Genomic DNA, 102960 nt, shown 5'->3' on the forward strand with positions numbered 1-102960 from the left:
CGCCCCAGCCCAGCTCGTAATAGGCCCAGGCCGAACCGAGCACAATGCCCAGCGTCAGGAACACCCACGCCGCCAGCGTCCACGGACGCGAAAAACGGGCGAAGGTACTGTCCAGTCGTCCGCTCATCAGCGCGGCAATCGCAAACGCGAAGGCCACGGAGAAACCGACATACCCCATGTACAGCAACGGCGGATGGAAAATCAGCCCCGGATCCTGCAACAACGGGTTCAGGTCACGCCCTTCAATAGGGAAGTTGGGCAACGTACGGGCAAACGGGTTGGAGGTAAACAGAATAAACAGCAGGAAGCCAACGCTGACCATCCCCATCACTGCCAGCACGCGGGCAACGATATCCAGCGGCATACGCTGACTGAACGCCGCAACGGCGAACGTCCAACCGCTCATCAGCAATACCCATAGAAGCAGAGAGCCTTCATGGGCACCCCAGGTTGCTGCCACCCGATACCAGACCGGAAGCTGGGTATTGGAGTTACTGGCAACGTAGGTGACGGTAAAGTCATTAACCACGAAGGCATTGACCAGAATCAGGAACGCCCCCATCACGCAGATAAACAGAACCCAGGCAAAAGGCCGCGCGGAGGCCATCATTCGCACGTCGCCGCGCGCTACGCCCCACAGCGGATAGACCGACAGCAGTAACGCCACGCCTAGTGCAAGGCACAACAGCGCATTGCCAATTTCAGGCATCATGACGTTTTATCCTTATAAACACTTTCCGGGCGACGGTGGTTTTCCTGCATCGCTTTTTCGACTTCCGGCGGGGTGTAATTCTCATCATGTTTAGCAAGTACTTCTTTGGCCTGCACATGATTTCCCTCGTCCAGCTCGCCCTGAACAACGACGCCCTGCCCTTCGCGGAACAGATCCGGCAGAATGCCTTCATAGGTGACATCCACCACACCTTCGGCGTCATAGATGCTGAAATTCACCTTCAACGACTGCGGATCGCGCTTTACGCTACCGGGCATCACCATTCCGCCCACGCGCAGGCGCTGACCGACTTCGGGCATCTGCTGCGTTTCGCGCTTACCGTAGAGTATCTCTCCCGGCGTATAGAACAGGTCAATATTAGAACGCAGCGCATAAAGAACCAGCGTAATGGTCAAAGCCAGACCCGCCAGTACCGCACAGGCTATCCATAACCGATTTTTACGTCGAATATTCACGCCGCCTCCCGTTGCACTTGCGCCGCACGCATACGCGCTTCTCTCGCCCGCTGCTGCGCCACACCGCGTAAAATTGCGCGATGTTGTAACGTAGAATGCAATACCAGCACCACCAGCGGGATTACGCTCATCGCTACAGCAAGCCAGACATACAAGGCGTAGCCGCCCATCGCGAAAAAATCACTCCATGATGCAAATGCAGGGGTCATTGGCGGCCTCTTTTTAAGATCAGTTCGCTCACCCACGGGCGGCGTTTTTCCATCATCAAAATCAGGTTACGCATGCGCATCAGCGCCAGCGTGACAAACAGTAACAGGTAGCCGACGATCGCCAGACGCAGCGGCGTACGCATCGCCGGATCGATGCTTTGCTGCATGCGGGTAGACCCCTGATGCAGCGTATTCCACCACTCAACCGAGTAGTGGATAATCGGTAAGTTGACCACGCCAATCAGCACCAGAATACCGGCGGCACGACCTGCCAGACGGCGGTCGTCAAAGGCATGCCACAGCGCAATGGCGCCAACGTAGAGAAACAGCAGCACCAGTTCAGAGGTGAGTCGGGCATCCCAGACCCACCAGGTTCCCCACATCGGTTTGCCCCATGCGGAGCCGGTCACCAGCGCAATAAAGGTAAACACTGCACCAATCGGCGCCATCGCAGCCAGTGCCAGATTGGCCATTTTCATCTGCCAGACCAGGCCGATAAACGCGGCAACGGCCATCGAGGCATAAATGCCCATCGACCAGATTGCCGCCGGAACGTGCAGATAAATAATGCGATAGCTTTGCCCCTGCTGGTAATCCGCAGGCGCGAAACCAAAGCCCCAGATCCATCCCGTTATCAGTACCACCGCACTGGCAATCGCCAGCCACGGGATAAACCAGCCACAGATCTGATAGAGCCGAGGGGGCATCGCCAATTGATGAAGTGTTTTCCACATAGTTCAGTCACCAGACTCCATAAATTAAAATCCGTTGTGCCAGAGCGCCTTGCCCGGCCTACACATCTAATTCTCGTTACTGCACGCTTATCCGTAACGCCGCGGCTGTGGCAAACGGGCTTAACGTGGCGCTGCCGACCAGCAACGCACCCAGAATTGCCATGTACCCTTCAACCGGTAAGTGCATGGAAGCCGCATCCATCGCGGCGGTTGCAAAAATCAGTAAGGGTATGGTGAGCGGGAGCACCAGCACGCTTAACAACACGCCGCCGCGCTTTAAACCCACCGTCAACCCCACCCCCGGCGCACCGAGGAAGCCCAGCGTCGGCGTGCCGAGTAACAACGTCAGCGCCATAATTTTCCAGCCGTACATATCCATGCCCAGCAGCAGCGCCACCAACGGCGAGAGGATCAACAGCGGCAGGCCGGTCACGACCCAGTGCGCCATCACTTTCGCCAGCACCACGGCCGGTAGCGGTATCGGCAGCAGCATAAGTTGCTCAAGGCTGCCGTCCTGCAGATCATCACGAAACAGGCGTTCCAACGCCAGCAACGACGCCAGCAGCGCCGCAACCCAAATGATGCCCGGTGCAATGCGCGCCAGTAGCTGCGGCTCCGGCCCAATGCTCAGGGGGAACAGCGTAATAACAATCAGGAAGAACCATAAAGGATTGGCGATTTCCGCACTATGACGAAACGCAACTCGCAGTTCTAAACGGAAGATTCGCCACATCATTGCGTTGCCCTCTCGCTGGTCAGCGCAATACGTCGCACTTTATCGGTTTCGACATTGAGCGGTTGGTGGGTGGTGAGAATAACAATGCCGCCCTGCTCCGTATGCTGGGCCATACGCTGAGTCAGTCGCTCAACGCCGTTCACATCAATGGCGGTAAAGGGTTCATCGAGGATCCACAGCCGGGCGCGTGTCAGCCACAAACGGGCCAGCGCCACGCGCCGCTGTTGTCCGGCGGAGAGCTGGTTCACCGGGATATCTTCATATCCGGCAAGTCCCGCCTGCGCCAGAGCAGCCAGACACTGTGCAATGTCGCCGTCATGATGGAAGAAACGCAGGTTCTCCAACGCCGAAAGCCGGGTTTTTATCCCCGGCTGATGTCCGATCCACAGCAGTTGCTGATGGTAGCTGTCCCGCACGTGATGCAGCGGCTGCTCTTGCCAGCAAACCTCCCCTGCATCGGGACGCGCCAGCCCGGTAAGCAACCGCAGCAGAGTGGTTTTCCCTGCGCCGTTGCTGCCGGTAATTTGTACCCATTCCCCTGCGTTGACGCGAAATGACAAATCGCTAAACAGTATTCTGTCATCCCGCTCGCAAAGTAACTCTCTGGCTTCAAGCATACCTGGTTATCTACATCCTGTTAAAAGCCCGGTTTGACTTCGCGCATATCAGGCAGTTTGTGCGCTATCCCTTTATGACAGTCAATACAGGTTTGCCCGTCTTTCACGGCCTGGTCGTGCATTTTGGCCGCAACGCCTTTCTGGGCGGTTAAATCCATAAACTCGAAGTTGTGACAGTTTCGGCACTCTTGCGAATTATTATCTTTCATACGCCGCCACTCATTTTGCGCCATCGTCAGACGATGGTCTTCAAATTTCTGCGGTGTATCTATCAACCCCAGTGCTTTCGCGTACAGCTCTTTACTGGCCTTGATCTTACGAATCATTTTCGGGCCCCACTCATGCGGGACGTGGCAATCAGGGCAAGTTGCTCGCACACCACTGCGGTTGTTGTAGTGTACGGTTTCCATGTATTCCTGGTATACCGTATTGCGCATTTCGTGACAGCTAATGCAGAACTCTTCTGTATTGGCCTTTTCCATACCGGTATTAAAGCCGCCCCAGAAAATAATGCCGCCCACAAAGCCGATTAACAACAGCGTGCCGAGCGCCAGACGGCTGGGGCGACGCCACCATTGCCAGACGCGCTTAATCCAGCCTGGTTTACGGTTAGAATTTTCCATAATGACCTCTTATTTCCCGTAACCTTTCGAGGGGGTGAAGGTATTTTCAACAATCGGCGCGGCGTCAGCCTGCGGAACGTGACATTGCAGACAGAAATAACGACGCGGCGCAACTTCAGCCAATACCTTGCCGTCGCTGTCCATAAAGTGCGTCGGACTGATGCGCGGCGCACCGGTGGTGCGATAGCTTTCCACACCGTGGCATTGCAGGCAGCGGTTAGTGTTGGTCGTCACCTGATACCCTTCAACGCTATGCGGAACCATCGGCGGCTGATTCACATAGTTCAGCGGCATGCGCTCTTGCTCTTTCGGCATGCGAATCGCCCCTTCCTGTGTTCCCGAGACTTCCGGTGACTGACTCAGATCCACTCCATTTGCAGCCCAAACAGCCCCACTGACGACCAGGGCAAGCAGGGCCGTCCATTGACACAGCGTCTTAATCAGGTCATGGCTTTTCATGATTTCGCTCCCGAACTCCATCGTGTTGTTATTGTAAAAACATCCTCAGAACAGACATCCACACAGCGACCGCAGGCCATGCAATCGCGGCTGGTTACCTGCACCGGACTTTGCTCATCCAGCACCGGCGCACGTAGCACATGCGGTTCCGGGCAAACATGAAAACAATCCATACAGCGGTTACATCTGTTACGTTCTTTTGCCGAAACGGTTAATGCACCTTTACTTCCCACCATGCTATACAGCGCACCCAGTGGGCAAAGATGCCCGCACCAGCCATGCTCAACGACCAGTAAATCAAATAAAAACAGCGCGAGGATCAGCAGCGCTCCGCTACCGAATCCCATTACCAGGCTCCGTCCAAGCAGAGAGACTGGATTTATCCACTCCCACAGCAGCGTACCGGTCAGGGCGGAACCGACCAGGATAACCACCAGCAGGACGTACCGTATATGGCGCGGTAGGGTTGCGGACTGATTCAGGTCAAACCTTCTGCGCAACCAACTGGCTAAATCGGTAACCGGGTTCATGGGACAAACCCAGCTACAAAACAGTCGCTTACCAGCCATGGCATACAGCACCGTGATGATGGCTGCCCCCGTTAACGCGACCGTCGCCGGCAGATGCCCGCTAGCCAGACTTTGCAGAGTAATCAGCGGATCGGTGAACGGGATAGCGTCCAGCAACAGGCTGCTACTGTAGTTGCCATGCAGGATCCACACGCCAAGCCACGGGCCGCTCAGGAACATCGCCAATATCAGAAACTGACTCAGACGACGCAGCAGCAGCCAGCGATGACTCCTCCACCATCCTTTTTTTGCCTGCGCTTCACGCCCGGCATCACGTTTACGATTTGCCATTGTTCCCCTCCAGCCAACCGAAGCGGTAATGGTGTCCTAACTCCCCTTTCGCCAGCGACAGCGGCAGCACTTTTATTGCTGGCTGTTCCAGTACGCAGACTTTTTCGCATTTCCCACAGCCGGTACAGGCATCGCTGTGCACGGTCGGAATAAACCGCGCATGCTTGCCGGTACGCATGTTGCGGTCCAGCTCCAGGGTGATCGCCTCATCAATTTTCGGGCACTCGCGATAGCAAACGTCGCAGCGTAATCCCTGATAGTTGAGGCAGTTTTCGTGATCCAGCAGTACCGCCAGCCCCATACGCGAATCGTCAATGGATTCAATTTCCCTGTCCAACGCGCCGCTCGGGCAGACTTTGGCGCAAGGAATGTCCTCACACATTTCGCAGGGAATATCACGGGCGACAAAATATGGCGTACCGGCCGCCAGCCCGGAGGCCAACGTTGCCAGTTTCAGCGTGTCATACGGACACGCCTGAACGCACTGACCGCAACGTACGCAGGCGCTGGCGAATGCCTCCTCGCTCAGTGCACCTGGCGGGCGCAACCGCACGCCGGTTGCGCGTGCGGTTTGTTGTTGCAACCCCAGCGCCACGCCAACGACAGCCAGCCCGCCCGCTGCACGAACCATATCGCGCAGAAAGCGGCGGCGGCCATTTTGGGGTTTTGCTGACCGGGACATAACGCGTTACACCTTCGCCAGTTTCACGGCGCACTTCTTGAAATCCGTCTCTTTGGAGAGCGGATCCGTCGCATCCAGCGTCAGGTTGTTCACCAACTGTGCGGCGTCGAAGAACGGCATGTACACCAGCCCCTGCGGCGGACGGTTACGACCGCGTGTTTCAACAATCGAAATCACTTCGCCACGACGGGAAACCACTTTGACCTTATCGCCACGGCGCAGATCGCGTGCTTTTGCATCCAGCGGGTGAATAAACAGCACGGCTTCCGGGAAAGCACGGTGCAGTTCAGGCACACGACGCGTCATACTGCCGGTATGCCAGTGTTCCAGCACACGTCCGGTAGACAGCCACAGGTCATATTCTTTATCCGGCGCTTCAGCAGCAGGCTCAAATGGCAGCGCGAAGATAACCGCTTTACCGTCCGGTTTACCGTAGAACTTGTAGCTTTCACCTGCTTTCACGTAAGGGTCGTTGCCTTCGCTGTAGCGCCACTGGGTCTCTTTACCCTCAACGACCGGCCAGCGTAAACCGCGCGCTTTGTGGTAATCGTCAAATGGCGCAAGATCGTGCCCGTGACCGCGGCCAAACCAGGCGTACTCTTCGAACAAGCCTTTTTGCAGATAGAAGCCCAGCTCGCGGGATTCATCGTTCAGTTGATCTTCAGCCAGTTCAGTCACCGGGAATTTCGTTACTGCTGGCGTAGCAAACAGCACGTCATACAGCGTTTTGCCACGCAGTTCCGGTTTTTGTGCCAGCAGCTCTTCCGGCCACACTTCTTCTGTTTTGAAGCGACGAGAGAACTGCACCAGTTGCCACAGATCTGATTTCGATTCGCCCGGCGCTTTAATCTGCTGACGCCAGAACTGCGTACGACGTTCTGCGTTACCGTAGGCACCTTCTTTCTCTACCCACATCGCGGTCGGCAGGATCAGGTCAGCCGACAGGGCGCTGATCGTCGGGTACGGATCGGAGACAATGATGAAGTTGCGCGGATCGCGCCAGCCCGGCATACGCTCTTCGTTGATGTTCGGGCCAGCCTGCATGTTGTTGGTACACATCGCCCAGTAGACATTGAGCTTGCCATCTTTCAGCGCGCGGTCTTGCGCTACGGCGTGCAGACCGATTTTTGCCGGAATGGTCCCTGACGGAATATTCCAGTGCTTCTCGCAGATATCGCGATGTTTTTCGTTCGTCACCACCATGTCCGCAGGCAGACGATGGGAGAATGTACCGACTTCTCGCGCGGTACCACATGCGGAAGGCTGACCTGTCAGAGAGAACGGGCCGCAGCCTGGCTGGGAGATTTTGCCAGTCAGCAGGTGCAGGTTATAGACCAGGTTGTTGGCCCATACGCCGCGGGTGTGCTGGTTAAAGCCCATCGTCCAGTAGGAGATAACTTTTTTCTTCGGATCGGCATACAGCTGCGCCAGCTGTTCCAGCTGATCTTTCGGTACGCCGGTCATTTCGGCGGTTTTATCCAGCGTGTACTCAGCAACGAAGGCTTTGTAATCCTCAAAGCTCATCGGTTCAGAGGCATCGGATCCCGGGTTTTTCGCCGCTTTTTCCAGCGGATGGGTTGGACGCAGACCGTAGCCGATGTCCGTCACGCCTTTACGCAGGTTAACGTGCTTGCTAAAGAAATCCTGGTTAATCGCATTGTTTTGAATGATGTAGTTCGCGATGTAGTTGAGGATCACCAGATCGGTTTGCGGCGTGAAGACCATACCGTTATCCGCCAGCTCAAAGCTGCGGTGCTGGAAGGTGGAGAGAACCGCGACGTTCACGTTAGGATCGGACAGACGACGGTTGGTGATGCGCGACCACAGGATCGGGTGCATCTCCGCCATATTTGCGCCCCACAGGACGAATGCGTCTGCATGCTCGATATCGTCATAGCAGCCCATCGGTTCATCCATACCGAAGGTACGCATAAAACCGACTACCGCTGACGCCATGCAGTGACGTGCGTTCGGGTCGATGTTATTGGAACGGAAACCCGCTTTAAACAATTTGGCGGCGGCATAACCTTCCCAAATCGTCCACTGGCCAGAGCCGAACATACCGATAGACTCTGGGCCTTTCTCTTTCATCGACGTTTTGAATTTCTCTTCCATCACATCAAAGGCCTGGTCCCAGCTAATCGGGGTGAACTCGCCTTCTTTGTGATACTTGCCGTCTTTCATGCGCAGCATTGGCTGCGTTAAACGGTCTTTTCCGTACATGATTTTCGGCAGGAAGTAACCTTTGATGCAGTTAAGCCCACGGTTAACCGGCGCATCCGGATCGCCCTGGCATGCCACAACACGCCCTTGCTGCGTTCCGACCAATACGCCACAGCCCGTCCCGCAAAAACGGCACGGGGCTTTGTCCCATTTGATGGCTTCTTGCTGACCGACTACCGCGCGGGCAACGCCCGGCACGCTTAACCCGGCAGCCGCCGCAGCGGCCGCAACGGCGTTAGCTTTCATAAAGCTACGACGACTGAGTTTCATGGTGTTTCCTCACCTTGCTCATCCTGCTGGTGATAAACCAGCGACACCGCCAGCACGCCCGCAACGTTGCGCACTGACTCAATTGTTTTCATTAGCGTTTCACTTTGCTCAGCTTCCACCACCACAATCAGCTGACCACTTTCCACATCGCTGAGTGCAACTTCGCAACCGGGAAAGGAACGCAACTGCGTGGCGATATCGTTGATATGCTGGCTTTTGGCCTGAACGACCAGGCTGCAGACCTGCCAGTTATTGTCCATGGTTGTACTCCGCGTTAATGGCTGATACCGGGCAGATAGCGACACAGGCGCCACATCCGTTACAGTCCTGATTGTCGAGCTGCGGCTGATAAATGCCGGACAGCGTGGGGCGAAAGGTTATGGCCATGGGCTCACAGCTATCCTGACAGCGGTGACATTCAACGGACTGATGTGCGAGACAGTTTTCCCCAATCGTAAAATTCAGATCCCATGCCCTGGTGTGGCGCGGAAGAAAAAGTGATTCGGGACAGGCTTCTGCGCAGGCATAGCAAAAGCTGCACTCGCCGTGTTTGAAATTTACGCTCGGGTAACCACCCTGGCCTCGCTGCAGGATGTCGGTTTCGCACGCCTGGATGCAGGCGTCACAACGGAGGCAATGGGCCAGAAAGTGAGAGTCTTCCTTGCTCCACGGCGGACGGATCCCTGCGCTGGCGTTTCGCCAACTGCCTGTCAACATGCCTCGACGGGATAAATCAACCATGACATTGTCCTTCCATAATGACGCCCTCCCTCGGCGGGTTGAACGACATAAAAAACTGCACTATTTATGAGTAGTTATTTTTAGCCGTAAGATATTTCAGGATGTGTTAGAGGTGCATACCCCAATTGGGGTAAATGCTGTTGCCGGATCAAAGGAGTGTTGAGTTGGCGGGAAAAAATGCGCTTTTGCTCACATTTCAATGAGTTATATAACAATGTATATAACGAATTATTCAAAAAGACAAAGATCTCAATATTAGGATAATTCCTGGAATATATCGCTACCTTGATAGTAAACCTCTATCTAATACACTTTAAATATAAGTAAATCCAGATTAATAGATTATCCAAATATGTTAATCTGCAACAGACTCGTTCATAAGACAGAAGAAAGGAAACACTGTGAACAATAAGATGAAGACAATTGTCCCTGCCGTACTTTTCGCCGCCTTTGCCAGCACCTCTGCATGGGCTGCCAGTAACGATACCGCCGCTCAACCGCTGGAAAAAGTCGCCCCTTATCCTAAGGCGGAAAAGGGTATGAAGCGCCAGGTTATCCAGCTTACCCCTGAGAAAGATGAATCTACTCTGAAAGTAGAACTGCTGATCGGACAAACGCTGGAAGTTGACTGTAACCAACACCGCCTGGGCGGAGAACTGGACAGCAAAACGCTGGAAGGTTGGGGATATGACTACTATGTCTTTGACAAAGTTACGTCTCCGGTTTCAACCATGATGGCCTGCCCGGACGGTAAGAAAGAGAAGAAATTCATTACTGCGCACCTGGGTGATGACGGCATGCTGCGTTACAACAGCAAGTTGCCGATTGTGGTCTATACCCCGGAAAACGTGGACGTTAAATACCGTATCTGGAAAGCAGAAGATAAAATTCAGGACGCAGTCGCGCGCTAAGTGAGAATGTGCCGGATGGCGGCGTACCGCCTTATTCGGCCTACAGACGCATGAACAATGCCGGATAAGCGCAGCAGCGCCATCCGGCATTTTATTTTACAGCGCGATATCCGCGACGGCTTTCTGCTCAGGCTGCGGTTGTGCCTGAGGTTTCAGCTGTGGTTTCGGCGCTTCATCAGCAACCTGCGGCTTGTCATATTTCAGACCCAGAACCTCACTGGTGTATTGCAGCTCTTGTTCCGTAGCCTCAACGTTACCGTTCAGCTTAGTACCATAAGACGGAATAATGGTTTTCAGCTTCGCCTGCCACTCTGGGCTGGCTACTTTATCTTTAAACACTTTTTCCATCAGATGCAGCATAATCGGTGCCGCGGTTGATGCGCCCGGAGAAGCTCCCAGCAGCGCAGCAATCGTGCCTTCTTTATCGCTGACGACTTCAGTGCCCAGACGCAGCACGCCGCCCTTCTCCGCATCGCTTTTGATGATCTGCACACGCTGGCCGGCCTGCCATAAACGCCAGTCTTCTTTTTTCGCCTGCGGATAATACTCTTGCAGCGCAGCAAAACGGTCGTCGTCGCTGAGCATCACCTGGCTCACCAGATATTTCACCAGATCGAAGTTATCCAGGCCCACATTAACCATAGGCATAAAGTTCGAAGTGGTGGTCGAGCTGAGCAGATCCCACAATGAACCGTTTTTCAGGAACTTGGTGGAGAATGTTGCGAATGGTCCAAACAGTACAACGCGCTTGCCATCAAGGATACGGGTATCGATATGCGGTACGGACATCGGCGGAGCGCCAACGGAGGCCTGACCGTAAACTTTCGCCAGGTGGCGATTGACCACATCCGGGTTTTCCGCAACCAGGAACTGCCCGCCCACCGGGAATCCGGCATAGCCTTTCGCTTCCGGAATGTCGGTTTCCTGCAACAGCTTCAGCGCAGCGCCACCGGCACCGATAAAGACAAACTTCGCCTTGATATCGTGTTCCGCTTCGTTATTTTTCAGATCGGCGACCGTGACCGTCCAGCTATTGTCGGCATTACGCTTAAAGCCACGCACTTCGGTACTCAACTGCAGCGCAAAGTTGGGCTTTTTCTGTAATGAGGTAATCAGTTGGCGCGTGATTTCGCCGTAGTTCACGTCAGTACCAATCTCGGTACGCGTGGCCGCAACTTTCTGCTGCGGATCGCGACCTTCCATGACCAGCGGCGCCCACTCTTTAATCTGCGCATGGTCTTCGGAATAGCGCATACCACGGAATAGCGTGCTCTGCTGCAGTGCGGTGTAACGGGCACGCAGGAAGTTCACGTTCTCGTCACCCCAGACAAAACTCATGTGCGGAACGGTGGTGATAAACGAGCGTGGATCATGCATTACGCCATTATTGACCTGATAGGACCAAAACTGGCGGGAAATCTGGAAGGCTTCGTTAATTTCGACTGCCTTTTCAATGCTGATGCTACCGTCGGCCTTTTTAGGCGTGTAGTTCAGCTCCATCAGTGCGGAGTGGCCGGTTCCGGCGTTATTCCAGCCGTTTGAGCTTTCCTGCGCTACACCATCCAGTCGCTCAACCATGGTCATTGACCATTGCGGCTCCAGCTCCTGTAAATAGGTTCCCAGCGTGGCGCTCATGATGCCGCCGCCAATCAACAGTACATCCGTTTCCTGCTCTTCCGCCGCTTTCGCTTTTGCCGCCATCGAGACAACGTTCAGCCCTACAGCCATGGTGAAGAGCATGGCAGTCACTTTTTTCATAATGTTAATGCCTTACTTTTAGTATCGCTTTTTTGCTTTTAATGCAGGTGAAAATCGAGCGGCATCAACGGTAACACTTAAGTAAAAATAATTAAATATTGTTTATAAATTATATTTAATTTTTAAAAATGTTATTAATACGTTGATAGTTTATACGGTTATTGACAATCATTTCTGGAAACCAGTCCATCAGACGGGTACTATGCTGCGCTTTGCTATTCACCGCACGGATGCCTGTCGGTCTGCTGTATCAGGCCATTTTTGACCTGAGTGTAACTATGTCTGCAACTCAAAATTCCTCTGCCGCAGTCGCGGAACACGCCACCCGCGCCGTCCTGCGCCAACCCCGTCTGCTGGTTCGCGAAACGCTGGCCGGTGTGGTAACCGCCCTGGCGCTGATCCCGGAAGTGATCTCGTTTTCCGTGATCGCCGGCGTTGATCCTAAAGTCAGTCTGATAGCCTCGGTCGTACTGTGCCTGGCGATGTCTTTTTTAGGTGGTCGTCCGGCAATGGTTACCGCCGCTGCAGGATCGGTCGCGCTGGTGATTGGTCCGATGGTGCATCAACACGGCGTGCAATACATCCTGCCTGCAGTGGTGCTGGCCGGGATGATTCAGATCCTGTTTGGTGTATTGGGAATGGCACGTCTGATGCGATTCATCCCTACGGCAGTGATGACCGGCTTTGTTAACGCGCTGGGTATTTTGATTTTCTTTGCCCAGGTTCCACACTTCTGGGGCAAAAGCCCGCTCATCTGGGGGTTGTTTGTCCTGACGTTGCTGATTGTGCTGTGGGTTCCGAGGTTTATTAAAGCAATCCCCGCACCGCTTATCGCCATCGTGCTGCTGACCCTGTTCACTGTCACCAGCGGGCAACTGTTACCGACCGTCGGTGACGAAGGTTCAATGAGCGGTGGCCTGCCGGGTTTCACCCAGTTGTTGGTTCCGCTCAACCTGCAAACGCTGGCGATTATCTGGCCCTGCGCGCTGAGTATCGCTTTTGTTGGTTTGATGGAGTCGCTGTTAACCGCCCGTCTGGTGGATGACCTGACGGTGACGCCGTCGAATAAGAATCGCGAGAGTACCGGACTGGGGGTAGCCAATATTCTGGCCGGATTTTATGGTGGTATTGCCGGGTGCGCGATGATTGGTCAAACCATCGTTAACGTCGAGATGGGCAAAGGACGCAGCCGCATTTCGACGTTTGCCGCCGGACTGGTCTTACTACTGTTAGTCACTGGGTTAAGCGAAGTGATGGCAGAAATACCCATGTCGGTGCTGGCGGGAATTATGGTGATTGTGGCGGTGAAAACCTTCAGCTGGCACAGCATCCAGCCCGCCACGCTGACGAAACTCCCCGTCACTGAAACGCTGGTGATGCTGGTGACCGTCGCTGCCACGGTTTCTACCGGCAACCTGGCGATTGGCGTGGTTGCCGGGGTGATGACGATGCTCATTCTGCCGCGTATCGTCAGACGCAAACGGGCGACTACATCAGAAACAGCGTCGCCAGACCGAGAAAAATAAAGAAACCGCCGGTATCAGTGATAGCGGTTATCATGACGCTCGAGCCGACCGCCGGGTCGCGCCCGAGCTTCACCATCGTCATCGGAATGATAACCCCCATCAACGCCGCCATCAGCAGATTGAGCATCATCGCCAGGGTCATCACACCGCCGAGCGCCATATCATCGTACAACCACCACGTAATGCCGCCCATAATCCCGCCCCACACGAGGCCATTGATTAGCGCCACGCCCATCTCGCGCAGGATGAGAAACGTCAGGTTCCCCGGCTGAATATTTTGCAGCGCCAGCGCGCGGACGATCATAGTGATAGTTTGATTCCCGGTATTGCCGCCGATACCCGCCACTATCGGCATCAGCGAGGCCAGCGCCACCAGTTGCGAAATCGTATGTTCAAAGCCGTCGATCACCCGCGAAGCGATAAAGGCGGTACAGAGGTTAACGGCCAACCATGCCCAGCGGGTTTTTACCGCTTTGGTAACAGGTGCAAACACGTCCTCTTCGGCGCTTAAGCCCCCCATTCGACGCAGATCGGTGTCGGTTTCTTCATAAACCACATCAACGATCTCATCAATGGTTAAACGGCCCATCAGTTTACCGGAAGGATCAACCACCGCGGCACTGACCAGGTTGTCACGTTCGAAAGTACGCGCAGCGTTTTCGGCGATATCTTCCGGAGAAAAGGTGAGCGGGTCATCTTCCATCACCTCGCTGACTTTTCGCTGCACGTCATTGAGCAAAATGCAGGTTAGCGTCAGTTCGCCAACCAACACTTTATTGCGATCGGTCACGAAAAGTTTATCGGTGTTCTCCGGCATTTTCCCCAGCCGCCGCAGGTAGCGTTGCACCACTTCCAGCGTCACGTCCGGACGCACGGTGATGACTTCGAACTCCATGATCGCGCCGACGCTATTCTTCTCGTAGTGCAGCACCTGACGGACGCGCGCCCGCTCCTCGGCAGGTAACGTCGCCAGCAGTCGTCCCGTAAGGTTACGAGGGAGATGCTGGACCAGATAAATCTGTTCATCGATATCGAGATATTGCAGCGCATCCAGCAGCTCACGGTCACTCATCTCATCGATCAGGTCGTCCCAGACGTTTTCAGACGCCTCAAGCAAGACGTTACCGCGCTTTTCATTTTCGACCAGTCGCCACAGGGCGTGGCGCTCTTCGGAGGGCAAAGCTTCGAGGGTATCAGCCAGGTCAGGCGGTGGCAGGTGAGCCACCAGCGCCCCTACCTCAGCAATATCGTCGGCTAAGGTACCGACGTCATATTGCTCAGCCAGGGTAAGCTTGCCCAACAGCGTTGAAATAATGGCTTTATCAGTGGTCAGCAGCCAGATGAGGCGCGCACGCTCTTCATCACGCAGTCTGGCGCTGTTTTTGTTTATTACGGACATTAATCATAAATCCATGATATGAAATATCATTAATCATGATGCCGATTTATGTAAATAACAATAAACAGTGCCGCCGGGTGGCTAAAAAACCGGCGGCACGTGGGATCAGGCTGTGCGAGCCACCGCGTCACGCGAGGCGGCGTCACGTTCATCACCCAACAGTTCACTCAACTGTCCGTTGCGCATTTCCAGCAGGCGATCGGCGTGAATAAAATAGTGATCGTCGTGGCTGATGGCGAAAATGGTTTTCCCCATTTCCTGCATCAGCGGTAACAGGACCTGGTAGAACTCACGGCGGAAATGGGGATCCTGATCGGCAGCCCATTCATCCAGCAGAATGATATCGCGCTCCTCCGCCAGGGCCAGCAGCAGCGCCACGCGTTTCTTCTGCCCTTTCGACAGCTTCAGATTGAGGATACGGCCATCACTCAGCTCCAGCTTATGACCCATCTTCAGATGCTCCAGCCACTTCGCGACCAGCTGCGGATTAGCCTCTTTACCTTCCGGCCCCAGCAGTTTGTCAAACAGCCAGACGTCGGTAAACACGGCGGAGAATAGCTTGCGGTAGTCTTCCGGTTTTTCAACCGCTACGCTCTTGCCATCAAGCAATATCGCGCCTGACTGCGGCTGATATAGACCGGTCAGTAACATCGCCAGCGTAGATTTCCCGCTACCGTTGCCGCCAATCAGGAAGATCAGTTCGCCACGATGAATCGTCAGATTCACCGGCCCTACGGAAAACGCATTATCCTGATAGTGGAAAACCACGTTGCGCAACTCCAGCGTTTGCCAGTTGGGAAACGCGGTTGGGCGTGGGAATTCGGCCTTAAAAGGTGCCAGTGCAAACTTATTCAGCTTATTGAAAGCCACCTGCGCGGTAAGCAGCGTCGGCAGCGCGCCAACGGCAGAGAGCAGTGGCGTACGCAGGAATAACAGCGTCAGAGAATAGGTCGCCGCCACGGCGGTATCAGCCCATCCCAGACTGTTAGCCATCCAGAACACCAGGCCAATGGCACCCAGCATCATAATGTTCGACCAGTTAACCGCGCTCAGGTGGAAGGTATCGGCACGGATAATGTGGTGGCGATACTCTTTGGCATCGGGGACGTACATCTGATTAAAGATATGCTCGGCGCGCTCGCGGTTGAGCGTCAGCTCTTTGCGCCCTTCCAGCACCGTCTGATAATCGTTGTACAATTTGTCTTCAGTTTCGCGCAAGGTGGCCATGTGTTTATACACCCGCGCGACCAGCACAAATCCGCCCCAGATGGTGATTGCCATCCAGATTGCCGTTACCAGCAGCATTTTGGTCGACAGCATCGCCAGATACGCCGCCGATCCGATGGTCAGGATAATCCCCTGTACCAGTTCAGGCAGACGAACAAAGGCGATGGTGATGTTGCGGATATCACTGGTTAAACCGGCCAGCAACGAGGCGCTGCCAAGCTGTTCGATACGCTCGACGTGGGTATCGAGAATACGTTTGATAAATTCGCTACGCAGCCGGTAGACAAAGTGGTGACCCAACGTGGTCAACGCCAGCTGAGAGCCGAGAGTGACAACCATCAACAGCAGCAGCAGGCCAAGAAACTCCGGTAGCACCATCAGAGTGGTGTCGACCGTTTCAATCAAGCGCTGGTTGATAAACGCAATCAGCCCAATCCCCAACGCGGCGCTGGCGAGGCTGAGCGCCATCACGCTGATAAATGGCCAGCGATACTGCCGCCAGACAAGAAGTAAAAGTTCCATGCACACAACCCGGACAAGTAATAACAGCCCGCAGTTTAAACATCTCTTCGCTGACAGCAATAATAATTCTTATTTTTATTCTTTTTTACCCGCCTGACGAAACGTCAGGTTGTAACGACAGTCTCCGGTTAATGGGTGATACCCTGTTTTAAGCGGCTGGATCCCATGATAAAACAGCCGCGAATTACCGCCCCATACCACGACATCGCCATGTTCCAACAGCAAACGCTTTAAAGGGTCATTACGGCGCAATCCGCCAAATTGAAAGATGGCCGGCAGCCCTAACGACACGGAGACAATCGGCGCCCGCAGGTCGGGCTCGTCTTTATCCTGATGTAAGGACAGTTTTGCCCCTGGCGTGTAGCGGTTAATCAGGCAGGCATCGGGTTGAAAATCAGCATAGCCCGCCGCCGTCGCCGCCTGTTGGCACAAATCAGCGAACGCATCCGGTAGCGGCGGCCAGCGCGTGCCGGTGAGTGGATCAAACGGAGAATAAAGATAGCCATGCTGATCCGTCGTCCAGCCCAGATGACCGCAGTTGGTCATCGCCACCGACATCGTATAGCCGCCGGGCGTTACCATCTGACGAAACGGCGACTGTCTGGCGACAGCCGCTATCGCCTGCAGTAAAGTGGGCGCAGAGTCAAAAGCGAAACGTCGCAGAATAACCGCACCTGAAGCCAGCGGCTCCTGCCAGGGTTTAGCATCCGCAAAGAGATCGAGCATTATGTTTCCTCGCCAGTAGTTTCCCGTTGCAGTAACTGCGCCTTGCGCGCAATACCCCATCGGTAGCCCGAAAGTGCGCCATCGCCACGGATCACCCGGTGACACGGGATAACAATCGCCAGTTTGTTGGCCCCACAGGCACTGGCCACCGCGCGCACCGCCTTCGGTTTGCCGATGGCGCTGGCCAGCTGTTGGTAGCTCACAGTTTCGCCGCACGGAATTGTGCGCAGCGCCTGCCACACCTGCTGCTGAAATGCGGTGCCCCGGATATCCAGGGGTAGCGATAGCGACGCGTCACGCGAGTTGATCGCGGCGATCACTTCGCACACGCGCTGCTGAAAATCGGCATCTGCAGGAACATCCTGCGCGGCGGGAAACAGCTCATGCAATTCCGCAGCTAACGTGGCGTCATCATCACCAAGTAAGATGGCACAGATACCCCGCTCGCTTTCAGCCACCAGACAACGACCCAGAGCGCAATCTGCAAGGGTATAGCGTACAGAAACGTTGTCGCCACCTTTACGAAATTGCTTTGCGGTCATGCCTAACGTCTGATCCGCTTTGCGGTAATAGCTGCTGCTGTCGGGGAATCCGGCGTTGAGAATCGCCTGCGTAACCGGAACACCTTTCGCCAGGGCATCGCGCAGACGGCGGGCACGCCATGATTGTTGCCACACTTTCGGGGTCATGCCCGTCGTGGCTTTAAACAGACGATGCAAGTGATACGGGCTCATCGCCACCTGCTGTGCCAGCTCGTCCAGCGTAAGAGGTGACTCTTGCTCCAACAACTGGCAAGCGCGGGCAATTTTGTCCAGCCGATGCTGTTGCGCGCTGTCTTTATCCGGCTGGCAGCGCTTACAGGGGCGAAACCCGGCAGCCTGCGCCTGCTGAGCATCGGCGAAAAAACGGACATTTTTGCGCAGCGCATGCTTTGCCCGACAGGACGGACGGCAGAAAATACCGGTGGTCTGGACGGCAAAAACAAACTGACCGTCAGCGTCGGCGTCGCGATCCACAACGGACTGCCAACGGTCATCGTCAGTGATGCGTAAACGATTTTTCATTTCGGACTCCTTTGTTAAGCATAGCGCTTAGCCTCAGTGTGTCCCCATCGTCGGGCATAAAAACCCGCAATCTTGCTTTTTAATTTTTTTCGCTGACCAGAAAGCTCTTAAACTGCGGCGACATCCAGGTTTTAAACCCCTCGCCCTCTTTCACAATCATATAGACCGCCAGCCCTTCACGACGCACGACTTCTTTGGCCTTTTCCGGGCCGAGCACCATCAATCCTGTATCCCAGCCATCGGCTTCCAGCGCCGTTGGCGCAATCACCGTTACGGACACCAGATTATGTTCGATCGGGCGACCGGTTTGCGGATCGATAACATGGGAAAGGCGCTTACCGTCCAGCTCATAATAGTTCCGGTAACTGCCGGAGGTGCTAATGCCGTGCCCGTTAATGTCGACAATCGCCTGCACCGCGTTTTCACGATCGGTGGGTTTCTGGATCGCCACTCGCCACGGATGCCCTTCAGCATTCATTCCCCTGCTGTTCAGCGCACCACCAACGGAAACCAGATAACGGGCGATCCCTTCTTGCTCCATCAATCGAGCCAGATGATCGGCAGCGTACCCTTCGCCAACGGTAGAGAGATCCACATAAAGATCCGGCAAGTCTTTTTGCAGGTAGTTCTGATGCGCTTCATTCACCACTTTCAGGTGAGAAAGTCCGGTTTGCGCTTTTGCAGCATCAATTTGCCCCTGGGTGGGAATATGTAACGGTTGCTGATCCGGGCCAAAGCCCCACAGGTTGACTAACGGCCCCACGGTGATATCCATGGCCCCATCGGTTTTTGCACCAATGCGTAGCGCCGAGGTCACGATATCCGCCATGGCGTCGTTAACCGGCCACGGCGACAGGCTTTTCGACAGGTTAAAGCGCATTAACGCAGAATCGTTTTTATAGGTGGAGAGCAGTTGATCATCGGCATCAAGCTGAGTCTGGATCTTGGCCTGCAGTTCCCTGGCGCGTTTGGCATCTACGCCTACCGCACTGACCCGCCAGAAAGTGCCCATCGTTTTACCTTCCAGAACAGTGGCAGGTGTTGTGGTCTGAGCAGGTTTCGGGGCCTCATCGCACCCGACAAAAAAGATCGTCACAGCCAGCAATGCTGTGCGATAAAAATTCATTTCCATACGTAATTATCCTCATGCGAACGGGCGCAAGAGTACACCAAAAATCGTTGTTTGTACGGCGAAAAAACGGCATTAAAAAAGGCCCCGCAGGGCCTTTGATAGACATAATGTAGATTAGAACTGGTAAACCAGACCCAGTGCTACGATGTCATCGGTAGAGATACCAGCACGTTGGGTGAACTGATTGTCGTCCAGCAGGTTGATTTTGTAATCAACATAGGTGGACATGTTTTTGTTGAAGTAGTAGGTTGCGCCAACATCAACATATTTCAGGATATCCTGGTCGCCGTAGCCATTGTCCAGGTCTTTACCTTTGGACTGCAGGTAAGCCACGGACGGACGCAGACCGAAGTCGAACTGGTACTGCGCAACAGCTTCGAAGTTCTGTGCTTTGTTAGCCCAGCCCAGGTTACCTGCACGCGTTGCGTTGTAGGTCTGGGTGTACTGTGCTGCCAGGTACACGTTGTTCGCGTCGTATTTCAGACCACCAGTATAGGTTTCAGCACGATCGCCAGTACCGAAGTTCAGCTTGTTCTGCTCGTCAGTGCGTTTAGAGCTGGTGACTGCAGTACCCAGCGCGAAGCCTTCGCCGATATCATAAGTGATGGATCCACCAACGCCGTCACCATTCTGACGCAGTGCATCACGACCGTTGCCGGTCACACCAGTCATACCTTCGCCTTCCGGGCTACCGTTTTTACCCTGGTACTGCAGGGCAAAGTTCAGGCCATCAACCAGGCCGAAGAAGTCGGTGTTACGGTAGGTCGCGAAGCCGTTACCACGCTGCTGCATGAAATTGTCAGAACCGTAGGTGTCGCCGCCGAATTCCGGCAGAACGTCGGTCCAGGACGTTACGTCGTAAACTACGCCGTAGTTACGACCGTAGTCGAAAGAACCAACGTCTGCGAATTTCAGACCCGCAAACGCCACACGAGTCCAGGCGTTGTTCTCAGATTCAGGCGCGTTACCCTGAATCTGGTATTCCCACTGGCCGTAACCGGTCAGTTGGTCGTTAACCTGAGTTTCGCCTTTGAAGCCGATACGCATGTAAGTCTTGTCACCATCATCACCTTTGTTGTCGGAGAAATAGTGCAGACCGTCGACTTTGCCGTACAGATCTAATTTGTTGCCGTCTTTATTATAAATTTCAGCCGCATTCGCTGCGCCTGCTACCAGCAGTGCTGGTACCAGGAGGGACAGTACTTTAACTTTCATTTTATTAACCCTCTGTTATATGCCTTTATTGCTTTTTTATGCCACTGCATACTGATTAAGGCCATTAACCAGTCGGCAACTTCATTCTCCGCAAAAACACAGAATAATCCAACACGAATATGATACTAAAACTTTTAAGGTGTTTCATTTGTCGGCATAGATGTTTCAAAACATTAATACGAGGGAACTTTTTTAAAATGGAAAAACAGGCAAAATAAGCACAAATAGTCAAGAACCATTTAAATTATCTTTAAAATCAAATGATTGTACAAAACAACCTTATAGCACTGAATGACAAAACAAAATCTTCACTCGCAACTAAAATAGACCCGCTATCATCATTAACTTTATTTATTACCGTCATTCATTTATGAATGTCTGTTTACCCCTATTTCAACCGAATGCTCAGCGTTCGGTTTTTTTTTACCCTTCTTTACACAAAACTTACCTTTCTGTGCTACCGATGCAAAACTATAACGACTATTAACTATCTCTGGCGTCGCGATCAGATATAAGTTTGATAAATAATTTCTTGTTATTTAATGCTAAATGTATACATTCCGTACGAATATTTGTACCCGCCTTTATCTTCTGTACACCTTTGCATCGTAATGGCTGCAACAAAATCAGGCGCAAAGAATGCAGGCCAGGCAGCGCGGTGTAAGTGTGGTAATTCATACATTACCCTTTATACTGCCCTTTCATCTTTCGCGTCGTTTAACAGGTCATAAACACGAATGAGTCAGTCTGACACAACGGTTTCCACCCGATTCTCCCTGTTGCCAGGAAGTATTACCCGTTTCTTCTTATTACTGATCGTTGTGCTGTTGGTGATGATGGGCGTGATGGTCCAGAGCGCCGTCAACACCTGGTTAAAAGATAAGAGCTATCAGATTGTCGATATTACCCATGCCATTCATAAAAGGGTCGATACCTGGCGATACGTGACCTGGCAAATCTATGACAATATTGCCGCCTCAACCAGTTCGCCGGGTGCAGAAGGGCTGCAGGAAACACGTCTGAAACAAGACGTCTATTATCTTGAGAAGCCGCGCAGAAAGACCGAGGCGCTGATTTTCGGCTCGCATGACAGTTCTACATTAGAAATGACCCAGCGCATTTCAACCTATCTGGACACGTTGTGGGGCGCAGAGAATGTCCCATGGTCAATGTATTACCTGAATGGCCAGGACAACAGCCTGATCCTAATCTCGACGTTACCGCTGAAAGATCTTACCTCCGGTTTTAAAGAATCGACGATTGGGAATATTGTCGACTCCCGGCGCGCTGAGATGCTGCAACAGGCTAATGCGCTAGATGAACGTGAAAGCTTCTCTTCGCTGCGCCGTCTGGCCTGGCAGAACGGGCATTACTTCACGCTACGCACGACCTTTAATCAGCCAGGACATCTGGCAACGGTTGTCGCCTTTGACCTGCCGATTAATGACTTGATCCCGCCCGGTATGCCGCTGGACAGTTTCCATCTGGAACCTGACGCCACCTCAACGACCGAGCACCTGAATGAAAAAGAGTCGCCTGACAGCGTCAGCATTAATTTCAACAACAGTAAAATTGAGATCTCTTCGGCGCTAAACTCAACGGATATGCGACTGGTGTGGCAGGTTCCGTTTGGCTCATTGCTGCTCGACACATTGCAAAGCATCCTGCTACCGCTTTTGCTGAATATTGCGTTGCTGGCCCTGGCGCTGTTTGGCTATACCACCTTTCGCCACCTCCCTGCCCGTTCCACCCAAGTGGCGCCAAACCTTGCGGCAAATAATGAACTGCGCGTTCTGCGCGCAATCAATGAAGAGATTGTTTCCCTTCTGCCGCTGGGATTACTGGTACACGATCAGGAAGCAAACCGTACGGTTATCAGCAATAAAATTGCCGACCACCTGCTGCCGCATTTAAATCTGCAAAACATTACCAATATGGCAGAACAGCATCAGGGAGTGATTCAGGCCACCATCAATAATGAACTGTATGAGATCAGACTATTTCGCAGCCAGATCTCCCCGAGAACGCAGATCTTTATCATTCGTGACCAGGACCGCGAGGTACTGGTCAATAAGAAGCTGAAACAAGCACAGCGGCTGTATGAAAAAAACCAGCAGGCTCGCGCGGCCTTTATGCAGAATATCGGCAGCGCACTGAAAGACCCCGTAAAAACGTTGGCTGACAATGCCGCCGCGCTCAATACACCAGACAGCCAGAAACTGGCCAATCAGGCCGACGTTCTGGTGCGCATGGTGGACGAAATCCAGCTAGCCAACCTGCTGGAGAACGATGCCTGGAAAGGTGAATCCACACTGTTTTCCGTGCAGGCATTAATTGACGACGTGGTTCCGGAGGTTCTGCCGGCCATTAAGCGTAAAGGGCTGCAGCTACTGATTAAAAATCACCTAAGCGCCCATGACGAACGCCGTGGCGATCGCGATGCCTTGCGCCGTATTTTGCTGCTGTTGATCCAATATGCGGTAACGACCACGCAGATTGGTAAAATCACGCTGGAAGTCGACCAGGATGAGTCAGAGGCTGAACGCCTGACCTTCCGCATTCTGGATACCGGGGAAGGCGTCACATTGCATGAAGTTGATAATCTCCATTTCCCATTCATTAATGACACGCAGGGCGATCGGTATGGCAAAGCCAACCCTCTGACGTTCTGGTTGTGCGATCAGTTAGCCCGTAAGCTTGGCGGACACCTGAATATCAAAGCGCGGGAAGAACTTGGAACACGTTATATTGTCCATGTTAAAATGCCGCTGCACGATCAACATGCTGATAGTGAAGAGCGCCTGTTGGATGACGTCTGCGTAATGGTTGATGTCACCTCAAATGACGTACGTAGCATTGTATTACGTCAGCTGGAAAACTGGGGGGCAACCTGCATCACGCCCGATGAACGGTTGAATAGTCAAGAATATGATCTCTTTTTAACGGATAATCCGTCTAATCTTACTGCCTCAGGCCTACTTTTAAGCGATGATGAGTCTGGCGTACGGAAAATTGGCCCAGGCCAACTGCGCGTCAACTTTAATATGAGCAATGCTATGCAGGAAGCTGTCCTTGAGCTGATTGAAGAGCAGCTGGCACAAGAAGAGTTCCAGGAACTCCCCCTCGGCGGAGATGAAAACGCCGAACTTCATGCCAGTGGTTACTACGCTCTCTTTGTAGACACAGTACCGGATGATGTTAAGAGGTTGTATACTGAGGCGGCTATCAGCGATTTCGCTGCGTTAGCCCAAACGGCCCATCGCCTGAAAGGCGTGTTTGCCATGCTTAATCTGGTACCCGGCAAGCAGTTATGTGAAGCGCTGGAACATCTTATTCAAGAGAAAGATGCTCCAGGTATAGAAAAATACATCAGCGACATTGACGTTTACGTCAAGAGCTTGCTGTAGCAAGGTAGCCCAATACATGAACACTATGAACGTAATTATTGCCGATGACCACCCGATTGTACTGTTCGGTATTCGTAAATCACTTGAGCAAATCGAGTGGGTAAATGTTGTCGGCGAATTTGAAGACTCCACTGCACTGATCAACAATTTGCCTAAGTTGGATGCACATGTGTTGATTACCGACCTCTCCATGCCGGGAGATAAATACGGTGATGGGATCACGTTAATTAAATATATCAAGCGTCATTTCCCGAGCCTGTCGATTATCGTTCTGACCATGAACAATAATCCGGCTATCCTGAGTGCGGTACTGGATCTCGATATTGAAGGGATCGTACTGAAGCAAGGTGCGCCAACCGACCTGCCAAAAGCGTTGGCCGCGCTGCAGAAAGGTAAGAAATTTACCCCGGAAAGCGTGTCTCGTCTGCTGGAGAAAATCAGCGCCAGCGGCTATGGCGACAAACGTCTGTCACCGAAAGAGAGTGAAGTTCTGCGCTTGTTTGCCGAAGGTTTCCTGGTTACTGAGATCGCCAAAAAGCTCAACCGCAGCATAAAAACCATCAGCAGCCAGAAAAAATCGGCAATGATGAAACTCGGTGTGGAAAACGATATCGCACTGTTGAATTACCTCTCCTCCGTGACGCTGAGTCCGTCAGACAAAGAGTAATTCTTTATCACGTCAAAATGCCTGATGGCGCTGCGTTTATCAGGCCTACGAACAAACAGCACGTGCACGTTTCGTAGGCCTGATAAGACTAACGCCGCCATCCGGCTCTTTTATCCCCTATCCCCGCGTTTTTCTCACTCTTTCAGCATAGACCGTCAGCGTTTGCTTCAATACGTCTAAGGTCACCGGCTTGGACAGACAGCTATCCATACCTGATTCCAGACAACGCTGCTTCTCTTCGGCCAGCGCGTTTGCCGTTACCCCCACAACAGGCAGCGTTAACCCTAACTGGCGGATACGCTGCGTCAGGCGATAACCATCCATGTTTGGCATGTTGACGTCACTCAGCACAATGTCGATATGGTTTTTGCTGAGTACATTGAGCGCATCCACACCGTCATTCGCCGTTTTACACTGATATCCCAACGATCCCAGCTGATCGGCCAGTAAGCGTCGGTTGATAGGGTGATCGTCAACAACCAGGATCATCATGTCATCGTTCGTCGCACCGGCTTTATCCGGGGCTGGCAGCGCCGTGGAGAGATCTTCACTCCCCAACTCTACACTGTAGATATGCGCCAACAGCGCAGGCAGTTCATGCGGTGACGCCACGCTGTGTACCCATTCTCCAGGCTCTCTTTCCAGCGGAATGCCAATATGGCGGCGGCAGAAAATTACCGCTGCTCGTCCCTGCCAGGCCTGTTCCAGCACATCGTCGACCACCAACAGGTCATCCGCATCGGGCTGTTGTCCCTCATATCGCAGCACCGTCATCCCGTTACGCGTCAGGCTGGATTCGAGAAATTGGTACAGTGACGCATTACGTACTGCCAGCCAGCAACGCGTGCCAGCCAATCCTTCAACACTCTTTTTCAAAGGATACTGTGCGCCATAAAGCGGAATACGCAGCGTAAACTGACTCCCCATTCCCGGCTCGGAATCGACGGAAATATCCCCATCCATCATGCTGATCAGTTTTTCACAGATTGCCAAACCGAGTCCCGTTCCCTGGAAATTACGCTGTACGCCAGTCCCCACCTGGAAGAAAGGATCGAACAACCGAACTACCTCTTTGGCAGGGATCCCTACGCCGGTATCACGCACACGAATGCTCAGGTAGTCTCCGTTGCACTGCACGTGCAGCACAATACAACCGGTATCGGTAAACTTGATTGCGTTACTCAGCAGATTAGAAATCACCTGTTGTAAACGCATCGGATCGCCATTCAGCGCCACGGGCACATCCGGATCGATAAAGCAGTACAACCCCAACTGCTTGCGGACCACCAGCGGCAAATAGTTGGCCGTAATATGGTTCATGACTTCACGTGGTGAAAACTCTCGAGGTTCAATCTTCAGCTGTTCAGATTCAATTTTTGAGAAGTCGAGAATATCGCTGATAATTTTCAGCAGCAGGCTGGATGAGTTATTCATCGCCGTTACCAGACGATCCACCCCACTCGGTAACTCTTTGGTTTGCAACAAATCAAGGTTACCGATAATGCCATACAACGGTGTACGTAGCTCATGACTCACCGTCGCGAGGAACATCGATTTGGACTGGCTAGCCTGTTCCGCCGCCTGTGCCATCTCCTGCAACGACTCTTCCATTTTAACGCGCGCACTGACATCAACCAGGACACAAATTGCCACGTTTTCATTGCGATAGCGCGAGTGCACAAAGCTGATTTGCAGATTGGTATTGTTGCTGGTCAGTACATCAACAAAATTGACCTGTTGGCCGCAAATAATTTGCGTTAACCGCTGACGGTCTTCATGCGTCAGCATGTTCAGATAGGTGTGCGCCAGTTCGTTACTCAGGATGTTAATACCATCCATCGTGCGCAGAATACAGATACCCACCGGCGCAGAAGCTACGATTTTACGGTTAAACTGCTCATGTTCTTCCAGCCGCTGAGCGTCGCTTTCCGCTGGAATAAAAATGCGCCGTTCATACATGCGCGTGAGCATAAACAATGCCGCGCCGACCAGCACGTTCAACAAGATAGCGTTCAGGATCATCATGCGGATCCGCTCCAGCACCAGATCGACCGGAACGGAATACACGATGCTCAGGGAGGACGGAGGCAGATTCTTCTTCAATACCAGCTCGCGGAAACCCGGCGTGTAGCCAAACCAGGAGCGCTCCTGCATCCAGTGAGGCTCAGCCTTAATATTCCCTTCAGGGCCGGTGAGAGAAATTAGCGCATGCCCATTTTCGTCGAGGATGGTCACGCCCATCGGTAAACTGCCCGGCGTGAAGAAATTCTCCATGCGAATAGGCTGCTCTACGCCCAACAGCGCCTGGAGGCGATTGGCGAGGTAAACCGGCGTCAGCGCATAGAAATACCCTACTCCCGGACGCGGCCCCTGGCTGATCCAGAACAAGTTGTTGCCGTTTTCGTCTTGCGTAGCATTGCGATACTTAATAATGCGCTCATGCAGCGCCTTCAGGGCCTCGTCACGTTCGACGGGCATATCACGCAAGCCGAAATTGGCCATACAGAGGTTGTCGCTACCGATCAGGAACACACGATTTAAATCATAGGCGGCGGAAAAGTTGTCGCGCCAGTAGCGCATAAACCAGGCCAGTGATTCCAGTGACCCTCGCCAGGCGTTACCCATTACTGAACAGTCGGAGTCGGCAAACAGCGGCTCAAAATTAGGCACGACGGTTTTATCATCCCGCGCCCGCAGCGACATCACGCCGTTTTCCGCCGTTAAGCGATTCTCGGCAATATATTTCAGCTCTTTAATGACATCTGATGTGCGCTGAATATAGCGCTGGGCCTGATCGGAGCTGAGATTAAGCTCCTGATGGATCTCAGACTCTCGCTGGTGCAGCGCATTCACAATGTAGAACACGGAGGCAAACGCAATCAGAAACCAGACAACGAGCGCCAACGCTCTGAACAGATAGCGTGAGACTTTTAGGGTTGAATGAACGGAAGCAAGGTATTTCAAAGGGGCGAAGCTCCGCCTCAGGGCATTAATAGAGTGTGGTTAAGGTAGCGGTAAATGTCCGGCGTCGCAATGCCCTCTCTTTACGGGAATATGATACACCGCTCTGAAACCATTGTCTTAACCCGTGATAATCGTCGTTTGCCTGAAAAATACTGCATGGATGTCAGAATGCGCGACCTGAGATGGCTGGCTCGTCGGTTATATCCACGACGATTACGCAACCAAATGATCATGATGGCCATTCTGATGGTTGTCATTCCGACGATATCTATAGGTTATATCGTAGAAACTGAAGGCCGTTCAGCAGTCTTATCTGAAAAAGAGAAAAAACTGTCATCGGTCCTCACCCTGCTAAACGATGCACTGGGAAACAGCTTTAACGACTACGAAAACCTGCCGCGCGAAGAGCGCATTCGGGCGCTTAATCATGAGTTGGGCCCCATTACCGAACGCATTACCCAAGCGTTTCCCGGCATTGGAGCCGGGTATTACCATAAAGCGTTGGATGCCATTATCACCTACGCGCCCTCTGCGCTGTATCAAAGCAACGTCGGAATCACCATCACGGAGGATCATCCGGGCCGCGAAGTGATGAGTAGCAACGCGCCGGTGGTCTATTCCGGACGACAGGTCCGCGGCGACATACTCAACTCCATGATCCCAATAGAGCGCCAGGGAGAGGTTATTGGCTATATCTGGGCCAATGAGCTGACGGAAGATATTCGTCAGCAGGCCTGGAGAATGGACGTCAGGATTATTGCCGTACTGGTTGCCGGGCTCATTTGTAGTCTGTTGCTCATCGTGCATTTCTCACGCCGACTCAGTGCAAATATCGACATAATCACCGATGGCCTTTCAACGTTGGCACAAAAAACGCCCGCCCGACTGCCTGAACTTCCCGGCGAGCTGGGACAAATCAGCCGTAGCGTCAATGCGCTGGCGCAAACGCTACGGGAAACCAAAACTCTTAACGATTTGATTATTGAAAATGCCGCAGATGGCGTGATCGCCATCGACAGACAAGGCGACGTTACCACCATGAACCCTGCGGCGGAGCAGATAACTGGCTACACGCTACATGAGCTGGTCGGGCAGTCTTATGCAACGCTCTTTGCCAACACGCAGTTTTATAGCCCGGTACTGGACACCCTGGAGCACGGTACTGAACATGTGGCCCAGGAGATTAGCTTTCCGGGACGTGAACGCACCATTGAGATAAGTGTTACCACCAGTCGGATCCATAACGCACACGGCGAGCTGATTGGCGCGCTGGTCATTTTCTCTGATTTAACCGCCCGTAAAGAGACTCAGCGTCGGCTGGCACAAACCGAAAGGCTCGCCACTTTGGGTGAACTGATGGCCGGCGTCGCGCATGAAGTGAGAAACCCGCTGACCGCAATCCGTGGCTACGTCCAGATCATCCGCCAGCAAACCTCTCTGCCGGAACATCAGGAGTATTTATCTGTTGTGCTTAACGAAATTGATTCCATCAATAAAGTTATTCAACAACTGTTAGATTTCTCGCGCCCGCGACAAAGCCAGTGGCAACAGATTCGACTCAATGCGCTAATTGAAGAGACACTAATCCTGGTGCAAACCGCTGGCCTTCAGGCACGGATCGCCTTTACAACAGAATTTGATCCCGGCCTGGCACCCATCGTCGCCGATCGTGAACTCCTCAAGCAGGTTATCCTCAATATTTTAATCAATGCGGTACAGGCGATTGCTGCACGAGGCGAAATTCGCATCCGCACCTGGCAATACTCGGCCTCGCAGCAGGCCGTGATGATTGAAGATAATGGCAACGGTATCGATCTCGCCATACAGAAGAAAATATTCGATCCCTTTTTTACGACAAAAGCATCAGGCACTGGTCTTGGACTGGCGCTGAGCCAGCGCATCATCAATGCACATCAGGGGGACATCCACGTAACCAGCCAGCCTGGCTGCGGGGCGATATTCACCCTGATTTTACCTCTTAACCCGCAGGGAAATCCGTCAGAATGAAAACGACCTATCGTATTCTCATCGTTGATGATGAAGAAAATGTTCGCCGTATGCTTGCTACCGCATTTTCCCTACAAGGGCATGAAACGCATTGCGCCAGCGACGGGAAAGCCGCGCTGAGCCTGTTTAGCGAAACACAGCCGGACGTGGTACTGATGGATATTCGCATGCCGGAGATGGATGGCATCGACGCGCTGAAAGTTATGCGCACGCAGCAGCCACGGATCCCCGTCATTCTGATGACCGCTTACGCCGAAGTGGAAACCGCGGTAGAAGCTCTGCGCAGCGGCGCATTCGACTACGTGATTAAGCCCTTTGATCTCGACGAACTCAGCATGGTGATTCAACGCGCATTGCAACTGCAGGAGATGAAACAGGAGATCCGCAATCTGCATAAAGCGTTGAGCACCAGTTGGCAGTGGGGACATATTCTGACCAACAGCCCGCGTATGATGGATATCTGCAAAGACACGGCGAAAATCGCCCTCTCACAGGCAAACGTCCTGATAAGCGGTGAAAGCGGCACGGGAAAAGAACTGATCGCCCGCGCCATTCACTACAACAGCAAACGCGCCAACGGTCCATTTATCAAAATTAACTGTGCGGCCCTGCCGGAGTCGCTGCTGGAAAGCGAACTGTTTGGTCACGAAAAAGGTGCTTTTACCGGGGCGCAGGCGTTACGCCAGGGATTGTTCGAACGCGCTCATCAGGGAACGCTATTGCTTGATGAAATTGGTGAGATGCCACTGGGGCTACAGGCCAAACTGCTGCGTATTTTGCAGGAGAGAGAGTTTGAACGCATCGGCGGGCACCAGACCATTCGCGTTGATATTCGCATCGTCGCCGCCACCAACCGCTGCCTGCAAACGATGGTGAAAGAAGGTACGTTTCGCGAAGACCTGTTTTACCGGCTCAACGTTATCCACCTTACCTTGCCTCCCTTACGCGAGCGCCGGGAAGACATTGCCTTATTAGCAAACCACTTTTTACAAAAATTCAGCTCTGAAAATCAGCGAGATATTATTGAAATCGACCCGACGGCGATGTCAATTCTCACCGCCTGGCCCTGGCCGGGTAATATTCGCGAACTGTCAAACGTCATCGAACGTGCGGTCGTGATGAATACCGGCGCGGTGATCTTTGCCGACGATCTCCCCAACTCATTTCGCAACCCGGTTAGCGCAACGACAGAGACAAAATCGACTTACTCCGGGGAACGCAATCTGAAAGAAGAGATTAAACGTGAGGAAAAACGAATTATCCTCGAAGTCCTCGACAATCAGGACGGCAATCGCACCCGCACCGCACTGATGCTGGGAATCAGCCGTCGCGCTCTGATGTATAAATTACAGGAGTACGGCATCGACCCATCGGGTTCCTGATACGCAAATTTGCTATGCAGAATTTTGCACACTGCGCAAAATTCTGCATAACTCCCCTCTATCATCACCCACCAGACTCGAAAAAATAAATCAATAAATTCAATCAACTAAACATTACCCCGTCTTTTTAATCATCCTGGCACTCTGCTTGCAATTCCCTAAGCGTACCCAAAATGGAGTATGCAAAAAGGGAAACATAATGAAAACAAAACTGATTACCTTACAAGACGCTGCGGGCTTCTTTCGTGACGGCATGACCATCATGGTCGGTGGTTTTATGGGGGTTGGCACACCGCCTCGTCTGGTTGAAGCCTTGCTGGAATCCGGTGTCAGAGATCTGACGCTAATTGCTAACGATACTGCATTTGTCGATACCGGTATCGGACCCCTGATCGTCAATGGGCGAGTGAGCAAAGTAATTGCCTCGCACATTGGTACCAATCCAGAAACCGGTCGTCGCATGATTGCCGGCGAGATGGACGTGCAACTGGTGCCGCAAGGAACCCTGATTGAGCAAATTCGCTGCGGCGGCGCAGGTCTTGGCGGCTTTCTGACACCAACAGGCGTTGGCACCATCGTGGAAGATGGTAAGCAGACCATGACGCTAGAGGGTAAAACCTGGCTGCTTGAGCGCCCATTGCGCGCCGATCTAGCACTTATTCGCGCCCACCGTTCTGACATGCTTGGCAACCTCACCTATCAGCTTAGCGCCCGTAACTTTAACCCTCTGATCGCCCTCGCCGCTGACATCACGCTGGTTGAACCGGATGAAATGGTTGAAACAGGTCAGCTACAGCCAGACCAGATTGTTACCCCCGGCGCCGTTATCGACCATATCGTCATTCCTCAGGAGAGCTAATCATGGATGCTAAACAACGTATTGCACGCCGGGTGGCGCAAGAGCTTCGCGATGGCGATATTGTCAACTTAGGTATCGGCCTGCCAACCATGGTAGCCAACTATTTGCCTGCAGATATCCACATTACGCTGCAATCTGAGAACGGTTTTCTGGGACTGGGCCCTGTCACCACCGCGCATCCTGATCTGGTAAACGCGGGCGGACAACCATGCGGTATTTTGCCGGGCGCGGCAATGTTTGATAGCGCCATGTCGTTTGCGTTGATTCGCGGCGGCCACGTTGATGCCTGCGTGCTGGGTGGGTTGCAGGTCGATGAGCAGGCAAACCTCGCCAACTGGGTGGTTCCCGGCAAGATGGTGCCCGGCATGGGTGGCGCAATGGATCTGGTCACCGGTGCGCGTAAAGTCATTATCGCCATGGAGCATTGCGCGAAAGACGGTTCAGCGAAAATCCTGCGTCAATGCACCATGCCACTTACCGCACAGCATGCGGTGCACATGCTGGTCACTGAACTTGCCGTATTCCGCTTTATTGACGGCAAGATGTGGCTGACTGAAATCGTCGAAGGATGCGACATCGCCACGCTGCGTGAAAAAACCGAGGCACAGTTTGATATTGCCGACGATCTGCTCATCCTGCGAGGTGACGCATGATTGGTCGCATCGCGCGCTTTATGACACGGGTAGTCAGCCGCTGGCTGCCCGACCCGCTGATTTTCGCCATGTTGTTAACGCTGCTGACCTTTGGCATCGCGCTGTGGCTAACGCCACAAACACCCATCAGCATGGTGAAATTCTGGGGTGACGGTTTCTGGAACCTGCTGGCATTTGGTATGCAGATGGCGCTGATCATCGTGACCGGCCATGCGTTAGCCAGTTCCGGGCCGGTAAAAAGCCTACTTCGTACGGCGGCATCCGCCGCCAAAACCCCCGCTCAGGGCGTAATGCTGGTTACTTTTTTTGGTTCGGTTGCCTGCGTAATTAACTGGGGATTTGGTCTGGTGGTCGGAGCAATGTTCGCCCGCGAAGTCGCTCGTCGGGTACCCGGTTCCGATTATCCGCTACTGATTGCCTGTGCCTACATCGGTTTTTTGACCTGGGGCGGCGGTTTCTCTGGCTCAATGCCTTTACTGGCGGCAACGCCTGGCAACCCGGTCGAGCACGTAGCAGGATTAATCCCTGTCGCGGATACCCTCTTCACCGGTTTCAATATCTTCATTACCGTGGCGTTGATTGTGGTGATGCCGTTCATCACGCGCATGATGACGCCAAAACCTTCAGATGTGGTGAGCATCGATCCGAAGCTGTTACTGGAAGAAGTCGATTTTCAGAAGAAGCTGCCGGCTGACGCACCGCCATCTGAAAAGCTGGAAGAAAGCCGCATTCTGGCGCTGATCATCGGTGCATTAGGCATTGCCTATCTGGGCATCTACTTTGCCGAGAAAGGTTTCAACATCACCATCAATACCGTCAACCTGATGTTTATGATCGCCGGTCTGCTGCTGCACAAAACACCAATGGCCTATATGCGCGCCGTCAGCGCTGCCGCACGGAGTACCGCCGGGATTCTGGTGCAATTCCCCTTCTACGCCGGTATCCAGTTGATGATGGAACACTCCGGTCTCGGTGGACTCATTACCGAATTTTTCATCAACGTTGCCAACAAAGATACCTTCCCGCTGATGACCTTCTTCAGTTCGGCATTGATTAACTTTGCCGTGCCATCCGGTGGCGGTCATTGGGTTATTCAGGGACCGTTCGTTATGCCTGCGGCTCAGGCGCTAGGTGCCGACCTTGGCAAATCAGTTATGGCCATCGCCTACGGTGAGCAATGGATGAACATGGCTCAACCGTTCTGGGCGCTACCTGCGCTGGCTATCGCCGGGTTGGGGGTACGCGACATTATGGGGTACTGCATCACCGCCCTGCTCTTCTCCGGCGTCATCTTTGTTATTGGATTGACCCTGTTCTGACGGCAATAACTTATTTAAAGGATCTGAAAAATGAAAAACTGTGTCATCGTCAGCGCGGCACGTACCGCAATCGGCAGTTTTAACGGCGCACTGGCAACAACGGGTGCCGTCGAGCTTGGAGCAACCGTCATTAAAGCCGCCCTTGAGCGTGCGCGCCTTGACCCACAGCGCGTGGACGAAGTGATTATGGGCAACGTGTTGCAGTCTGGACTCGGGCAAAACCCGGCGCGTCAGGCATTATTAAAAAGCGGCCTGTCCGATACCGTTTGCGGCTTTACCGTCAACAAAGTGTGCGGCTCGGGCCTGAAAAGCGTGGCGCTTGCAGCCCTCGCGATCAAAGCCGGGCAAGCTCAGGCAATCGTCGCGGGAGGGATGGAGAACATGAGCCTGGCTCCCTACTTGTTAGACGCAAAAGCCCGCTGGGGATATCGCCTCGGTGACGGGCAATTGTCGGACGTTATTTTGCGCGACGGCCTGATCTGCGCCGAGCATGGTTACCATATGGGGATCACCGCAGAAAATGTCGCCAAAGAGTATGGCATCAGCCGCGAAATGCAGGATGAGCTGGCTCTGCAGTCACAGCGTAAAGCCGTTGCTGCAATTGAATCTGGCGCATTTCAGGCTGAAATCGTGCCCGTCAGCGTGTCTTCACGTAAAAAAACCGTCATCTTTGAGCGCGACGAATTTCCCAAAGCTGACTCGACGGCAGAAGGTCTCGCCGCATTGCGTCCGGCCTTCGATAAAGCAGGAACCGTCACTGCGGGTAACGCTTCGGGGATTAACGACGGTGCCGCGGCATTAGTGATAATGGAAGAGTCTGCGGCACTGGCTGCAGGGCTAAAACCACTGGCACGAATCAAAGCCTGGGCCAGCGGCGGTGTAGCACCAGCAATGATGGGGATGGGGCCGGTTCCTGCCACCCAAAAAGCGCTACAACTGAGCGGGCTGCAGTTATCCGACATTGATCTTATCGAAGCCAACGAGGCATTTGCCGCACAGTTTCTTGCCGTCGGCAAAACACTGGGGTTTGATCCGCAAAAAGTTAACGTCAACGGCGGGGCAATTGCGCTGGGACATCCTATTGGTGCCAGCGGCGCGCGAATCCTGGTTACACTGCTGCATGCGCTACAGGCGCGGGATAAAACGTTAGGACTGGCTACGCTGTGTATCGGTGGGGGTCAGGGAATCGCGATGATCGTGGAACGAATGAACTAAAAAAAAGGGCCGGATTTCTCCGGCCCTTTTTATAGCGTCTTAATTACTCGTCAGCGTCGTCCGCTGCTGCATCATCATCGCTTTCCGCTTCAGGCGCGATATCCTCGTCGCCTTCAGCTGCGCTTCCGTCGATGGAGTCGAGCTCTTCATCATCAACCGGTTCAGCAACGCGTTGCAGACCCACCACGTTTTCGTCTTCCGCAGTACGGATAAGGATAACGCCCTGGGTATTACGCCCTACCACGCTGATTTCCGACACGCGTGTACGTACCAGCGTACCTGCGTCGGTGATCATCATGATCTGGTCGGTATCTTCAACCTGCACAGCGCCAACAACGGAACCGTTGCGCTCGGTAACCTTGATGGAGATAACGCCCTGGGTCGCACGAGACTTGGTCGGATACTCTTCCGCCGCCGTACGTTTACCGTAACCGTTCTGAGTAACGGTCAGGATAGCGCCTTCACCGCGCGGAACGATCAGCGATACCACGCTATCTTTTTCCGCCAGCTTGATACCGCGTACACCGGTCGCGGTACGACCCATTGCACGGACAGCATCTTCTTTAAAGCGCACCACTTTACCTGCCGCTGAGAACAACATGACTTCGTCACTGCCGGACGTCAGATCTACACCAATCAGTTCGTCGCCTTCGTTCAGGTTAACCGCAATAATACCGGCAGAACGCGGACGGCTGAACTCGGTCAGCGCCGTTTTCTTCACGGTACCGCTGGCGGTTGCCATGAAGACGTTCACGCCCTCTTCGTACTCACGTACTGGCAGAATCGCGGTGATACGTTCGTTAGCTTCCAGCGGCAGCAGGTTGACGATTGGACGTCCACGCGCACCACGGCTTGCTTCTGGCAACTGGTAGACCTTCATCCAGTACAAACGACCACGGCTGGAGAAGCAGAGGATCGTGTCATGGGTGTTGGCCACCAGCAGGCGGTCAATAAAGTCTTCTTCTTTAATGCGTGCTGCTGATTTACCTTTACCGCCACGACGCTGCGCTTCGTAATCGGTTAACGGCTGATATTTCACGTAGCCCTGATGAGACAAGGTTACGACAACATCTTCCTGGCTAATCAGATCTTCGATGTTGATGTCAGCGCTGTTCGCGGTGATTTCGGTACGACGAGCGTCACCGAATTGTTCACGAATCAGCTCCATTTCTTCACGGATAACTTCCATCAGACGATCGGCGCTGCCCAGAATGTGCAGCAGTTCAGCGATCTGCTCCAGCAGCTCTTTGTATTCGTCGAGCAGTTTTTCGTGCTCAAGGCCGGTCAGTTTCTGCAAACGCAGATCCAGAATAGCCTGAGCTTGCTGTTCAGTCAGGTAGTACTGACCGTCACGCACGCCAAATTCCGGCTCCAGCCATTCAGGGCGCGCGGCGTCATCACCGGCACGTTCCAGCATGGCGGAAACGTTGCCCAGTTCCCACGAACGCGCAACCAGCGCGGCTTTCGCTTCTGCCGGGGTCGGCGCACGGCGGATCAGTTCGATGATCGGATCGATGTTCGCCAGCGCAATCGCCAGCGCTTCAAGGATGTGCGCACGGTCGCGGGCTTTACGCAGTTCAAAGATAGTACGACGGGTTACGACTTCACGGCGGTGACGTACGAACGCGGCAATAATATCTTTCAGGTTCATGATCTTCGGCTGACCATGGTGCAATGCAACCATGTTAATACCGAAGGAAACCTGCAGTTGAGTCTGGGAATAGAGGTTGTTCAGAACCACTTCCCCGACCGCATCGCGTTTCACTTCAATCACGATGCGCATACCGTCTTTATCAGACTCGTCACGCAGCGCGCTGATGCCTTCAACGCGTTTGTCTTTTACCAGCTCGGCGATTTTCTCAATCAGGCGCGCTTTGTTTACCTGATACGGAATTTCGTGAACGATGATGGTTTCACGACCCGTTTTGGCATCCGCTTCGACTTCCGCGCGTGCGCGAATGTACACCTTGCCACGACCGGTACGGTAGGCTTCTTCGATGCCACGACGACCGTTGATGATCGCGGCGGTCGGGAAGTCCGGACCCGGAATATGTTCCATCAGCCCTTCAATGCTGATGTCTTCATCGTCAATATATGCCAGACAGCCGTTGATCACTTCGGTCAGGTTGTGCGGCGGAATGTTGGTCGCCATACCTACCGCGATACCGGACGAACCGTTCACCAGCAGGTTAGGAATTTTGGTCGGCATGACGTCAGGAATTTGTTCGGTGCCGTCATAGTTATCGACGAAATCAACCGTTTCTTTTTCCAGGTCAGCCATCAGCTCATGGGCGATTTTCGACATACGGATTTCCGTATAACGCATCGCCGCTGCGGAGTCGCCATCGACAGAACCAAAGTTACCCTGACCATCTACCAGCATGTAGCGCAAGGAGAATGGCTGCGCCATACGAACAATGGTGTCGTAAACGGCGGTATCACCATGAGGGTGGTATTTACCGATTACGTCACCAACGACACGGGCAGATTTTTTATAGGCTTTATTCCAGTCGTTGCCCAATACGTTCATGGCGTAAAGTACGCGACGGTGAACCGGTTTCAGGCCATCTCGGACGTCCGGCAGCGCACGGCCAACAATGACCGACATCGCATAATCCAGATAGGAGCTCTTCAGCTCTTCCTCAATGTTGACCGGTGTAATTTCTCTCGCAAGGTCGCTCATCTAACCGCTATCCCTCTACTGTATCCCGGATTCAAAGGTCGCAAATTATAACACATTCGTGCAGATTCAGGTAAATGGATTCCCCCTGACAGAGGCTTTATTCATCCCGTCAGGCTGATATACTCATTTGCATCGCAAATTTAGGAGTAGAAGCCCCAATGAATGCCGAAAAACCTCCGGTAGCTCACAACGTTGACCATGAAGAAATTGCCAAGTTTGAAGCAGTCGCGTCACGCTGGTGGGATCTTGAGGGTGAATTTAAGCCGCTGCACCGCATTAACCCACTGCGTCTGGGCTATATTACTGAGCGTTCAGGCGGCCTGTTTGGTAAAAAGGTACTCGACGTCGGATGCGGCGGCGGTATTCTGGCGGAGAGTATGGCGCGCGAAGGTGCCACCGTCACCGGACTGGACATGGGTTTTGAACCGCTGCAGGTAGCAAAACTGCATGCGCTGGAAAGCGGCATCCAGGTAGAGTACGTACAAGAAACCGTCGAAGAACATGCGGAAAAGCATGCACATCAGTATGACGTTGTCACCTGCATGGAAATGCTGGAGCACGTGCCGGACCCACAGTCAGTGGTCAGAGCTTGCGCCAGGCTGGTCAAACCGGGTGGCGAAGTATTTTTCTCCACGCTTAACCGCAACGGCAAATCCTGGCTGATGGCTGTGGTCGGAGCGGAATATATTCTGCGCATGGTGCCGAAAGGCACGCACGATGTGAAAAAATTTATTAAGCCTGCTGAATTATTAGAGTGGGTTGACCAGACCGTACTGAAAGAGCGTCATATGACCGGTCTGCATTACAACCCCATCACCAACACCTTCAAACTTGGTCCGGGCGTTGATGTGAACTATATGGTACATACTACCGCTAAGGTTGATTAACCGCTCCTGCAGGCCGGATAAAGCGTGCAACGCCGCCATCCGGCCTGCTAACTGGAACAATGCCTGATGACGTTTCGCTTATCAGGCCTACAAATCCTGTGCCAGATCATAAGAACTTTCCTTGCCTTAGATGAAGAAATCAGCACTCGATCAAATTTTCTATTTTTTTTCTCAATTATTGACATCCCCGCCAGGCCTTATAAGACGCGCACTTAGCGATTATCACCCTTTTGCAACCTCAATTTAACCTCAAAATCAACTCTTGTGCTGAAAAGAATCCCTACTAGAATACTCACCATATAGCGTCTATTTTATCAAACAACCCCTACATATAGTATTTATCCACAGACTTAGTCACAACATGACTCTGTGGATAATATGGGGGATATTTTTTCTTTCACGGACAGGTAAAAAACCACATGAATCAGAGTCTGCTGGTGACAAAGCGTGATGGTAGTACAGAGCGCATCAATCTCGACAAAATCCACCGAGTTCTGGATTGGGCGGCAGAAGGACTGAATAACGTATCGATTTCTCAGGTCGAGCTGCGCTCCCACATTCAGTTTTATGACGGAATCAAGACCTCCGACATCCATGAAACAATCATCAAAGCAGCCGCCGACCTGATCTCCCGCGAAGCGCCGGATTATCAGTACCTGGCCGCCCGTCTGGCAATTTTCCACCTGCGCAAAAAAGCCTACGGTGAGTTTGAACCGCCAAAACTGTTCGACCATGTCGTGAAAATGGTTGAAATGGGCAAATACGACAATCATCTGCTGGAAGACTACACGGAAGAAGAGTTCAAGCAGATGGACTCGTTCATCGTACACGACCGTGATATGACCTTCTCCTACGCTGCGGTGAAGCAGCTAGAGGGTAAATATCTGGTGCAAAACCGTGTTACCGGTGAGATCTATGAAAGCGCACAGTTCCTCTACATTCTGGTAGCGGCTTGCCTGTTCTCTAACTATCCGCGTGAAACACGTCTGCAATATGTAAAACGTTTCTACGATGCCGTTTCTACGTTCAAAATCTCGCTGCCGACGCCGATTATGTCCGGCGTGCGTACCCCTACACGTCAGTTCAGCTCATGCGTACTGATCGAGTGCGGCGACAGCCTGGACTCCATCAACGCAACCTCCAGCGCAATTGTGAAATACGTTTCTCAGCGTGCCGGTATCGGCATTAACGCTGGTCGCATCCGTGCGCTGGGTAGCCCGATTCGCGGCGGTGAAGCATTCCACACCGGCTGTATTCCGTTCTACAAGCATTTCCAGACTGCGGTGAAATCCTGCTCTCAGGGTGGCGTACGCGGTGGTGCAGCCACGCTGTTCTACCCAATGTGGCACCTGGAAGTTGAAAGCCTGCTGGTCCTGAAAAACAACCGTGGCGTAGAAGGCAACCGCGTACGTCACATGGACTACGGCGTGCAGATCAACAAGCTGATGTACACCCGTCTGCTAAAAGGCGGCGACATCACCCTGTTTAGCCCGTCTGACGTTCCAGGTCTGTATGACGCGTTCTTCGCCGATCAGGATGAGTTCGAACGTCTGTACACCCAATATGAAAACGACGACAGCATCCGCAAACAGCGCGTGAAAGCGGTTGAGCTGTTCTCACTGATGATGCAGGAACGTGCCTCTACTGGTCGTATCTACATTCAGAACGTTGACCACTGCAACACCCATAGCCCGTTTGATCCGGTTGTCGCGCCGGTGCGCCAGTCCAACCTGTGCCTGGAAATTGCCCTGCCGACCAAACCCCTGACCGACGTTAACGATGAAAACGGCGAAATTGCGCTGTGTACGCTGTCCGCATTTAACCTGGGCGCTATCGAAAGTCTGGACGAACTGGAAGAACTGGCCGTACTGGCGGTACGTGCGCTGGATGCGCTGCTCGATTACCAGGATTATCCGATTCCGGCCGCCAAACGCGGTGCGATGGGTCGTCGTACGCTGGGCATTGGCGTGATCAACTACGCTTACTGGCTGGCGAAAAACGGTAAACGCTACTCTGACGGCAGCGCCAATAACCTGACTCACAAAACCTTTGAAGCGATTCAATATTACCTGCTGAAGGCTTCTAACGAGCTGGCAAAAGAGCAAGGCGCATGCCCATGGTTTAACGAAACCACCTATGCGAAAGGCATTCTGCCGATTGATACCTACAAAAAAGACCTGGATGCTATCGTCAGCGAGTCCCTGCATTACGACTGGGAAAGCCTGCGCGAATCAATTAAAACTCACGGTCTGCGTAACTCCACGCTGTCAGCCCTGATGCCGTCCGAGACCTCTTCACAGATCTCCAACGCCACCAACGGCATTGAACCGCCTCGCGGTTACGTGAGCATCAAAGCATCGAAAGATGGGATTCTGCGTCAGGTCGTGCCGGACTACGAACACCTGCACGACGCATACGAACTGCTGTGGGAAATGCCGAACAACGACGGCTATCTGCAGCTGGTAGGCATCATGCAGAAATTTATCGATCAGTCGATTTCCGCCAACACCAACTACGATCCGTCGCGCTTCCCGTCCGGAAAAGTACCGATGCAGCAGTTGCTGAAAGACCTGCTCACCGCCTACAAATTTGGTGTCAAAACGCTGTATTATCAGAACACCCGTGACGGTGCGGAAGACTCTCAGGACGATCTGGTACCGTCCATTCAGGACGATGGCTGCGAAAGCGGCGCATGTAAGATTTAATCTTTTGCCGGGTGGCATAGCGCTTACCCGGCCTACAAATTAATTCGCGGTATTGTATGCCGGATAAGCAAAGAACATCCGGCAGTACATTCCAGACAGGATTCACATCAATGGCATACACCACTTTTTCACAGACGAAAAATGATCAGCTTCTGGAACCGATGTTCTTCGGCCAGCCGGTGAACGTCGCCCGCTACGATCAGCAAAAATATGACATCTTCGAAAAACTGATCGAAAAGCAGCTCTCTTTCTTCTGGCGTCCGGAAGAAGTCGATGTTTCTCGCGATCGTATCGATTTCCAGGCATTGCCGGAACATGAAAAACATATCTTCATCAGCAACCTGAAGTATCAGACGCTGTTGGACTCCATTCAGGGACGTAGTCCTAACGTCGCGCTGCTGCCGTTAATCTCGATCCCTGAACTGGAAACCTGGGTGGAAACGTGGGCGTTTTCTGAAACGATCCATTCCCGCTCCTACACCCACATCATCCGTAATATCGTTAACGATCCGGCGGTGGTGTTTGACGATATCGTCACCAACGAGCAAATCCAGAAGCGCGCAGAAGGCATTTCCAGCTACTACGACGAATTGATCGAGATGACCAGCTACTGGCACTTGCTCGGTGAAGGTACGCATACCGTTAATGGCAAAACGGTTGTTGTAAACCTGCGTGAGCTGAAGAAGAAGCTGTATCTGTGCCTGATGAGCGTGAACGCGCTGGAAGCGATCCGCTTTTATGTCAGCTTCGCCTGCTCTTTCGCCTTCGCCGAACGTGAACTGATGGAAGGCAACGCGAAAATTATTCGTCTGATCGCCCGCGACGAAGCCCTGCACCTGACCGGTACCCAGCATATGCTGAACCTGCTGCGCAGCGGCGTGGACGATCCGGAGATGGCGGAAATTGCCGAAGAGTGCAAACAAGAGTGCTACGACCTGTTCGTACAGGCCGCGCTGCAGGAAAAAGAGTGGGCAGACTATCTGTTCCGCGATGGCTCAATGATTGGCCTGAACAAAGACATTCTGTGCCAGTACGTTGAGTACATCACCAACATCCGTATGCAGGCTGTTGGGCTCGATCTGCCGTTCCAGACGCGCTCTAACCCGATCCCTTGGATCAATACCTGGCTGGTGTCTGACAACGTCCAGGTTGCGCCGCAGGAAGTGGAAGTCAGCTCTTATCTGGTCGGCCAGATCGATTCCGAAGTCGATACTGACGATCTGAGTAACTTCCAGCTCTGATGGGCCGCGTGACTCTGCGCATCTCTGGCACACAGTTGCTGTGCCAGGATGGACACCCTTCCCTGCTTGCCGCGCTCGAGTCGCACGATGTTGAAGTCGAATATCAGTGTCGTGAAGGCTACTGCGGCTCCTGCCGTACCCGCCTGGTGGCGGGACAGGTTGACTGGATTGCAGAACCGCTGGCCTTCATTCAGCCCGGTGAAATATTGCCGTGCTGTTGCCGGGCAAAAGGCGATATTGAAATAGAGCTGTAGTGTTTAGTGAACTTCATGCGCGGAGACCAGTACCACGTCTCCGCGCTTTTTCATCTGCATGATGTACAGCGCCCCGGCCAGTACCACCAGCAGTGCACCCACCAGATAAATCGCCCGATATCCCACACCCTCGACCATCATCCCCATGATAAACGCGCCGATTGCCATTCCTGCATCCATCGCATTGAAAAACAGCGAATTGGCGATACCAATTTTATGGGGTTCCACCGAGCTAATAATTTGTGTCTGAAATACCGGCGTAACCGAACCATAACCAATGCCGATTAATCCACCTGAAATAATCATCATAATGCTGCCGTTAGTATAGCCCAGCGCCACCAGCCCAACGGTAAAGGCCAGCAAACACGGGTAGACCACGTATTTCGGCCCTTTTTTATCACAAATATTGCCGGTAAAGGTTCGACAGATCATCAGGCAAATGGCGTAACACAACAGGAAATTACTGGCGGCGGCCATCAGATCGAGTTCCCGCGCATACAATGCCAGGAAGGCGGAAACACCCGCGTAGGAGAAAGTCATGAAAAACGTCACCATCGCGAAAGGCATCGCGGCACGGTCAAACATTGCCGCAAACCCAAGCTTCGGTTTGGAGCCGTCAGCATGGCGGATAACTGGCGGTACGGTAACGATCAAAGACAGGATGATACCTAGCGTGGCAACCGCGCTACACAGCCAGAACGCCGTGGTAAATGCCCCCCAGCGCGCCATGTTCAGGCCCACCCATGGCCCCACAACCATCGCCAGCCCCATCGCTAATGAGAAAAAACTGATGCCCTCCCCACGTCGGGAGGCCGGTATCAACCGCGCGGAAATCGTTCCTTTTACCGTGGTAATAACGCCAAACGTCACACCATGAAGCACCCGAATTAACAGCAGTGATTCAATTGAGTGGCAAAAAGGATACAGCGCAGTGACCACCAAAAAGGCCAGAGAAGAGAGCACCAGAATCGTTTTATTCGAATATTTTCCTACCCATTGTCCCGCAAACGGGCGCACAACAATGGCGGCCCCCAGAAAGAAGGTGACTAATAATCCGGCCTTATCTGGAGTGGCATGCAGGCGATCCGAAATATAGATCGGTAATAGCGTGAGCAGGACATAAAAAACAAAAAATATAATAAAGCTGATTATCGTTATCGCCCAAAAATCTTTCGTCCACAGTTTTTCTTTCATATTCGACAGCCTGTCCAGACGGCGCACGCAGGCAACGCTCAGCTCAACTGAACTACGGACAGGTGCGTCGAAGTGTGATTTTACGGTAGACCGCAAGTATAAACAGGTCCATTATATTAGAGAAATTAATCGTTTTAATATTGTTGATTAGAGGGATCTAATGACATTAACACAGATCCACGCCCTGCTTGCCGTGCTTGAGTACGGGGGTTTTACCGAAGCCAGCAAGCGGCTATATATGACCCAATCCGCCGTAAGTCAGGCAATTTCAGCCCTGGAGGAAGAGCTAGGGGTTGATATTCTTATCCGCGAACGCCGCAAAGACATTCAACTTAGCCCAGCCGGGTGTCGGATCGTTTCACACCTGCGGACGATCGTGTCTGAAACCAACGCGGTGAAAGAGATTGCCGAGCAAGAACGACAAAACCCGGCCCGAACTCTGCGTATCGGCTGCTTTCCCAGCGCCTGTGCCTGCATTTTGCCCGGCATCATCCACCACTTCGAACAGCACCACCCGCACATCAAAATTATCCCTTATGAAGAAAACAGCACGGCAATCGTTGATTCCCTGCGCAGTGGGGATATCGATGCGGGATTTGTACATTTCCCGGTAAATGACATGTACTGCGTACCGGTGTATCGCGACAAATTTACCGTCGTACTTCCTGAAAGCCATCCGCTGGCTGCCACCAGCACAATTTCAGTGGAACAACTGGTTGGAGAACCGCTAATTATCAGCAAAGGTCGCTATGAATTAAGCATCATGGCGCTATTTAAAGAGAAGGGAATTGAACCGGTCATTAAATACGAGTTTAACCATCCGGATACCGCGATGAGCTTTATTCGTCAGGGGCTGGGTATGGCGTTATTACCGGAATTAACGCTGAAGGCGGTTGGTGGGAAAGTGCGCTCTGTCGCGCTGGAACCGACATTCTATCGACAGATATCCTTACTGGCAAAAGAGCCGCCGGTAGACGGCAGCCCTTTATTTCTCCTGCAGGCATGTATGGAAACGTTGACAACAGACGGCCTTATCTAGCAGTTAAAACGTTTCATCCATTAAGGCCTGTGACCGGAGGTGCATCACAGGCCTTACGCCATCACTCTTTATTTAAGAATTTCACTGCTTTGTCGGGGAAGTCGGTGAACAGCCCGTCAACGCCCGCCTTGTTATAAAGAATGCCATACAGCTGGTTTACATCAGTGGTGTAATCCGGCAGTTGATCGGCACGAACGGTATAAGGATGCACCACCATCTTATTCTGATGTGCGTCCTGCACCATGCCAGTTAACGAGATATTGCCCTTCTTCGACTTCTCATCAATCAGCATGTGGTAGTCCGGCCCAATGCCGTCCGCATACTGCGCAACCTGCTTCATGGCACCCGGTTTAAACATCCAGTCGTAGTTGTAATTAACCCAACTACCGTCCGGCTTTTTCTCCTGGGTTTCATTCCAGTCAGTGTACGCAATCAACTGTACCAGATTGAGATCCATCCCCATCTTCGGTTCCAGTTCATTTTTAATGCGCTTCAACTCAGCAACATCAAAACACTGTAGATAGACCTTGTCGTTCTTGTCGGTATACCCGTACTTTTTCAGTACTTCCAGCGTCTTAGCCGCAATGTCCTTCCCTTCCTGGTGATGGAACCACGGCGCTTTCATTTCCGGGTAAATACCGATGTTTTTACCGGTGGAATGATTTAATCCCTGAACAAACTCAATTTCTTCTTCGAACGTGTGCACGCGGAAATCAGATTTACCCATCGGGAAACGCCCTGGGTAGGTCTGGACCTTTTTGCCATTTTCGATATCGAAGCCTTCGGTAAATTTCAGCGATTTAATTTCATCCAGCGTAAAGTCGATAGCGTAGTAACGCCCGTCTTTACGCGCACGATCCGGAAAACGCTCGGCAACATCGGTAACGCGGTCAAGATAGTGGTCATGCAGGACGACCAGATGGTCATCTTTGGTCATCACCAAATCTTGTTCCAGGTAATCCGCCCCCTGAGCATAGGCCATCGCTTTCGCAGGTAGCGTATGCTCCGGTAGATAACCGCTGGCGCCACGGTGCGCAATCACGATCTTATCTGCGGCAACCGCCGCACTGCTGACCACCATACCTGCGATCATCAGTGCCACGCTGAGACTTTTCAATGTAGTTTTCATCTATTAGCCCCCGTTACGCTTCAGTTCCATCTCTTCGTGATGGCGTTTTTCGCCAATCATGACGACCACCAGCAGAATAACCGCCAGCACGCTACCGCCAATCATTACCATAAAGCCGCCGTCCCAACCGAAGAAGTCAACGGTGTAGCCAACAATAGCGCTCGCGGCCACAGAACCGCCGAGATAACCGAACAGACCGGTAAAGCCAGCCGCCGTTCCCGCCGCTTTTTTCGGTGCCAGTTCCAGCGCGTGCAGACCAATCAACATTACCGGGCCGTAGATCAGGAAGCCGATGATGATCATACAAGCCATATCGACGTTCGGGTTGCCTGCCGGGTTCATCCAGTAAACGATGGTCGCAATAGTTACCAGCGTCATAAAGAACACGCCAGTCGCGCCACGGTTACCACGGAAGACTTTATCCGACATCCAGCCGCACAACAGCGTGCCCGGAATACCCGCATACTCATACAGGAAGTAGGCCCAGGATGATTTGTCCAGTGCGAAATGCTTCACTTCTTTCAGGTAGGTCGGTGACCAGTCCAGGATGCCGTAACGCAGCAGATAAACAAACACGTTAGCGATAGCGATGTACCACAACAGTTTGTTCGGCAGTACGTACTGCATGAAGATCTGCTTTGCAGTCAGCTCTTCTTCCGCTTTCTCGGTGTAATCGTCCGGATAGTCGTTCTTATACTCTTCGATAGGCGGCAGACCACAGGACTGTGGTGTGTCACGCATCAGGGCAAAAGCAATCAGCGCGACGACGATCGCACCGAAAGCAGGCATATACAGCGCCGCTTTCCAGTCATTGAACCAGGCCATACCCAGCAGGAACAACAGCGGAGGCAGACCGCCACCCACGTTATGCGCACAGTTCCAGACGGAAACAATGCCCCCACGCTCTTTCTGCGACCACCAGTGCACCATAGTACGGCCACACGGCGGCCAGCCCATCCCCTGGAACCATCCGCAGAGGAACAACAGCACAAACATTATCGCGATGCTCGATGTCGCCCACGGCACAAAGCCCATGAACAGCATTACTGCGGCGGCCAGAATCAGACCGGCTGGCAGGAAAACGCGCGGATTCGAGCGATCCGAAATGGACCCCATGATGAATTTCGAAAATCCGTAAGCAATGGAGATACCGGACAACGCAAAACCCAGATCGCCACGCGAGAAACCTTGCTCAACCAGATACGGCATCGCAAGGGCAAAGTTCTTACGTACCAGATAGTACGCGGCATAACCAAAGAAAATCCCCAGAAAAATCTGCCAACGTAATCGACGATATGTCGGATCGATCTCCGCTGCAGGTAAACGCGCCGTGTGTGACGCTGGTTTAAAAATGCTCAACATAGTGTAGCCTCCGTGGCCGTCTTTCATTCGAAGTAAACACTGCAGTTCGTCATTACTACCCTACCGCTCCCAGTGTGGCCGCGATGTTAAGGAAAGATACATAACAAAAATGTGAAACGCAGCACATATTGTTACAGATTTATGACAAATGTTCATAAAGGCGCACGAAATCACGTTTCATTTTCGAATAATGAGCGATTATGCGCGAAATCAAACAATCCATGTTTTTTATGTGGCTAAATGATAAAAAACGAACTGTGAGGAAAAACAATGAAAACTCGCGACTCGCAAACAAGTGACGTGATTATCATTGGTGGGGGAGCAACAGGTGCAGGGATCGCACGCGACTGTGCGCTGCGCGGGTTGCGCGTCATCTTAGTGGAACGCCACGATATCGCCACTGGTGCGACCGGGCGCAACCACGGCCTGCTGCACAGCGGTGCACGCTACGCCGTCACCGACGCTGAATCTGCCCGTGAGTGCATCAGCGAAAACCAAATTCTGAAACGTATCGCCCGTCATTGCGTTGAGCCAACGGACGGTCTGTTTATTACCCTGCCGGAGGATGAGCTGTCCTTCCAGGCCACCTTTATTCGCGCCTGTGAAGAGGCAGGGATCCGCGCAGAAGCGATTGACCCTCAGCAGGCACGTATTATCGAACCTTCCGTGAATCCACAGCTGATTGGTGCAGTAAAAGTACCAGACGGGACGGTCGATCCTTTCCGTTTAACCGCGGCTAACATGCTGGATGCGCGTGAGCATGGCGCGGTTATCTTAACGGCACATGAAGTGACGGGACTGATCCGCGAAGGCGCAACGGTTTGCGGCGTTAATGTGCGCAATCATCTGACAGGCGAAATGCAGTCCCTGCATGCACCGGTTGTCGTCAACGCCGCCGGGATCTGGGGTCAACGCATTGCGGAATATGCCGATCTGAGCATCCGTATGTTCCCGGCCAAAGGTTCGTTGCTGATTATGGATCATCGCATTAACCAGCATGTCATTAACCGCTGCCGTAAGCCCTCTGACGCCGATATTCTGGTGCCTGGCGATACCATTTCGCTGATCGGTACCACCTCACAGCACATTGATTACGACGATATCGACAGCAACCGCGTCACCGCAGAAGAGGTCGATATTCTGCTGCGTGAAGGCGAGAAGCTGGCGCCGATTATGGCGAAAACGCGCATTTTACGCGCCTACTCCGGCGTACGCCCGCTGGTAGCCAGCGACGACGATCCAAGCGGTCGTAACGTCAGCCGCGGGATTGTACTGTTCGATCACGCAGAGCGTGACGGACTGGATGGTTTTATCACCATTACCGGCGGCAAACTGATGACCTATCGCCTGATGGCAGAATGGGCCACCGATGCCGTTTGCCGTAAGCTGGGTAATACCCAACCTTGTACAACGGCAGACACCGCGCTGCCTGGTTCGCAGGAGTCTACCGAGCATACGCTTAAACGCGTGATCTCATTGCCCGCGCCATTGCGCGGCTCAGCGGTCTACCGTCACGGCGATCGCACCCCAGCGTGGCTTAGCGAAGGCCGTCAGCACCGCAGCCTGGTCTGCGAATGCGAAGCGGTCACCGCAGGCGAAGTGCAATACGCCGTCGAAAATTTAACCGTCAACAGCCTGCTCGATTTGCGTCGCCGTACCCGTGTTGGAATGGGGACCTGCCAGGGCGAATTGTGTGCCTGCCGCGCGGCAGGTTTGCTGCAACGTTTTAATGTCACTACCGCAGCGCAGTCTATTACCCAGCTTTCCGACTTCCTCAACGAACGCTGGAAAGGCGTGCAGCCTATCGCCTGGGGAGATGCGCTGCGCGAAAGCGAATTCACGCGCTGGGTTTATCAAGGGTTGTGTGGTCTGGAAAAGGAGCACCAGGATGAAATTTGATACCGTCATTATCGGCGGCGGCCTCGCCGGACTGCTATGTGGCCTGCAACTGCAAAAAAGCGGACTGCGCTGCACGATTGTTACCCGCGGCCAAAGCGCCCTGCATTTTTCCTCCGGCTCACTGGATTTGCTCAGCAGCTTACCCGATGGTCAACCGGTGACGGATATTGAAGCGGGTTTGAATGCGCTGCGCACTCAGGCCCCCGCACATCCGTATAGCACCATCGGAACGCAGAACGTTCTGGAGCTGGCCCAACAGGCGCAAAATCTGCTGGAAGAATGCGGCACGCATTTGCAGGGCAAGGTACATCATTCACATCAACGCGTAACCCCGTTAGGAACCTTGCGCTCAACCTGGTTAAGTTCCCCGGAAGTGCCGGTCTGGCCGCTGTCTGCAGAGCGTATCTGCGTTGTGGGTATTAGCGGTTTACTGGATTTTCAGGCGCATCTCGCCGCGGCATCATTACGCCAACGCAATCTCAGCGTCGAGACAGCAGAAATCGATCTCCCTGAGCTGGATGTCCTGCGTGATAACCCGACCGAGTTTCGCGCCGTCAACATTGCGCGCCTGCTGGATAACGAAGATAAATGGTCGCTGCTCTATGACGCATTGCTGCCAATGGCAAAAACCTGCGACATGATAATCATGCCGGCCTGCTTCGGTCTGGCAGATGAGCGGCTCTGGCAGTGGCTTAACGAGCGCCTCCCCTGCTCGCTGACACTGTTACCGACCCTACCGCCCTCGGTACTGGGCATGCGTTTGCACAACAAGTTGCAGCGCCAGTTTGTGCGTCAGGGCGGTGTGTGGATGCCGGGTGATGAAGTGAAAAAAATCACCTGTCAGGATGGCGTGGTCAGCGAAATCTGGACCCGAAATCATGCCGATATCCCCTTGCGGCCACGTTTTGCCGTGCTCGCGAGCGGCAGCTTCTTCAGCAGCGGACTGATCGCCACGCGTGAGGCAATCCACGAACCAATCCTGGGACTGGATGTACAGCAAACCGCCACCCGCGCCGAGTGGTATCAGCGTGATGTTTTCGATCCACAACCGTGGCAACAGTTTGGTGTAACTACCGATTCCGCACTGCGCCCATCACTGGCGGGAAAAACGATAGAGAACATGTATGCCATTGGTTCCGTCCTCGGCGGATTCGACCCTATAGCCCAGGGTTGCGGAGGCGGCGTGTGCGCAGTTAGCGCCTTACATGCCGCACATCATATTGCGAAACGTGCAGGAGGACAGCAATGAGCGACACACGTTTTGAAAGTTGTATCAAATGCACGGTGTGCACCACCGCCTGCCCGGTAAGCCGCGTCAATCCGAGCTACCCAGGCCCTAAGCAGGCCGGTCCGGACGGTGAACGCTTACGCCTGAAAGATGGCGCGTTATATGACGAGGCGCTGAAATATTGCATCAACTGTAAGCGCTGCGAAGTGGCCTGTCCGTCAGACGTGAAAATCGGTGATATCATCCAGCGCGCGCGCGCCAAATACGACACAACGCGCCCATCGCTGCGTAATTTTGTCTTAAGCCATACCGATTTGATGGGTAGCGTATCCACCCCCTTCGCCCCAATAGTGAATACCGCCACCTCGCTGAAACCAGTACGTCAGCTGCTGGATTACGCGCTAAAAATCGATCATCGCCGTACGCTGCCGAAGTACTCCTTTGGCACCTTCCGCCGCTGGTATCGCAGCGTTGCCGCACAGCAGGCGCAGTATCAGGATCAGGTCGCCTTTTTCCACGGCTGTTTTGTGAATTACAACCATCCCCAGCTCGGCAAAGACCTGATCAAGGTATTGAATGCGATGGGAACCGGCGTACAACTGCTGAGCAAAGAGAAATGCTGCGGCGTACCGCTGATTGCCAACGGCTTTACCGATAAAGCGCGTAAGCAGGCAGTAAGCAACGTGGCCTCACTCAGGGAGGCGATTGATGGTAAAGGCATTCCGGTGATCGCCACCTCATCGACCTGTACCTTTGCGCTACGTGATGAATATCCGGAAGTGCTGGATGTCGACAACTCAGGCCTGCGTGAACACATTGAACTGGCAACCCGCTGGCTGTGGCGCAAGCTGGATGAAGGTAAAACGCTGCCGCTGAAAACGCTGCCGCTGAAGGTGGTCTATCACACGCCATGTCACATGGAGAAAATGGGCTGGACCCTCTATACACTGGAGCTACTGCGACAAATTCCGGGGCTGGAGCTGACGGTGCTGGATTCTCAGTGTTGCGGGATTGCCGGGACTTACGGCTTTAAAAAGGAAAACTATCCGACTTCCCAGTCTATTGGCGCACCGTTATTCCGCCAAATTGAAGAAAGCGGCGCTGATATCGTCGTCACCGACTGCGAAACCTGTAAATGGCAGATTGAGATGTCTACCAGTAAGCGTTGCGAACATCCCATCACCCTGCTTGCCAAAGCGTTGGGTTAACTCTGTTGCCCGGTGGCATTTGCATTTGCTACCGGGCATTTTTTGCGTAGCCCGTTCCGCTTAATTGAATACGTTGCAGTCGGGCGTATTTATCTCTGATTCATCCACGCAAAGAACCCATTTCCCGCATGCGGCGCAGATTAAAAGTGGATACCGTCACGCCATCTTCTCTTTCTGGTGACGGACTACCATGGCTAAATCCACTACATCTACACCGCATGATGCCGTTTTTAAAAAGATAATGTCTTACCCTGAGATGGCTCGGGATTTTCTGGATATACATCTTCCCGCCACATTACGTGAGATATGCGATTTACAAACGCTGAAGCTGGAGTCCACCAGTTTTATCGAACAAGATCTCCGCGCATACTACTCCGACTTAGTGTGGTCACTAAAAACCCGCGAAGGCCTGGGCTATATTTATTGTGTTATTGAACATCAGAGTACGGCGGTACCGCACATGGCATTTCGCCTGATGCGTTATGCCACCGCTGCGATGCAGTATCATCTTGATGCCGGCAATAAAACGCTGCCGCTGGTGATCCCCATGTTGTTTTATCACGGCCAACAAAGTCCCTATCCCTGGTCGCTCAACTGGCTGGATGAATTTGACAATCCACAGCTGGCTCGACAACTGTATTCAGAGGCTTTTCCGCTGGTCGACATTACCGTGATACCTGACGATGAAATCGCACAGCATCGGCGTGTTGCACTGCTAGAGTTGATGCAAAAACATATCCGCGATCGTGATTTGATGGGGTTGGTGGACCGCCTGGTCTCGCTATTAGTTACAAGCACCGCTAATGACAGCCAGCTACAAACGCTATTTAATTACCTGCTACGGTACGGTGACGTTTCTCACGTCGGCGAATTTATCCATGAAGTCGCCGAACGTTCCCCCCATCATAAGGAGAGGTTGATGACAATCGCAGAGAGGTTAAAACAAGAAGGTCACCACAATGGGCTACAACAAGGGATACAACAAGGATTAGCGCAAGGAATACAGAAAGGTACACAAGAAGAAGCCTTACGTATCGCGCGCATGATGCTGGAAAAGGGAATTGATCGTGATTTAATTCAGTTAATTACCGGGCTATTGCCTGGCGATACCACCGCATGAACCAGATTGGGAAGGCATTTAGCCTTCCCAATCAATGATTAAATCGTCAACGACTCAACCACTTCGATCCAGCCGTGTTCGCTAGCGATATCCTGATTGTTAAGCCAGCGGCGCAGCATATTTAGCGCCATCATCGCGCACACTTCCTGACGAATCGCCAGGCTGTAGCGATTTGCATTCAGCCGTACGCGCAAGGCGTGTGTCCCATCAGGCGTGGCCAGCGCAAAGTTAATATGTTCGTTTTCGAAAGCCGATATCGCGAGTGCCAATCCAGCATAATGTTTGCTGCGTCGCTCAGTTATCCAATGTGCCGTTTGCGCCAGCGTTTCTTCCTGGGGCGGAACCACTTCACTCGCCAACAGTGGCGCATTCGCACGAGAAAGCTGGAGTGCCACCAGACCACCGGTGAATTGTTCGCTCAGCGTCAGACTGTATTGCCGTTCCTGCAACGAGCGGGCGATTTGCGCGGGCAAGCCTTCCGTGCCTTCAAAAATCATATTCTGCCCGGCAACCCGCTTAACTTCTGGCCACAGCGCCAGCATCGCTTCCCGTTGAGAATCCGGCCCGGTCAGCTTTAGCTCAATAATTGGCATTGAGGAGCGATAACCCATTGTTACTCCCGGAGGTAACGGCAGCGGATCCAGGCTCTGCGCCAGGTCGCTTTCAGAACGGCCAAAGGTGGTTAATCGCAGGCATAACGGGGGCTGAGCCAAAGAGAAACGCTCACGCAAACGAGGCAGAATCTCATGCTCAACCATGGCTTTGAATTCTGACGGTACACCCGGTGTAAAGAACATCAGGCAGCGGTTAAGCTTCAGGGCGAACCCGCACGCGGTTCCCACAGGATTATTGATAAACTCAGCGCTGGCTGGAAGTTCAGCCTGTTTGCGGTTGCTCGGCGCCATCACGCGACCACGATCGCGGAAATATCGCTCCATCTCGGCCAGCCATGCTTCATGCAGCACCAGTCCTTCGCCTTTTGCCGTTGCCGCTGCCAGCGCGCTCAAATCATCGCTGGTTGGCCCCAGACCGCCATTAACGATCAGAACATCGGCGTGTTCGCTACGCTCACGTAAAACGGCGACTAAATCGTTAAGATTGTCACCTACCGTATTGCGGCGTGTTAGCGGTAAACCCTGATTAAAGAAAAAATCGGCCAGCCAGGCGGCATTAGTGTCGACGATTTGTCCGTGCAACACTTCATCCCCGGTGGATAGCATCTCCACGTTTAACATCGTGTTCTCCTGCTTTTATGATGAAAACACTATAACGCATGGAGGGGGGAAGGCGCGACTGAACGCCGCGCCAGAAATGTTAGAAGCTGGCGTTAACCCCAACGTACGGGCCATCAGCAATCGCGTTATCACGGTTGCCGTCTTTACCTGCCAGGTTCAGGTAACGATAACCGGCTTCGATACTCAGCGGACGCATAATGGTCAGACGCGCACCGGCATTTGCTTCTTCATAGCTGTCGATACCGCTGGAAAGCGAATCAGGAGAGTAATAATACTCACCAAACAGACGGAAGCTGTCGCCAATCGGCCATTGTAAACCGCCACCGACAGCAGCAGCATAGCCTTCATCGCCATCGTTTGGATTGGTATAAACACCTTTACCACCAACGGTCGCCATCAGCGGCCCCAGTGGGATATTCAGACCTAAACCCAGCCCGGCAACATCACCGTCGTCATCGTTATGCATCCAGTTACCGCTGACGGCCAGACCAGTACTCTCAGTGCCCATACCGAATCCCAGGTTGGTGTAGTCTTCGCCAGCCTGGCCGCTGATGCTAATCGCGCTCGCCGACGCGGAAACAAACAGCATTCCGGCAAAACCCAACATTAAACTTTTTTTCATTTTCTATCCTTTCCAGCAAGAATCAAAACATAGCCCCAAAACCGATGAATTGTACTGTCAGATGGCGAGGAATCAATGAGCTAAAAAAGCGATGCAATGGCATATTGTAACTAAATACTACTCACAAGATTTGTTTAAGGTTAAATTCTTGTGCCAATTACACAACTGAGCGTCCCAGAACGTCATTTTCAACAAACATCCTGTTTTCCCTGCCAAAGCGCTCTTAATTGCCGATGAAACATTTTTTCTGCCGCCAGCAAAAGGTAAGATGAGCACATGATGGAATTTTCTATACCTCCCCTACAAGGACTCGAATGATGCGCCAAAGAACGATTGTTTGCCCATTAATTCAAAACGATGGCTGTTATTTACTCTGCAAAATGGCTGATGACCGCGGTGTGTTTCCCGGTCAGTGGGCGCTTTCTGGCGGCGGTGTTGAACCGGGTGAACGTATTGAAGAAGCTCTGCGCCGTGAAGTGAGGGAAGAGCTGGGCGAACAACTGGTGTTATCAGAAATTACCCCCTGGACCTTCAGTGATGATATTCGCACTAAAACCTACGCTGATGGCAGTCAGGAAGAAATTTACATGATTTATCTCATCTTCGATTGTGTGGCGGCGAATCGTGAAGTGAACATTAACGAAGAGTTCCAGGCATTCGCCTGGGTTAAACCGGAAGATCTCGGTGCCTACGATTTAAATATCGCCACGCGTAAAACGTTAACCTTGAAAGGGTTACTGTAGGTTATCATTTTAATAACGGCATATAATTAACATTCCGAATAGCGGCATTGCACTCATCAACTTATAGCAAACAGCAATGCCGTAAAAAACAGATAAAATAATTTAATTTCATAAAGATAAATAAAAACCACCTCTATTTACCCGTCTATCCCAAACCTTAAACTCTTAAGGATAAATTAACCTTCAGTCATTAACCTTTGTAGCCTGATGAAATAATTAACGACGCCCCTGTTTATCACTAAAAAAAAGCTTCGGTGGCGTTAAATGGCTTGAAGGAATAATGATGTCTGACTTTTTGCCTTTCTCTCGCCCGGCAATGGGTGCTGAAGAACTTGCCGCAGTGAAGGCCGTTCTGGACTCTGGGTGGATAACCACCGGTCCGAAAAATCAACAGCTGGAAGAAGCCTTCTGTCAGCTCACAGGAAATCAACACGCCGTCGCCGTCTGCTCCGCCACGGCGGGCATGCACATCACGCTGATGGCGTTGGGCATAGGCGCAGGCGACGAGGTCATAACGCCGTCGATGACGTGGGTTTCCACCCTCAACATGATTGTCCTGCTGGGTGCGACGCCCGTCATGATCGACGTCGACCGCGATACGCTTATGGTGACACCTGAGCAAATTGAAGCCGCTATTACCCCACGAACTAAAGCCATTGTTCCAGTACATTACGCAGGCGCCCCCGCCGACCTTGACGCGATTTATGCCATTGGCGAGCGTTATGGCATCCCGGTAATAGAAGATGCGGCCCATGCCGTGGGGACGTTGTATAAGGGCCGTCATGTCGGTGCTCGCGGTACGGCAATTTTCTCGTTTCACGCCATTAAAAATATCACCTGTGCGGAAGGTGGACTGATCGTTACCGACGACAGCCAGCTTGCTCAGCGGCTTCGCAGTCTGAAGTTTCACGGTCTGGGGGTTGATGCTTTTGATCGACAAACCTATGGTCGGGCGCCGCAGGCCGAAGTGCTTGCGCCAGGATACAAATACAACCTGACGGATATCAATGCCGCTATTGCGCTGGTACAGCTGAATAAGCTGGAGCAACTGAACTCACGCCGGACGCAAATTGCCCAGCAATATCAACAAGCGCTGGCTGATACGCCATTTCAACCGCTGGGCCTGCCCCAATGGTCGCACGTTCATGCCTGGCACTTATTCATCATTCGTGTTGACGAAACGCGCTGCGGGTTGAGCAGAGATGCCCTGATGGAAGCGCTGAAGACCAAAGATATCGGCACCGGTCTGCATTTTCGTGCAGCCCATACGCAAAAATATTATCGCGAACGCTTCACTACTCTTTCGCTCCCCAATACAGAATGGAATAGCGCACGCATCTGCTCGCTGCCGTTATTCCCCGACATGACCGACGCTGACACTCAGCGGGTCATTACGGCACTTCGCGAAATTGCAGGACAATAACCATGTTTGAAGCAACCCCGATCAAAAAAGTCTCGGTGGTCATTCCCGTTTTTAATGAACAGGAAAGCCTGCCAGAGTTAATCAGACGCACCAGCGCCGCCTGCGAGAAATTGGGCAAAGACTATGAAATTCTGCTAATTGACGACGGCAGCAGCGACCGTTCCGCTCAGTTGATGATGGACGCCTCTCAGGCGCCGAACAGCCATATCGTCTCTATTTTGCTGAACCGTAATTACGGACAGCACTCGGCGATTATGGCCGGTTTCAGCCATGTCAGCGGAGACTTGATCATCACGCTGGATGCCGATTTGCAAAACCCACCGGAGGAAATTCCGCGGCTGGTCGCCACCGCAGATGAAGGCTTCGATGTGGTGGGTACGGTACGCCAGAACCGTCAGGACAGCGTATTTCGTAAGACCGCCTCACGAATGATCAACCATCTGATACAGCGCACCACCGGCAAAGCGATGGGTGACTACGGCTGCATGCTACGCGCCTATCGCCGTCACATCGTCGATGCCATGCTGCATTGCCAGGAGCGCAGCACCTTTATCCCGATTCTGGCCAACATTTTTGCCCGTCGCGCCACGGAGATCCCGGTACATCATGCAGAGCGTGAATTTGGTGACTCCAAATACAGCTTTATGCGTCTGATCAACCTGATGTATGACCTGGTGACTTGCCTTACAACAACACCGCTTCGCATGTTGAGCCTGTTGGGCAGCGTGATTGCCGCCACGGGCTTTACCTTATCAGTCCTGCTTGTTGTTCTGCGCCTGACGCTCGGCCCACAGTGGGCAGCGGAAGGGGTATTCATGCTGTTTGCCGTCCTGTTTACCTTTATCGGCGCACAGTTTATTGGCATGGGTTTACTCGGCGAATATATCGGCCGCATCTATAACGATGTCCGCGCCCGCCCCCGCTATTTTGTTCAACACGTTATCCGCCCACAAACCACGCAGTCAACCGAGGAAAACCGCGCATGAAAGCTGTCGTATTTGCCTATCACGATATGGGATGTCAGGGTGTCCAGGCCTTGTTGGATGCAGGTTATGAAATCGCTGCCATTTTTACGCACACCGATAACCCAGGTGAAAAAGCGTTTTTTGGATCAGTTTCCCGCCTCGCCGCCAGCGCCGGTATCCCGGTTTACGCCCCCGACGAGGTTAATCATCCCCTGTGGATTGAGCGCATTAGCCAACTGGCACCCGATGTTATCTTCTCGTTCTACTATCGCCATTTACTGAGTGATGAGATCCTCAGCCTTGCCCCTAAGGGTGCATTTAATCTGCACGGCTCGCTGCTGCCGAAATACCGTGGCCGCGCACCGCTGAACTGGGTATTGGTCAATGGTGAAACCGAAACCGGCGTCACGCTTCACCGCATGGTTAAACGCGCGGATGCCGGAGCCATTGTTGCCCAGCAGCATGTCGCTATTTCACCAGATGATGTGGCGTTAACGCTGCACCATAAGCTGTGCCAGGCAGCGCGTCACCTGCTGGAAGAGGCGCTGCCCGCGATTAAAACGGGAGATTATGCAGAACTCCCCCAACAGGAAGCAGAGGCTACCTGTTTTGGTCGCCGTACGCCGGAAGATAGCTTCCTCGACTGGAACAAACCAGCCGCAGAGTTAAATAATCAGGTTCGTGCCGTCAGCGAGCCATGGCCGGGCGCATTTAGCTATGTCGGTACGCAAAAATTCACCGTCTGGTCATCACGCGTTTGCACAAATGACCTCGTAGCCCAACCGGGCACCGTTATCTCCGTTTCTCCTTTACTGATCGCCTGTGCCGATGGCGCACTGGAGATTATTACCGGACAAGCTGGCGATGGTATTGCAATGCAGGGGTCACAGTTAGCGCAGGTTCTGGGCCTGGTGCCAGGTTCTCGCCTGAACAGCCAGTCAGTGACCACCAGCAAACGCCGTACTCGCGTGCTGATCCTCGGCGTTAACGGCTTCATTGGTAACCATCTGACCGAGCGCCTGCTGCAAGAAGATAATTATGAAGTGTATGGACTCGATATTGGCAGCGACGCCATTGGGCGTTTCCTGCAACATCCGCGATTCCATTTCGTCGAAGGTGATATCAGCATTCACTCCGAATGGATTGAATATCATGTGAAAAAATGCGACGTTGTGCTGCCGCTGGTGGCGATCGCAACGCCAATCGAATATACCCGCAACCCGCTGCGCGTATTTGAGCTCGATTTTGAAGAGAACCTGAAAATCATTCGTTACTGCGTGAAATACCGCAAGCGCATCATTTTCCCGTCAACCTCCGAAGTCTACGGCATGTGTACCGACAAAGTCTTTGATGAAGACAGTTCGAATCTGATCGTCGGCCCGGTCAATAAACCACGCTGGATCTACTCCGTATCCAAGCAGTTGCTGGACCGTGTTATCTGGGCGTACGGCGAAAAAGAGGGATTGCGCTTCACCCTGTTCCGCCCGTTTAACTGGATGGGACCGCGTCTGGACAGCCTTAACGCCGCGCGTATCGGCAGCTCACGCGCCATTACCCAACTGATCCTCAATCTGGTGGAAGGTTCACCGATTAAGCTGATTGAAGGCGGCAAGCAAAAGCGCTGCTTTACCGACATTCGCGATGGTATCGAAGCCCTGTACCGCATCATTGAAAACGAAGGCGGCCGCTGTGACGGCGAGATTATCAACATCGGTAATCCGCAGAACGAAGCAAGTATTCAGGAACTGGCAGAAATGCTGCTTTCCTGCTTTGAAAAACATCCGTTGCGTAACCACTTCCCGCCGTTTGCCGGTTTCCGTGACGTCGAAAGCAGCAGCTACTACGGTAAAGGTTATCAAGACGTTGAGCATCGTAAACCTAACATTCGCAATGCAAAACGCTGCCTGAACTGGGAACCGACCATTGAGATGCAGGAAACGGTAGAAGAGACGCTGGACTTCTTCTTACGCAGTGTGGATATCACGGAACACACATCATGACCAAAGTAGGCTTGCGCATTGATGTCGATACATTCAGGGGGACGCGCGAAGGCGTGCCCCGCCTGCTGGAGACATTAAACCGACATAACGTTCGGGCAAGTTTTTTCTTTAGCGTTGGACCTGACAACATGGGGCGCCATCTCTGGCGTCTTGTGAAGCCACAATTTCTGTGGAAGATGTTGCGTTCAAACGCAGCATCACTCTACGGATGGGATATTTTATTGGCGGGAACCGCATGGCCGGGAAAAGAGATTGGCCAGGCCAACGCGGCAATCATTGCACAAACCGCCCAGATTCATGAAACCGGTTTGCATGCCTGGGATCATCACGCCTGGCAGGCGCGAAGCGGAAACTGGAATGACAAACAGCTGATTGATGATATTTCGCAAGGCATCACCGCACTTGAAGCCATCATCGGTCAGCCAGTCACCTGCTCTGCCGTTGCCGGATGGCGTGCTGATAACCGCGTCGTCAATGCCAAAGAAGCATTCCATCTACGCTATAACAGCGACTGTCGTGGAACGTCGTTATTTCGCCCTGTGCTGGAATCCGGGAAAACGGGGACGCCACAAATTCCCGTCACGTTACCAACATGGGATGAAGTGGTTGGTCAGGAGGTCCAGGCGGTGGACTTCAACTCTTATATTCTCGCCCACATCCAGATGAGCAAAGGAACACCGGTGTACACCATTCATGCGGAAGTTGAAGGCATCGCCTTTCATCAGAATTTTGACGAACTGCTTACTCGCGCCGCTGATATGGGGATTACATTTTGCCCACTTGGCGAGCTGTTACCAGACGATATCAGCACACTGCCAACAGGGCAGATCGTGCGGGGAAAAATTCCCGGCAGAGAGGGATGGATCGGCTGCCAACAACCGGTGAGTGTGACACAATGAAATCTGCTGCCCACTACACTCTGGCATTTATCGCTTTTATTGCGCTGTATTTTATTTTGCCCATCAACAGTCGCCTGCTCTGGCAGCCTGATGAAACTCGCTATGCCGAAATCAGCCGGGAGATGCTGACCTCTGGCGACTGGATCGTTCCTCACTTTTTAGGGCTGCGTTATTTTGAAAAACCGATTGCCGGATACTGGTTAAACAGCATCGGACAATGGCTATTTGGCGCCAATAATTTTGGTGTCAGAGCGGGGGCCATTTTTGCCACTTTGCTGACGGCGCTACTGGTAGGCTGGCTTGCCATGCGGTTATGGCAGGATAAGCGTACCGCCGTACTCTCTTCAGTTATCTTTTTAACGTTTTTTTCGGTTTACAGCATCGGCACCTACGCGGTACTTGATCCTATCATTGCGCTCTGGCTAATGGCGGGTATGTGCTGTTTTTGGGAAGGCATGCAGGCTACGAGCAGAATGCGCAAAATTATCGCTTTTTTGCTGTTAGGGTTAACCTGCGGCATGGGCGTGATGACCAAGGGGTTCCTGGCGCTTGCCGTTCCTGTACTCAGCGTACTGCCGTGGGTTTTCGCACAAAAGCGCTGGAAAGATCTCATTATCTACGGTCTGCTGGCGGTTGTCGGCTGCGTCGTGATCGTGTTGCCGTGGGGAATAGCGATTGCCCAGCGAGAGCCAGATTTCTGGCATTACTTCTTCTGGGTCGAACATATTCAACGTTTCGCGCAGGATGATGCCCAGCATAAGGCTCCAGTCTGGTACTACATCCCGATATTTGTGGCTGGCACATTACCGTGGCTCGGGCTGCTCCCCGGCGCGCTGCGTACGGGCTGGCGTGAACGGGATGTACCGCGCAGCGCACTGTACCTGCTAAGCTGGATTATCATGCCAATCCTGTTTTTCAGCATCGCGAAAGGAAAACTGCCAACCTATATTCTTTCTTGCTTCGCGCCGCTGGCTATATTGACGGCACGTTTCGGCCTACAGGCCGCGGAAAAAGGTTCGACCGCGCTGCGCGTGAATGGCTGGATCAACGTTCTGTTCGGTGTGATCGGTATTATCGCCACGTTCATTGTTTCCACTCTGGGTCCATTGAAGACACCGGTCTGGTCGCATATCGAAACGTATAAGGTTTTTTGTGCCTGGGGCATCTTTATCATCTGGACGCTTTTTGGCTGGTATACGCTAAATAACCGCGAGAAGAACTGGAAATTCGCAGCGCTGTGCCCATTAGGACTGGCGCTGTTGTTTGGCTTCTCCATTCCTGACCGGGTTATGGAATCTAAACAGCCACAATTTTTTGTCGAGATGACCAAAGAGTCGCTGGATTCTAGCCGTTATATTCTCACCGACAGCGTTGGCGTTGCTGCGGGGCTGGCCTGGAGCCTGAAGCGTGACGACATCATGATGTACGGACAAACGGGCGAGTTAAAATATGGCCTCAGCTACCCGGATGCCCAGGGCCGCTTTGTCAGTCGGGAAAACTTTGCCGACTGGTTAGCGCAACATCGTCAACAAGGAAACATTACGCTCGTGCTCTCGATTGATAAGAATGAAGATATTAATCAGCTTGCCATCCCTCCCGCTGATTACATTGATAATCAGGGGCGTCTGGTCCTGATTCAGTATCGGCCCAAATGATCTGGATAGCCTTAGTTCTCGCCAGCCTGCTCAGCGTCTGCGGCCAGCTATGCCAGAAGCAGGCGACCCGCCCGGTCTCCGTTCGTGCGCGAAAACGCTACATTACACAATGGATTGGGCTTGCTCTAGCAAGCCTCGGCCTGGCCATGCTGCTATGGCTGGCGGTTTTACAAAACATTCCTGTCGGTATTGCCTATCCCATGCTGAGCCTTAACTTTGTCTGGGTAACTCTGGCCGCGTGGAAAATCTGGCGCGAACCCGTCACCACGCGCCACTGGCTGGGGGTTGGGCTGATCATTACCGGCATATTTATTCTTGGGAGTGCGGTGTAATGGGCATATTTTGGGGATTATGTAGCGTTATTATCACCTCTGCTGCCCAGTTGAGCCTAGGCTTTGCGATGGATAATCTGCCACCAATGCTGCAGCCGCTGGCGTTCATCTCCGCCGTATTCTCTCTCAGTATTGGAGCGTTTGCTTTATATGCCGGGCTGGCAGGTTATTTGCTGTCGGTTATTTGCTGGCATAAAGCCCTACACCAGCTCGCACTGAGCAAAGCTTATGCCCTGCTCAGCCTGAGCTATGTGCTGGTTTGGGTTGCATCAATGATTCTGCCCGGTTGGCAGGGAACATTTTCGTTGAAGGCGCTGGCAGGGGTACTGTGCATCATGGCAGGGCTAATGACGATTTTTCTGCCTTCACGCAAACACCGGCCCTGAGATTACTTACCTTCAGACAGTCGTAACAGACGTTCCCATTCATCACAAATGTATTGTCTGGCATCAATTATCTTAATCACCCGGGATTTATCGCGATTAATACAATACTGAGCATCCTTCAGCGGTGAAAGGAGATCGCCGGGCTTAACCCGCTCGGAAGATTGCGCCTCAGCAAGCATCTTTAGCGAACCACCGCTATCGCAAAGTACGATATAGAGCCTCCCTGCATTTCTGTGACTGCAAGACTTCTTCACATGCCATTCCATAGCGCACCTTTTGTTAAAAAATTTCACACTAGGTTACACATTAGCAGATAAACAAAAGGACAATAGCTGCGGAATGACAAAAATGAGAAATATAATTAATGTTTTCTTAATGTTAACGATGATGCACTGACCCAATCCAATAACGCACGGCGCGAAATTTTAATTCCTCCGGCTTTGAGTTCGGGCGGCAATGTCAGCCAACATACCGGTTGTTGAAAGCGGGCCAGCTTATCTTTTACCCACTCAGCCAGATTGGTTTCTCCAGCATTAGCGTCATACTCAATGACCGCCACCGGGCGATGGCCAAATTCTTTGTCTTCTATCGGTACAATAAAGGCTTGCAGAACATGCGGATGTGCGGCAATCACGCGTTCCACCTCTTCCGGCTGTATACCTTCCCCACCGCTAAAAAACAGATTGTCCATACGACCGACAATGGTTAGCTTGCCGTCCTTCAACACGCCGCGATCGCGGGTTGCAAACCAGCCTTCCGCGTTCACTAAAGGAATAAGCTGTCCGTTACGCCAGTAACCTTGCGCCATGCTGGCGGCACGCAGCCAGACTTCATCATCAACGATTCTGACTTCTCTGCCCACCAGAGGAGAACCCACATCTGCCAGACCATCCGCCTCTTTCGCACAGACCGTAGAAGCAAACTCCGTCAAACCGTAACCGCACCAGCAACGAATCCCTTGCTCGCGCGCTTGCTCCGTCAATTCAACAGGAATTGCCGCACCGCCCAGCAGTACCGCTTTGAGCGTGACCGGCGTGTTGTTGACCAGTAAGCGCCACAGCTGTGTGGGCACCAGCGAAGCGTGGGTGCATCCGGCCAGCATTTGCTCCAGCGGTTGCTTGTCGCGCACGGTCATTCGCGCCCCGGCAAACAACCAGCGCCATAAAATGCCCTGGCCGGAAACATGAAACAGCGGCAGCGAGAGCAGCCAGTCATCTTCAGCACCAAACGGCATTAATGACAGTACGCCCTGCGCGCTTGCCAGATGCGCCTGACAGGTATGAACAGCCGCTTTTGGCAACCCGGTAGAACCTGAAGTTAACGTCATCGTGCTCAAACGCTCGGGTAACCACGCTGCGGCGTGATCGCCTGGCAATGGCTGCATCTGTAACGGATTGAGTTCCGGGAGCTCGATAGCGGCCTCCAGATCCAGCGCAAAACGCAGCGTTAAGTCCGGAATCAGCGCATCAAGCAGCGGCTGAGGCAACTGCGGGTTCACAGGTAAAACCCGCGCCCCACATTGCAGCAGCGCGAGCCAGGCCAGCAAAGCGCGCGGATGATTCCAGGCGCGAAGCAGAACACCCTCGCCCTCTTCCACACCCTGAGCGGCAAAACCGCAGGCCAGATGGTCAACGCGCGAGCAGAGTTCGCTCCAGCTTAATACCTCATCGTTGAGGCGTAGGGCTGGCGTATTCGCACGAACCTGTCGCCAGTGACGCCACGGCCAGTCATCATGTTGTATCAGGCCCGATAAGCTCACGCTATCGGGCATTTCCTGCTGGGTCATAGCAGACGTTCCAGCGCATCAACGTCGATACACGGCAACGTGCTACCCGGCCAAGTGCGTACCTGCTGGCACTGCATCAGGCTCAGGGTATCCAGACCCGGAATGGTCTGCGGCGTCAACCAGGCGGCAATTCGCGCCAGTTGGGTTAAGCCCAGACTCGACTCGATTGACGAACTGATAACGGCAGTAAGACCAAGCGCATGCGCCGCGTCAACCTGTTCACGGACTTTGTCGAGGCTGCCGGTCAGCGTAGGTTTGATAACCACAGCCTTGACGCCCTCTTCAGCTTCGAAGGTGAAATCCGCTTCACGCAGACTTTCATCCCAGGCGATGGCAATGCCGGTTTCACGCGCGAAGGCACGAGAATCATCGCGGGTTTTGCACGGCTCTTCGAGGAAGGCAATGCGGCCGCGATACTCTGGATTAACGTATTTTGCGAACTGCTGCGCTTTCAACGGCGTCCAGGCCCGGTTGGCATCAAGTCGCAAATGCAGCTCCGGAATCGCCTCAAGCAGCAGATTGGCTACCATGCCATCACGGACCGCTTCATACAAACCGACCTTGATCTTCGCCACTTTTTCACCCGGCATGTCCGCCAGTTGTAGCACCAGATCGTCAGGATCGCCCGTACACAGCGGCGCTGCGCGATAGTCTGCGTCCAGTGGCAATACGCCAGCCAGTTCAGCCAGCGCACAGCTTACGCCAAAGGCGACCGAAGGCAGTTGCGGTAAGGAGTCATCCCCTTGCAACCAGCCTTTCACCCAGGCCAGCAGCTCAGTTTGCGCCTCTTCCCAGCTTTCCTGACTGAAGCCCGGCAGCGGGGAGATTTCTCCCCACCCTTCGCTCTCGCCGTCACGAAGACAAATGTACAGCCCGTCACGCGTTTTTAACCGCCTGTCGCGCAGAATCACCCCCGCGTCCATGGGGATCTGCCAGCGGTATACCTGCGCGCTACGCATTACGGATTCCGTTTGAATTTGCTGAAATCAGGCTGACGTTTCTGGTTAAAGGCGTTACGGCCTTCCTGACCTTCTTCCGTCATGTAGAACAGCATAGTAGCGTTACCTGCCAGCTCCTGCAGACCTGCCTGACCATCACAGTCGGCGTTCAGTGCGGCTTTCAGGCAACGCAGCGCCATTGGGCTGTTTTGCAGCATTTCACGACACCAGCGTACGGTCTCTTTTTCCAGATCCGCCAGCGGAACCACGGTGTTGACCAGGCCCATATCCAGCGCCTGTTTCGCATCGTACTGACGGCACAGGAACCAGATTTCACGCGCTTTTTTCTGACCGACGATGCGCGCCATGTAGGAAGCGCCCCAACCGCCGTCGAAGGAGCCGACTTTCGGACCGGTCTGACCGAAGATGGCGTTTTCAGCCGCAATGGTCAGGTCACACATCATGTGCAGCACATGGCCGCCGCCAATGGAGAAACCTGCAACCATCGCTACTACCGGTTTCGGACAGGTACGAATCTGGCGCTGGAAGTCCAGTACGTTCAGGTGATGCACACCGGAATCATCCTGGTATCCGCCGTAGTCGCCACGAACTTTCTGATCGCCGCCTGCGCAGAACGCTTTGTCGCCAGCACCGGTCAGAATAATTACGCCAATGTTGTCATCATAGCGGGCATCCGCCAGCGCCTGGATCATCTCTTTCACGGTGACCGGACGGAAGGCATTGCGTACCTGCGGACGATTAATGGTGATTTTTGCGATACCGTCGGTGGATTTCTCGTAGAGAATGTCGGTGTAGCCTTCAGAGCAATCGTGCCATTCTACCGGTGCGTAAAGCATTGTTTCATCAGGATAGATCATAAAATGTCCTATAGTCAGCGACGCAGAATCTGAGCCAGACAGTCCACCACGCCCGCGGGGTTATCCCGATGCGCGTTGTGTCCGGCATTACGAATCACATGGTTTGGTACTGATATTTCCGCAGCCAGAGCGCGGAATTTATCGTCACGTTCACCACATAAATAATAAAACGGAAATGTGCGCATCGTGAGTTGCGCACGTAAATCAGGTTGTACGGCAAGCGAGGTGGCCTCCAGCATTGCCGCCAGCGTTTGCCCATTATTCTGGCTACGCAGAGCGACCAGCGCCTCTCTTTGTGCCGCATTCAGCGAGGAAAAAACGGGCTGTTGATACCAGTCATTAAACACCTCACGTAGCGGCTCTGCGCGAAAACGCGCAGCCCAGCGGCCATCCGAGAGACGGCGCTGAACGCGCGCCTCTTCGCTTTGCAAGCCGGGATGTCCACCTTCAACCACCAGACCACAAAGTCCGGGCATCTCCTGACAGGCCGCCATCATCGCGACTCTGCCGCCAAGAGAGTATCCCACCAGCCAGTAGTTAAGTATGTTGTAACTAAGTAGAGTATTACGCAGCAAAACGCTGACATCATCGAACCCGCTCACGCTGATGTCAGCGGAGCCACCGTGTCCCGGCAGGTCGATGTATAGCCGCGAATAATCCTGAAACGCTTCGCCGACCGTCTGCCATTCCCGGCAATCACCAGAGAAACCGTGCAGGAAAACCAGCCAGGGAAATCCTGTCTGGCCCTCTTTCGCCTGCGCATGCAGGATCATAGATGACTTACCTGCGCCAGCAGTTGTTGCAAGGTTTGCGCCCCGTCAGTTTCGTTCACCACCAGCTCAATCACCGTAGCTGCCGGAGTACGCCAGGCATTAGTCAACGCGCTCTCCAGCTGCTCCCAGTTTTCCGGGAGCTGGTATTTTAGGTTAAACATGGCGGCAGCATGCTCGAAATGTACGTTCTGCGGCATCAGATAGAACCGTTCGCGTTCGCTGGCTGGCGTCGGCAGCAGGGAAAAAATCTGTCCGCCGTTATTGTTAACCACTATCAGAACAAACGGTGCAGAAACCTGGCGCAATAACGCCAGCGCATTCAGGTCATACAATGCAGATAAATCGCCAACAATTGCCAGCGTCGATTTCGCGCTGGCACGCTGTACGCCTGCTGCCGTTGACAGCAGGCCGTCAATACCGCTCGCGCCACGGTTGCTATAGACCGGGTAACCTGCCGGAAGCTGCGACAGCGCATCAATCAGGCGTACCACCAGACTGTTACCCACGAACAGCTGGCCCTGCTCCGGCAAGTAGTCGCGAATACGGTGGGCTAATTGCGCTTCACCAAACGCCTCACGACGGGCTTCTACCGCCTGCCAGGACAGTTGTGCCAGACGAGGAATTTCCACACACCAGGGCTGACGTTTCTCCGCCGGATGCAGCTCCAGCCAGTCGCCAACTTTGGCCACCAACCTGCGGCCACGATGATGGGCCGGATCGAGGCGGCCTTCGATATTATCGACAATCCAGTATTCCTGCGGATCGCAGCTAGCCTGCCAATGCAGCAGACGTTTTCCTGTCAGGCTGCTGCCAAGCTGCACCACAATCTGCGCCTGCTGTAACTCAGCTACCGCTTTCGCATTTCCCAGCCACAGGTCGGCGCACGGTAGCGGTTGTCCTGTTTGCGACAGAACATCACCAATCAGCGGCCAGCCTAACGTCTGCGCCCACTGCGCAACTTTCTTGCCTTCTTCGGCGCTCATACGGCCCGCAATCACTACGCCGCGTTTTTGCCGCCAGAAAAACCAGTCGCGCTGTTTGTCGCTTTCCAGCCGACGCGCTTCTCGCAGCCAGGGTTTATCGTCCTGCCACCAGTCGCCAAGGCGCTGCTGCCAGGCAATCCCCGTTTCGTCCATGTCGCCATACAGCGGTTCCGCAAACGGGCAATTGATATGAACCGCCCCGCCATGCAGGGCAGCTAACGCATTATCAATAGTGGACACCAGCCAGCTTGCCGGAATGTCCTGAGTCGGACGCGGTAAAGAGAGCGTTTGCGATGGATGCGAGGCAAACATTCCGGCCTGACGAATCGCCTGGTTCGCGCCACAGTCGATAAGCTCCGGCGGTCGGTCTGCCGTAAGTAAAATCAGTTTTTCACCGGTCAGGCCCGCTTCAATCAACGCGGGATATAAATTCGCCACCGCGGTACCGGACGTCACAATCACGGCGACAGGCTGACGGCTAACTTTTGCCAGACCTAAAGCCAGATGCCCAAGTCCACGCTCGTCAAAATGGGTGTGGTGGATGAATGCGGGGTTTTCCGCTGCCGCCAGCGTCAACGGTGTAGAACGAGAGCCAGGGGCAATGCAGACATGCCTGACGCCGTGGCGAGTGAGTGCTTCCAGAATGACCGCCGCCCAGCGTCGGTTAAATGCGCTTACTGACATGAGATTGTCCGGTATCAATATTGCGACACAGTATAAAGAATCGAATAAATGTATTTTTGATATGAGTCGGTAATATACAACTCATTGTCCTTCCATCTGTAATAAAGTACGCAGGCCCGCCGCTTTATTGTCTATTTCTTGCCATTCCTGCTCAGGATCTGAACCACGCACAATCCCTGCCCCGGCATACAGGCGCACCACGTTTGCGCTTATTTTCGCCGAACGCAACGACACACAAAACTCGCTTTGGCGCAAAGAAAGATAACCCGCTGAACCGGCATACCACTCACGTTCAAAGGGTTCATTTTGTTGAATGAATTCACGCGCCAGCTCACGCGGAATACCGGCGACTGCCGCCGTGGGCTGGAGCTGCATCAGGCAAAGCGTATCGTCGGCCTGATTCAGTTCCGTCCAGATGCAACGGCGCAGGTGCTGCACTTTACGCAGCCTTAGCACCTGCGGCGGCAGCACGTCGAGAGTTTGCGTACAGCCTTGCAGGCGCTGGCAAATATCTTCGACCACCAGCATATTCTCGCGCTGGTTTTTATCATCTTTCATTAGCCAGTCGCCTAATTGCCAGGCCCGATGATCCTCAGAGTGATTGGCCACGGTTCCGGCCAGCGCCTCGGTGCGTAGCGCCGTATCACGTCGTCGATACAGACGTTCAGGAGAAGAACCAAGAAAAGCGGTGTCGGCGGAGAATGCCATAAAGAAATGGTAGCAGTTCAGATTTAAGCGACGGCTGGAAGCCATCACGGCAGCGGCATTAACCGACTGAGAAAACTGTAAATCAGTCGCCCGCGCCAGCACGACCTTATCGAGGTCTTCCCCTGCGATCGTTTGAGTGGCGAGTTTTATCAGGTCTATCCAGCCAGCCTTATCCGGCCAGTGCTGTTCTCCCGTCAAATTCAAACGCAATGCAGGGAGCGGTTTTACGGGAGCAAGCGATGAGATGAAGGCGATCGCATGTGCAGCGTCTTCACGTAGCGACACGTCGCTATAGAGATGTAAGCGTAAGCTCGCCACTCCGGCGCAACGTCGCCACTCCAGCCGAGGCAGCATCAAATTGCCACGCTGAGGCTCAAAGGCATTCAGGCCCCAGATGCGCAGGTCGTGGTGATTATCATGCTGGTGTAAAAATTGCTGGGCTGATTCCAGCGAGGAAAATACGGCGACGGCCCCCAATACGGCGGCTTCTTCATCGCCGTTACGCTGCTGCCAGTAAAACTGGGGCCAGACGGGTTGGCTGGCCAGCCATCCTAAAGCGTCAAACGCATCATTCAGTGGGAAAGGTATATCGTAAATACGAATTCCAGGTGCTGCTGGCATCTCTTGCGATAAATGACGCATCAGACTTTCCAGCGCAGTAGTGATTGAATGCACGCGGACCTCTCCCTGTTAAAAACCTCTCATTATACGGGGTACTGAGCAGAAAAAGCAGTACCCCCAGTTAGGGAGTACGTATAAATGCGATGACAGAACGGAATTTATCGCCGCGCTAACAATAAACCCATCACTAAACCGACTGTGGCGCCAACGCCGATTCCGCGCCAGGGTTTTTCGTGCACATAGTCATCCGCCCGACAAACGGCTTTTTTCGCACGGTAATAGTAGCTGTCAGAAGCATGGCTGACGCGATTTCTCACCTCTTCTAACGCCCGCTCTGCCCGCGCTTTTAACTCAAGGTATTTTTGATCCGCTGGATCGCCAGAAGAACGCAGCACCTCTTCCAACGTTTCACTTAATAATTCCAGATCATCATCGATACGTGATTCATAAGAATGAAAAGACATTATATTCTCCCTTTCTATTGACGTACCCGCTAACTATAGACAATCAGATGTATTTGCGCCTGTTTACGCCTGATGTGCTTCCCGCGCCATTCCGACGTGCGGAATACCGTCTTCATCATAGATATCCGTCACCGGGACAAAGCCAAAGCGCGCATAGAAGGATTGCAGATGCGCCTGTGCGCCCAGATACAACGCCTTATGTGGCCAGTGTTGCGTGCAGGATGCCAGCGTCTGAGCCATCAGCTGTTGCCCCAATTTTTCACCGCGCAGCGCTTCGCTTACAATCACCCGACCAATCACCACCGGCTCCAGCTCGTCATCGCTTTTCAGAATCCTCGCATACGCCACCAGCTCATCGTTATGCCAGCCCAGAATATGGCGATTCTCTCCAACCAGGTCATCGCCATCCACATCCTGGTATGGACACTGTTGCTCAACTACAAACACTGCGCATCGCAGCTGAAGTAGTGCGTACAGTTGTTGGGTACTCAGCTTTGCATGGTGGAGATCTTGCCAGTGAATCATTGTCTGCCCCTATGTTGTGATAACCTGAACACCCTGCCTTATTGATGGCGAAAAGTGTAACGCAAAGATGGAATTACTATTTTTAGGCACGTCTGCGGGAGTCCCCACCCGCTCACGCAATGTAACGGCAATTTTACTGAATCTGCAACACCCGACTCAGGCGGGGCTGTGGCTTTTTGATTGCGGTGAAGGGACGCAGCATCAGATGCTCACCACGCCTTTCAATCCAGGAAAACTCGATCGTATTTTTATCAGCCATCTGCACGGCGATCACCTGTTTGGTTTACCGGGGCTACTGTGCAGTCGCTCAATGGCCGGCAACGTCCAGCCGCTAACGCTCTACGGACCAAAAGGGTTGCGAGAGTTTACCGAAACCGCATTGCGTCTGAGCGGCTCCTGGACCGATTATCCGCTGGATATTGTAGAAATCACCGCGGGTGAGATTGTGAATGACGGCCTACGTAAAGTAACGGCGTATCCGCTGGCGCATCCGCTGGAGTGCTACGGTTTTCGCATCCAAGAGCACGACAAACCGGGTGCGCTTGACGCCGGTGCCCTGAAGGCGGCAGGTGTTAAAGCGGGCCCGTGGTTTCAGGATTTGAAAGCCGGAAAAACCATCGTGCTGGAGGATGGACGGACGATCCATGGCGCCGACTTCCTCGCTCCAGCCACCAGGGGAAAATCGGTCGCTATTTTCGGTGACACAGGACCCTGCGCATCCGCTATTGAACTGGCGCGAGGTGTAGATGTCATGGTACACGAAACCACGCTGGACTCCTCAATGGAGGAAAAAGCCAACAGCCGCGGGCACAGCTCGACCCGACAAGCCGCAAAGCTGGCGCTTGAGGCCGGAGTGGGACGCCTGATCATGACCCACGTGAGCTCACGCTACGATGAAAAAGGCTGTCAGCGGTTACTCGAAGAGTGCAAAGCAATATTTCCAGACACGGAACTGGCTCACGATTTCGCCATTTTCACCGTTTAATGCTCTATTTTTCCGCCTCAGTGCCGATAACAGTAGAAAGGCTGGCTTTCACACTGAGGACAGGATGAACAATTTCCAGAAAGATATTGATGACAGGACAAACCTAACCCTGTCTAACCGTTTTGAACTGCTGCTGTTTCGCCTCGGCAGATCCGTCGAGGAGCAGAAATCAGAGCTGTTTGGCATCAACGTATTCAAGCTGCGTGAAATCGTGCCGATGCCGACCTTTACGCGTCCGGCGGGTATGAAGGCCCCGTTACTGGGTATGGTTAATATTCGCGATCAGGTGATCCCGGTGATTGACCTACCCGCCGTCGCGGGCTGTAAGCCAGAGACCGGACTCAACATCCTGTTGATCACAGAATATGCCCGCAGCGTCCAGGCTTTTGCGGTGGAGTCAGTGGAAAACATTATGCGCCTGGACTGGCAACAGGTGCATACCGCCGAGAAAGCCGTCAATGGTCGCTATATCACCAGTATCGCTTGCCTGGACGACAACAAAGAGACCAACAACCTGGCGCTGGTGCTCGACGTTGAGCAGATCCTGTACGATATCGTACCGGCGAACCACGACCTGCGCGCAACCGATCTTAAAACCAATAAATTCAACATCACGCCGGGTGCGGTGGCGATTGTGGCAGATGATTCCAAAGTGGCCCGAGCGATGCTGGAAAAAGGGCTTAACGCCATGGAGATCCCGCATCTGATGCATGTAACGGGCCAGGATGCGTGGGAAAAAATACAGCAGCTTTCCGCAGAAGCGCTGGCGGAGGGCAAGCCTATCAGCGAGAAGATCGCCCTGGTACTCACCGATCTCGAAATGCCGGAGATGGACGGTTTTACGCTTACCCGTAAAATAAAAACCGACGAACGCCTGAAGAAGATCCCGGTCGTTATCCACTCTTCACTTTCCGGTAGCGCGAACGAAGATCACGTTCGTCGAGTAAAAGCGGATGGCTACGTGGCCAAATTCGAAGTCAATGAGCTTTCTTCAGTGATCCAGGAAGTGATGGATCGCACAGCGAAAGGCATCAGCGGTCCGCTGGTGAGCCGTCAGCTATTAAACTGATCGTATTTCACGCATAAAAAAACCCGCCAAGGCGGGTTTTTTCGTTTCTGCATTTCGTTTACATCAGCGGAGTCGCTAACTGCACAATGCTGATCAGCGGTTGCGGGTAAATACCCAGCACCAGTACCAGCAGAGCAGAAATCAGCACTACGATACCGCCCGCGCTGTACTGCCAGTTAGACGGCGCATCACGGTTCAGCTGTTGCGGTGCGCTCAGGTACAGGCTCACGGCAACACGCAGGTAGTAGTACAAACCAATCGCCGAACCGACCACCACCGCGGCAACCAACCACCACAGATTGGCCTGCACACCGACGGCCAGTACGTAGAACTTGCCGATAAAGCCCAGCGTCATCGGGATACCTGCCAGAGACAGCATCATCACCGTCATCACTGCCGCGAGGATCGGACGATGCCAGAACAGACCACGGTAGGAGAACAGAGAGTCTGCATCCGGACCGCGATACGGGCTGGACATCAGGCTAACCACACCGAACGCGCCGAGGCTGCTGAACAGGTAACCGGCCAGGTAAACGCCAACCGCTTCCATCGACATCTCGCCGCTCTGCAGGGCAATCAGCGCCACCAGCAGGTAACCGAGGTGAGAGATAGAAGAGTAACCGAGCAGACGTTTAATGTTGGTCTGGCTCAGCGCCATCAGGTTACCAAAGATGATGGAAGCAAAGGCAATCACGCCCAGTACGATACGTACCGCTTCGCTATCCCCTACCGGTGCGTACAGGAACAGACGCATCACCACGCCGAAGATAGCGATTTTGCTCGCCGTCGCCAGGAAGGTGGAAACCGGAGCAGGAGCCCCCTGGTATACGTCTGGGGTCCACAGGTGGAACGGAACCAGCGAAAGTTTAAAGCCAAGGCCAACAATCATCAGACCGAAGCCCGCCAGCAGCAGCGGTTCGTGCAGCATGCCGTCGCCGAGGCTCTTACCGAGCGCAACAAACGACAGATTACCAGACTGCGCGTACACCAGCGCCATACCGAACAGCAGGAAAGAAGACGCTGCGGCAGACAGAATGGTGTATTTGATACTGGCTTCCAGCGAACGTTTCTGACGGAACGCATAGCCAACCAGACCAAACAGCGGCAGAGAGATCAGCTCAATACCAAGGAACAGCGCCGCCAGATGGTTAGCGTTAGCCAGCAGAATACCGCCGAGTGCGGCAATCAGCACCAACAGGTAGAACTCTTCCCGGTTGTCGTCGTAGCCTTCCAGCCACGGGTAAGCGAAGGTACAGGTGGCAAGACTCGCCAGCAGCACCAGCCCGGTGTAGAGCATGGCGAAACCGTCAACCCGCATCAGCGGGGTGACGTCCATGGCGCCCGCCTGGCCAACAAACCAGAGCGAAACCAGCGCGGCGTTAAGCCCAATGACCGACAGCGTGGCATTGAGGAAGTGATTGCGTCGCCACGCAATGGAGAGCATCACAACCACCACCGTCAAGCCGACGATCAGCAGCGGTAGCAGCGCAATCAGGTGTTGTGGAGTTATTGTCATGGCGATTTACGGCCTTGTAGTAGTAACGGAATTAACAAACCACTGCTGGATGTTGCTCATCGCAGAATGCGAGGTATCCAGAATCGGCTGCGGATAGAAGCCAAGCAGTACCAGAAGCACGACCAGCAACAGGATGATAAACAGCTCACGCAGCGACATCCCTGGCAGTTCAACACTGGCAATCTGGCTCTTCGCTTTACCGAAGTAAGCGCGATGCAGCATCGCCAGCGAGTAAACAGAGGCAAACACCAGACCAAAGGTCGAGATCACGGTAATGACCGGAACCACCTGGTAGCTGCCGAACAGAATCATAAATTCGCCAACGAAGTTACCTGTACCCGGCATACCCAGCGTACACACTGCGAAGAACATCGACAGCGCAGGCAACCATTTCATTTTGCCCCACAGGCCGCCCATCATACGCATATCACGCGTGTGCAGACGTTCGTACAGCTGACCACACAGAATGAACAGACCGGCTGCGGACAGACCGTGCGCAATCATCTGGATAACAGCACCCTGGTACGCCAGCTGGCTGCCAGTGTAGATAGCAATCAGTACGAAGCCCATGTGCGATACGGAGGTGTAAGCGATCAGACGTTTGATATCGTACTGATTAAAGGCCATCCACGCGCCGTAGAAGATACCGATAACGCCCAGCCACATTGCGATAGGTGCAAACTCAGCCGACGCGTTCGGGAACAGCGGCAGAGAGAAGCGCAGCAGACCGTAAGCCGCGGTTTTCAGCAAGATCCCCGCCAGGTCAACGGAACCTGCCGTCGGTGCCTGGGAGTGGGCATCCGGCAACCAGCCGTGCAGCGGAACCACCGGCATTTTCACCGCAAAAGCGATGAAGAAGCCCAGCATCAGCAGATATTCCACACCGTGGGACATCGGGGTATTTAGCAGCTCTTCATAGTTGAAGGTCCACACGCCGGTCGCTTTATAGTGCACAAACACCAGCGCCAGGATGGCAATCAACATCACCAGACCACTCGCCTGGGTATAAATGAAGAACTTGGTCGCCGCCGTGATACGCGTTTTACCGTCAGAGGCTTTATGCCCCCACAACGCGATCAGGAAGTACATCGGCACCAGCATCATTTCCCAGAAGAAGAAGAACAGGAACATGTCGATGGCAAGGAACACGCCGATCACGCCGCCTAAGATCCACATCAGGTTCAGATGGAAGAAGCCCTGGTATTTTTCGATTTCATTCCAGGAGCAAAGTACCGCCAGAACACCGAGCAGACCGGTCAGCACTACCATCAGCAGCGACAGACCATCGATAGCCAGATGAATAGAGATGCCAAAACGTGGGATCCACGGCAGGACAAATTCAGACTGCCACTGCGGAATGCCAGCGGATTGCGTCAGTGAATAGCCGCCCTGCAACCACAGTTGCAGGCCAAGCGCCAGCGTCAGTCCCATGGTAATCAGCGCTATCCAACGCGGCACCTTCACGCCAAAGCGTTCGGTCTGCCAGCAAAGGAAGCCACCGATAAAGGGGATTAATATCAACCAGGGTAATAACATAGCTAAGTATGTCCCTTATATTTACTCCTGCTCAGGCTATCTCACTCGTCAGCCCAAATCCCGGCAGTGCTCGCAATCCTCACGTACTTCAGTACGCTCCGGTTGCTCTGCGCTGGCGGTATTCGGTCTGACTTCGCCGATGACGCCTGTACTTCAGGAACAGATTTTCAACGAATTCTAAAAATTATTTTTGGGTTTGTAGGCCGGATAAGCGAAGCGCCATCCGGCAATCATTCATCCAGCCAACAAACTCAACGCAGTACCATCAACAGTGCCAGCACAACGACTGCGCCGATGCTCATTGATGCGACATACCAGCGCAGATAACCGTTCTCGCTCAACAGCAGGCCTTTACCTGCAAAGCGGGAAAGGATCGCCGGAATGTTCATCATTGAGTTGAGCGGATCGCGTTTCAGCAACCAGGCAACACCCAGGAACGGCTTGACGAACACTTTGTCGTACAGCCAGTCGAAGCCCCAGGCGTTATACCACCAGGTACCCAGCAGGCGGCCCGGCGCACTGTTCGCAATCGACGTCACCAGCGTGCGTTTACCCAGCCACAGCCATGCTGCGATCAGGATGCCCGCAATCGCTACGATACCGGAGGTAATTTCCAGCGTCATGACGCGACCATGCTCAAGCTCGGTCGTTGCAGGCAGTACACCCTGCAGCGGCGGCACAATCAGCGCGCCAACGAAGGTGGACAGGATCATCAGCACAATCAGCGGCAGATGATGGGTAATTCCCTTCCCTGCGTGAGCGTGAATTTGTTCTTTACCGTGGAACACGATGAAAATCATACGGAAGGTGTACAGAGAGGTCATGAACGCACCGACCAGACCTGCAACCATCAAATTAATATGACCATTCGCCATTGCACCGGCCAGAATCTCATCCTTACTGAAGAAGCCAGCGGTAATCAGCGGCAGAGCTGACAGCGCCGCGCCACCGATCAGGAAGCAGAGATACACCAGCGGAATTGACTTACGCAGCCCGCCCATCTTGAAGATGTTCTGTTCGTGGTGGCAAGCCAGGATAACCGAGCCGGATGCCAGGAACAGCAGCGCTTTAAAGAAGGCGTGCGTCATCAGGTGGAAAATAGCCGCATCCCACGCTTGTACGCCGAGAGCCAGGAACATATAACCAATCTGGCTCATGGTGGAGTACGCAAGAACGCGTTTGATGTCGGTCTGTACCAGCGCAGCAAAACCCGCCAGTACCAGAGTGACGGCACCGATAATCCCCACCAGGTGCAGGATTTCAGGCGTCATCAGGAACAGGCCGTGCGTACGTGCAATCAGGTAGACACCGGCGGTAACCATCGTCGCGGCGTGGATCAACGCGGAGACAGGCGTCGGGCCGGCCATCGCATCAGCAAGCCAGGTCTGCAACGGCAGCTGTGCAGATTTACCAACCGCACCGCCCAGCAGCATCAGGGTTGCCCACATCAGCATGTTGTTACCGTCTGCAAAGTGCGCAGGCGCCAGTTCCACCATTTCGCGGAAGTTCAGCGTGCCCAGCTCGTTGTAGAGGATGAACAGCGCGAACGCCAGGAATACGTCACCAACGCGGGTAACAACGAAGGCTTTCATTGCCGCAGCGCCATTCTTCGGATCGGCGTAGTAGAAACCAATCAGCAGATAGGAGCACAGGCCCACGCCTTCCCAGCCGAGGTACATCAGCAGCAGGTTATCCGCCAGCACCAGAACCACCATGCTGGCGATAAACAGGTTGGTGTAGGCGAAGAAACGAGAATAGCCCTCTTCTCCGCGCATATACCAGGAGGCGAACATGTGGATCAGGAAACCCACGCCGGTCACCACGGAGAGCATGGTCAGCGACAGGCCGTCCAGCACCAGGTTAAAACCGATGTTGAAATCGCCGACTGACATCCACGTCCACAACGGCTGGCTGTAAGCCTGCTGGCCATTGGCAAAGAAATCAACACCAACAAACGCAGTCACCAACGCGGCCAGACCGATCGACCCGACACCCACGGTAGCGGACAGATTTTCTGACCAACGACCACGAGAAAACGCCAGTAATACAAAGCCAATAAATGGCAGAATAATGGTTAAGGCAAGCATGTTCATCCACGCATCTCACTTACTGAATCGATGTTCAGGTTCTGGCGACGGCGATGAAGTTGCAGCAACAGCGCAAGCCCAATGCTCGCTTCGGCAGCCGCAAGGCTGATGGCGAGAATATACATCACCTGACCATCGGTCTGGCCCCAGTAGCTTCCGGCGACCACAAAGGCCAGCGCAGAGGCGTTAATCATGATTTCCAGTCCGATCAGCATAAACAGCAGATTGCGGCGGATAACCAGACCGGTTAAGCCCAGCACGAATAAGATCGCAGCGAGGATCAGTCCATGTTGTAAGGGGATCATGCGTGCTCCTCCGTTTTTCTTTTCGCGCGGTCATCGGTGCGATTGCTCAGCACTTCACCAGAACGCTCTTCGCGCCCCACATGGAAGGCCACAACCAGACCCGCCAACAGCAGCATCGAAGCCAGTTCAACCGCCAGTACATACGGTCCGAACAGGGAAATACCGACCGCTTTCGCGCTAATTGGCGTGCCGTCGATGCCCTGATCGTTAACGCCCAGAATGGCGTAAACAATAACCGCCAGCATGATAGCCGACAGAATCGCCGGACCAATCCACACCTGCGGTTTCAGCCACTGGCGTTCCTGCTCAATTTCAGAACCACCAAGGTTGAGCATCATGACCACGAACACGAACAGCACCATGATGGCGCCCGCGTAGACGATAATTTCCAGCGCACCGGCGAAGTAAGCGCCTAACGAGAAGAACACCCCAGAAATCGCCAGCAGCGAAATAATCAGGTACAGCAACGCGTGTACCGGATTGGTGTGGGTGATCACCCGCAAGGTTGCGAGAATGGCTATCAGGCCACAGATATAAAAAGCGAACTCCATTGCCCCTCTCCTTACGGTAACAGGCTCTTGACGTCGATAGGCTTAGCTTCGTTCTCTGCTTCGCCCTTATCTTTGCCGTCGATTGCCATACCTGCCATCCGGTAGAAGTTATATTCCGGGTATTTGCCCGGACCGGAGATCAGCAGATCCTCTTTCTCGTAAACCAGGTCCTGGCGCTTGTACTCACCCAGCTCGAAATCTGGAGTCAGCTGAATAGCCGTAGTCGGACAGGCTTCTTCGCACAGGCCGCAGAAAATGCAGCGTGAGAAGTTAATGCGGAAAAACTCCGGATACCAGCGGCCATCTTTGGTCTCTGCTTTTTGCAGAGAGATACAGCCTACCGGACACGCTACCGCACACAGGTTACAGGCAACGCAGCGTTCTTCACCGTCTGGATCACGAGTCAGAACGATACGACCACGAAAACGGGGCGGTAGATAGACCGGCTCTTCCGGGTACATCTGCGTTTCGCGTTTCGCGAACGCATGCAGGCCGATCATCCAGATACTACGTACTTGGGTGCCGAAGCCTACTAACAATTCTTTTAAGGTCATGGTCTTTGTGTCCCTTATTGCGCCTGCCAGAGAATGACAGCCGCCGTTACCAGCAAGTTGACGAGCGTCAGCGGCAGACAGACTTTCCAGCCGAAGGACATCACCTGGTCATAACGAGGACGCGGTAACGACGCACGAATCAAAATGAACATCATCATGAAGAACGCGGTTTTCAGCGCGAACCAGACGAATGGCGGTAAGAACGGGCCATGCCAGCCACCGAAGAACAGGGTAACCATCAGTGCAGAAATGGTGACGATACCGATGTACTCACCCACGAAGAACAGACCGAATTTCATACCGGAATATTCAATGTGGTAACCGTCGGCCAGTTCCTGCTCGGCTTCTGGCTGGTCAAACGGGTGACGGTGGCACACCGCCACGCCCGCGATGGCAAAGGTGACAAAACCAAAGAACTGCGGAATAACGTTCCAGATATCAGCCTGGTTGTTGACGATGTCGGTCATGTTAAATGAACCGGCCTGCGCCACCACGCCCATCAGGGAAAGTCCGAGGAACACTTCATAGCTCAGCGTCTGCGCAGAAGCACGCATCGCACCGAGCAGAGAGTATTTGTTGTTACTGGACCAGCCGGCGAACAGCACCGCGTATACCGCGAGGCCCGCCATCATCAGGAAGAACAGGATCCCGATGTTCAGGTCAGCAACCACCCAGTTCGGACTCACCGGCACAATGGCGAAAGCCAACAGCAGCGAGGTAAAGGCGATCATCGGTGCCAGGGTAAAGATGACGCGATCCGAGAATTTCGGGATCCAGTCTTCTTTAAAGAACATCTTGATCATGTCCGCAACCAGCTGGAGCGAACCGCCCCAGCCAACACGGTTCGGTCCGTAACGGTTCTGGAACAGACCCAGCAGACGACGTTCGCCAAAGCTCATGAATGCCCCGCAGGTGACCACCACCAGCAGGATCACGACCGCTTTGAGAATGCTCAGCAGGATCTCAATCAGATCGGGTGTAATCCAACTCATTGTTGTGCCTCCTGCAGATCCTCAAGACGCGCACCAGCCAGAACCGGCGCGATGCCAGGCATACCCATCGGCAAACCAACCTGCCCTGCCGTTAATCCTTCGGCGATTTCAACCGGCAATGTAACCGTGTTGCCATCGTAGCTGAAAGAAACGCGCGTACCGGCATTAACACCCAACTTCGCGGCATCAGCCGGGTTGAGTTTGATGTACGGCTGCGGCATACGGGTCTGGAAGACCGGCGCACGCTGGGACATTTCGTCACTGCCAAACAGATGGTAGTACGGCGCGATACGCCACTGACCATCCTGAGCCTGGAAGCTCGCCGGAACGGTAGTGAAGTAATCCATACCATCCGCAGAAGCTTCGATCAGGCGCACGCCCGGATCGCCATGGCGCAGTTTTCCGCCCACTTCATCCTGGAACTTGTTCCACGCCTGTGGAGAGTTCCAGCCTGGAGCCCAGGCAAACGGAATTTGTGAACGCGGCGCAGACGGTTGGTTGTTCCCTTCCATAGAGAAGGCGAACATGGTGTCTTTGTCCTGCGGCTGGCGCGGTTCGTGTACGCTGATGTTGGCGCGCATAGCGGTACGACCGCTGTAGCGGTGCGGTTCACGTGCCAGTTTCTGTCCACGGATACGGAAGGTTGCGTCCGGCGCAGCATCTTTGATACCCGCCAGCTGCGGCAACTTCTCAACGACCGCGTCGATAACGTGGTCGAGCTGCGTCCAGTCCACTTCACGGCTCTGCACGGTGCTGTGCAGCGAGTGCAGCCAGCGCCAGCTTTCCAGCATGATAGTGTTGCTGTCGTAGTAGGACGGATCATAAACCTGGAAGAAACGCTGGGCGCGGCCTTCGTTGTTAATCACCGTACCATCGCTTTCGGCGAAGCTTGCGGCGGAAAGCACCAAATGGGCGTTTTCCATAATTGCCGTACGCTGATGGTCAATGACCAGTACCAGCGGCGCTTTCGCCAGCGCGGCGTTCACACGCGTTGCTGAAGCATGGCGGTGCAGATCATTTTCCAGTACTACAACGGCGTCAGCACGACCTGTTTCCAGCTCGGTCAGCGCATCGTCAAGGGAACCACCGCCAATCATACCCAGGCCCATGCTGTTAACAGAGCGAGCAATCATGGTGATGCCGACATCTGCGCCACGGCCTTTCAGCGCTTTCGCCACGTTGGCAGCCGCCTGAATCACTTCGGCGCTACCGGCGTTGGTGCCGGAAATAATCAGTGGTTTCTTCGCCCCGGCCAGTGCCTGAACGATAACGTCAATTTTGTTTTGCAGGTCACGGTCGATACCGTCAACCGCCGGTGCGTTGTTATCCAGCGCATGAGCGATAGCGAAACCTAAGCGCGCCTGATCTTCAACCGGTGCACGATAGGTCCATGCGGCGATGTCATCCAGACGGGTGTTATCGACGTTGGTAACGAACAGCGGGTGCTTAGCACGCTGGCCGATGTTAAGGATTGCTGCGATCTGCCAGTCAGCCACTTTCTGTGCCGCCGCCATTTCACGCGCTTTGCCTTTCACCGCCTGACGCACTGCCAGCGCAACGCGTGCGCCGGTCTGGGTGACATCTTCGCCCAGCACCAGAACCGCATCATAAGATTCGATTTCGCGTAGAGCCGGAGTATGAATCCCGCCGTCACGCAGCACGCTCAGTGCCAGTTGCAGACGTTCCTGCTCGCCCTGGGCGATACCGGTATAGAAGTTATCCGCACCGACCAGTTCACGCAGCGCGAAGTTGCTTTCAACGCTGGCGCGCGGGGAGCCGATACCAATCACTTTCTTCGACTGACGCAGAATATCGGCCGCGCCCTGCATCGCCTGCTCGGCGTTCAGCGTGATCAGGTCATCGCCACGACGCTGTACCGGCTGACGCGGACGGTCTTTCAGGTTCACGTAACCATAGCCAAAACGACCACGGTCGCAGAGGAAGTAGTGGTTAACGGTACCGTTATAACGGTTTTCGATACGACGCAGTTCACCGTAGCGCTCGCCCGGGCTGGTGTTACAGCCGATGGAACACTGCTGGCAGATGCTCGGCGCAAACTGCATGTCCCATTTACGGTTATAACGCTCGGAGTGCGTTTTATCGGTGAAGACACCGGTTGGGCAAATTTCTACCAGGTTACCGGAGAACTCGCTTTCGAGCGTACCGTCTTCCGGACGACCGAAGTAGACGTTGTCATGTGCGCCATAGACGCCCAGATCCGCGCCATCGGCGTAATCTTTGTAGTAACGTACGCAGCGATAGCAGGCGATGCAGCGGTTCATTTCGTGAGAGATGAACGGCCCCAGGTCCTGGTTACGGTGAGTACGCTTCGTGAAGCGGTAGCGACGGAAGCTGTGACCGGTCATGACGGTCATATCCTGCAGGTGGCAGTTGCCGCCCTCTTCACAGACCGGACAGTCGTGCGGGTGGTTAGTCATCAACCACTCCACGACGCTTTCACGGAACTGCTTCGCTTCTTCGTCATCAATAGAAATAAAGGTACCTTCGGTAGCCGGTGTCATACAAGACATCACCAGGCGACCACGCGTGTCTTCCGCGTTTTGATATTGCTTCACCGCACACTGGCGGCAAGCACCGACGCTTCCCAGCGCCGGGTGCCAGCAAAAGTACGGAATATCGAGGCCAAGAGACAGACAAGCTTCCAGCAGGTTGTCCGCTCCGTTGACCTCATATTCTTTGCCGTCTACATGAATCGTAGCCATAGTCAGCATGCTTCCAGTTGGCTCGGTCGTAACCGAGCGTTAATCGAATTTCTTATCGCGACACAGGACTAACCCTGTAATCACCAGCGCTCTTTCAACAGGTTCGGCTGAATACCGCCAATCGCATGGGTATTGCTGAAGGTCTGCTTGATGCCAGCTTCGAATTCTTCGCGGAAATATTTAATGGCGCTCTGCAGCGGTTCCACTGCACCCGGTGCGTGTGCACAGAAGGTTTTACCCGGGCCGAGGAAACGACACAGTTGCTCAAGTGTCTCGATATCCCCAGGCTGGCCTTCGCCACGCTCCAGCGCGCGCAGAATTTTCACACTCCACGGCAGACCGTCACGGCACGGCGTACACCAGCCACAGGACTCGCGGGCAAAGAACTCTTCAAGGTTACGCACCAGAGGAACCATGCCGATCTCGTGATCGACAGCCATGGCCAGCGCGGTACCCAGACGGCTGCCTGCTTTACCGATGCTTTCGAATTCCATTGGCAGGTCAAGGTGCGCCTCGGTCAGGAAGTCAGTACCCGCGCCGCCAGGCTGCCAGGCTTTGAACTTCAGGCCATCGCGCATGCCGCCCGCGTAATCTTCGAGGATCTCACGCGCGGTAGTGCCGAAAGGCAGTTCCCACAGGCCAGGATTCTTCACACGACCGGAGAAGCCCATCAGCTTGGTGCCCGCGTCTTTGCTCTTCGAAATGTTCTGGTACCACTCCACGCCGTTCGCGAGGATAGCCGGTACGTTACACAGCGTTTCGACGTTGTTTACGCAGGTCGGCTTACCCCATGCGCCAGAGCTTGCCGGGAACGGCGGCTTGGAACGTGGGTTAGCACGGCGACCTTCGAGGGAGTTGATCAGTGCGGTTTCTTCACCGCAGATGTAACGCCCTGCCCCGGTGTGGACAAACAGTTCGAAGTCGAAACCGGTGCCCATGATGTTTTTGCCAAGCAGACCGGCTTCGGTTGCTTCGGCAATCGCACGGCGCAGATGCACGGCCGCTTCGATATATTCACCGCGCAGGAAGATGTAACCACGGTACGCTTTCAGCGCAAATGCGGAGATCAGCATGCCTTCCACCAGCAGGTGCGGCAGTTGTTCCATCAGCAGACGGTCTTTATAGGTGCCCGGTTCCATTTCATCGGCGTTACACAGCAGGTAACGGATGTTCATGGATTCGTCTTTCGGCATCAGGCTCCACTTCAGACCGGTGGAAAAGCCCGCGCCGCCACGCCCTTTCAGGCCAGCGTCTTTTACCTGATTAACGATTTCGTCCGGTGACAGTCCGGTCAGGGCCTTACGCGCACCTTCGTAGCCGTTCTTGCTACGGTATTCGTCCAGCCAGACCGGCTGTTTGTCATCACGCAGACGCCAGGTCAGCGGATGGGTTTCGGGAGTACGGATAATGTCTTTCATTTATACCGCTCCAACAGTTCGGGAATGCCTTCCGGGGTCAGGTGAGCGTGAGTATCCTCATCGATCATCATGTTTGGCCCTTTATCGCAGTTCCCCAGGCAACAGGTCGGCAGCAGCGTAAAGCGACCATCAAAGGTCGTCTGCCCCGGCTTGATGTTGAGTTTTTTCTCAAGCGCGGCCTGGATCCCCTGGTAGCCGTTGATATGGCACACCACGCTGTCGCAATAGCGGATGACGTGGCGACCTACCGGCTGGCGGAAGATCTGGCTATAAAACGTAGCAACACCTTCTACGTCGCTTGCCGGAATACCCAGCACATCAGCGATCGCATAGATCGCTCCATCCGGCACCCAGCCACGCTGTTTCTGAACGATTTTCAGCGCTTCAATGGACGCCGCACGCGGGTCTTCGTAGTGGTGCTTTTCGTGCTCAATCGCTTCACGCTCAGCCGCACTCAGCTCAAAAGCCTCGGTTTGTGGTTGTTGATTCTCGTGCATAATTAGCGGTCCACATCTGACATAACAAAATCGATACTACCCAGATGGACGATTAAGTCGGACACCAGGCTGCCACGTACCGCTACCGGGATCTGCTGCAGGTGCGCATAGCTCGGGGTACGGATACGGGTACGGTAACTCATGGTGCTGCCATCGCTGGTCAGGTAGTAACTGTTGATACCCTTGGTCGCTTCCACCATCTGGAAGGACTCGTTTGCCGGCATAACCGGACCCCACGAAACCTGCAGGAAGTGGGTGATAAGGGTTTCGATATGTTGCAGCGTGCGCTCTTTCGGCGGCGGCGTCGTCAGCGGGTGATCCGCTTTGAACGGGCCTTCCGGCATGTTATTGAGGCACTGCTCAAGGATGCGCAGACTCTGGCGCAGCTCTTCAACTTTCAGCATCACGCGGGTATAGCAGTCAGAAACACCGCCGCCAACCGGGACTTCAAAGTCAAAGTTTTCGTAGCCAGAGTACGGACGCGCTTTACGCACGTCGAAATCAATACCGGTCGCGCGCAACGCAGCACCGGTACAACCCCAGTCCAGCGCTTCTTTCTTACCGTAAGCGGCAACGCCCTGCGAACGGCCTTTCAGGATGGTGTTACGCAGTGCGGCTTTCTCGTAAGAATCCAGACGTTTTGGCATCCAGTCGAGGAAATCACGCAGCAGCTTGTCCCAACCGCGCGGCAGATCGTGTGCCACACCGCCGATACGGAACCAGGCCGGGTGCATACGGAAACCGGTGATCGCTTCCACCACGTCATAGATTTTCTGACGGTCGGTAAAGGCGAAGAATACCGGGGTCATCGCGCCGACGTCCTGAATGAACGTGGAGATGTACAGCAGGTGGCTGTTGATACGGAACAGTTCAGATAACATCACGCGAATCACGTTGACGCGATCCGGCGTGGTGATACCAGCCAGTTTCTCAACGGCCAGTACGTAAGGCATTTCGTTTACGCAGCCGCCGAGGTACTCAATACGATCGGTATACGGAATGTAGCTGTGCCAGGACTGACGTTCACCCATCTTTTCAGCGCCACGGTGGTGGTAGCCGATGTCAGGTACGCAGTCGACGATTTCTTCGCCATCAAGCTGCAGCACAATACGGAAAGCGCCGTGAGAAGACGGGTGGTTAGGACCGAGGTTGAGGAACATGAAGTCCTCGTTTTCGGTACTACGCTTCATACCCCAATCTTCTGGTTTGAAGGTCAGCGCTTCCATTTCCAGATCCTGTTTGGCTTTAGTCAGCTCAAACGGATCGAATTCGGTCGCACGCGCCGGGTAGTCTTTACGCAGCGGATGGCCTTCCCAGGTATGCGGCATCAGCAGACGCGTCAGGTGCGGGTGACCTTCGATATCGATGCCAAACATTTCCCAGGTTTCACGCTCATACCAGTTAGCGTTCGGGAACAGTTTGGTGAAAGTCGGTACGCGCAGATCGTTTTCAGACAAAGCCACCTTGAGCATGATATCGCGATTGCGTTCAATGGAGATCAGGTGATAGAAAACGGAAAAATCCGCGGCAGGTAACCCTTCGCGGTGCGTACGCAGACGTTCGTCCATGCCGTGTAAGTCAAACAGCATGACGTAAGGTTTCGGCAGTCTCTTTAAGAAATCGCCAACTTCCAGTAATTGTTCACGCTTGACCCAAACAACGGGTACCCCGGTGCGAGTCGCCTGAACGGTAAAGGCGTCCGGCCCAAAACGGTTGCGCAGTTCGCCAATGACCGGGTCATCAAGGTGATCCCGTGTTTGCCATACAGCGTCTTGCGCGGTTAAGTCGGTCATATTGTTCACCATTGCAAATGGTCCGTGGTGGTCGGCAGTGCTTCGCGCTATTTATGTAGTGATAAGCGAAGGAAGTGCTGCTGCCGACAGGCGCAAATTAAATCTCGTCTGGTGTACGAAGATTCGTTACAGCAATACGTTCGCCGCGTTTACGCTCGCGTTCTGACTGCATATTGGCGCGATAAACGCCCTGATCGCCAACCACCCAGGAGAGCGGACGGCGTTCTTTGCCAATGGAATCTTGCAGCAGCATCAGAGCCTGCATATACGCTTCTGGGCGCGGCGGACATCCCGGGATGTACACATCGACCGGAATAAATTTATCAACGCCCTGCACCACAGAATAGATGTCGTACATACCGCCAGAGTTGGCGCACGCGCCCATGGAAATAACCCATTTCGGTTCCAGCATCTGATCGTAGAGACGCTGAATAACTGGCGCCATTTTGGTAAAGCAGGTTCCGGCTACGACCATCAGGTCAGCCTGACGCGGCGATGCACGCAGTACTTCCGCACCAAAACGGGCCACATCATGCACGGCGGTAAACGAGGTCACCATCTCAACGTAGCAGCAGGAAAGGCCAAAGTTATATGGCCAAATTGAGTTTTTACGGCCCCAGTTAACCATGTCATGCAGTTTGCCCATGAACACGTTTTTGTTAACTTCTTGCTCCAGGGGGTCGGTTACGATCTCCTGTTTTTGCAGGGGGTAACGGTCGTTCTCACCGTTAGGATCTATGCGGGTGAGCGTATAATCCATCTTAATGCCTCGCGGTTAGCGTTGACGATTAGCGATACTGTTCGTTTCCGGGTTCATACGCTCGCGGCGTGAACGCGCGGGCGTCCAGTCCAGCGCGCCAATACGCACCAGATAAACCAGACCTGCCAGTAACACAAAAATAAAAATTGCAGCTTCCACAAAGCCAATCCAGCCGCTTTCACGGATAGAAGTTGACCATGCGAACAGATACAGCGCTTCAACGTCGAAGATAACGAAGAACATGGCTACCAGATAAAACTTGGCAGACAGGCGCAGGCGGGCGGTGCCGACCGAGTCGATACCTGATTCAAACGGCACGTTTTTAGATCTCGCGCGTGCGCGACCCCCTAAAAACCAGCCGCCGACGAGCATCAGGCAGCACAGGCCAATGGCAACGATAAGAAAGATAGCGAATGCCCAGTGATGAGCGATGATTTCAGTGGATGTTGACATACTCATTGCTTACTCATCAAAAGTAGCGCCAAATTCTCTGCTCTTTTCGGCAGATGAACGCCACATCGATTCATGGGGAGGAATAAAAAAAACCTTACAATCACTGTGAAAAATCATTTTATACAGCTAATTGATGGGGTTTTTTACTCCTTTCTATAACCTTTTGTCAACTTTAACAAAAGTTTCCTCACATTATTTTACACTGTTCCAACTTCATTAACATAAAGTGCTCTTTAGACCTATTTCGATTGCATCATCGGTCATTTTTAATGTTGTTGAATCGTGTCCGTAGTGAAGTAAAAAAGATAATACACGTCTATTTTGACAGGAATTCACCCAGATGCCTCCCCCTAAATGGGAGTATTTTCTTGATCTGTGACACGCTTTTGTTAATTCACCATAAAAAACAGCAACAATTTCTCTAGTTTTTTAACATGGAAACATTTAGCAGCTCAGCTGATTATTTTTCACCCCATTGTCAGTCTGTTTTTTTACCTGCTGATTTTGTTAAGTTTTAGTACATGAATGAACAGAAAGCAGTAATATTTGCATAAAAAAAGAGCCGCTGGATGTTTTTTCATCATCAGTGGCTCTTTTTTACACTTACATTTTAAAACGTTTTTTTGTGACGCTTTACTCAAAGTCGCCTTCAACAATCAGCGAGTCATCTCCCCCTTCAGGGGTAAACTGATTGTATTGCCAAGGATTTTGATATGTCTGCATCGACTTAAAGATAACCTGAGCTAATTCATTTTGCGTGGCCGGATCGCTGCACAGCAGATACTCGGTATCAGGCAGAGGTGGCAATCCGTCTGTCGCACCCAGTACGCGTAAATCTGGGCTCATCATTTCGACAGGACGGGCAGTAACGCCCAGCCCTGCTTTTACCGCCGCGCGGACCGCAGGCAACGTTGAAGCGACATAAGCCAGACGCCACGGGATCTGTGCGGCATTCAACGTCGCCAGCACGATATCGCGAAACGGGCTGGGATCGTCCAGCAGAACTAACGGCACCGGTTCGCCTTTTTGCAGGATATACTCGGCTGCGCAATACCAGTGCGTCGGTGAAGTCCGCAAATTCAGGCATTCAAAATCGCCAGGGCGATTAGTGGTGACCACTAAATCCACTTCTTGCGACTTAAGCATCTCCACCATGTAGGCATTGCGTTTCACTCTTACATCAAGCGCAAGTTTCGGATATACCGAACTAATGCGGTTAAGCAGAAATGGGAGTATGGTGTCGGCGGATTCATCAGAAGCACCGATAGTTAACACCCCCTGAAGATTGTTAAACATCAATGATGAGCATGCCTCATCATTAAATCGCAATATTTTCCTGGCGTAACCCAACAGCTGGATACCATGTTCGGTCAGCAGTTTGTTGCGTCCATGGCGCGCGAACAACTCTTTCCCCACAAGTTGTTCAAGGCGCTGCATTTGCTGACTTACCGCAGACTGAGTTCGACATACCGCAGCTGCCGCAGCCGCGAAGGTATTCAGGTCGGCAACAGCAACAAAGGTTCTCAGCAGATCGAGGTCGAGGTTAATTATCGGACGATTTGCATTTATCATAGTTTTTCACTTACTCGCGGGTCATACCGGGTTAATGCTGTGCATTCAGAATCAAACAACTCCATTTGTAATGTGCCTCCCTCCAGTTTCGCTTAGTGTAACCAAGTGAAAATAAGGATGTATTTGGTTTAACAAACGAAACAATTCTCTTTCTGAGCTATTTTAATACCCGTGATATTCATCGGAATATAGCAACGAGAAAGAGCCGTATTTTTAGCTGCTGGATGATTCTGACTAATGGGAAACATGTAAATTTTGTAAATTTAAAAAAAAGTTAACGAACAATAATTTACACATTAAAAACTAACTTTTCAGTATGTTAGGAACAACCAACAAACATTTGAATTATCGTAAATTTCGTACTACACACCATTTCATAGGAGTTATCTTAACCTAAAACCACTATATTTATAAGTGTTATCGCGAATAATTCCGGGCAAATTGGTGTTATGTCAGTGCAACGGTTTTCCTATTATTGGCCCACTCAATTTGATGTCGTTTAAATAATAAATAATAATTAATTAAGAATCCCTCAATTCATTAATTATACTTAACAATGGATTCACACGACATCACGTAGGGATCAGACCGATAACAGAATTCGTGGATGAAACCTCAGTATTTTCGAATCGCGCGTACCGCACGGATATCAACTGCCTTTTGTTTTATAGAACTAACTTTTTTCAACCAGACAAATCACCATACCCACGCTAACAAAGCAAAACATAAATCACAAATAACACAATAATCCAGACTATTATTCTGTAAATGACACACAATATAGTTATTAACAGTTAATTATAATCCTCCTGCTTTCCGAAATCTTCTACTAAAGACCCTTCAAAACTAACCGTCGTGGGAGTACATTGTGCTGGGCTGACTTCCACGGCAGGGAGTGGCATTCACAGCTAAAAAGGTCAACGTTCATGTCCCCCATTGAAAAATCCAGCAAATTAGAAAACGTCTGTTATGACATTCGCGGCCCGGTTCTGAAGGAAGCAAAGCGCCTGGAAGAAGAAGGCAACAAAGTTCTGAAACTGAACATCGGCAACCCTGCGCCTTTCGGGTTTGAAGCACCAGATGAAATTTTGGTGGATGTGATCCGCAATTTGCCAACTGCGCAAGGATATTGCGATTCCAAAGGCCTTTATTCAGCCCGCAAAGCAATCATGCAGCATTACCAGGCCCGTGGGATGCGCGACGTAACCGTGGAAGATATCTATATCGGTAACGGCGTATCCGAATTGATTGTGCAGGCCATGCAGGCATTGCTAAACAGTGGGGACGAAATGCTGGTTCCTGCACCTGATTATCCCCTGTGGACGGCGGCGGTTTCGCTCTCTGGTGGTAATGCCGTGCACTACCTGTGTGATGAATCGTCAGACTGGTTCCCGGACCTTGATGATATCCGCGCCAAAATCACCCCACGTACGCGTGGGATCGTCATCATCAACCCCAACAACCCAACTGGCGCGGTGTATTCTAAAGAGCTGCTGATGGAGATTGTTGAGATTGCTCGCCAGAACAATCTCATCATCTTTGCGGACGAGATATACGACAAAATTCTTTATGATGACGCCGAGCACCACTCGATTGCGGCAATGGCCCCGGACCTGCTGACTATTACCTTTAACGGCCTGTCAAAAACCTATCGTGTTGCCGGTTTCCGTCAGGGCTGGATGGTGCTGAACGGACCGAAGAAACATGCCAAAGGGTATATCGAAGGCCTTGAAATGCTGGCTTCTATGCGCCTGTGTGCCAACGTCCCGGCACAACATGCCATTCAAACCGCACTGGGCGGGTACCAGAGCATCAGCGAATTCATCATGCCTGGCGGGCGTCTTTATGAACAACGCAACCGCGCCTGGGAGCTGCTCAATGACATCCCCGGCGTCTCTTGCGTAAAACCGCGCGGTGCGCTGTATATGTTCCCGAAAATTGATGCCAAGCGCTTCAACATACATGACGACCAGAAGATGGTGCTCGACTTCCTGTTGCAGGAAAAAGTTCTGCTGGTTCAGGGAACGGCATTCAACTGGCCGTGGCCGGATCATTTCCGCATCGTCACGCTGCCGCGTATTGATGATATCGAAATGTCGCTGAGTAAATTTGAGCGTTTCCTGTCAGGGTATCGCCAGCAGTAACCACGCAAAGTGCTACCGGGTTTGCATCCGGTAGCACTCTCTGCGCAAAATACCGTTACTGAAGTCACTGAGTAAGGGTCGTTATGAAGCAGAGCCACTTTTTTGCCCACCTCTCCCGTCTGAAACTCATTAACCGCTGGCCGCTGATGCGCAACGTGCGCACCGAAAACGTGTCCGAACACAGTCTGCAGGTTGCCATGGTTGCCCATGCACTGGCCGCAATTAAAAACCGTAAATTTGGTGGTCAGGTTAATGCTGAGCGTATTGCCCTGCTGGCGATGTATCACGATGCGTCAGAGGTGTTAACCGGCGATCTCCCTACCCCAGTGAAATATTTCAACTCGCAGATTGCTCAGGAATATAAAGCGATAGAGAAAATTGCCCAGCAAAAACTGGTCGATATGGTTCCCGATGAGCTGCGCGATATTTTTGCACCGCTCATTGATGAACATGCCTTAAGTGAAGAAGAAAGATCGATTGTTAAACAGGCCGATGCCCTGTGCGCGTATCTGAAGTGCCTGGAAGAACTCTCCGCCGGTAACAACGAATTTTTGCTGGCAAAAACGCGTCTGGAAAAAACGCTGGAGTCACGACGTAGCGAAGAGATGGACTACTTTATGGACGTGTTCGTCCCGAGTTTTCACCTCTCATTAGATGAAATCAGTCAGGATTCTCCATTGTAAGTTTGCGACGACGTTGCCTTTATAGGCCGGATAAGGCGTTAACCGCCATCCGGCACATAAAAATCAAAACGGAAACAGCATCGGGATCATCACCACGCACACCACCATCACAATGATGGTAAACGGCACGCCAATTTTTACGAAATCGCTAAAGCTGTAGTTACCCGGCCCGAGTACCAGTGTGTTTACCGGTGAAGAAACTGGCGTCATAAAGGCGGCGGAAGCCGCCATCGCAATCACCATAGCAAAAGGATACGGCGAAACGCCCATCGACTTTGCCGCCGCCAGCGCAATCGGCGCCATCAGTACCGCCGTCGCGGTGTTAGAGATAAATAACCCAATGGTCGCGCACAGCACGAACAGACAGCCCAGCATCATATACGGGCCGTACCCACCACCAACGTCCATTAACCCTTTAACCACCAGATCAACACCGCCCGTTTTCTGTAATGCCAACGCAAAGGGCATCATTCCGACAATCAAAATAATACTTGGCCAGTGAATGGCTTTATAGGCGCTTTCGGCATCGATGCAGCGGAATTTTCCCATCAGCAAACAGGCGATAATCGCGGCAACCGTATTAGGGATTTCATCAGTGAGCATTAACGCGACCATCAACACCAGACAGAAAATCGCATGCGGTGCCTGGCTGTGCGCCGGAGATGCTTCACTGACTTCCACGGGCATGTTCAGCACCACAAAATCGCGTCCTTTTTGTCCCAGCAGCGTGATGAGCTTCCAGTTACCCACCACCAGAATAATATCGCCCATCAGCAGCGGCTCATTGACGACCGCCCCGGCCAGCGCCGCACCATCACGCTTTACTCCGACGACATTCAGCCCGTAACGCGTACGAAAAGCGATTTCCCGTACCGTTTTGCCGATCAATTCCGATTCAGGGATCAATGAAATCTCGGCCATACCCACATCAAGCGCTTGCTCGGAGAAGTATTCACCGCGCAGAACCATCGGCTCCAGCAGTTGCTCGCTGCAAAATTCACGCAGGTCAACGTCGGCCGCGGACATATCAATCAGCAACACATCACGGGCGCGAAACTCAGAAACCCCGTTTACGTCGACTATCACACGGCGAAAACGCCGCCAGCGTTCAACGCCAATCACGTTTGCCCCGTAGCGCTCACGCAATTTCAGGTCATCCAGGCGTTGGCCAATCATGGGAGAACCCGGGCGAATCGCCAGGCGACGGGCGCGCCCTGTCAGGCGATATTCTTTAATCAGATCGCGAAAGGTCCGGCGCTTCCAGCCGTCTCCCGACTGCCTGGAGTCTTCGCCTTTCAGCATAAAACGCATCAGCAGCATATAAATTATGCCGAGCACCAACACCACCAGTCCCAATGGGGTTACGCTAAAAAAGCTAAAACCATTAAGCCCTTCACGTAATAGTTCACTGTTGACAACCAGGTTCGGCGGCGTTGCCACCAGCGTCATCATGCCGCTTATTAATCCGGCAAAGCTCAGTGGCATCATCAGGCGTGAAGGGGAAATTTCCATGCGCATGGAAACGCTTAAGACAACCGGAATAAAGATGGCGACCACACCGGTCGAACTCATGAATGCACCGAGTCCGGCTACGGTTATCATCAGCAACACCAGCATTTTCACTTCACTGCTGCCAGCCACCTTCACCAGCCAGGCGCCCATTACCGTCGCCACCCCGGTACGCACCAGGCCGTCGCCGATAATGAATAAAGCCGCTATCAAAATAACGTTAGGATCGCTGAACCCGGAAAAAGCCTCTGTGATGCTCAATGTTCCACTCAGAACAAAAGCAATAATGACCAGCAAAGCGACCGCGTCCATACGCACTCTGCCAGTTGCAAACAAGACGACGGCAATCGCCAGCAATGAGAGAACCCATATCAATTCACCGTTCACAACATATCCTTGTTAAATGAGAGGGATGGACTGATTCTGCCATAAAAAAGCCCCAACAATCTGGGGCTAAATCATGATCAGGTATTTCTTATAACGACCACATTTCCGTTGGGTTGTTTGGTCACAGAAATATGTTCCAGACTGGTCAGCGAAAAATCCACCTCGTCCAGACGCGGCGTATCCGCTGGCGCGTTAACCGCGATGACATGACACCCAGCCGCCAGTCCTGAGAGCACCCCGGCGGGGGCATCTTCCACCACTGCACATTCCTGCGGTGCCAGGCCCAGAAGCTGAGCGCCTAACAGATACGCGTCTGGTTCTGGTTTCCCTCTTTTTACCCGCTCGGCGGTGACAAACACTTCAGGAGCAGGAAGCCCAGCAACACGATGGCGCGCCCGTGCGACCGGCATGGAGCCGGAGGTCACAATCGCCCATGGGATACCCGCTTTATTGAGATGGTTGAGTAAATCAACTGCCCCCGGCAGCGCGGTGATCCCGGCGGTTTCCGTCGCTTCGATCTGCTCCAGACGGGTAAACTCTGCGGCGATCTCTGCCTCAGATTTGCCCACCATAAAGTGTCGCAGGGAGGTAATGGCCTGCTTGCCATGAATAAAGCCGAGTACCTCGGCGTGATCGAGGCCGAAGCGATCGGCCCAGTTGCACCACGCACGCTCTACTGCGGGTAAGGAATCGACCAGCGTTCCATCCAGATCAAACAGAAAACCTTTGCACTGCACGCTCGCCCCCTCAGGCATTAATGATTTGGTTAATTTCATTCGCGCTCAGGTGATACTGACGCGGGCAAGAGTGCCAAACATTCAGCATGCGCTGATATTTTTCCCACATCGGGGTCTGGGCGTTGAAGCCATGTGTACCCGCATCAAAGTGGGTGTAACGTCCTTCCACATTGACCATAAAACGAACGTACCCGAGGAAACGGGCTTCCGTTGCGGCGTCAAAACCGAGGAAGGTCACGCGACGCTCATCAATAGCCTGTGCATCCTTAAGATTAGTCCAGGACACATGTAATGCGTGATACATCTCCATAATATCGATAATCGTACGACAGGTTTCTTCCGTCAGCTCACCAAACTCACGATCCAGCTCACGCATCTGCAAGCCATAACCGCGTTCAATAATCGTCTGCAAACGACGATAACGCTCGGCGTTAGTTGGATCGAGCATAGTCATCATTTTGTACTGATTCGACAAAATCAGACGTTGAGCGTTGGTCATTTCCATTTGGGACTCCTGTATCACTACTACTGCGATGAAAAAAAAGAAGGCATCTTGTGCCTTCTTTTATATGCGTAATCAGGGGTCAATTACAAATCATCAAGGAAAGTTTTATCCAGTTGTTTGAAGGCGCGCTTAAGCGTGTCAGCCAGCGCCTGGTAATCCGGCTTTCCTTCAACCGGAGAGAGTGCCTGCCCGGCCTCTTGCAATTTACCCCGAACTTCGTAGAACCAGTTGAGTATTGAAGGCGGCAGCGGCGTTACGGAACGTTTTCCCAGCCACCACATCCCCTGCATCGGCAGGCTAAGCGCAAACAGAGCAGTCGCTACGGCCGGCCCCAACTGCCCCCCTAACGCAATTTGCCAACATAAGGTGAAGACGGCGATAGGCGGCATAAAACGAATCGCGTAACGCGTCATGCGGATCACGCGGTTCTCAACAAACACAGGCGCAAGGCGCTTTTCCATTGGCCACGTCTTTGCATAGTGCTGCCCCCGGCGAAACAAGCTAAAAAAATTGACGGAGCGATTATCCGGTGTCGACATGGCGATTACCTCAACTTCACATATAAAAATTAAAAAATTTGTGCAAAACAACAACTACAAAGGACATCGTTCAAAACATTTTGTCTTTGATACCCACATTCAGGTATCCTGTGCCGGCCTGTAAGGCCTGTAGTCCAAAATCATTGAGTCGTCAAATTGGCATACATTATGCCATTGCCTGAAAAATACGCAAAATGACATAGACTCAAAGGTATTTATTCCATCGTGCCCAAAAAGACTATGGCGCATGATGTTAATCATAAACGTCGGTGTCATCATGCGCTACGCTCTATGACTCCCTGACGTTTTTTTAGCCACGTATCATAAATAGGTACTTCCATGTCGAGTAAGTTAGTACTGGTTCTGAACTGCGGTAGCTCCTCACTGAAATTTGCCATCATCGATGCAGTAAACGGTGAAGAATACCTCTCTGGTTTAGCCGAATGTTTCCATCTCCCAGAAGCACGTATCAAGTGGAAAATGGACGGCGGTAAACAAGAAGCGGCTTTAGGTGCAGGCGCCGCTCACAGTGAAGCGCTGAACTTTATCGTTAACACTATTCTGGCACAAAAACCAGAATTGTCTGCGCAATTGACCGCTATTGGTCACCGTATCGTACACGGCGGCGAGAAGTACACCAGCTCCGTGGTTATCGATGATTCTGTTATCCAGGGCATCAAAGATTCCGCCTCTTTCGCACCGCTGCATAACCCGGCTCACCTGATCGGTATTGCAGAAGCGCTGAAATCCTTCCCGAACCTGAAAGACAAAAACGTGGCTGTATTCGACACCGCGTTCCATCAGACTATGCCGGAAGAGTCTTACCTCTATGCTCTGCCGTACAGCCTGTACAAAGAACACGGCGTTCGTCGTTACGGCGCACACGGTACCAGCCACTTCTTCGTCACTCAGGAAGCGGCAAAAGTGCTGAACAAACCGGTTGAAGAGCTGAACATCATCACTTGCCACCTGGGCAACGGCGGTTCTGTATCTGCTATCCGTAACGGTAAATGTGTTGATACCTCCATGGGTCTGACCCCACTGGAAGGTCTGGTGATGGGTACACGTTCCGGTGACATCGACCCGGCGATCATCTTCCACCTGCACGACACCCTGGGCATGAGCGTTGACCAGATCAACAAAATGCTGACCAAAGAGTCCGGCCTGCTGGGTCTGACCGAAGTCACCAGCGACTGCCGTTATGTTGAAGATAACTACGCTACTAAAGAAGACGCTAAACGTGCAATGGACGTTTACTGCCACCGTCTGGCGAAATACATCGGTTCTTACACTGCTCTGATGGATGGTCGTCTGGATGCAGTTGTCTTCACCGGTGGTATCGGTGAAAACGCAGCGATGGTTCGTGAACTGTCTCTGGGCAAACTGGGCGTTCTGGGCTTTGAAGTTGACCACGAACGTAACCTGGCCGCACGTTTCGGCAAATCTGGTTTCATCAACAAAGAAGGTACCCGTCCTGCGCTGGTTATCCCAACCAACGAAGAACTGGTTATCGCGCAAGACGCGAGCCGCCTGACTGCCTGATTTCACACCGCCAGCCTAGCTGGCGGTGCTGTTTTGTAACCCGTCTAAATTGGCGGTAACGAAAGAGGATAAACCGTGTCCCGTATTATTATGCTGATCCCTACCGGAACCAGCGTCGGCCTGACCAGCGTCAGCCTTGGCGTGATCCGCGCAATGGAACGCAAAGGCGTTCGTCTGAGCGTCTTTAAGCCGATTGCTCAACCGCGTGCCGGTGGCGATGCGCCAGACCAGACTACCAGCATCGTCCGTGCTAACTCTTCTCTGCCAGCCGCTGAGCCGCTGAAGATGAGCCACGTTGAATCTCTGCTGTCCAGCAATCAGAAAGATGTGCTGATGGAAGAGATCATCGCGAACTACCACGCGAACACCAAAGACGCTGAAGTTGTACTGGTTGAAGGCCTGGTCCCAACCCGTAAACATCAGTTTGCGCAGTCTCTGAACTACGAAATCGCGAAAACGCTGAACGCGGAAATCGTCTTCGTTATGTCTCAGGGTACCGACACCCCGGAACAGCTGAACGAGCGTATTGAACTGACTCGCAGCAGCTTCGGCGGCGCGAAAAACACCAACATTACCGGCGTAATCGTTAACAAACTGAACGCACCGGTTGATGAGCAGGGCCGTACTCGCCCGGATCTGTCCGAGATTTTCGACGACTCTTCCAAAGCGAAAGTGATCAAAGTTGATCCGGCTAAACTGCAAGAATCCAGCCCGCTGCCAGTTCTGGGCGCGGTGCCATGGAGCTTTGATCTGATCGCTACTCGTGCAATCGATATGGCGCGTCACCTGAACGCCACCATCGTTAACGAAGGCGATATCAACACCCGTCGCGTGAAGTCTGTGACTTTCTGCGCACGCAGCATTCCGCACATGCTGGAACACTTCCGCGCAGGCTCCCTGCTGGTAACTTCCGCAGATCGTCCTGACGTGCTGGTTGCAGCATGCCTGGCGGCCATGAACGGCGTGGAAATCGGTGCCCTGCTGCTGACTGGCGGCTACGAAATGGACGCGCGCATCACTAAGCTGTGCGAACGTGCATTTGAAACCGGCCTGCCAGTATTCATGGTGAACACCAATACCTGGCAGACCTCTCTGAGCCTGCAGAGCTTCAACCTGGAAGTTCCGGTTGACGATCACGAGCGCATTGAGAAAGTTCAGGAATACGTTGCTAACTACATCAACGCTGACTGGATTGAATCCCTGACTGCGACCTCTGAGCGTAGCCGTCGTCTGTCTCCGCCAGCGTTCCGTTATCAGCTGACCGAGCTGGCGCGCAAAGCGGGCAAACGCGTTGTTCTGCCGGAAGGCGACGAACCGCGTACCGTTAAAGCGGCAGCCATCTGTGCTGAACGTGGTATCGCAACCTGCGTACTGCTGGGTAACCCGGATGAGATCACCCGTGTTGCGGCCTCTCAGGGCGTTGAACTGGGCGCTGGCGTAGAAATCGTTGATCCAGATGTGGTTCGCGAAAGCTACGTTGCTCGCCTGGTCGAACTGCGTAAAAACAAAGGTATGACCGAAACCGTTGCCCGCGAACAGTTGGAAGACAACGTGGTTCTCGGTACCCTGATGCTGGAGCAGGACGATGTTGACGGTCTGGTTTCTGGTGCAGTACACACCACCGCGAACACCATCCGTCCGCCGCTGCAGCTGATCAAAACTGCACCGGGTAGCTCCCTGGTGTCTTCCGTGTTCTTCATGCTGCTGCCGGATCAGGTTTACGTTTACGGCGACTGCGCGATCAACCCGGATCCGACTGCAGAGCAGCTGGCAGAAATCGCGATTCAGTCCGCTGATTCCGCAATTGCTTTTGGTATCGAACCGCGCGTAGCGATGCTCTCCTACTCCACCGGTACTTCTGGTGCAGGTAGCGACGTAGAGAAAGTTCGCGAAGCAACCCGTCTGGCACAGGAAAAACGTCCTGACCTGATGATCGACGGTCCGCTGCAGTACGATGCCGCTGTTATGGCTGACGTAGCGAAATCCAAAGCGCCGAACTCTCCGGTTGCAGGTCGCGCTACCGTGTTCATCTTCCCTGATCTGAACACCGGTAACACCACCTACAAAGCAGTACAGCGTTCTGCCGACCTGATCTCCATCGGGCCGATGCTGCAGGGTATGCGCAAGCCGGTGAACGACCTGTCTCGTGGCGCGCTGGTAGACGATATCGTCTACACCATCGCTCTGACCGCGATCCAGTCTTCCCAACAGCAGCAGTAATTTGCTGAGTGTGCCGGATCTCTTATCCGGCAGCGCATCTGCTTATCAAACCGGAAATAGCTGATATTTCCGGTTTTTTTATGTCTTTTTCCCCATTGGTATAATCTGAAATATTTGCCTGGATGCGCTGCATCAATGAATAACTATTCTTCTGTTCGCATACTTACTCTCTTTTGCGTTGCAACAGGGATAGTCTTTCATGTCAGCAGTAACAGAATCACAGCCAGCCAAAAAATGGGCGATGCCCGATACGCTGGTAATTATTTTTTTCGTCGCCATTTTAACCAGTCTGGCGACATGGGTCGTTCCCGTCGGGATGTTCGACAGCCAGGAAGTGCAATATCAGGTTGATGGACAAACCAAAACCCGTAAGGTGGTTGACCCCCATTCCTTTCGTATTCTGACCAACGACGCAGGTGAAGAGCAGTATCACCGGGTAACGTTTTTCTCTACCGGAGATGAGCGCCCCGGCCTGATGAATTTCCCGTTTGAAGGATTAACCTCCGGCTCGAAATTCGGCACTGCTGTCGGCATCATTATGTTTATGCTGGTCATCGGCGGCGCATTTGGCATCGTTATGCGTACCGGCACCATTGATAACGGCATCCTGGCGCTCATCCGCCATACGCGGGGCAACGAGGTCCTGTTTATCCCTGTGCTGTTTATTCTCTTCTCCTTAGGCGGCGCGGTATTTGGCATGGGGGAAGAGGCTGTTGCCTTTGCCATTATCATCGCGCCTTTGATGGTCCGGCTAGGTTACGACAGTATCACCACCGTTCTGGTTACCTATATCGCAACTCAGATTGGTTTCGCCAGCTCATGGATGAACCCATTTTGCGTGGTGGTCGCGCAAGGTATTGCGGGGGTGCCGGTACTCTCTGGTTCCGGGCTGCGCATCGTGGTCTGGGTGGTCGCTACACTAATAGGACTAACCTTCACGCTGGCCTATGCGGCACGCATCAAAAAGAATCCGCTTTTGTCCCGGGTACATGAATCCGACCGCTTCTTTCGCGAGCAGCAGGATGAGGTCGTGGAACGACGCTTCACGTTGGGCGACTGGCTGGTGCTACTGGTGCTGACCGCGGTGATGATTTGGGTTGTCTGGGGCGTTATCGTCAATGCGTGGTTTATTCCAGAGATCGCCAGTCAGTTCTTCACTATGGGCCTGGTGATTGGCATTATCGGCGTGGTCTTTCGCCTCAACGGCATGACGGTCAACATTATGGCCTCCTCATTCACTGAGGGTGCACGAATGATGATTGCCCCTGCCCTGCTGGTTGGTTTTGCCAAAGGCATTTTACTGCTGGTCGGTAATGGGGAGGCGGGTGAAGCCAGCGTGTTAAACACTCTGCTGCACAGCATTGCCAACGGCATAAGCGGGCTGGATAACGCCATCGCGGCGTGGTTTATGCTGTTGTTCCAGGCGGTTTTTAATTTCTTCGTCACTTCCGGCTCGGGTCAGGCTGCGCTAACCATGCCGCTACTGGCACCGCTGGGCGATCTGGTTGGCGTAAACCGTCAGGTCACAGTCCTGGCCTTCCAGTTTGGCGACGGATTCAGTCATATTATCTATCCGACGTCAGCATCTCTGATGGCTACGTTAGGTGTTTGTCGGGTGGATTTTCGTAACTGGCTGAAAGTAGGTGCTACACTGTTGGGGCTGCTGTTTATTATGTCCAGCGTAGTGGTGATTGGCGCGCAGATGATGGGTTACCATTAATTAAATAATTAATGCTGGATGGCAACGCGAATGCGTTTTACCCGGCATACGTAGTTAATAAAGTTTGTTGCCGGAAAAATCGCGTCCACTTCGGCAACAACTCCCCCTCAACATAGCGATTTCACAACATTAATAATAATTATCGATATTAAATACATAATGGTTATGCTAATTACTTTAAAATATTACCAGTGAATATGATAAATAAAACCAATGCAATAAATAAAATTAAGTTCCCAGAGATCACAAACCCTGAAAAATAACTTATAACCGTGTATATGCCCAGGGTACTATCTATA

87 protein-coding genes and 1 pseudogene (1 of these 88 running past the window's edge) are annotated in these 102960 nt (G+C 53.1%); 34 read left to right on the forward strand and 54 right to left on the reverse strand.

Annotated features, from left to right (window positions below):
- From BZK41_RS07080 to napF, 13 genes are all read right to left on the reverse strand, one after another.
- Nucleotides 1-712 carry the 5' end (the start) of a heme lyase CcmF/NrfE family subunit gene (locus tag BZK41_RS07080; protein ID WP_079937667.1) on the reverse strand. Its footprint begins 1244 nt before the window's first position, so the window shows 712 of its 1956 coding nt (coding positions 1-712); its start codon is at nt 710-712; its stop codon lies off the left edge, out of view.
- On the reverse strand, nt 709-1188 hold the full coding sequence (ccmE, locus tag BZK41_RS07085; protein WP_003834619.1) for a cytochrome c maturation protein CcmE: 480 nt from the start codon (nt 1186-1188) through the stop codon (nt 709-711). Before ccmE ends, BZK41_RS07080 begins: the two co-directional genes overlap by 4 nt.
- The gene (gene ccmD / locus BZK41_RS07090) at nt 1185-1397 is read right to left on the reverse strand and encodes a heme exporter protein CcmD (protein ID WP_048215892.1); all 213 of its coding nucleotides are present in this window, start codon (nt 1395-1397) and stop codon (nt 1185-1187) included. The genes ccmE and ccmD overlap by 4 nt, the downstream gene beginning before the upstream one ends.
- A complete protein-coding gene (locus BZK41_RS07095; RefSeq protein ID WP_032949675.1) occupies nt 1394-2131 on the reverse strand; it encodes a heme ABC transporter permease in 738 nt (245 codons plus the stop codon). The genes ccmD and BZK41_RS07095 overlap by 4 nt, the downstream gene beginning before the upstream one ends.
- Nucleotides 2132-2207: 76 nt before the next feature.
- Nucleotides 2208-2867, reverse strand: coding sequence for a heme exporter protein CcmB (gene ccmB / locus BZK41_RS07100; RefSeq protein ID WP_079937668.1), 660 nt, complete (start codon nt 2865-2867; stop codon nt 2208-2210).
- On the reverse strand, nt 2864-3484 hold the full coding sequence (ccmA, locus tag BZK41_RS07105; protein ID WP_043017002.1) for a cytochrome c biogenesis heme-transporting ATPase CcmA: 621 nt from the start codon (nt 3482-3484) through the stop codon (nt 2864-2866). Before ccmA ends, ccmB begins: the two co-directional genes overlap by 4 nt.
- 20 nt (nt 3485-3504) lie before the next feature.
- Complete coding sequence (gene napC, locus BZK41_RS07110; RefSeq protein WP_003027548.1) at nt 3505-4107, reverse strand: cytochrome c-type protein NapC; 603 nt, start codon at nt 4105-4107, stop codon at nt 3505-3507.
- A gap of 9 nt (nt 4108-4116) precedes the next feature.
- The gene (gene napB / locus BZK41_RS07115) at nt 4117-4566 is read right to left on the reverse strand and encodes a nitrate reductase cytochrome c-type subunit (protein WP_003834627.1); all 450 of its coding nucleotides are present in this window, start codon (nt 4564-4566) and stop codon (nt 4117-4119) included.
- Nucleotides 4563-5426 carry a quinol dehydrogenase ferredoxin subunit NapH gene (napH, locus tag BZK41_RS07120; protein ID WP_079937669.1) on the reverse strand — a complete coding sequence of 288 codons (864 nt, stop codon included), beginning with the start codon at nt 5424-5426 and terminating at the stop codon, nt 4563-4565. Before napH ends, napB begins: the two co-directional genes overlap by 4 nt.
- The gene (gene napG / locus BZK41_RS07125) at nt 5413-6108 is read right to left on the reverse strand and encodes a ferredoxin-type protein NapG (RefSeq protein WP_003834629.1); all 696 of its coding nucleotides are present in this window, start codon (nt 6106-6108) and stop codon (nt 5413-5415) included. The genes napH and napG overlap by 14 nt, the downstream gene beginning before the upstream one ends.
- Before the next feature lie 6 nt (nt 6109-6114).
- Complete coding sequence (napA, locus tag BZK41_RS07130; protein ID WP_079937670.1) at nt 6115-8601, reverse strand: nitrate reductase catalytic subunit NapA; 2487 nt, start codon at nt 8599-8601, stop codon at nt 6115-6117.
- A complete protein-coding gene (gene napD / locus BZK41_RS07135) occupies nt 8598-8861 on the reverse strand; it encodes a chaperone NapD (protein WP_003027560.1) in 264 nt (87 codons plus the stop codon). Before napD ends, napA begins: the two co-directional genes overlap by 4 nt.
- Nucleotides 8851-9342 carry a ferredoxin-type protein NapF gene (napF, locus tag BZK41_RS07140; RefSeq protein WP_003027564.1) on the reverse strand — a complete coding sequence of 164 codons (492 nt, stop codon included), beginning with the start codon at nt 9340-9342 and terminating at the stop codon, nt 8851-8853. Before napF ends, napD begins: the two co-directional genes overlap by 11 nt.
- A 413-nt stretch (nt 9343-9755) precedes the next feature.
- Between napF and eco the strand changes: the two genes are divergently transcribed.
- Nucleotides 9756-10253, forward strand: a complete 498-nt coding sequence (eco, locus tag BZK41_RS07145) for a serine protease inhibitor ecotin (protein WP_048216405.1) — start codon at nt 9756-9758, stop codon at nt 10251-10253.
- 96 nt (nt 10254-10349) lie between these two features.
- Here the strand turns inward: eco and mqo are convergent, their stop codons facing one another.
- Nucleotides 10350-12011 (reverse strand): malate dehydrogenase (quinone), encoded by a 1662-nt coding sequence (gene mqo, locus BZK41_RS07150; protein WP_079937671.1) that lies wholly within the window; start codon nt 12009-12011, stop codon nt 10350-10352.
- Between the two features lie 278 nt (nt 12012-12289).
- Between mqo and BZK41_RS07155 the strand changes: the two genes are divergently transcribed.
- On the forward strand, nt 12290-13537 hold the full coding sequence (locus BZK41_RS07155; protein WP_079937726.1) for a SulP family inorganic anion transporter: 1248 nt from the start codon (nt 12290-12292) through the stop codon (nt 13535-13537).
- On the opposite strand, the gene mgtE is transcribed toward BZK41_RS07155, so the two are convergent.
- The 6 genes and pseudogenes from mgtE to BZK41_RS07190 form a co-directional block, all read right to left on the reverse strand.
- A complete protein-coding gene (gene mgtE / locus BZK41_RS07160; protein WP_079937672.1) occupies nt 13500-14936 on the reverse strand; it encodes a magnesium transporter in 1437 nt (478 codons plus the stop codon). The genes BZK41_RS07155 and mgtE overlap by 38 nt on opposite strands.
- 105 nt (nt 14937-15041) lie before the next feature.
- On the reverse strand, nt 15042-16685 hold the full coding sequence (locus BZK41_RS07165) for a multidrug ABC transporter permease/ATP-binding protein (protein WP_079937673.1): 1644 nt from the start codon (nt 16683-16685) through the stop codon (nt 15042-15044).
- A 35-nt stretch (nt 16686-16720) separates the two neighbouring features.
- A pseudogene (gene alkB, locus BZK41_RS07170) lies at nt 16721-17411 on the reverse strand (DNA oxidative demethylase AlkB).
- Complete coding sequence (gene ada, locus BZK41_RS07175; protein WP_079937675.1) at nt 17411-18475, reverse strand: bifunctional DNA-binding transcriptional regulator/O6-methylguanine-DNA methyltransferase Ada; 1065 nt, start codon at nt 18473-18475, stop codon at nt 17411-17413. Before ada ends, alkB begins: the two are co-directional and overlap by 1 nt.
- 79 nt (nt 18476-18554) lie before the next feature.
- Nucleotides 18555-19607 (reverse strand): FAD:protein FMN transferase ApbE, encoded by a 1053-nt coding sequence (apbE, locus tag BZK41_RS07180; protein ID WP_079937676.1) that lies wholly within the window; start codon nt 19605-19607, stop codon nt 18555-18557.
- A 114-nt stretch (nt 19608-19721) separates the two neighbouring features.
- On the reverse strand, nt 19722-20822 hold the full coding sequence (locus BZK41_RS07190; protein ID WP_079937677.1) for a porin OmpC: 1101 nt from the start codon (nt 20820-20822) through the stop codon (nt 19722-19724).
- A gap of 737 nt (nt 20823-21559) precedes the next feature.
- On the opposite strand from BZK41_RS07190, the gene rcsD reads away from it, so the two are divergent.
- Together rcsD and rcsB are read left to right on the forward strand one after the other, a co-directional pair.
- On the forward strand, nt 21560-24229 hold the full coding sequence (gene rcsD / locus BZK41_RS07195) for a phosphotransferase RcsD (protein ID WP_079937678.1): 2670 nt from the start codon (nt 21560-21562) through the stop codon (nt 24227-24229).
- Between the two features lie 16 nt (nt 24230-24245).
- Nucleotides 24246-24896, forward strand: coding sequence for a response regulator transcription factor RcsB (gene rcsB / locus BZK41_RS07200; protein WP_003027592.1), 651 nt, complete (start codon nt 24246-24248; stop codon nt 24894-24896).
- Nucleotides 24897-25013: 117 nt separating this feature from the next.
- On the opposite strand, the gene rcsC is transcribed toward rcsB, so the two are convergent.
- Entirely contained in the window at nt 25014-27860 is a 2847-nt protein-coding gene (gene rcsC / locus BZK41_RS07205) for a two-component system sensor histidine kinase RcsC (RefSeq protein WP_079937679.1), read from the reverse strand.
- 168 nt (nt 27861-28028) lie between these two features.
- On the opposite strand from rcsC, the gene atoS reads away from it, so the two are divergent.
- The 6 genes from atoS to BZK41_RS07235 all read left to right on the forward strand — a co-directional run bounded on the left by atoS (nt 28029) and on the right by BZK41_RS07235 (nt 35295).
- Nucleotides 28029-29867 carry a two-component system sensor histidine kinase AtoS gene (gene atoS, locus BZK41_RS07210; RefSeq protein WP_079937728.1) on the forward strand — a complete coding sequence of 613 codons (1839 nt, stop codon included), beginning with the start codon at nt 28029-28031 and terminating at the stop codon, nt 29865-29867.
- On the forward strand, nt 29864-31249 hold the full coding sequence (gene atoC, locus BZK41_RS07215) for an acetoacetate metabolism transcriptional regulator AtoC (RefSeq protein WP_079937680.1): 1386 nt from the start codon (nt 29864-29866) through the stop codon (nt 31247-31249). Before atoS ends, atoC begins: the two co-directional genes overlap by 4 nt.
- 199 nt (nt 31250-31448) lie before the next feature.
- Nucleotides 31449-32108 carry an acetate CoA-transferase subunit alpha gene (gene atoD / locus BZK41_RS07220; protein WP_079937681.1) on the forward strand — a complete coding sequence of 220 codons (660 nt, stop codon included), beginning with the start codon at nt 31449-31451 and terminating at the stop codon, nt 32106-32108.
- A gap of 2 nt (nt 32109-32110) precedes the next feature.
- A complete protein-coding gene (locus BZK41_RS07225) occupies nt 32111-32761 on the forward strand; it encodes a 3-oxoacid CoA-transferase subunit B (RefSeq protein ID WP_079937682.1) in 651 nt (216 codons plus the stop codon).
- Nucleotides 32758-34080: a TIGR00366 family protein gene (locus BZK41_RS07230; protein ID WP_079937683.1), complete on the forward strand. Its 1323-nt coding sequence runs from the start codon at nt 32758-32760 to the stop codon at nt 34078-34080. The genes BZK41_RS07225 and BZK41_RS07230 overlap by 4 nt, the downstream gene beginning before the upstream one ends.
- Nucleotides 34081-34110: 30 nt before the next feature.
- Nucleotides 34111-35295 (forward strand): acetyl-CoA C-acetyltransferase, encoded by a 1185-nt coding sequence (locus BZK41_RS07235; protein WP_079937684.1) that lies wholly within the window; start codon nt 34111-34113, stop codon nt 35293-35295.
- Between the two features lie 43 nt (nt 35296-35338).
- Here BZK41_RS07235 and gyrA read toward each other — a convergent pair whose 3' ends face one another.
- Nucleotides 35339-37978: a DNA topoisomerase (ATP-hydrolyzing) subunit A gene (gene gyrA, locus BZK41_RS07240; RefSeq protein ID WP_003834662.1), complete on the reverse strand. Its 2640-nt coding sequence runs from the start codon at nt 37976-37978 to the stop codon at nt 35339-35341.
- A 158-nt stretch (nt 37979-38136) separates the two neighbouring features.
- On the opposite strand from gyrA, the gene ubiG reads away from it, so the two are divergent.
- From ubiG to yfaE, 4 genes are all read left to right on the forward strand, one after another.
- On the forward strand, nt 38137-38865 hold the full coding sequence (gene ubiG / locus BZK41_RS07245; protein ID WP_008785314.1) for a bifunctional 2-polyprenyl-6-hydroxyphenol methylase/3-demethylubiquinol 3-O-methyltransferase UbiG: 729 nt from the start codon (nt 38137-38139) through the stop codon (nt 38863-38865).
- A gap of 419 nt (nt 38866-39284) precedes the next feature.
- Entirely contained in the window at nt 39285-41570 is a 2286-nt protein-coding gene (nrdA, locus tag BZK41_RS07250) for a class 1a ribonucleoside-diphosphate reductase subunit alpha (protein ID WP_048215880.1), read from the forward strand.
- A 110-nt stretch (nt 41571-41680) separates the two neighbouring features.
- A complete protein-coding gene (gene nrdB, locus BZK41_RS07255; RefSeq protein WP_003027605.1) occupies nt 41681-42811 on the forward strand; it encodes a class Ia ribonucleoside-diphosphate reductase subunit beta in 1131 nt (376 codons plus the stop codon).
- Nucleotides 42811-43065, forward strand: coding sequence for a class I ribonucleotide reductase maintenance protein YfaE (gene yfaE / locus BZK41_RS07260; protein WP_079937685.1), 255 nt, complete (start codon nt 42811-42813; stop codon nt 43063-43065). Before nrdB ends, yfaE begins: the two co-directional genes overlap by 1 nt.
- 3 nt (nt 43066-43068) lie before the next feature.
- Here yfaE and BZK41_RS07265 read toward each other — a convergent pair whose 3' ends face one another.
- The gene (locus tag BZK41_RS07265; RefSeq protein ID WP_079937686.1) at nt 43069-44259 is read right to left on the reverse strand and encodes an MFS transporter; all 1191 of its coding nucleotides are present in this window, start codon (nt 44257-44259) and stop codon (nt 43069-43071) included.
- A 160-nt stretch (nt 44260-44419) separates the two neighbouring features.
- Between BZK41_RS07265 and BZK41_RS07270 the strand changes: the two genes are divergently transcribed.
- Complete coding sequence (locus BZK41_RS07270) at nt 44420-45298, forward strand: LysR family transcriptional regulator (RefSeq protein ID WP_079937687.1); 879 nt, start codon at nt 44420-44422, stop codon at nt 45296-45298.
- A 61-nt stretch (nt 45299-45359) separates the two neighbouring features.
- On the opposite strand, the gene glpQ is transcribed toward BZK41_RS07270, so the two are convergent.
- Both glpQ and glpT read right to left on the reverse strand, forming a co-directional pair.
- Nucleotides 45360-46427, reverse strand: coding sequence for a glycerophosphodiester phosphodiesterase (gene glpQ / locus BZK41_RS07275; protein ID WP_079937688.1), 1068 nt, complete (start codon nt 46425-46427; stop codon nt 45360-45362).
- Nucleotides 46428-46430: 3 nt separating this feature from the next.
- Entirely contained in the window at nt 46431-47789 is a 1359-nt protein-coding gene (gene glpT, locus BZK41_RS07280; protein ID WP_003834677.1) for a glycerol-3-phosphate transporter, read from the reverse strand.
- 270 nt (nt 47790-48059) lie between these two features.
- Here glpT and glpA point away from each other — a divergent pair, with 270 nt between their 5' ends.
- The 4 genes from glpA to BZK41_RS07300 all read left to right on the forward strand — a co-directional run bounded on the left by glpA (nt 48060) and on the right by BZK41_RS07300 (nt 53244).
- Complete coding sequence (glpA, locus tag BZK41_RS07285; protein ID WP_079937689.1) at nt 48060-49688, forward strand: anaerobic glycerol-3-phosphate dehydrogenase subunit A; 1629 nt, start codon at nt 48060-48062, stop codon at nt 49686-49688.
- Nucleotides 49678-50937 carry a glycerol-3-phosphate dehydrogenase subunit GlpB gene (gene glpB / locus BZK41_RS07290; RefSeq protein ID WP_079937690.1) on the forward strand — a complete coding sequence of 420 codons (1260 nt, stop codon included), beginning with the start codon at nt 49678-49680 and terminating at the stop codon, nt 50935-50937. The genes glpA and glpB overlap by 11 nt, the downstream gene beginning before the upstream one ends.
- Nucleotides 50934-52124 carry an anaerobic glycerol-3-phosphate dehydrogenase subunit GlpC gene (gene glpC / locus BZK41_RS07295; protein ID WP_079937691.1) on the forward strand — a complete coding sequence of 397 codons (1191 nt, stop codon included), beginning with the start codon at nt 50934-50936 and terminating at the stop codon, nt 52122-52124. The genes glpB and glpC overlap by 4 nt, the downstream gene beginning before the upstream one ends.
- A gap of 190 nt (nt 52125-52314) precedes the next feature.
- The gene (locus BZK41_RS07300; RefSeq protein WP_079937692.1) at nt 52315-53244 is read left to right on the forward strand and encodes an Rpn family recombination-promoting nuclease/putative transposase; all 930 of its coding nucleotides are present in this window, start codon (nt 52315-52317) and stop codon (nt 53242-53244) included.
- Between the two features lie 38 nt (nt 53245-53282).
- Here BZK41_RS07300 and BZK41_RS07305 read toward each other — a convergent pair whose 3' ends face one another.
- A complete protein-coding gene (locus BZK41_RS07305; protein ID WP_079937693.1) occupies nt 53283-54479 on the reverse strand; it encodes a nicotinamide mononucleotide deamidase-related protein YfaY in 1197 nt (398 codons plus the stop codon).
- Between the two features lie 79 nt (nt 54480-54558).
- Nucleotides 54559-55101: a YfaZ family outer membrane protein gene (locus BZK41_RS07310; protein ID WP_048215871.1), complete on the reverse strand. Its 543-nt coding sequence runs from the start codon at nt 55099-55101 to the stop codon at nt 54559-54561.
- Nucleotides 55102-55418: 317 nt separating this feature from the next.
- Here BZK41_RS07310 and nudI point away from each other — a divergent pair, with 317 nt between their 5' ends.
- From nudI to arnF, 8 genes are all read left to right on the forward strand, one after another.
- Nucleotides 55419-55844 (forward strand): nucleoside triphosphatase NudI, encoded by a 426-nt coding sequence (nudI, locus tag BZK41_RS07315; RefSeq protein WP_079937694.1) that lies wholly within the window; start codon nt 55419-55421, stop codon nt 55842-55844.
- Nucleotides 55845-56127: 283 nt separating this feature from the next.
- Nucleotides 56128-57267, forward strand: coding sequence for a UDP-4-amino-4-deoxy-L-arabinose aminotransferase (gene arnB / locus BZK41_RS07320; RefSeq protein ID WP_079937695.1), 1140 nt, complete (start codon nt 56128-56130; stop codon nt 57265-57267).
- A gap of 2 nt (nt 57268-57269) precedes the next feature.
- A complete protein-coding gene (arnC, locus tag BZK41_RS07325; RefSeq protein WP_079937696.1) occupies nt 57270-58253 on the forward strand; it encodes an undecaprenyl-phosphate 4-deoxy-4-formamido-L-arabinose transferase in 984 nt (327 codons plus the stop codon).
- Nucleotides 58250-60232 carry a bifunctional UDP-4-amino-4-deoxy-L-arabinose formyltransferase/UDP-glucuronic acid oxidase ArnA gene (gene arnA / locus BZK41_RS07330; protein WP_079937697.1) on the forward strand — a complete coding sequence of 661 codons (1983 nt, stop codon included), beginning with the start codon at nt 58250-58252 and terminating at the stop codon, nt 60230-60232. Before arnC ends, arnA begins: the two co-directional genes overlap by 4 nt.
- A complete protein-coding gene (arnD, locus tag BZK41_RS07335) occupies nt 60229-61131 on the forward strand; it encodes a 4-deoxy-4-formamido-L-arabinose-phosphoundecaprenol deformylase (protein WP_079937698.1) in 903 nt (300 codons plus the stop codon). Before arnA ends, arnD begins: the two co-directional genes overlap by 4 nt.
- Nucleotides 61128-62786 carry a lipid IV(A) 4-amino-4-deoxy-L-arabinosyltransferase gene (arnT, locus tag BZK41_RS07340; RefSeq protein ID WP_079937699.1) on the forward strand — a complete coding sequence of 553 codons (1659 nt, stop codon included), beginning with the start codon at nt 61128-61130 and terminating at the stop codon, nt 62784-62786. Before arnD ends, arnT begins: the two co-directional genes overlap by 4 nt.
- Nucleotides 62783-63118, forward strand: coding sequence for a 4-amino-4-deoxy-L-arabinose-phosphoundecaprenol flippase subunit ArnE (gene arnE / locus BZK41_RS07345; protein WP_003834709.1), 336 nt, complete (start codon nt 62783-62785; stop codon nt 63116-63118). The genes arnT and arnE overlap by 4 nt, the downstream gene beginning before the upstream one ends.
- Nucleotides 63118-63504 (forward strand): 4-amino-4-deoxy-L-arabinose-phosphoundecaprenol flippase subunit ArnF, encoded by a 387-nt coding sequence (gene arnF / locus BZK41_RS07350; RefSeq protein WP_079937700.1) that lies wholly within the window; start codon nt 63118-63120, stop codon nt 63502-63504. Before arnE ends, arnF begins: the two co-directional genes overlap by 1 nt.
- A 2-nt stretch (nt 63505-63506) precedes the next feature.
- On the opposite strand, the gene pmrD is transcribed toward arnF, so the two are convergent.
- The 9 genes from pmrD to BZK41_RS07395 all read right to left on the reverse strand — a co-directional run bounded on the left by pmrD (nt 63507) and on the right by BZK41_RS07395 (nt 71864).
- Nucleotides 63507-63770 carry a signal transduction protein PmrD gene (gene pmrD / locus BZK41_RS07355; protein ID WP_079937701.1) on the reverse strand — a complete coding sequence of 88 codons (264 nt, stop codon included), beginning with the start codon at nt 63768-63770 and terminating at the stop codon, nt 63507-63509.
- Nucleotides 63771-63865: 95 nt separating this feature from the next.
- Nucleotides 63866-65290 (reverse strand): o-succinylbenzoate--CoA ligase, encoded by a 1425-nt coding sequence (gene menE / locus BZK41_RS07360; RefSeq protein WP_079937702.1) that lies wholly within the window; start codon nt 65288-65290, stop codon nt 63866-63868.
- Nucleotides 65287-66249: an o-succinylbenzoate synthase gene (gene menC, locus BZK41_RS07365; RefSeq protein ID WP_079937703.1), complete on the reverse strand. Its 963-nt coding sequence runs from the start codon at nt 66247-66249 to the stop codon at nt 65287-65289. The genes menE and menC overlap by 4 nt, the downstream gene beginning before the upstream one ends.
- Nucleotides 66249-67106, reverse strand: coding sequence for a 1,4-dihydroxy-2-naphthoyl-CoA synthase (gene menB, locus BZK41_RS07370; RefSeq protein ID WP_003027671.1), 858 nt, complete (start codon nt 67104-67106; stop codon nt 66249-66251). Before menB ends, menC begins: the two co-directional genes overlap by 1 nt.
- A gap of 14 nt (nt 67107-67120) precedes the next feature.
- Nucleotides 67121-67879, reverse strand: coding sequence for a 2-succinyl-6-hydroxy-2,4-cyclohexadiene-1-carboxylate synthase (menH, locus tag BZK41_RS07375; RefSeq protein ID WP_079937704.1), 759 nt, complete (start codon nt 67877-67879; stop codon nt 67121-67123).
- Nucleotides 67876-69546, reverse strand: a complete 1671-nt coding sequence (gene menD, locus BZK41_RS07380) for a 2-succinyl-5-enolpyruvyl-6-hydroxy-3-cyclohexene-1-carboxylic-acid synthase (protein WP_079937705.1) — start codon at nt 69544-69546, stop codon at nt 67876-67878. Before menD ends, menH begins: the two co-directional genes overlap by 4 nt.
- Nucleotides 69547-69627: 81 nt before the next feature.
- Nucleotides 69628-70929: an isochorismate synthase MenF gene (gene menF / locus BZK41_RS07385; protein ID WP_079937706.1), complete on the reverse strand. Its 1302-nt coding sequence runs from the start codon at nt 70927-70929 to the stop codon at nt 69628-69630.
- Nucleotides 70930-71033: 104 nt separating this feature from the next.
- A complete protein-coding gene (gene elaB, locus BZK41_RS07390; RefSeq protein ID WP_003027683.1) occupies nt 71034-71339 on the reverse strand; it encodes a stress response protein ElaB in 306 nt (101 codons plus the stop codon).
- A gap of 63 nt (nt 71340-71402) precedes the next feature.
- Nucleotides 71403-71864, reverse strand: a complete 462-nt coding sequence (locus BZK41_RS07395; protein ID WP_079937707.1) for a GNAT family N-acetyltransferase — start codon at nt 71862-71864, stop codon at nt 71403-71405.
- A gap of 67 nt (nt 71865-71931) precedes the next feature.
- Between BZK41_RS07395 and rbn the strand changes: the two genes are divergently transcribed.
- Nucleotides 71932-72849 (forward strand): ribonuclease BN, encoded by a 918-nt coding sequence (gene rbn / locus BZK41_RS07400; protein WP_079937708.1) that lies wholly within the window; start codon nt 71932-71934, stop codon nt 72847-72849.
- 64 nt (nt 72850-72913) lie between these two features.
- Entirely contained in the window at nt 72914-73918 is a 1005-nt protein-coding gene (locus BZK41_RS07405; RefSeq protein ID WP_079937709.1) for a chemotaxis protein, read from the forward strand.
- Between the two features lie 58 nt (nt 73919-73976).
- Here BZK41_RS07405 and nuoN read toward each other — a convergent pair whose 3' ends face one another.
- From nuoN to lrhA, 14 genes are all read right to left on the reverse strand, one after another.
- Nucleotides 73977-75434: an NADH-quinone oxidoreductase subunit NuoN gene (nuoN, locus tag BZK41_RS07410; RefSeq protein ID WP_003027689.1), complete on the reverse strand. Its 1458-nt coding sequence runs from the start codon at nt 75432-75434 to the stop codon at nt 73977-73979.
- Nucleotides 75435-75440: 6 nt separating this feature from the next.
- A complete protein-coding gene (gene nuoM, locus BZK41_RS07415; protein ID WP_003027692.1) occupies nt 75441-76970 on the reverse strand; it encodes an NADH-quinone oxidoreductase subunit M in 1530 nt (509 codons plus the stop codon).
- A gap of 251 nt (nt 76971-77221) precedes the next feature.
- On the reverse strand, nt 77222-79063 hold the full coding sequence (gene nuoL / locus BZK41_RS07420; RefSeq protein WP_079937710.1) for an NADH-quinone oxidoreductase subunit L: 1842 nt from the start codon (nt 79061-79063) through the stop codon (nt 77222-77224).
- Entirely contained in the window at nt 79060-79362 is a 303-nt protein-coding gene (gene nuoK / locus BZK41_RS07425; protein WP_000612644.1) for an NADH-quinone oxidoreductase subunit NuoK, read from the reverse strand. The genes nuoL and nuoK overlap by 4 nt, the downstream gene beginning before the upstream one ends.
- Nucleotides 79359-79913, reverse strand: coding sequence for an NADH-quinone oxidoreductase subunit J (gene nuoJ, locus BZK41_RS07430; RefSeq protein ID WP_016153833.1), 555 nt, complete (start codon nt 79911-79913; stop codon nt 79359-79361). The genes nuoK and nuoJ overlap by 4 nt, the downstream gene beginning before the upstream one ends.
- Before the next feature lie 11 nt (nt 79914-79924).
- Complete coding sequence (nuoI, locus tag BZK41_RS07435; RefSeq protein WP_005129470.1) at nt 79925-80467, reverse strand: NADH-quinone oxidoreductase subunit NuoI; 543 nt, start codon at nt 80465-80467, stop codon at nt 79925-79927.
- Between the two features lie 14 nt (nt 80468-80481).
- Entirely contained in the window at nt 80482-81459 is a 978-nt protein-coding gene (nuoH, locus tag BZK41_RS07440; protein ID WP_003028063.1) for an NADH-quinone oxidoreductase subunit NuoH, read from the reverse strand.
- Nucleotides 81456-84182, reverse strand: coding sequence for an NADH-quinone oxidoreductase subunit NuoG (gene nuoG, locus BZK41_RS07445; RefSeq protein WP_079937729.1), 2727 nt, complete (start codon nt 84180-84182; stop codon nt 81456-81458). The genes nuoH and nuoG overlap by 4 nt, the downstream gene beginning before the upstream one ends.
- 80 nt (nt 84183-84262) lie before the next feature.
- A complete protein-coding gene (gene nuoF, locus BZK41_RS07450; RefSeq protein WP_003839356.1) occupies nt 84263-85600 on the reverse strand; it encodes an NADH-quinone oxidoreductase subunit NuoF in 1338 nt (445 codons plus the stop codon).
- The gene (nuoE, locus tag BZK41_RS07455; protein ID WP_003028069.1) at nt 85597-86097 is read right to left on the reverse strand and encodes an NADH-quinone oxidoreductase subunit NuoE; all 501 of its coding nucleotides are present in this window, start codon (nt 86095-86097) and stop codon (nt 85597-85599) included. Before nuoE ends, nuoF begins: the two co-directional genes overlap by 4 nt.
- A 2-nt stretch (nt 86098-86099) precedes the next feature.
- The gene (gene nuoC / locus BZK41_RS07460; protein WP_003834757.1) at nt 86100-87902 is read right to left on the reverse strand and encodes an NADH-quinone oxidoreductase subunit C/D; all 1803 of its coding nucleotides are present in this window, start codon (nt 87900-87902) and stop codon (nt 86100-86102) included.
- An 85-nt stretch (nt 87903-87987) separates the two neighbouring features.
- A complete protein-coding gene (nuoB, locus tag BZK41_RS07465) occupies nt 87988-88650 on the reverse strand; it encodes an NADH-quinone oxidoreductase subunit NuoB (protein WP_003028075.1) in 663 nt (220 codons plus the stop codon).
- Between the two features lie 15 nt (nt 88651-88665).
- Nucleotides 88666-89109, reverse strand: a complete 444-nt coding sequence (gene nuoA, locus BZK41_RS07470; RefSeq protein WP_003028077.1) for an NADH-quinone oxidoreductase subunit NuoA — start codon at nt 89107-89109, stop codon at nt 88666-88668.
- Between the two features lie 627 nt (nt 89110-89736).
- On the reverse strand, nt 89737-90675 hold the full coding sequence (lrhA, locus tag BZK41_RS07475) for a transcriptional regulator LrhA (RefSeq protein WP_079937711.1): 939 nt from the start codon (nt 90673-90675) through the stop codon (nt 89737-89739).
- Nucleotides 90676-91601: 926 nt separating this feature from the next.
- On the opposite strand from lrhA, the gene alaA reads away from it, so the two are divergent.
- Nucleotides 91602-92819, forward strand: coding sequence for an alanine transaminase AlaA (alaA, locus tag BZK41_RS07480; protein WP_079937712.1), 1218 nt, complete (start codon nt 91602-91604; stop codon nt 92817-92819).
- A gap of 83 nt (nt 92820-92902) precedes the next feature.
- Nucleotides 92903-93502 (forward strand): 5'-deoxynucleotidase, encoded by a 600-nt coding sequence (gene yfbR, locus BZK41_RS07485; RefSeq protein WP_003028083.1) that lies wholly within the window; start codon nt 92903-92905, stop codon nt 93500-93502.
- A gap of 63 nt (nt 93503-93565) precedes the next feature.
- Here yfbR and BZK41_RS07490 read toward each other — a convergent pair whose 3' ends face one another.
- The 4 genes from BZK41_RS07490 to yfbV form a co-directional block, all read right to left on the reverse strand.
- On the reverse strand, nt 93566-95398 hold the full coding sequence (locus BZK41_RS07490; protein ID WP_079937713.1) for an SLC13 family permease: 1833 nt from the start codon (nt 95396-95398) through the stop codon (nt 93566-93568).
- 77 nt (nt 95399-95475) lie between these two features.
- Nucleotides 95476-96153, reverse strand: a complete 678-nt coding sequence (locus BZK41_RS07495) for a sugar phosphatase (protein WP_008785348.1) — start codon at nt 96151-96153, stop codon at nt 95476-95478.
- A complete protein-coding gene (locus BZK41_RS07500; RefSeq protein WP_003028086.1) occupies nt 96146-96640 on the reverse strand; it encodes a YfbU family protein in 495 nt (164 codons plus the stop codon). Before BZK41_RS07500 ends, BZK41_RS07495 begins: the two co-directional genes overlap by 8 nt.
- 83 nt (nt 96641-96723) lie before the next feature.
- A complete protein-coding gene (gene yfbV, locus BZK41_RS07505; protein WP_003028087.1) occupies nt 96724-97179 on the reverse strand; it encodes a terminus macrodomain insulation protein YfbV in 456 nt (151 codons plus the stop codon).
- Nucleotides 97180-97518: 339 nt separating this feature from the next.
- Between yfbV and ackA the strand changes: the two genes are divergently transcribed.
- The 3 genes from ackA to yfcC all read left to right on the forward strand — a co-directional run bounded on the left by ackA (nt 97519) and on the right by yfcC (nt 102661).
- The gene (ackA, locus tag BZK41_RS07510; RefSeq protein ID WP_003834770.1) at nt 97519-98721 is read left to right on the forward strand and encodes an acetate kinase; all 1203 of its coding nucleotides are present in this window, start codon (nt 97519-97521) and stop codon (nt 98719-98721) included.
- A gap of 75 nt (nt 98722-98796) precedes the next feature.
- On the forward strand, nt 98797-100941 hold the full coding sequence (gene pta / locus BZK41_RS07515; RefSeq protein ID WP_008785351.1) for a phosphate acetyltransferase: 2145 nt from the start codon (nt 98797-98799) through the stop codon (nt 100939-100941).
- A 199-nt stretch (nt 100942-101140) separates the two neighbouring features.
- A complete protein-coding gene (yfcC, locus tag BZK41_RS07520) occupies nt 101141-102661 on the forward strand; it encodes a putative basic amino acid antiporter YfcC (protein ID WP_079937714.1) in 1521 nt (506 codons plus the stop codon).
- The last annotated feature ends 299 nt before the right edge of the window (nt 102662-102960 follow it).

The sequence above is a fragment of the Citrobacter sp. A316 genome (assembly GCF_002042945.1).
In the GTDB taxonomy this organism is placed as follows: Bacteria; Pseudomonadota; Gammaproteobacteria; order Enterobacterales; family Enterobacteriaceae; genus Citrobacter; species Citrobacter portucalensis.

Bases quoted from the DNA above. Each gene is read 5' to 3' on its own strand.
- ccmD (WP_048215892.1), bottom strand. From the start codon at position 1,397: ATGACCCCTGCATTTGCATCATGGAGTGATTTTTTCGCGATGGGCGGC.
- BZK41_RS07095 (WP_032949675.1), bottom strand. From the start codon at position 2,131: ATGTGGAAAACACTTCATCAATTGGCGATGCCCCCTCGGCTCTATCAG.
- ccmB (WP_079937668.1), bottom strand. From the start codon at position 2,867: ATGATGTGGCGAATCTTCCGTTTAGAACTGCGAGTTGCGTTTCGTCAT.
- ccmA (WP_043017002.1), bottom strand. From the start codon at position 3,484: ATGCTTGAAGCCAGAGAGTTACTTTGCGAGCGGGATGACAGAATACTG.
- napC (WP_003027548.1), bottom strand. From the start codon at position 4,107: ATGGAAAATTCTAACCGTAAACCAGGCTGGATTAAGCGCGTCTGGCAA.
- napB (WP_003834627.1), bottom strand. From the start codon at position 4,566: ATGAAAAGCCATGACCTGATTAAGACGCTGTGTCAATGGACGGCCCTG.
- napH (WP_079937669.1), bottom strand. From the start codon at position 5,426: ATGGCAAATCGTAAACGTGATGCCGGGCGTGAAGCGCAGGCAAAAAAA.
- napG (WP_003834629.1), bottom strand. From the start codon at position 6,108: ATGTCCCGGTCAGCAAAACCCCAAAATGGCCGCCGCCGCTTTCTGCGC.
- napA (WP_079937670.1), bottom strand. From the start codon at position 8,601: ATGAAACTCAGTCGTCGTAGCTTTATGAAAGCTAACGCCGTTGCGGCC.
- napD (WP_003027560.1), bottom strand. From the start codon at position 8,861: ATGGACAATAACTGGCAGGTCTGCAGCCTGGTCGTTCAGGCCAAAAGC.
- napF (WP_003027564.1), bottom strand. From the start codon at position 9,342: ATGGTTGATTTATCCCGTCGAGGCATGTTGACAGGCAGTTGGCGAAAC.
- eco (WP_048216405.1), top strand. From the start codon at position 9,756: ATGAAGACAATTGTCCCTGCCGTACTTTTCGCCGCCTTTGCCAGCACC.
- mqo (WP_079937671.1), bottom strand. From the start codon at position 12,011: ATGAAAAAAGTGACTGCCATGCTCTTCACCATGGCTGTAGGGCTGAAC.
- BZK41_RS07155 (WP_079937726.1), top strand. From the start codon at position 12,290: ATGTCTGCAACTCAAAATTCCTCTGCCGCAGTCGCGGAACACGCCACC.
- mgtE (WP_079937672.1), bottom strand. From the start codon at position 14,936: ATGTCCGTAATAAACAAAAACAGCGCCAGACTGCGTGATGAAGAGCGT.
- BZK41_RS07165 (WP_079937673.1), bottom strand. From the start codon at position 16,685: ATGGAACTTTTACTTCTTGTCTGGCGGCAGTATCGCTGGCCATTTATC.
- ada (WP_079937675.1), bottom strand. From the start codon at position 18,475: ATGAAAAATCGTTTACGCATCACTGACGATGACCGTTGGCAGTCCGTT.
- apbE (WP_079937676.1), bottom strand. From the start codon at position 19,607: ATGGAAATGAATTTTTATCGCACAGCATTGCTGGCTGTGACGATCTTT.
- BZK41_RS07190 (WP_079937677.1), bottom strand. From the start codon at position 20,822: ATGAAAGTTAAAGTACTGTCCCTCCTGGTACCAGCACTGCTGGTAGCA.
- rcsD (WP_079937678.1), top strand. From the start codon at position 21,560: ATGAGTCAGTCTGACACAACGGTTTCCACCCGATTCTCCCTGTTGCCA.
- rcsB (WP_003027592.1), top strand. From the start codon at position 24,246: ATGAACACTATGAACGTAATTATTGCCGATGACCACCCGATTGTACTG.
- atoS (WP_079937728.1), top strand. From the start codon at position 28,029: ATGCGCGACCTGAGATGGCTGGCTCGTCGGTTATATCCACGACGATTA.
- atoC (WP_079937680.1), top strand. From the start codon at position 29,864: ATGAAAACGACCTATCGTATTCTCATCGTTGATGATGAAGAAAATGTT.
- atoD (WP_079937681.1), top strand. From the start codon at position 31,449: ATGAAAACAAAACTGATTACCTTACAAGACGCTGCGGGCTTCTTTCGT.
- BZK41_RS07225 (WP_079937682.1), top strand. From the start codon at position 32,111: ATGGATGCTAAACAACGTATTGCACGCCGGGTGGCGCAAGAGCTTCGC.
- BZK41_RS07230 (WP_079937683.1), top strand. From the start codon at position 32,758: ATGATTGGTCGCATCGCGCGCTTTATGACACGGGTAGTCAGCCGCTGG.
- BZK41_RS07235 (WP_079937684.1), top strand. From the start codon at position 34,111: ATGAAAAACTGTGTCATCGTCAGCGCGGCACGTACCGCAATCGGCAGT.
- gyrA (WP_003834662.1), bottom strand. From the start codon at position 37,978: ATGAGCGACCTTGCGAGAGAAATTACACCGGTCAACATTGAGGAAGAG.
- ubiG (WP_008785314.1), top strand. From the start codon at position 38,137: ATGAATGCCGAAAAACCTCCGGTAGCTCACAACGTTGACCATGAAGAA.
- nrdA (WP_048215880.1), top strand. From the start codon at position 39,285: ATGAATCAGAGTCTGCTGGTGACAAAGCGTGATGGTAGTACAGAGCGC.
- nrdB (WP_003027605.1), top strand. From the start codon at position 41,681: ATGGCATACACCACTTTTTCACAGACGAAAAATGATCAGCTTCTGGAA.
- yfaE (WP_079937685.1), top strand. From the start codon at position 42,811: ATGGGCCGCGTGACTCTGCGCATCTCTGGCACACAGTTGCTGTGCCAG.
- BZK41_RS07265 (WP_079937686.1), bottom strand. From the start codon at position 44,259: ATGAAAGAAAAACTGTGGACGAAAGATTTTTGGGCGATAACGATAATC.
- BZK41_RS07270 (WP_079937687.1), top strand. From the start codon at position 44,420: ATGACATTAACACAGATCCACGCCCTGCTTGCCGTGCTTGAGTACGGG.
- glpQ (WP_079937688.1), bottom strand. From the start codon at position 46,427: ATGAAAACTACATTGAAAAGTCTCAGCGTGGCACTGATGATCGCAGGT.
- glpT (WP_003834677.1), bottom strand. From the start codon at position 47,789: ATGTTGAGCATTTTTAAACCAGCGTCACACACGGCGCGTTTACCTGCA.
- glpA (WP_079937689.1), top strand. From the start codon at position 48,060: ATGAAAACTCGCGACTCGCAAACAAGTGACGTGATTATCATTGGTGGG.
- glpB (WP_079937690.1), top strand. From the start codon at position 49,678: ATGAAATTTGATACCGTCATTATCGGCGGCGGCCTCGCCGGACTGCTA.
- glpC (WP_079937691.1), top strand. From the start codon at position 50,934: ATGAGCGACACACGTTTTGAAAGTTGTATCAAATGCACGGTGTGCACC.
- BZK41_RS07300 (WP_079937692.1), top strand. From the start codon at position 52,315: ATGGCTAAATCCACTACATCTACACCGCATGATGCCGTTTTTAAAAAG.
- BZK41_RS07305 (WP_079937693.1), bottom strand. From the start codon at position 54,479: ATGTTAAACGTGGAGATGCTATCCACCGGGGATGAAGTGTTGCACGGA.
- BZK41_RS07310 (WP_048215871.1), bottom strand. From the start codon at position 55,101: ATGAAAAAAAGTTTAATGTTGGGTTTTGCCGGAATGCTGTTTGTTTCC.
- nudI (WP_079937694.1), top strand. From the start codon at position 55,419: ATGCGCCAAAGAACGATTGTTTGCCCATTAATTCAAAACGATGGCTGT.
- arnB (WP_079937695.1), top strand. From the start codon at position 56,128: ATGTCTGACTTTTTGCCTTTCTCTCGCCCGGCAATGGGTGCTGAAGAA.
- arnC (WP_079937696.1), top strand. From the start codon at position 57,270: ATGTTTGAAGCAACCCCGATCAAAAAAGTCTCGGTGGTCATTCCCGTT.
- arnA (WP_079937697.1), top strand. From the start codon at position 58,250: ATGAAAGCTGTCGTATTTGCCTATCACGATATGGGATGTCAGGGTGTC.
- arnD (WP_079937698.1), top strand. From the start codon at position 60,229: ATGACCAAAGTAGGCTTGCGCATTGATGTCGATACATTCAGGGGGACG.
- arnT (WP_079937699.1), top strand. From the start codon at position 61,128: ATGAAATCTGCTGCCCACTACACTCTGGCATTTATCGCTTTTATTGCG.
- arnE (WP_003834709.1), top strand. From the start codon at position 62,783: ATGATCTGGATAGCCTTAGTTCTCGCCAGCCTGCTCAGCGTCTGCGGC.
- arnF (WP_079937700.1), top strand. From the start codon at position 63,118: ATGGGCATATTTTGGGGATTATGTAGCGTTATTATCACCTCTGCTGCC.
- pmrD (WP_079937701.1), bottom strand. From the start codon at position 63,770: ATGGAATGGCATGTGAAGAAGTCTTGCAGTCACAGAAATGCAGGGAGG.
- menE (WP_079937702.1), bottom strand. From the start codon at position 65,290: ATGACCCAGCAGGAAATGCCCGATAGCGTGAGCTTATCGGGCCTGATA.
- menC (WP_079937703.1), bottom strand. From the start codon at position 66,249: ATGCGTAGCGCGCAGGTATACCGCTGGCAGATCCCCATGGACGCGGGG.
- menB (WP_003027671.1), bottom strand. From the start codon at position 67,106: ATGATCTATCCTGATGAAACAATGCTTTACGCACCGGTAGAATGGCAC.
- menH (WP_079937704.1), bottom strand. From the start codon at position 67,879: ATGATCCTGCATGCGCAGGCGAAAGAGGGCCAGACAGGATTTCCCTGG.
- menD (WP_079937705.1), bottom strand. From the start codon at position 69,546: ATGTCAGTAAGCGCATTTAACCGACGCTGGGCGGCGGTCATTCTGGAA.
- elaB (WP_003027683.1), bottom strand. From the start codon at position 71,339: ATGTCTTTTCATTCTTATGAATCACGTATCGATGATGATCTGGAATTA.
- BZK41_RS07395 (WP_079937707.1), bottom strand. From the start codon at position 71,864: ATGATTCACTGGCAAGATCTCCACCATGCAAAGCTGAGTACCCAACAA.
- rbn (WP_079937708.1), top strand. From the start codon at position 71,932: ATGGAATTACTATTTTTAGGCACGTCTGCGGGAGTCCCCACCCGCTCA.
- BZK41_RS07405 (WP_079937709.1), top strand. From the start codon at position 72,914: ATGAACAATTTCCAGAAAGATATTGATGACAGGACAAACCTAACCCTG.
- nuoN (WP_003027689.1), bottom strand. From the start codon at position 75,434: ATGACAATAACTCCACAACACCTGATTGCGCTGCTACCGCTGCTGATC.
- nuoM (WP_003027692.1), bottom strand. From the start codon at position 76,970: ATGTTATTACCCTGGTTGATATTAATCCCCTTTATCGGTGGCTTCCTT.
- nuoL (WP_079937710.1), bottom strand. From the start codon at position 79,063: ATGAACATGCTTGCCTTAACCATTATTCTGCCATTTATTGGCTTTGTA.
- nuoK (WP_000612644.1), bottom strand. From the start codon at position 79,362: ATGATCCCCTTACAACATGGACTGATCCTCGCTGCGATCTTATTCGTG.
- nuoJ (WP_016153833.1), bottom strand. From the start codon at position 79,913: ATGGAGTTCGCTTTTTATATCTGTGGCCTGATAGCCATTCTCGCAACC.
- nuoI (WP_005129470.1), bottom strand. From the start codon at position 80,467: ATGACCTTAAAAGAATTGTTAGTAGGCTTCGGCACCCAAGTACGTAGT.
- nuoH (WP_003028063.1), bottom strand. From the start codon at position 81,459: ATGAGTTGGATTACACCCGATCTGATTGAGATCCTGCTGAGCATTCTC.
- nuoG (WP_079937729.1), bottom strand. From the start codon at position 84,182: ATGGCTACGATTCATGTAGACGGCAAAGAATATGAGGTCAACGGAGCG.
- nuoF (WP_003839356.1), bottom strand. From the start codon at position 85,600: ATGAAAGACATTATCCGTACTCCCGAAACCCATCCGCTGACCTGGCGT.
- nuoE (WP_003028069.1), bottom strand. From the start codon at position 86,097: ATGCACGAGAATCAACAACCACAAACCGAGGCTTTTGAGCTGAGTGCG.
- nuoC (WP_003834757.1), bottom strand. From the start codon at position 87,902: ATGGTGAACAATATGACCGACTTAACCGCGCAAGACGCTGTATGGCAA.
- nuoB (WP_003028075.1), bottom strand. From the start codon at position 88,650: ATGGATTATACGCTCACCCGCATAGATCCTAACGGTGAGAACGACCGT.
- nuoA (WP_003028077.1), bottom strand. From the start codon at position 89,109: ATGAGTATGTCAACATCCACTGAAATCATCGCTCATCACTGGGCATTC.
- lrhA (WP_079937711.1), bottom strand. From the start codon at position 90,675: ATGATAAATGCAAATCGTCCGATAATTAACCTCGACCTCGATCTGCTG.
- alaA (WP_079937712.1), top strand. From the start codon at position 91,602: ATGTCCCCCATTGAAAAATCCAGCAAATTAGAAAACGTCTGTTATGAC.
- yfbR (WP_003028083.1), top strand. From the start codon at position 92,903: ATGAAGCAGAGCCACTTTTTTGCCCACCTCTCCCGTCTGAAACTCATT.
- BZK41_RS07495 (WP_008785348.1), bottom strand. From the start codon at position 96,153: ATGCCTGAGGGGGCGAGCGTGCAGTGCAAAGGTTTTCTGTTTGATCTG.
- BZK41_RS07500 (WP_003028086.1), bottom strand. From the start codon at position 96,640: ATGGAAATGACCAACGCTCAACGTCTGATTTTGTCGAATCAGTACAAA.
- yfbV (WP_003028087.1), bottom strand. From the start codon at position 97,179: ATGTCGACACCGGATAATCGCTCCGTCAATTTTTTTAGCTTGTTTCGC.
- ackA (WP_003834770.1), top strand. From the start codon at position 97,519: ATGTCGAGTAAGTTAGTACTGGTTCTGAACTGCGGTAGCTCCTCACTG.
- yfcC (WP_079937714.1), top strand. From the start codon at position 101,141: ATGTCAGCAGTAACAGAATCACAGCCAGCCAAAAAATGGGCGATGCCC.